Here is a 115,343-nt window from a genome sequence, read left to right on the forward strand (position 1 = left end):
GCGCGACCGTACCTTTGAGTTCGTCCAGCGACAGCTGCCGCACGACGGCGGACGCCGGCTGATTCGGGCCGTCGCCGAACAATTTGTCGAGCAGACTAGGTTCGAAACGGTTCATCTATTTTTTTGAAAAATTGGTAGTGATGCACCCTCTCAAGTGCGAGGCGTATGATACAGGACCGCTCCAGCGCCTGATGGAACGCTCGCACTGCTGCCGAGAAAATCAGAAATATCTGAAAATGCTCGCTAAGTCGCAACGAGTTCCAGATGAAGCCGGCCAGGACTGGCGCTCGAACCATCCTGCTATCACTCGGTTTCGTGGCGCGAAGGCACGCGTACCGCCCTGAGGCCCGACGGCAGCGGCGCCGAAGCCGCCGCCCCCGACAAGGGAGGTCGATCCCGCGTCAGCGTGTAAACTGTCAGGTTTTTCGACTCCGCTCGTAAAGCCGTATCGTGACAGTCCCACAGCGCTCAGCACTGAGCGGTCCGACACTTATTCGTCTGCTCGCCCGCCTGACAGACAGCAACGTCGCCGAACCCGCGCAGACGCTCTCGCAGCACCTGAGCGGGTGGCTCGATTGGACCGACGCCATCGCGCTCTCCTCGGCGCTCGGCGGGGGCGCGTCCGCCGTGGTCGTCGCCGACGCCCAACCGCTAGGCACGGCCGAAGCATGCGAAAGCGAGTGCGATCGCGTTCGTGCAACGCTGGCTCGCGCCATTGCGGGCGACAGCATATTGATGCCCGCAAGGCTCGCGACGCGCGGAACGCCCGGGCGCGCATCGATACCCGCGCACGCGCCGCGGCGCAACGACAAGGGCGACGACGCAGCCGATTACACGCTCTTTCGACAGTGCTACCTCTCGCTGCAGCAGAGCATGGAGACCCATATCGGCAATCTGCGCCGCCGCCTGAGGGCGACGCTGGCAATGCGCTCGAGCGCGATGGCCCGCCTTGCGTCGGTCGATGCTGCAATGGAGCGCGCGCTCGAAGCGCGCGAGCAACATCTGTTGAGCAGTGCGCCCGTTGCGCTGCGTGGGCATTTCGAGCGCCTGCGTACGGCCGAAGCCGAACGGTTGGCACACGGAGAAGCACAAGCACAAGCGCAGGCTCAGGGCCGCCTCACCACGATCGAGCCCGGTGCGTGGCTGGACACGTTCCGCTACGACATGCAGTGTGTTCTGCACGCCGAGCTCGATCTTCGTTTTCAACCGGTGCAAGGGCTGCTTGCCGCCCTTCGCGCCTGCTAATCCGGACCCAATGTTTAGGAATCCCATTCATCTCGCAGTGTTCCTGGCCGGTCTCGCCGTTCTTGCCTGGATTGGTACCGGCTATGTCGTCTCGAACCCGGTGGCGCTCATCGTCACGCTGTCGATCGGCGCGTGTTATGTCGCCGGTTCGGTCGAATTGCAACGCCATCATCGGGCGACGTCCGGACTGATCGAAGCAGTCTCGGACCTCGCGGAGCCGCCGCCCGCGCTGGGGCCGTGGCTCGAACGCGTGCCCGCGAGCCTGCGCCATGCGGTGCGCCAGCGCATCGAAGGTACGCGCGGCCCTTTGCCCTCGCCTGCACTCGCACCCTACCTGGTCGGCTTGCTCGTGTTGCTCGGCATGCTGGGGACGCTGCTCGGCATGATGGCGACGCTTCGCGGTACGGGTGCGGCACTCGAAAGCGCCGCCGACCTGCAAGCGATCCGGGCTTCGTTGGCCGCGCCGGTGAAAGGGCTCGGCTTCGCGTTCGGCACCTCGATTGCCGGCGTCGCGACTTCGGCGATGCTGGGCCTGCTCGCTGCGTTTTGCCGACGCGAGCGCACGCGAGCCGTCGAATTGCTCGATGCCAAGATCGCGACGACGCTGCGTGCGTTTTCGCCTGCGCATCAGCGCGACGAAGTGTTCCGATTGCTACAGCGGCAGGCCGATGCGATGCCCACGCTGGTCGACCGGTTGCACGCCATGACCATCGCGATCGAACAGCAAAACCTGAAGTCGAACGAGCGGCAGCTGGCCAGCCAGGAAGCGTTTCACAGCAAGACGGAAGCGGCGTATCTCCGCCTCGCGTCGTCGGTCGAGCAATCGCTGAAAGAGAGCATCGCCGAAAACGCCCGCAACGCGGGGGCCATGCTCCAGCCGGTCGTCGAAACCACGATGGCCGGCCTCGAACGCGAGAGCGTCGCGCTGCGCGACAGCATCGCTCGGTCGGTGGAGCGCCAGCTCGATGGGTTATCGAAAGGCTTCGAAACGTCGAGCGCCGCGGTGGCGCAGATCTGGAACGGCGCGCTGGATGCGCATCGGCAATCGAACGAGGCGCTCGTCGCGCGCCTGAGCGCGTCGGCGCAACAGTATGTGGATGCAGCGGCTGCCCAATTCGAGCAGCATTCGGCGTCTTTGCTCCAGTCCACGAGTGAAGCGCACGTCCGGTTGGCCGATCTGCTCGCATCGCGCGACGAAACACGACTCGCGGCCTGGGCCCAACGGCTTGAAGCGATGGCCGCGGCCTTGAGTCAGGAATGGGAGCGCGCGGGTGCCGGCAACGCAAGCCGCCAGCAGGAGATCTGCGATACGTTGTCCCGCACGATGCGCGAAACGGCAGCCCAGACGCAGGCCCATGCGAGCGAGACGATCGCCGAGATTGCGCGCCTGATGCAAGCCGCATCGGAGGCACCGAAGCTCGCGGCCGAAGTCGTCGCGCAATTGCGTCAGAAGCTGTCCGACAGTATGGCGCGCGATACGGCGATGCTCGAAGAGCGCAGCCGCATGCTGGCGACGTTCAATACGCTGCTCGATGCGGTCAACGACGCTTCGACTCGTCAACGCTCGGCCGTGGACGAGCTGATTGCGACCTCCTCGGGTCTGCTCGAACGCGCAGGCCAGCGCTTCACCGAAACGCTCGGATCCGAGTCGGACAAGCTCGGCACCGTTGTCGCGCAGATGACGAGCAGCGCAATCGAAGTGGCGAGTCTTTCGGAAGCATTCGGCGCTGCCACACAGTTGTTCGGCGACGCGAACGAAAAACTCGTCGCGCATCTGGAGCGCATCGAAGCGGCACTCGACAAATCGCTCGCCCGCAGCGATGACCAACTCGCCTACTACGTCGCCCAAGCGCGGGAAGTCATCGATCTGAGCATGATGTCGCAAAAGCAGATCGTCGAAGATTTGCAGCGGCTCGCCACGCAGCGCACGTCGGAATCCGCCGGAGCCGAGGCGGCATGAACGAGGAAATCGAAGCCGGCGCCGAAGCGGGTGCGCCGATCTGGGCCGCGTTCGGCGATCTGATGTCGGTTCTGCTTGGTGTGTTCGTGCTGATCCTGGTGGGCGTCATCGGCGTTCAAATGGAGCTCTCCACACAGCTCGACAAAGAGATCAAGGAACGTCAGCTCGAAGCGCAGCGGCGCAAAACACTGGAGCAGGCGCTGGCCGGGCCGCTCGCGGCGGGCCGCGTGACGCTCGTCGACGGACACATCGGCATTAGCGGCAGCCTGCTCTTCGCGCTCAACTCGGACCAACTGCAGCCGCAAGGGCGCGAGTTGCTCAAGAGCCTTGCAGGGCCGCTGGCGGACTATTTACGAGGTCACGAGGAAATCCTGATGGTCAGCGGTTTCGCGGACGATCTGCAGGTCCGCGAAGGCAACCGGCACTTTGCCGACAACTGGGAACTCTCGGCCAAGCGTGCGCTGACCGTGACGCGCGCGTTGATCGACGAAGGCATTCCACCGTCGTCGGTTTTTGCCGCCGCGTTCGGCTCCCAACAGCCCGTGAGCTCGAATGCGGACGAACAAGGCCGGGCCAGGAATCGACGCGTCGAACTCGCGCCGATGCCAAAGGCGGCGGCCGCCGCGCCGAGGTCCCATGGCTAAGGAGGCCCTCGATCCAGCCTCGATGCTGCAAGCATGGCGCGAAAGCGGTGCCGATCGCCTGAAGCCGGTGCGCTTCCGTGCGATCGAAGCGCTTGCACGCCGGGCCGCGTACCAGACGGGCGAGGTGCGTCGCCTTCTGGACGAGCGAATCGCAGGGCTGATCGACGCCTATGCCGAAGACCTTGAAAAAGCCGCGCCGGTTGCGGTTGAGCGCGACATGCCGATGACGCCAAACCCGCGCCCGCGTAGCGCGCTGGCCGAGCTCGTCGACCAGATGGCCGCGAATCGTGCGCCCAGCGATGGCGATCGTCCTGCAATCGGCGGCACGGCAGGTCCATCGCGGTTCGATCCCGAGCCGGAAGCACTCGATTATTTCAGGCACACGTGGTCCAAGCTCAGCACCGAGCGCCGGTTACGCGAATCGCACGAACAGGTGCCCGGGAATGCGGGGCCGCTCAATTCCGAGAGCCTCGTATATCGCTCGCTCTCGTTGATGCGCGAGCTGTCCCCGGAGTACCTGCGCCAATTCCTGGGCTATGTCGACGCACTGTCCTGGATCGAACAATTGAACGAAAGCGAGGGGATGGCGGCGAAAGATGGCGCGCGTCCCGCCCCCGTCAAAAAGAGCGCGCGCGGCAAATCGCGCTGACGCGAACGCCGTCGCTGCAAACGGCCGCCTCGTGCCCGCACGTTACTGCAACGTGCCCCAACGTTCGACCGCCGGCTCGGCCGACGCCCATTTCCATCGGCTGTCCTGCTGACACGCGCTCGCCGCATACCAGTGCTGCGGCGCGCCGGGCTTTTCCCCATCGACAACCGAGAACACGAACTCCTTGCAACTCACGAGCGGCGTCGCGAAAGCGCGCGTCACGCGTACCTCGCCGTGGCCGTTTTCGAGCGGGATGCGGTGCTTGACGCGCCACGGACGCGTTTGCCCAACATCCATCTCACCGGCCGCGCTGGAAATCGCGTCCTGTTGATCGGTATGCATCGAACGCGTGTAGCGCTTGACTGCCTCGTCCGTTGCGCCCTGCACCGCAATGCCGACGCCGATACCGACGGCAGGATTGGCCGACACCAGACCTGTCGCCGCACCGGCAACGGCGCCCGCCGCAGCCCCCACCGATGCGCAACCGTTCAAAGCAAGACCCGCGTAAATGGAAAGGGTCCCTACTGCGATCAAGCGCATCAACGGCGCGCGTGGGGTCATCGGCCCGCTCATTGCAGCGCGCCCCAACGTTCGGTGGCGGGTTCCGCCGATGCCCACTTCCACGCATTGCCGTCCTGGCAAACGGCGGCGACATAGAACGCGCTCGACGCCGGCGTGTCCTTTTTCGCGGGCCGATCGACCGAAAACACGATTTCCTTGCAATCGAGCGCGCCCTGGCTGATGACACGGCTCACCGTGACACGTCCGTGCTCGTCCTCTTCGATGGGCACCGAATGCGTCGCGCTCCAATTCGCCACTGCCCCGACGCCGAGCGGCCCGGCCACTTTGGCGATGCTGTCCTGGGTGTCGCGATGAACGATTCGCTGGGAGAACTGAACACCAGCTCGTGCTGCTGCGACGGCGCCCAGGCCGATGCCCGCCGCCGTCGCGGCGTTGTGCGTGACCGTGCTGGCGACTGCGGCACCCGCAACGCCGGCGCCTGCTGTCGCGCCTTCCGTATAGAGCGAGTTGCAGCCGGCAAGCGCGGCGCCAAGCGTGGCCGCGACGACCGCCAGCACGGCGCGGGATACGATGAACGAACCGCTGCGCCAAGCGGCATGATGTCCGAGATCTTTCATGCGTTCAGTGTTCGATGGTGGTGCGAGCCCGGCCTCGAGCAGGCGCGGGATCGCCAGGGTTTTCCGTGCCGCAGCATGGTACAGGATGGTGTGCGCCGTGCAACTCGAAAAACGCAAAGAATTGCAAACCGCGGCGAGCGGCAGCAAACGGTGCTTGCGCGTCCCGTATCGGCCAGTATCTGTTCGCGTCACCTCTCGCGCAACTATCTGTCAGGAACTCCGTCCCCTCTTTTCGGGTCACTGACACTGACGTGCGGAAAATCGAGACATCGCGCGCCGCTCACATCATCAGGAGAATGCATGCAACGCCGTCAATTCATTGCGATGACGAGTGCCCTCGTGGCTTCGGGCGGACTCTCGCTGGCCGGATGCACGACCACGCCCGCTTCGTCGAGCGCCACGCCCGAGGCCAATGCCGGACGGCGTCAGTCGATCGATGCCGACGTCAACTCGACGCTGTCCCGGCTCTACGCCACCGTCAACGGTTCTCGGGAACTCGTCGGCAAGGCGCGCGGGGTGCTCGTGTTTCCCTCGGTCATTTCGGCCGGCTTCTGGTTCGGTGGCCAATACGGCCAGGGCGCCTTGCGTATAGGCGAGCAGACGAGCGGCTACTACAGCATCGCGGCCGCATCGTTCGGACTGCAGATCGGTGCGCAATCCAAAGCCATCGTCATGCTGTTCATGACGCAAGAGGCGCTCGACAAATTCGTCAACAGCCAAGGGTGGGCGGCAGGCGTCGATGCCACGGTAGCCGTACTCCATGTCGGGGCGAACGGCAACGTGGATACATCGACGACGCTGAGCCCCGTGGAAGCCTTCGTTCTGACGAATGCGGGATTGATGGCGGGCGTCTCGCTCGAGGGCACCAAGATCTCGCGGCTCGTTATCTGAACTGTGCGGAGGCGCCTGCGGCGCGCATCATTGCGAGGCGAACCGCTCGCGATACGCCTGTGGTGTCGCGCGTAGCAGACGGATAAACGTGCGGCGCATCGTTTCTTCCGTGCCGAATCCGCACCGGGAGGCGATGCGTTTGATCGACCATGACGTTTCGCCCAGCAAGCGCTGCGCGGCTTCCACCCGAAACTGCTCGACCGTTCGCGCCGGCGTGCGGCCCGTCTCGGCGCGGTAGTGCCGCATGAAGCTGCGTTCGCTCATGCGGGCGCGGCGCGCCAATGCCGGTATCGAGAGGTCGGCGCCCAGATGCTCGGCCATCCATGTATGTAGCTCGGCGAATGGGTCGCCCGCTTGTTGCATCGACAGCAACGCGCTGAACTGCGCCTGCCCGCCGGGGCGTTTCATGAAGACCACGAGCTCGCGCGCAACATCGAGGGCGGCAGGCCTGCCGAGGTCTTCTTCGACGAGCGCCAGCGCCAGATCGATGCCTGCGGTCACACCGGCCGATGTCCATATCGAGCCGTCCCGAATGAAGATCGGGTCCGCTTCCACCTGGAGCGCGGGATAGCGTTTCGCCAATTGCTCGCAGCGGCTCCAGTGCGTCGCTACGCGACGCCCGTCGAGCAGGCCGGCTTCCGCCAGCACGAAGGCCCCGCTGCATACCGACACGACACGTCTCGCACCACTCGCCTGCTTGCGAACCCAGCGCGTCAGCCTCGCGTCCTGCGACGCCGCCTCAACCCCCCTGCCGCCTGGAACGATCAGTGTATCGATGCCTTTCGCGGCCGAACGGAGTCCATCGGCTACCACGGCGAGCCCTGACGAGGTGGTTACCGCGCCGGGCTCCGCTGCGACGACATGCGCTGCATACGGCCGCGGCCGCCCACTTTCCGCAGCCAGCTCGTTGGCCGAGGCAAAAACCTGCAGCGGCCCGGTGATATCGAGCAACTGAGCATCGGGGAACGCGAGAATCAGAATCGGAAACATCGCTTGGACAATCGGCTTCTAAATTGGCGTGGCAGGAAATGTGGGTTAAATGGCATTTCCGCCATACGGTACACGCATAGAATGGTCTTGTCGACGGGCGATCCGCGCCGGCCGCAGCGAACCGGCATCGTTCCGTTCCATTCCATCGCCGAGGTACCTCATGACACTGCAAGTAGGCTTTCTCGTATTCCCAGAAGTTCAGCAACTCGATCTGACCGGGCCGCATGACGTGCTTACATCGCTACCGGATACCACGGTGCACCTGGTCTGGAAAACGCGGACGCCCGTTGCCTCGAGCAGCGGACTCCTGCTGACGCCGAGCATCGCTTTCAGCGACTGCCCTCAGCTCGACGTCATCTGCATACCGGGCGGCAGCGGCGTGACGAACTTGATGCGCGACGAGGAAACGCTCGCATTCGTTCGCAAGCAAGCAGCCGGCGCGCGTTATGTCACCTCCGTTTGCACTGGCTCGCTACTGCTGGGTGCCGCGGGGCTATTGCGTGGCCGCCGCGCCACTACGCACTGGGCATTTCATTCGCTGCTCGAACCGCTGGGCGCCATTGCGACGCACGGCCGGGTGGTTCGCGATGGGAATCTATTGACGGGTGGGGGCGTCACGGCCGGCATCGACTTCGCATTGACCATCGCGGCGGAATTGGCGGGCGACGATGAAGCTCAGGCGATTCAGTTGGAACTCGAATACGCGCCCGCGCCGCCGTTCGATTCGGGCAGTCCCGATACGGCGCCCGCTCATATTCTGGCAATGGGCAAGGCGCGTTCGGCCGCTTCGCTTGCAAAGCGAGCCGCAGTCGTCAATGAGATCGTGGAAGCGTCACGGGCGTGAGCGTGGCGCGTTGCATCGATAATCGACGGAGCACGCATTGAAAGTTATTCGAAGCAAAGCGTTCGAAGGCAGGCGCGCCTGGGACGCTATCGATATCGCCAATTTGGCCGGCACGACGGTGCGCCTGCACTGGACCGATCAGCCGTATCGATGGCACATCAATGACGGTGAAGAGGTGTTTGCCGTACTCGATGGTGTGGTGGACATGCATTATCGAAGCGCCGGGATCGAGCATGTGGCGACGCTCGAAACGGGGGACGTCTTCTTCGCCGATACAGGCTGCGAGCATGTAGCCCACCCGCGCGGGGTGGCGCGTATTCTCGTGGTCGAGCGTGAGGGAAGTGTGTAGTCGAGGAACGGTCTCAGAAGAGAGAATTTAAAGTGACTCGACCAAAACAGTCTCCTAGCGCAGAGCGTTACGCTCGAACGTCAATCGATGCCGACTTTACATATGATGGTGCCCCGCACGGATGCGGCCTTGGAACCATGAACATAATCACCCACCGCCATACGATCCCCCTGCTTCTTCTCAATGGTGATACTTCGGTATTGTTTCGGCGGCATCCAATCTAATATTGGACGTCCGTCTCACATGCGAGGCTCGACATGTGCTAGCCCGGCATTGGCAGCTGAATACAGCGCAGACAAGCGACCCTGCGACTGCTTGACGATTAGCTGGAGACCGGCTCAAAAAAACAATTCGTAACAGATCATGCGCATCGCATATCGATGATACGCTAAATTTAGCTCTTCATCGAGTCGAAATCGCTCAGAGCGGTGTTTTAAAGCTCGGCCGTTTCCGGGTGTTCAACATTCCTAACCTTAGGGCGGCAAACCAGCGTCCGGTGGGATCCTTCATGCAGAAGCCCTGAAGCATCCGGGTTTTAGGCATTGCTCTTCGTGTTTCATATTACCCACTGATTACCTCGACCATCGAGCTACGGAGACAGTCAATGCTGGTCGTAAATGAAGGAAGATACGCACAACACCTGGAAGAATACGAGAAGCAAGGGTTCACCATTTTCAGGAACGTCATCGATTCTGCGCTGGTTGCCGAAGCGAAGGCGCATTTCCTTTGGCTGCGCGAGAAATTTCCCGAATTCCGGCCGGAACATCTTCATCATCCGTTAATGCGCGACGATGCATTCTGGGTTCGCCTCGTAACCGACAATCGCCTGCTCGATATAGCCGAGCTATTTCTTGGCCCCGACCTGGCCTGTTTCACCGCGCATTACATCTGCAAACCGCCGCTGGACGGCCAGGCCGTGCTCTGGCATCAGGACGGCGCGTACTGGAAGCTGTCGCCGATGCAAGCAACCTCGCTGTGGCTCGCCGTCGACGAGAGCACGACCGAGAACGGCTGTCTGCGGATGGTGCCGGGTTCGCACAAGCTTCCGCTGCGCAAGCTGATCCTGCGCAGCGACGTGCCCAATCTGCTGATGTCCTCGATGGAGGACGAGTACGTCGATATCAGCTCCTGCAACGTCGTCGACATCGAACTGCAGCCGGGCGACGTGTCCGTGCACCATCCGAATCTGATTCACAGCTCGGAGCCGAACACGTCGACGAAGCGCCGATGCGGTCTCGATATCGCCTTCATCAACACATCAACGACGATTTCGAGCGAAGGCCTTTACCTGAATCCGATCCTCGTCAGAGGCGAGCCGGTGCCAGGCATCAACACATACCGCGCGTGGCCGTCGTACGATCCGAGCACGTCGATGCCGTTCGCGGGCTGCGAATCTTGGGCGCAGCAAAGCCGCGACTTCAACGCGCGGCATCCGGGTTTCGTCCCGTCGCAGCAAGACGACGAACCGGTGCAGGAAATCGTGCGACGCATGATTTCGCGGCTAAAAAGCGGAACGACGAAAGAAGCGCGCTCCGAAGCCTAATTTGACCTCTTCAACTTCGAGACAGACTCCGAAAGAGGGACATAGATGTCCGCGGTTTCAGACCTCACGCCACAAATGCAGGGTTATGTCGGTGACTTCATGGACCCGAGTAACCTCGGCTGGTTGCCGTACATCATGTATTTCCATCCGGCCAACTTCAACACGGATATCGTGTCGACGGACGGCTCGGGTTTTCGCTATACCGTCGCACGGGGCAAGCGATATTCGCCGACAACGTTGAACCAGGCGGAGCCAGTGCGCCTGCTTGTCGGCAGCTCCACCGTTTTCGGGACCGGCGCGACCGCCGACCGCCATACTCTCGCCTCGCGGCTGACCGAAAACGATCCGCGCGACGAGTTGTGGGTGAACGTCGGCGGCCGTGCATTCAACTCGATTCAGGAGTTCGTCCACTTTTCGCTTTACCGGCACCAACTGCCGCCGATCAAGGAAGTCGTGATTTTCTCAGGGCTCAACGATCTCGTGCTGTCGCGCCTGCCGGCCCAGCTGCGCGGCGAGCACGGCGGGTTCTTCTTCAGCCGCGAATTCTTTGATCGTCTGACCGGCAAGAAGGAGAAAGCATCGGGTTTGTCCGGCTGGTTCAAGAAGGACGCAAAAGACGCGAAGCAAGCTGCGCAGGAAGACGGCGTGCTGCCGTTCGACGAACAGCTTCAATACACAGCCGACCTGATTCTTCGTCATCTCGACTCGTGGCGGATCGTCTGCGCGGCGATCGGCGCGAAGCTGACCTACGTGCTGCAACCACTCGCCGACTGGGTGCGTCCCATCGGCTCGCGCGAGGAGCGGGCGATCTTCGCTGAACTCGATCACCAGGGTTCGTTCCGGGAAACGTATCGCGACGTCTGCGCCGTCGAGACGCATCGGGCTTTCGTGGAGTGCCTGCAACCGGGCATCGCCGCGATGGGCGTCAATTTCATTGATTTCACGCCGGTTCTGGCCAAGGCAGCGTTACCGGATCAGTGGCTTTTCGTCGATCGCATTCACTTCACCGACGAGGGCTCAGAAGTCGTTGCAAAACTTCTTTTGCGTGAACTGGATCAAGGATGAACGGGCATGAAAACACTATGGAACTTCATTCTCCGGATGTTCGGCCTCAAAAAGAAGGAGGCGAAGCAGAAAGACGCGTCCATCTATCCGATGTTTTGATGCGCCGCGTATGGCCGCCGTTCGAATCGAGGAGTAAGGAACACACGATGATTCAGCCGAGCCTTTGTCCATCTGCGCCTTACCCGATATGACGGACTCGAAACCCTCGGTGACGTGGACCGTGATCGCCACAGGCCTCGGCTTCGCCGTCGTGCAACTGGACGTGACGATCGTCAACGTCGCGCTGACGAAGCTGGGGATCGCCCTCGATAGTCCGCTTGCCGGGCTGCAATGGGTGGTCGATGCATACACGCTGGCGTTCGCCGTGCTGCTGCTGTCGGCGGGCACGATGGCCGATCGCTTCGGCGCGCGACGCGCATACCTGATCGGCTTCGGGATCTTCGGGCTAGCCTCAGCGGCATGCGGGGCGGCGGGCTCGGTGACGCAGTTGATCGCCGCGCGCGCGGTGCAAGGCGCCGGCGCAGCGCTGCTGGTGCCGCCTTCGCTGGCGTTGCTCAATCACGCCTGCGCCGACGACCGGCAATTGCGCGCGCGGGCTATCGCATTGTGGACGGCGGCCGGCAGCGGGTCGATCGCGGTCGGGCCGGTGGTCGGCGGCATCTTGCTGGAAAGCTTCGGATGGCGAAGCATTTTTTTCGCGAACCTGCCTTTGTGCGCGCTCGGTTTCGGGCTCACTTGGCGGTTGCCCGAGACGCTGCGCACGAAGCGTCCGCTCGACCTCGCCGGACAGGTGCTGGCGATTCTCGCGCTGACGAGTCTGTGCGGCGCGACGATCGAGGGCGGCGCGCTCGGATGGAGCCACCCGCAGGTGCTCGGAGGTTTCGCCCTGGTGGCGGCGTGCATGGTGGCCTTCGTCGTGGTCGAAGGGCGCGTCGCGCATCCGATGCTGCCGCTGCGATTCTTCCGTCTGCCGAATTTCAGCCAGGCGGTGCTGCTCGGCGTCGCGGTGAACCTGACTTACTACGGGCTCGTGTTCGTGCTCAGCCTGTATCTGCAGCACGTGAAGCACTACAGCGCGGTGCAGGCCGGTCTCGCGTTCGTGCCGCTCACCGCGACGTCAGTCGTCGCGAATCTCGTGAGCGGCTGGTTGAACAGCCGTTTCGGCGCGCGTTTGCCGATGCTGCTCGGCAGCGCAATCGGCGCCGTCGGCTATTTCCTGCTGTCGCGGCTCGATGCGAACAGCAGCTTCCTGACGATGCTCGCGCCGTTTCTGCTAATCCCAGGCGGCGCGGCGTTGGTGGTGCCGGCGATGACAGCGACGATCCTCGCGAGCGTCGAGCCGACGTGGTCGGGCACGGCGTCAGCGGTGCTGAACGCCGCGCGCCAGGCCGCGGGAGCGGTCGGGGTCGCGGTGTTCGGCGCGTTGGTGGCGGGCGGCGATGATCACATCGTGCCCGGCCTGCGCATCGCCGCCGGCGCGTCGGTCGTGATGCTCGGCTGCGCGTGGCTGACGGTGTGGGTCGGCATTCGCCGCGAGGACCACGCGGGCTTGTCGAAGCGCGGCGCATGACGGCGGTTCGAGGCGGTGTCGGGCTCCGGGCAGACGGACCTTTCGGATTCAGGCGCGTAAGCGAACGGAACACTAGCGATGTGGCGTGACATTTACAGACTGACGCTGACCCCGGAACTGTTCCTCGACGCGGACAACCTGCGGGATCTAGTCCGCCAGGCGGGATCGCCGACGATCGACACGCTGCCCGCGGCGTCGAGCGCAACGATCGACTCGCTCGCCGCCTATCTGGTTCAACGCGCCCACCGCGACGAGACGGAACTGCGCTCGACAATCGAAGCGGGCTCGCACCTCGGGCAGGTCGGCTACGTGGTTCGCGGCCTTTTCGCGCATGGCGCGCCGATGGCGTCCGCGCTCGGCCGATGGCTGCAGGGCTTGAGTTGCCCCGGCAATTTCGAAGACGACATACAACTGAAGACGCTCGCGCTGCTCGCCGACGACATCGGCGTCGGCAAGGCGGAGCGGTCGAGGACGGACGGTTTTCGGCAGATCGCGCGAAGCGCGGGCCTCACGGAGTCGGCCGGGCAACCTCACGAACTCGTCGCGGACCGCAGCCTGCGCGACGGCGCGTTCCGCTTCCCCGCGCTGCTGCTGGCGCTGAGCCGGCGCAGCGACGCGTTCATGCCGGAAATCGCGGGGCTCGACTTCGCGTTACGCACAATCGGCCTGCTGCCGGCCTGGCGCATGTTGTCTGGGTACATGAACGACGCCGGATGGGCACGGCTCGATCTGGCCGAGCCGCAGACCGATGCGCTGCCGCCGGGCCACACGCCGGTCTCACTATCACGCCATATTCTCGATCGCTACGACATAGATGCCGGTCATCATGCGCGAATCAAGGAGGGCATGCTGTGGGCGATTCACGCGCTCGCGGCGGACCGCGCCGAATGCGATGCCGTCGTGGCGCTCGCCGGCGATCCCGTGCTCGCGATGGCGCGACTCATCCAGGAGCGCGCAGGGGAAGCCGCCGTCTATCACCACAGTTTCGAACTCGAAGGCAAGCCGCTAAACGCGTGGTTCATCGAGGCAAAGAGCGATCCGCTGCCGCTCGTCGGTGCGCTGTCCCGCAGCCGGCTGGTGCATCCGGGCCAGCCTGACCAGAGCATGCTGCTCGGTTCGTTGCTGCGGCCCGACGGGCGCATGTTCCGCATCTTCTTGCCGAAAGACATCGAGGTGATCCGTCGATGGATTCTAGCGCTGCCGGAAGCGCAGCCTTCAGCGATTGAGGCGGGATCGCCGGCACCCGAGCATCCTCGCCGGATCGAAGCCGGCGATGCTTCGCTCGGCACCGTGCCCGACGACATCCGCGACGCGTATCACCTGCTGCAAGGCCGCGCGCTGGCGCCGCGGACGCGCGATTTCGCGCTCGGCTACGCGCGCTTCTGGCTGTCGGTCGCGCGGCGTTCGATCGATGCGTCGAACCGCTCGCTGCCGCCGACATGGCAGCACGGCACGCTTCGACGCTGGCTGCTTGACGCGCACGCAACGCACGACGAGGCGTTCCAGCGAAGCGAAGAACAATCGATGCCAAGCCGCGAGAAGCTCGTTGACGAGACGCTGCAGCTCGCGCCGCTGACGCTGATCGACGGCGCGTGGCTGCAGGGCTTCAGCGAAGTCGCGTATGCATCGAGCAGCGTGGGCGCGCCGCTTTTCCGGATCTACTGGGATGAACTCGGCAACGGCAACTGGTCGATCAACCATCCGAAGATCTATCGCGATCTGCTGGTATCGATGGGGATCGAACTGGCGCCGACCGGATCGCGCGCGTTCGCGCAGGACCGGCGGATCCGCGACGAGTCGCTCAGGCTGCCGGTGTTCTGGCTGTGTCTTGGCAAACTGCCCGCGACGCTGCGGCCGGAAATTCTCGGGCTCAATCTGGCGATGGAACTGTCGGGCGTCGGCGGCAGCTATCGAACGGCGCGCAAGGTACTGAAGCATCACGGGTTCTCGACGCACTTCGTCGACCTGCACAACGCGATCGACAACGTTTCGACGGGCCACTCAGCATGGGCCGCCGATGCGATCGATGCGCACATGGCGGTCGCGACGCAGTTCGTCGATCCGCACGACGAATGGGAACGCATCCGGGCAGGGTACGAGGCGCTCGCGCCGCTCACGAAGCGCAGCACCGACCTCGACTTCTTTAAACATCAGAAGCGTCCACGGGGCGCGAGGATGACGCGGGAGTCGTCATATGCCTAAAGCCCATCTGGGACTGTCTGCGTTTTATCACGACAGCGCTGCGGCGCTGATCGTCGACGGCGTGCCTGTCGCCGCCGCGCAGGAAGAGCGCTTCTCACGCAAGCGTCACGACTCGGCTTTCCCGCGCCACGCCGTGCGCTATTGCCTTGCCGAAGCGGGGCTGCAACTGTCCGATCTCTCGTCTATCACGTATTACGAGCAGTCGAAGGTCAAGTTCCGGCGCATGCTGTCGTCGTTCGGCAGCGCGGGGCCGGGCGGATTCGCGGCATTTTCCCGCGTCTTGCCGCAATGGTTCGACTGGAAGCGCAACGTATTGCAGACGGTGGACCATGAACTCGACCAGCTTGGTCTGGGGCGCGGCCCGCGCGCGACGGCTATCCCGCACCATCGCTCGCATGCGGCTTCGGCGTTCTTCGCGTCGCCGTTCGATCGGGCAGCGGTCGTCTGCATCGATGGCGTCGGAGAGTGGCACACGACGACCATCTGGTGCGGCGACAACGACCGGCTCGATCTGGTCAATTCGATTTCCTATCCGCATTCGCTGGGGCTGCTGTACTCGGCTTTCACGGAGTTCTGCGGCTTCAAGGTCGATTCGGGCGAGTACAAGCTGATGGGGCTCGCTCCGTACGGCGAGCCGCGCTATACGCAGCTCATCCGCGATTACATTGTGAGCCTCAAGGATGACGGCTCATTTTCGCTGAACCTCGACTACTTCGAATTTCTGCGCGGACAGCGCATGACCGGCCCCGCGTTCGAACGTCTTTTCGGCAACCCCGCGCGCTCGCCGGAAGCGCCGCTCACGCAGCGCGAATGCGACATCGCCGCATCGATCCAGGCCGTGACCGACAGCGCCGTTCTCGGCCTCGTCAAGGCCGCGAAGGCGATGACGGGCATGCCGAATCTGTGCCTCGCCGGCGGCGTCGCGTTGAACTGCGTGTCGAACGGCGGCATCGCGCGATCGGGGCTGTTCAGCGGCCTATGGGTGCAACCGGCCGCGGGCGACGCGGGCTGCGCGCTGGGCGCGGCGCTGGACACCGCGATCAGACACGAAGGCCGCGCGACGCGGTCCTCCGACGACGCAATGGGCGGCGCCTACCTCGGGCCGCAATTCTCCGATGACGAGATCGTCGAGTTTCTGCGGTCGGAAGGGCACATGTACGAACAACTCGACGAAGCCCAATTGCTCGACACGGTCGCGGCCACGCTCGAAGAAGGGAAGGTCGTCGGCTGGTTCCAGGGGCGCATGGAATTCGGTCCGCGCTCGCTCGGGGCGCGCTCGATTCTAGGCGATCCGCGTAACGCCGCGATGCAACGGACGATGAACCTAAAGATCAAACACCGCGAGTCGTTCCGGCCGTTCGCGCCGTCCGTGCTGAAGGAATATTCGAGCAGCTATTTCGCGCTCGACGGCGAAAGCCCGTACATGCTGATCGTCGCGCCGGTATCGGAAAAGATTCGCGAAAGCGACACGCCGCGTCGCTCGCTCGGTTGCATCAACGACGTGCGCTCCGATCTGCCGGCGATCACGCATGTCGATTTTTCGGCGCGGATACAAACAGTGACCGAGGCGCGCAACAACCGCTATGCGCGTCTGTTGATGGCGTTCAAGGCGCGGACCGGCTGCCCGGTGCTGGTCAATACGTCGTTCAACGTGCGCGGAGAGCCGATCGTCTGCACGCCGCAGGAGGCGTTCCGCTGCTTCATGCGCACCGAAATCGACGTGCTGGTGCTCGGGTCGTGCGTGCTGCTGAAAACGCAGCAGACCGCGCCGCTCGAAACCGACGACTGGCGCGCCGAAATCCCGCTCGACTAAAACAATCAGGACGATACCGCCATGCATCGAGTCATCGCGTCGCTCCTCTATTTGTGTGTCCTGCTGCCGGTCTGGGCGTGGAGACGGCTCACTGGCGGCTCGCGTTTCGGTCGCCGTTTTCATATGCGCCTATCGACCTGGGACGTTCAGGGCCGCCGCCGCTTCGGCAAATACGGCATCTGAACGCGGCCCCAGGCGCGGGCCAGGCGGATCGTTTCCGCGATCGTGTTCGAAGCGGTGCGGATGACGCTCGATCTCTGCGATCGAGCGTGTCGTCATTCGTTTCAACGTACTCGAAAAAATAATGGAGGCAGGCGATATGCACAGTAGCGGCACACGCAACGGGGTTCAGTCATGGAAGCGAAGGCTGCTCCTGTGGACGGCCATCGCAACCGGTCTGACGGCGTACAGCGCCGCGGCGACGGCCGGTGAGGATAACGCGCAGCAGCTCGCCAGGTGCGCCGCGCTTCAGCAGGCGCAGATCGACGACACGCGGATCGAACTCGCGCAGGCGCTGCCCGCCAACAGCCGCCTGAAGAACGTCGACGGCACGACCGTGAGGACCGGCACGCCCGTTTGCCGGGTCGTCGCGACGGTGAGCACCGCGCCGGAAAAACACCTCGGCGTCGAAGTGTGGCTGCCGCTCGCGGACTGGAACGGTCGGTTGCTCGGCACCGGCAAGACCGGCTTCGGCGGCTACATCGACTACAACGAACTGACCGCGGCCGTCACGCGCGGATTCGCCGCGGTGAACAGCGACACCGGCTACAAAGGGAAAGGCTCGGGCGAACCCGGCAAACTGCTCGACTGGGCAACCAACCCGGACAAGCTGCGCGACTGGGGACATCTGTCGATCCACCTGATGACCGTCGCCGCAAAAGAAATCGTTCGCGCCTACTACGGTCAGAGCGCACGGTATGCGTACCTCGATACGTGCGGCGGTGTCGAGGCGATGACGGAGGTCGAATATTTCCCCGACGATTACGACGGCGTGTCGGCGCGCTCGCCGGGTGTCTACTACAGTCATTTGATGGAAAGTTTTCTGTGGGGCGCGATGCTGCCCGCGCATCAGCCGGACGCGCTGCTCACCCACGACGCGCTCGCACTGCTCAATCACGCAGTGCTGCAAAACTGCGGCGGCGCGCATGCGCTCGAAGACGGCTTCCTCGAACATCCGATGCAATGCCATTTCGATCCGGCGCAGCTGCAGTGCAAGGCCGGCGACAACCCGGCGAACTGCCTGAGCGCTGCGCAGGTTCGTCAGGCGCAGCGGCTGTATTCGCCGACCCGTAACTCGTCGACCGGCGAGGCGCTGTATCCGGGATTTGCGCGCGGCAGCGAACTCGCGTGGGGGGCGATCCAGAATCACCTGGCGGCTTACTACGCGCAGCCGCTGCTCGCGAGCGCGGTGTTCGGCAACGCCGACTGGGACTGGACGACCTACGATTTCGGCGCCGACTCGGCACTCGTCGACCGGAAGCTCGCGCCGCTGCTAAATGCAACCAACCCCGACATTTCCCGCTTTGAGACACGCGGCGGCAAGGTGATCATGACGCAGGGCTGGGCGGACGAAGTCAATGCGCCTACCAAGCCGATCGAATATTTTGATGCGGTCGCGAAGCGCGAAGGCGGCATCGCGAAGGCACAGCGCTCGCTGAGGCTACTAATGGTGCCAGGCATGGGGCACTGCGGGATCGGTCCCGGTCCGACCACGATCGGCGGATCGCTGCCGCCGACGCAATACACGCCGGAGCGTGATGTCGTTACTGCACTGCAGGCGTGGGTCGAGCACGGCAAGGCGCCAGTCCGCCTCATCTCGACAAAGTACGTCGGCGACAATCCGAGCGGCGCGGTGAAGTTCGAGCGACCGGTTTGTGTGTATCCGATGGAGTCGCGTTATAGCGGTACGGGGGGTCACAATTTGGCGAGTAGTTTTAAGTGCATGAAGGCGGTGGATGGGGAAAACGAAAAGTGAATGATTGGCGGTGCGGGCTTAGCTGACGTCCCTGATCCGCTGCTCTCCAGACCCCGACGAGCTGCGGGTGTTGTCGTTCCGTTGGGCGGCATTGCGGCGCTTTCTGCCGGTGACGCGTCGTAATACATTGAGGGGCCGGAGACAAACTAACCGGACCGCTTGGTCGTGGACGAAACTTCGATAGTTGTTCGATGAAGTACTGGAGACAGTGCCAGCAGGGCGTTTCAAGCCATCTTGGCCGGCCCGGCACCGACGAGAGTTATTGCGCGATGACGGTGATGCCGACACTTCTGTATAAGGACATGCCTATAACCACGGCGCCAACCGAGCACCTCGGCACCCACGCCCATAAAACACTATCCCTCGCGCTCAAACGATCGCACCTGCAACAACGGCGGAAAAAGCTTCATCCACAGCAACGTAATCCCGATCGTACCGACACCCCCAACGAGCACAGCCGCCCGCGCCCCCCACCATCCGGCCGTGATACCCGATTCGAACTCGCCCAATTGATTCGACGTGCCAATGAAAAGCGAGTTGACCGCACTCACCCGCCCGAGCATGTCGTCGGGGGTACGCAATTGCACGAGCGACGAGCGGACGACGACGCTGATCACGTCCGAGGCGCCCAGCGTGGCAAGCGCGACCAGCGAAACGAAAAAATTCGTCGACAAGCCGAAGACGATCGTCGCAGCGCCAAACACGATCACGCCGCCGAGCATCGCCGCACCGGGCCGCGTGCGCAGCGGAAACCGCGCAAACCAAAGCGTGCCGATGAGCGCCCCGGCAGCGGGCGCCGAGCGCAGCGCACCCAACCCCCAAGGCCCGGTCAATAGCACATCGCGCGCAAAAATCGGCAACAGCGCGGTAGCGCCGCCGAACAGTACGGCAAAAAGGTCGAGCGAAAGCGCCCCGAGAATGACCGGGTCGCGGCGAATGAACGCGATGCCCGAGAACACGGACTCGAACGTCACCGGCGCACGCGAGACAGGTTTCGCGCGCAACGGGATCGAAACGACGAGACCCGCCGCGGCGAGAAAACCGATGAAGCAAGCGAGATAGACCGCGCTCGGGTCGACCCCGTAGAGGACACCCCCACACGCCGGTCCAAGAATCTGTGCGACCTGGTTCGCGGAACTCGATAGCGCGGTCGCGCGCGGCAACTCACTGCGCGGCACCACAGCCGGCAGCAGCGACGCCACGCACGGCGCCTCGAACGCGCGCGCCGCCCCCACGCCGGCCGCCAGCGCATAAATCGCGGGGGCGGTGAGCCATCCGCCGAGCGTGCCCAGCAGAAAAATACCGGCGGCCAACGCTTCGATCGACTGGCAGACCGCGATGATGCGCCGGCGATCATAGCGGTCGGCAACGTGCCCGACGACGAGCGTCAGTGCGAACATCGGCAGAAACTGCGCGAGCCCGACCAGACCGAGCGCGAAAGCGCTATGCGTCAATGCATACATATGCCAGCCGATCGCGACGGCGAGCATCTGAAACGAAAGCGACGATAACCCCCGCGTCCCCCAAAAACGCCGAAAGGAACCGCGATGTATTGAGCTTTGTGGAGAGTCGAGGGATTCCACGGGTTGCGGCGTTTGCACTGTCATGAGTATCGCCACGTCCGCCCGAAGCGGCGCAGCCTTCGAGTTTTGTTGGGCGCGGTTTTGGTCTAAGCCGGAGAGTGTAGAGCATCTTCCCATTCCGCATCTTCGTAGTCCGTCGAGGAAATCATCCATGCCACGAGAAACCACCCGTTCCGACGATACGAGCGACTGCGCCACGAGTTGCGTCATAATGGCGGACTGCCTGGCGTTACAATCTCGCGGTACCTCTCCTACCCCGAATCAACGGTTTTCCTCATGAGCACAATTCTCGAGAGTCTTCCGACCGGCCAAAAGGTCGGCATCGCCTTCTCCGGCGGCCTTGACACGAGCGCCGCGCTGCATTGGATGCGCATCAAGGGTGCCGTCCCCTATGCGTATACAGCGAACCTGGGCCAACCCGACGAGGACGATTACGACTCGATCCCGCGCCGCGCGACGCAATACGGCGCCGAAGGCGCGCGCCTCGTGGATTGCCGCGCGCAACTCGTCGCCGAGGGTCTCGCGGCCCTGCAATGCGGTGCATTCCACATTTCGACGGCGGGCGTGACGTATTTCAACACCACGCCGATCGGCCGCGCCGTGACGGGCACGATGCTCGTCGCCGCGATGAAGGAAGACGGCGTCAACATCTGGGGCGACGGTAGCACCTACAAGGGCAACGATATCGAGCGCTTTTACCGCTACGGTCTGCTCGTGAATCCGGACCTCAAGATTTACAAGCCGTGGCTCGATCAACAGTTCATCGACGAACTGGGCGGCCGTGCCGAAATGTCGGAGTTCATGCGGCAGGCGGGCTTCGGATACAAAATGTCGGCGGAAAAGGCTTATTCGACCGATTCGAATCTGCTCGGCGCGACGCATGAAGCCAAGGATCTCGAGAGCCTCGAAAGCGGCATCAAGATCGTCAATCCGATCATGGGGGTCGCGTTCTGGCGCGATGACGTACAAATCGCCAGGGAAGAGGTCGCCGTCCGTTTCGAGCAAGGCCGTCCGGTGGCGCTGAACGGCGTCGAGTTCACCGATGCCGTGGAGCTGATGCTCGAAGCGAACCGGATCGGCGGCCGCCACGGTCTCGGCATGAGCGATCAGATCGAAAACCGGATCATCGAAGCCAAAAGCCGCGGTATCTATGAAGCCCCGGGGCTCGCGTTGCTCCATATCGCCTATGAGCGCCTCGTCACGGGTATTCACAACGAGGACACGATCGAGCAATACCGCGAAAACGGCCGTCGGCTGGGCCGCCTGCTCTATCAAGGCCGCTGGTTCGATCCCCAGGCCATCATGCTGCGCGAAACGGCCCAGCACTGGGTGGCCCGCGCCGTGACGGGCGAGGTCAAGATCGAACTGCGCCGCGGCAACGATTATTCGATTCTCAGCACGAAGTCGCCCAATCTGACGTATCAGCCGGAGCGGCTCTCGATGGAGAAGGTGCAATCGACGTTCTCGCCGCGTGACCGAATCGGCCAACTCACGATGCGGAACCTCGATATCACCGATACGCGCGAGAAGCTGCGGATCTACTCGCAAGTCGGCCTGCTGACCCCCGGCGAGGCGTCGGCCTTGCCGCAATTGAAAGACGGCGGCGAATAAAAAAACGGGCGCTATAGCGCCCATTCGCATCGTTTGTCTGGCCGGAAGCACAAAAGGGAGCGCCGTAGTGTTCGGCGCTCCCTTTTGTTTAATTCAGCCAATAAATGGTGCAGGGGTCGTCGGGCGACATCGAGCATGCGCCCAGCGGCCACGCGGTACCCGCCTTCACGATTTCATGGACGGCGTCTCGCGCTTCCGGGCTTCGCCCATACACTACGACGGCAAAACACATCAGGCCGAATAGGGTGACGACGGAAAAGGCAAATTTCTCAAAGGCTTTCATCTAACGAATCGAAACTGGAAACGGGTTCGGTTCGCCATTATATCGAAAATACCTACGGGTTTTCCCTAGTTTTAACGATCAGCAGCAAATGTGCGGCGTGTACGCCACACCTGCGCCCTAATGGACCTATTCCAGCCGGCTGCCGGCAAGCGCACCGAGCCGCCGCAACGCGTCATCCATCTCTCGATCGAAAGGCCGGGGACAACTGATTCGTATGAACGAATCGGATTGACCGGCATTCGAAAAGATCGCCCCGGGAGCGATCCGGATGCCCACGGCCAGCGCGGCTTCGAACAGGCGCTCCGAACGCACACCTTCCGGTAGCGCCACCCAAAGTAACAAGCCGCCCTCGGGCGGGCTGAGGCGCGTGCCTTCGGGAAAGTAGCGTGCGATCGCATCGGCCGTGGCCTCGCGCTGTGCCCGCAAACGCGCGCGAAATTGAAACAGATGGCGGTCGAAGCCGCCCGAAGCGAGGAACTCCGCCGCGACGAGCTGCGGCAGGATCTCGTTGTGACGGCTTTGCGTGAACTTGAGCATCTTGATGCGGCTCGCCCATTTGCCCGCCGCCATCCAGCCAAGCCGAAGCCCGGGCGCCAGCACCTTGTTGAGCGAAGGACAGTAAATCACGTTCCCCTCGCGGTCCCACGCCTTGATCGGTCGCGCCGCCGCGGCCTCGACGAGTTCTCGATACGGTTCGTCCTCGATGATGGCAACGCCGTATCGCGCACAGATGCTGACCAACGCCGCCTTGCGTTCGTCGCTCATGATCGAGCCGAGCGGATTCTGCAGATGCGGCACGACCACGACCGCCTTCACGTTGCCGTACGCCGAGAGCGCCATGTCGAGCGCCTCCAGCGATAGTCCCGTGGTCGGGCTCGTCGGAATCTCCAATGCCCTCAAACCCAGGCTTTCCAGGATCTGCAGGAGTCCGAAGAATGCCGGCGATTCAATGGCGATCGTATCGCCCGGCTGCGCCACCGCCCGTAAAGCGAGATTGACCGCCTCGACTCCTCCCATCGTCACGATGATTTCATCGGGCGATACGACGACGCCGGCCGATAATGCACGCCGTGCGACAGCCTGCCGAAATTCGGGCGCGCCGCTATCGGCACCGGCCTCCGTCAGTAACGTTGGGCGGCGACGCAAAAGACGCGTCGTCAATGACTGGAGCCGGGTCGTTGGATAGAGCCCGGCAACCGCCGTCGCACCGCCCAGGTTCAATGCACCGGGGCAGGCGCTGGCCCGCTCGATCACGCGCGACACGCGTTCGTGCAAGCCCACATACCTCGCTGCGTCGGGCAACGAGGCCATTCCGGGCTCTCGTACGGTCTCGAGACGCGTGATGGGTCGGCGCACGAAATATCCGGCGCGCGGACGCGCACTCAGCAAGCCTGCTTCCTCGAGACGCCGAAACGTTTGGACTGCGGTGGACAAGCTGACGCCATGGCGGCTCATGAATGCGCGCACCGAGGGCATGCGGTCGCCGGGAGCAAGCGTGCCCGCACCGATGATGCGGCGATAGTGTTCCGCGAGCCGTTCGTACAGCGGCTCGCCGGGCATGGGCAGATCGAATGGTGGGTCGTCGGGAAATGGCATGGGCCGATCGTGTCCCAAACATCGCATGCAGGCCAGATACAGATCGGCGAATTGAGGACCGATACAGTGGGATCGAACGAAGCGCTGTATCGCTGCAGATTCCCGCATGCTGGGTCTGTCGCGTCCCCTGACTGCGATCGTAAGCTCGAGGTGTCTGCAAACAGCTCGAAAGACCGCTCACATTCAGGACCGACAGCCATGCAAGCTTACGAAACGCGGTATGTTCCAGGTCAAATTCACGTCACCCGATTGCGCCGCGGAAGCTCGATCGTTGCAATCGAGGGCACACTGAGGTTGCGCTATCGGGACGAATCGCTGAATTGGCTGCTCGATGCCGCACCTGTCAGCCGCGTGCGTCTCGGCGAAGGAGACGGGTACCGGTTGCCTTGCGACGCGTTCGTCGAGATAAGCACTGCAGGCACAACGGCCGCAGTCGGCGCGGTCGAGCCTGCCTCGACAGCCTTCGCGCGCTGTGCCGCATGGATCGTGAACGCGGCGATTCCCCGTTGGCTCAGGCTGCCGCACCCCGCCCGTTAGCGCACCATCGAGCGGGTAGCTAAACTACCCGCATTTCGGTCGCAAAGACGGAACTTATGTCTCCTCGAGAAAACGCCCGCGCCACGTCGCCGGCCCCAGCTCAGGCGTCGGCCGACGCAGAGCCATTGGAAGACCCGGCCTTGCTTCGCCGCCTGCTGCGTGCCAAAGACCGGATGGATGCCGCCTCGCATGAAGCATGGCCGATCAAGCGTTTGGCCGAAGTCAGCGCCATCTCCGAAGCGCACTTCGCGCGCTCGTTCAAGCGCGCGTTCGGTCTTCCGCCGCACCGCTATCTGCTGACGCGGCGCATCGAACAGGCCGCTACCCTGCTGCGCGACACCGATCTCGACATCACGGAAATCGCCTTCGCCACCGGCTGGGAGAGCCTCGGCACTTTTGGCCGCACCTTCCGCGATATCACCGGCCAGAGCCCCGGCGCCCTGCGCCAGGAGGCTCGAGCCGGCGTACCTGCGCTCGAGCGCGTGCCCGCATGCGTACTGAAAGCCGCGCAGCGCCCCGACCTCACCATCGCAGTTTTGGAGAAGCGTCGCCGTATGGCCGGCGATACAGTTCGGCCGTCATCCAAAGAACCCAAGGAGGTCGAATGAACGAAGGTATCAACGTCGTAGGCTTGTACGTCGATGACCAGGACGAAGCGCTGGCGTTTTACGTCGGCAAGCTCGGATTTCGCGTCCACGCGGACGTGCGCAACGGGCCCTATCGCTGGCTCACCGTCCAGCATCCGGATCAGCCTTCGTTCCAATTGGGTCTTTTCACGCCGGGGCCGCCCATCCACGACGAAGCCACCGCACGGACGTTGCGCGCGATGGTCGCCAAGGGCGCCATGCCGCCCCTGGTGCTCTCGGTAACCGATTGCCGCGCCAGCTACGCCAAGCTCCATGCCCTCGGCGTGGAATTCACGCAAGAGCCGATGGACCGCTTCGGCAGCGTGGATGCCGGATTCCGCGACCCTGCCGGCAACGGTTGGAAAATGATTCAGGCCGCGCAAAACGCGTCGTGAGCATCGGCGCGCGGAATCGACTCGCTCTCAGGTACCGCGCGCCATCGCTTCGATTACACCCCGCATACGCCGCACCGCGGCGTCCGTGTGCCGTGCGTCCAGCGCACCGTAGCCCAGCACCAGCCCGCGGTAGTCCGCGCGTGCCGCCGCATCGAGACAAAACGGCGAAAGCGGCCGCAATGTAAGGCGATGTGCACGTGCCGCCTCGCTGACGGCAATATCGTCGACGGGCATATCGAGCCGCGCCGACAAATGCATGCCTCCCGCGCCCGCCGAAACGGTCAGCAAGCCGCTCATATGACGATGCAATGCATCCAGCAACGCCTCGCGCCGCTCGCCATAGAGCTTGCGCATCCGCCGCAGATGCTGCGTGAAATATCCCGACTCGATGAACTCCGCAAGCGCGACCTGTTCCGCAAGGCGGCCCATCGGCATCAAGCGGCTCGCCACTTTGACCAATTGATGCGCGAGCACAGACGGGGCGACGATGAACGCGATCCGGAGCGCCGGAAACATCACCTTGCTGAACGTGCCGAGATAGACGACCGGCGCGTCGGGGGCCAAACCCTGCAAGGACGCGAGCGGCGTACCCTGGTGCCGAAACTCGCTGTCGTAATCGTCCTCGAGGATCCATGCGCCGCACGCGCTGGCCGCCTGCAACAGCATCAGCCGACGCTCGAGGCTCATGACCGAACCGAGCGGATACTGATGTGACGGCGTAATGTAGATGAGCTTCGGCGGCGCCTCGCGCCACAACGCGGGCGGCGGCGCGAGGCCGTCCGCATCGACCGGCACCGGCACGACCCGCAGATCCGCGCACTGGAATGCCGCCTGTGCGCCGCCGTAGCCGGGGTCTTCCATCCACGCGGTATCGCCCGCGTCGGCAAGCGTGCGTGCGCAAAGATCGAGGCTGCTTTGCGTTCCATCGGTAATGACCACGTGCGCCGCGTCGCAACGCACGCCGCGCGAGACCCGTACATAGTTGGCAATGGCTTCGCGCAGCGCAACGTTACCGCCGGCCGACATGAAATCGAGGCGCGTCGAATCGACGCTGCGCCACGCACGCTCCAGACAACGCCGCCATTGCCGTATCGGAAATGCATCGAGCGCCGGCAGCCCGGGTACGAACGCACGAGGCTCCCCATCGACCTCCGAATGATCGTCCGCCGGACGGCCGATGTTCGACGCCCGGCGCGATAACCGCGGCTTGCCCTCCTCATGCTCGATTGCATCCGCTTGCGGTGTCAGCCCGACATCCGCCACCACGGTACCCTGCCTCGATCCCGCGACGAAGCCCTCTGCTGCCAGTTGCTCATAGGCATAAAGGACGGAATTTCTCGCGACGCCGAGCTCCTGGGCCAGCACGCGCGATGCGGGAAGCCGCGTTCCAGACGCGATCGTCCCGCGCAAAATCGCGGCTCGCAAGCACGCATAAAGCCGCTGCTGTCGGGACTGACGGGCGTCCGCACTCCCTTGCACTTCGCGTGCGTATTCGGCGAACATCAACACGTAGTCCATCGCGGCTCCATCGGTGGCATCGGTGGCATCGAATCGTGGCCCCAAAATATCGTCGTTTCGTGGGTCTACCCATGGTGCCACGTTTTTTCTACGCTTGGCGTTTTAGGAACCACAACGAGGCAACGATGTCCGCGGAAGAAACGAATTCGCCAAGCTCTACCCGTACGCGCGTGAGGCGCGTACCGCAACGGGGCCGATACGATCGCGCCACGCTCGAGGCGATCGTCGACGATGCCTACGTCTGCCATATCGCCTTCGCCGATTCGGAGGGCGTGCACAACATTCCCACCGCATGCTGGCGGGAGGGCAACCATCTATACGTGCATGGTTCGAACGGCAGCCGCATGCTCAAACTCGCGGCCGACGGAGCACAGGTGTGCATCACCGTCATGCATCTGGACGGGCTCGTCCTCGCGCGCTCGGCGTTCAATCATTCGATGAACTACCGCTGCGCGATCATCTACGGCGTATTCGAGGTCGTGCCCGAATCGCAGAAGGCCGCCACACTCGATGCGTTCATGGAAACGCTCGCTCCCGGGCGGTCGCGCCATGCGCGCCCCGGCAATGCGAAGGAACTCGCAGCCACCACGGTGCTGCGTATCGCGCTCGACGAAGCCTCGTGCAAGGTCCGCACGGGCGGCCCGAATGACGACGAGGAAGATTTGGCGTTGCCCGTATGGGCTGGTGTACTGCCCTTGGCGCTCGCACCGCGCGCGCCAATCGCCGCAGCCTCGCCGGGCGAGACGCCCCGTTACGTGCTCGACTGGCGCGAAGCGGCGAAAGCATGAATACTGCCCTCGGAAGCGCGCAAAGACCAGGAGAAGAAACCATGAGTTCGACATGCGATGCCTCGCCGATCCTCAATGAGTTCGATCAGCCGATCGGTCCTCCGCTGCCCGACTGGACACCGCGCGAGTGGCCGCCGCGCACGCCGATCGATGGGCGCCTGTGCCGGATCGAGCCGCTCGACGTCGATCGCCATGGCCCCGCGCTGTGGCGTTCGTTCAGCATGGCGCCCGATACGCGCGATTGGACCTACATGGCGAACGCCGAGCCGCTCACCGATGAAGCGCGTTTGCGCGCATACCTCGAGCGGAACGCGGCCAGCACGGACGCGCTGCATCATGCCATCGTCGATCGTGTGTCGAACGAGGCGCTCGGCACGTTCGCACTGATGCGCATCGACTGCGCGAACGGTGTCATCGAGGTCGGCCACGTGGCGTATTCGCCCCGGCTGAAACAAACGACGCTGGCGACCGAGGCGATGTACCTGCTGATGCGACGTGTCTTCGACGAGCTCGGCTACCGCCGCTTCGAATGGAAGTGCGACAGTCTGAATGCACCGTCGCGCGCTGCCGCGCTGCGCTATGGCTTCCAGTATGAAGGCTGCTTTCGCCAGGCGATCGTCTATAAGGGCCGTTCGCGCGATACAACCTGGTTTTCGATCATCGATCGCGAATGGCCTGCCATCAAGGCAGGTTTCGAGCACTGGCTGGCACCGGAGAACTTCGATGCCGAGGGACGCCAGCGCCTGTCGCTTCGCGCATTGATCGAATCGCAGCGCGGCGGCGCGTGAACTGCGGGCGTCGCCGCGCTGGGCATCGATCACTGATGCTGCTGTTTTTGCTGCAGATATTGCCGCACGTCGCTCAATGAAACGCGCCCGGTATGAGCGGTGTCGATTTCATCGAAGTGCCGGGCGATGTATCCCAGCCCGTTTTGCTGCGCCTGGGCCTTGGTGATGGCCGCACCGTTGCTGAGTGCCGAATGCGCGCCGAGGCGCGCCTCGAGCCGCTGTTGGGCCTGTTGCTGCAGCAGGGCACCCGTCGACGGCGCGACGGGTGCGACGCGCGCGCGCGGGAAATACGGGCCGTCCACGCCGCCGCCGGGATGCGCGGGGGTGACCGGAGCGACGGCCTGAGGTGTCGCCTGGGCACTGGCTGCCGCCAGGCAAACAGCGATCAGGACAGCGCCACGTCGGATATCGATTGGAGACATGTTGAGCTCTCGATAGATAAGTGTCCGAATTGACCGCGATCGCGGGCTAGAGTGCCGAAGTCTGCGCGGTCTCGGTCGGCGTGCCGGCCGGCGCCTCGTCGCGCCACGGCGGAGGCAACATCCAGAGGCCGAGCGCGCCTGGAATCCACTGCCCCTGATAGAAATCAGCCAGTTGGACCTTCATCTGCGGACGCGCCGTGTCGTCAAGGTAAATCATATGCCCCCCGGGGTAGAACGTGACTTGCAGATTGGGGAACAGGCCAGCTACCGTCTGCAAACGAGCCAACTGCTTCTCGGTGTTGAAGAAGGGCGTCGCGAGATCGTGGTAGCCGTTCAGCGAGAGCACTTTCAGTTGCGGATTGAGCGTCAGCGCAGCCAGCAGATCCGGCACCGTGTCGGGCAACGGCTGGCCGTCATGCGAGAAATCCCACACCTGGATGATCTCGTCGTTGAGCGGCATGAACGTGGCGTTCGGCGCGCTATAGCCAAGGTAATCCGGCATTTGCGTTGCCAGTGCGTTCGCGAACGGCTGCGCGATGAGAATGTCGGACGGGTCGGAATCGGCTTGCAGGCGCGGATCGGAGTTCGGCAGCGACACGCGTCCGTCGTAACGCCCGATCGTCGTCCCGGGCAACAATGCCGTGAAGAACGGGTTCACGTTGAAGTAACCGTTCAACGCCTGCATCGTCATGCCCGAGCTCCAGGTCCACGACGACAGTACGTTCTGATTCGGCAGTACGGGCTTGCCCAGCGCGTCGGGAATGCCCAGTTGGCTGAGCACCCAGGTCTGCGCGTATTTGCGGAACTGCCGATATTCGCCGGTCACGAACGTCGCGACTTGCCAGGCGTAGACGCCGGGATCGACCGGCGCGGGCTGGACTTGGTTATAGTAGGCCGCGACTTCCGCATAGGCCGGCAGATAGCCGCTCAACGTATCGGTGTCCAGCGCAAGCGCGCTCGTCGAATTCGTGATCGCCACCGCTTCGATGGCATCGGCGAAGTAATTCAGAATCGACGACTGCAGGACAATGCCAGACAAATGCACGCCGGCCGATTCCAACGCGAGCGCGAGCATGTCGGTACGCGGCGTGCCGTACGACTCGCCGAAGAGATAAAGGGGCGAATCGCCGCGATCGTTCACCGCCAGATAACGCCTGATGAAATCACGCATGACGCCGACATCGGAATCGCAACCCCAGAACGTTTGATTCGTGTTCGGCAAGATGGCCTCCGAGAGGCCCGTACCGGGGGGATCGATGAAGACCATATCGGTCGTATCGATCAGGCTTTGCTCGTTGTCGACGAGCGGATAGTTGGGCCAGTTCGTCAGCAGCGGGTCCGGGGTGGCGACACGCGTCGGCGCAAACGATCCAAGCCGCAGCCAGATCGACGAAGAACCCGGCCCGCCGTTATAGAAGAACGTCACAGGGCGCGGCGTGCCGTTCGTGCTCGGCACGGTATACGCCACGTATGACATGGTCGCTTCGGGCTTGCCATTCGCGTCGGATGCGGTCAAATGGCCCGTGGTCGTCGTGTAATTGAGCGTCTTCCCGCCGGACGTCCATTGGTAATGCATGACAGCGGATTTCTCAGCGACTTGCGACACGTCGAGGCCGTCTTTCGCATGTGGTGAATAGGCAATTGGATCGGTATAGGGCTGATTCGCCGTCTGCGCCTGATTGGCGAGCTGGCTTGCGCCCGCACTCGCGTGCATTGCACTCGATGCCGCGGATGACCCGCCATCTCCGCCGCCACAGGCTGAGAGAATCGTTGTTGCCACCACCAATGCGCCGAGCCCGATGAAGTGTCCCTGGCGGCCCGCGCTCCTGGCGCTACAGCTGAGGTCCGGTCTCATGTCTGTCCTTCATGGTTGAACGGGCCGACGGCGAATAACAGACAAGCCGATTTCCAGCCCGTCATTTTCAATAAAAAATACGAGCACTTACCGACTAAATCAGCATTTCTATGCGAATCAGAGGTTGTTATTACTTCACTACCATTTTTAGGAGTGTCCGACTTTCTATTCAACGATAGTGAAACTAGATTTAAGGTTTGATTTTGTCAAGACGGTCGATCGTAAACAATGCTCAATTCAAGGCGCCTCTCTATTCTTTCAATTTGTCAGATTCAAAAGGAACGCATATCGAGGCGGGGGCTTGCGATTCGATGACGCCTGGCAAGGAGGAATTCCGCGGAACGCTATTTTTGTGCTTTTGATGGCCGAACGAGCGGCACTTGTGAAGAGGCCAGGTTGCACGCGCTTGGAGGCGCGGCACCTGGCCATGGACGAGGTCGGATCAACGCATGTCCCGCGATTACTGCGGCGGCTGCATTGTCGACGGCTGAGCTGATTCCGGGGCGGGCTCCATCGAGCGTCCGGATTGCGACGTGCCGCTCGTCGCACCACCGATGCCGGTCTGCGCGTTGCCTTGCGCGCGCGCTTCAGCGGCTTGGATATCGTTTGGGTACTGAGCGTTTTCGCCGGCAGCCGGGCTATAGCCCGCCGCCTCGAGTTGACGCAGGTCGTTTTGAACTTGATCTCGAGTCACCGGACCGTTGGTTTGCTGCGCGAGCGCGAATGCAGGCAGCGCGAGCGCGGACGAGATAACGACAGTACGGAATAAACCGTTCATGATCGACATACCTCCGTAGTTTCGGCCACGGGCCAAGTGGCATTCGAAAAGTGGCGCTATCCAGGATAGTCGACGAAACTTAAGAAACGACGGGCAGTTCATTACCGCTTTATCACCGATTATTTCGGGGGCGAATCAATTTGGTCTGTCGGAGCCGCGCCCTTCCGCAATGTTGGCTCAGGCGCGCGATTTGCTGTCTTTTTCACGCTGGACGACCGAACGGAGCACACCATGAATCAGACGAGAAACGATACCCAGCAGGCCGATTTCAAGCACCCGAAACCCGCGCACCATAACGACGACGCGCGCAGCAAGATGCCCGAACGCGGCGATCAGGCACGCAAGCAATCACCCGCCGACAAGCCAGGCAAGAAGCCGGGCGAAGGGGAAACGCCGGTGGGCTGACGCGCATGACGTGGCAAGCGGCATGCGGCCCGCAGCAAGCACGGCGTCCCCATGTCGCTGCCCCATTGGTAAAGGAAGCCCAATGCCGCACGCGCGCCTCGAGCGATGCAGCCGTCAATCGACCTTGATCTCGCGGTCGTCCGCAAACGCTTGCAACGCGTCGCCGGTCAACCGATAGCGGACCCATTCGCTCTGCGGTTTCGCGCCAACGGATTCATAGAACCGAATGGCGGGTTCGTTCCAATCGAGCACGCTCCATTCGAAACGTCCGCATCCCGTCGCGACGGCAATTCTGGCGAGATCGTGCAGCAAGTGCTTGCCGGCGCCCGCGCCGCGAAAGCGCGGCGTGACGTAAAGGTCCTCCAGGTACAGGCCTTTACGCCCCTGCCATGTCGAAAAGGAAAAGAAGTAAAGGGCAAAACCAGCAGGCTGCCCATCCACTTCGCAGATGCGCGCACGACTGTGCGCGCCGTCGCCGAAAAGACCGCTCCTGATCGAATCGACCGTCGCAACAACCTGATCCGCAGCCTTCTCGTAAGTTGCCAATTCCTTGATGAAGTCGAGGATGACGGACGCATCGGCGGGTATCGCGTCCCGTATCGCAATTTCCATTCGCTTATTGACTCCTGTGTTGGGTTGCGAATTCTTCGCAAGAGCATGTTACCTTTGGTTTCGTTGTGCAGGAACTGCCGTTCCGGAGGAACCCCAAATGCGCCAAGCCCTCGAACATCTGCATGTCGGAACGCGCGGCCGAGGACTCGTCGAGATCACGACGGAGGTTAGCGAGTTCGTCGATCGCCAGCCGATCGACAACGGCTTGCTCACCGTTTTTTGCCGCCATACTTCAGCCTCGCTGCTCATACAGGAAAATGCCGATCCTTCGGTGCGCCGCGATCTCGAGCGCTACTTCGAGACCGTCGCACCTGAAGACCCGAACCGGTACGAGCATGACACGGAAGGCCCGGATGACATGCCTGCACATCTGCGCGCCGCGCTGACACAAGTCCAGTTGACCATCCCGCTCGAAAATGGCCGGCTCGCACTGGGCAGCTGGCAAGGCATCTACGTGTTCGAACACCGGCGGCAACCGCATACGCGCGATATCGTGCTCCACCTCATCGGGCAATAGCGGCAGCGTTGATTCCTGCGCCACGGCTCACTGTGTATCGGAACGCTGACACTTTGCTCCCTCGACAAACGCCCGCGGGGGCCCATGGCGGCGCTTCGAGAGCCGGCATCAACATTGCATTCACCGCCCCCTTCGATTGCCGGAATACGGATTCAATCGTTTGTCGTTGCACTTTCAAAAGGAGTCGATTCCATGCCCATTGATATGACCTTTCGCGCGGGCGAAGCTACCGTTTTCGCGGCGCCGGGCCAGGCCACCGATGCGATGCCCGAGATCTTGATCGGCCGCGTCGACGGCCCGGTCGGGCACGCCTTCGCCAATATGATGGCCCAGACGAAAGGCCATACGGCGATGTTCGCCATTCGAGCCTGCAATCAAATGGTGCGTCCGGCCACGATCATGGTCCCGAAGGTGACGTTGAAGGATATGGCCACCATCGAGCTTTTCGGCGGCGTCGTGCAATCGGCTACCGCGGATGCCGTCGTGGATTGCCTGATCGAAGGCATCTTGCCCAAAGATCAGGCCAACGAGCTATGCATCATCAGCCTCGTCTGGATCGATCCGCGGTGCGTGACGGATCCGGATTTCGACAAGAAGGATATGTATCGCACCAACTACGAAGCAACCAAGCTCGCCATCCAGCGCGCCATGTCGAACGAGCCGAGCGTCGAGACGCTGATCGCCAACCGTCATGCGATCAAGCACGATATGGATGACTGGAGCTGAAAACGGTAAGCGGCGGCAAGCGGCCCGATAAACGCTGAACGACGAACGGCGGGCATCGCTCGAATGGAGCGGTGCCCGCCGTTCGTTTTTTTCCCTTGTGGTTTTCGGACCCGCCTCAGGCAAGCGCGGCTTCGGCTTCCCGGTTCGCAGGCACGCTGACCGGCTGCCCGGTGCCGCTGCGAATCAGGTAATCGAATGCACCCAACGACGCTTTGGCCCCATCGCCGACGGCAATCACGATCTGCTTGAACGGGGTCGTCGTGACGTCACCGGCCGCGAACACGCCCGGCAGCGACGTCGCGCCTTTCGCATCGACGACGATTTCGCCGTGCGAAGAGAGCTCGATGGTTCCCGTCAACCATTCGGTGTTCGGAACGAGTCCGATCTGCACGAACACGCCTTCGAGTTCGATGCGCTTCGTCTCGGTCGAACGCAAGTCGGTATAGCTCAGCGCCGTCACTTTCTTGCCGTCGCCTTCGATCTGCGTCGTCTGCGCCCGCGTCACGACCGTCACGTTCGAAAGGCTGCGCAGCTTGCGTTGCAGCACTTCATCCGCGCGCAGCGTTTCGCCGTATTCCAGCAACGTGACTTCCCGAACGATGCCGGCGAGATCGATCGCCGCTTCGACACCCGAATTGCCGCCACCGATGACGGCCACGCGCTTGCCTTTGAAGAGCGGACCGTCGCAGTGCGGACAGTACGCCACACCGCGATTGCGATACTCGCGCTCGCCTGGCACACCGATTTCGCGCCAGCGCGCGCCCGTGGCCAGCACGACAGTCCTCGCCTTCAGCACCGCACCGTTGGCCAGATGAATTTCGTTGATTTCCCCGGGCACGAGCGCCTGCGCCCGCTGCGCGTCCATGATGTCGACTTCGTAGCGCTTCACGTGTTCTTCCAGCGCGGCGGCGAACTTGGGACCTTCCGTTTCCTGCACCGAAACGAAATTCTCGATGGCGAGCGTATCGAGTACCTGACCACCGAAACGCTCGGCCGCGACACCCGTCGCGATACCTTTGCGCGCGGCATAAATTGCGGCCGCGGCGCCCGCGGGGCCGCCACCGACGATGAGCATATCGAAAACAGGTTTGTTCTCGAGCGCCTTGGCGGCCTTCGCGCCGGCGTTGCCGTCGAGCTTGGCGAGAATCTCCTTGACGCCGCTGCGGCCTTGCCCGAACACCGCGCCGTTGAGGAACATCGTGGGCACGGCCATGATCTGGCGCGACTCGACTTCGTGCTGAAACAGCGCACCATCGATCGCGATATGACGGATACGCGGATTGATGAGCGCCATGACGTTCAGCGCTTGCACCACCTCCGGACAGTTCTGGCAGCTCAGCGAGAAATACGTTTCGAACGTGTAATCGCCGTCGAGCTCGCGGATCTGGTCGATCACCGCTTGCTCGAGCTTGATGGGGTGCCCGCCAACCTGAAGCAGCGCGAGCACGAGCGACGTGAATTCGTGCCCCATTGGAATGCCGGCAAACCGGATGCTCGCGGCCTTGCCGGGCTCGCCGATCGAAAACGACGGTTTGCGTTCGTCGTCGTCACGCCGTTCGATGACGGCGACGCGTTCGGTCAGCGTGGCGATCTCGCGCAACAGCGCGAGCAGCTCTTGCGATTTGGCCGAGTCGTCGACCGATGCGACGATCTCGATAGGCCGCGTGACTTTGTCCAAATATGATTTCAGTTGGGTCTTGAGATTCGCGTCAAGCATGACTGATCCGGTATGTCGAATGGGGCGGAGAGAGGCAGGCTGCACGCGGCGCCATCGAGCAGACGGCGCCGCATCCTGCCGGGCGAGAAAGGCTTAGATCTTGCCGACGAGGTCGAGCGACGGCGTCAGCGTTTCGGCGCCGGGCGTCCACTTCGCGGGGCAGACTTCGCCCGGGTGAGCCGCAATGTATTGCGCAGCTTGCACCTTGCGCAGCAGTTCGCCTGCATCGCGGCCGATGCCGTTGTCATGGATTTCGCACAGCTTGATTTGGCCTTCGGGGTTGATGACGAAGGTGCCGCGCAACGCCAGACCTTCTTCTTCGATCAGGACATCGAAGTTTTGCGCAATCGCACGCGTCGGGTCCGCGATCATCGGATATTTGATCTTGCCGATCGTGTCCGACGTGTCGTGCCACGCCTTGTGCGTGAAATGGGTGTCGGTCGACACGCTGTAGATTTCGACGCCGAGCTTCTGGAATTCGGCATAACGATCAGCCAGATCGCCGAGCTCCGTCGGGCAGACAAACGTGAAGTCGGCCGGGTAGAAGAAAACGACGGACCACTTGCCCTTGAACGTCTCGTCCGTGACCGTCACGAAGTCGCCATTGTGATAAGCGGTGGCCTTGAACGGCTTGACTTGGCTGTTGATGATCGACATTTCGCGTAAATCCTCTGGTTGGGTTGGAAAGTGAGTGCAGTATGACCAGAAGCTATCGATCAGTGAATTTGATTGTCAATATCAATCGGATTGAGGGAAGCTATCGGTCCCATTGCGCCAACCAGAGCGCGGCCCGCGGGACGGGCAGCAGCGTTTTTACTCGGCCTCCGCGGCCGCGTTCGCCTCCTCGAGTTCGCGCGCAAATGCGGTCGCCGCACGAGCGGCGATCTCGGTCCTGATAGCGGGATTCGCGAAGTCTGCGTCGCTGTAGCTTGACCCGTCCCCACGCACAAGTCCGAATCCTTCCGCGACGATCTGTGCGACGAGCGGGTCGTCGCGTGCCATGTCCCAGTCGCTCGGCGCATCGCTCGGCTTCATCAGCGCGACCTCGTCGAACCCTGCATGTAACTCACCCTTATACCAGGCCGCTTCGACGATCTTGGCTTCGTCAACGCCCGGTTGGCCGGTTGCCGCCCAGTCGCGGAAATAGTCGTCATAGCTCTGGCTGGCGGCCACGAGTGCGTCTTTGTCGAACGCAGGGCTGCCGGGGTTGGGGCGGTAGACGAAATGCAGATGCCAATTGCCGGTGTTGCCGTCAGGAGTCACATCAGGCTGTGCGTGCACGGGTACGAGGCGCTCATCATTTGTTTGCCCCATGACGACTAGCGCGCCGGCACGGTCATAAATCCGGTTCCGTTGAATCGTATAGAGGCGGTCCTCCGCAGTCTCGCCGCGCCCCTTCGGATCGATTTCCCACACTGCCCCGAGCATTGCCTTGTTGTCGCCCGTCGTTTGGTTATGCTTGGCAACCGCCGCCATAGCCGATGCATCGACGAAGCCCAGCATCACATGCAGCATCCCATGGCCGCGAAATTCGTCTTGAACGGCAAGATACTCGGCAAAACTGACCATGCCGTTTTTGCCGGCATCGAGCGTGCCACCTTGCGCGAATGCGAGTGGCCGGCGCTTGTCTTCGGATTCCCCCGGCAGCTTGCCCGTATAGCAGAGCGTGAAACGCTTGCCGTCCAGTTCCGTGCCGGCCGCCTTTCGATTTGCCATTGCCGCCTGGATCGTCTTGACCGGAACTGCCTCGGCGGCCGGGAAGTTTTCCATGTAAATCTGTTCGAAGACTTTGCTGTCTGCCGGGCTCAATTGGCCGTTCTCGTCGACAACTGCGATTTCCGCCCTCAAACCCAGATTTTTTATCGCGCTCAGCATTTGTTCGCGCTGGTGGGTGTCGATCGCCGCGTCGAGCGGATCGATGTCGCCGAGCAAAGTCTTTAGATTGGGACCCACTGCACGTGCGACAGCAGCTTTTTCAGCGGCCTGCGTCAGCGCGCTTCTCACACGCTGACCGCCCGGCAATCGTCCGATCCAGGCCGCATCTGACGCAGCCGTCAAAGGACGATGCGCCGCCATTGTCAGCCGGTCGGATGCAGTTCTCCATGCTGCCGATCGTCGTGCCGCCGTCGCGGCGTCCGCAGCTGCCCCAGTAACTGCGGAGGCTATCGGTCGAGCTTTCGACGCGATCTCGCCAAGCCTTCCTCGTACCGATCGAACCGAAGCCTTCGACGAATCGGATTTCTCGTCCGGTTGCGGGCCGGATGCGACAGGCTGCTCTTGACCACCCCTTACGCGGCTAACTTCGCTCATCTGCGACCTCCCATGGAGCGGACCGTTATCCGCGTTAGAGTGGCCGAATTGTGCAGCGAAAGCGCACACGTGTTTTTTCTGCCCTTCGGTCTTCCCTACGGCCGTTCGGTTTCCATTACAAAACGAAAGCTCGGCCTTCAGAGGTTCCGGACAACCGCCAATACGAACAACATGTTGACCACGCCATGCATGGCGATCGGCAACGCCAGTCCTTTAGTTTTCCTCACTAACCATCCGGCGATCAGCGCGAGGACGAAGCGTTGCCCGAAGTGCGACATATCGTTGTGAAGCGCCGCAAAAAGCGCAGCCTGCATGACGTTGGCCCACCCGAAGCTGATATGGCGGGACAATCCTCCCAGCAGGCAACCCCGAAAAATCAGTTCCTCGACAATGGGCACGGCCACCGCAAAGATCAGCAACGGCAGCGCCAGACCGCCTATCGAATGCGCGCCCGTAACGCATGCCAATTGCCAGGCGACACCGGGGCCGCCGGTCGGCATCGCGTGACGGCTGGCGACAAAATTCAATAGGCACCACCCGAGATAGAGCGCGGGCGGGACGAACCAGGCTTTTTTCCATTCTCCGCTGCCGAGCCACTCGCGCCGCGAAAAACGCACTGCCACCCATGCGAGACCCAGCGCCATGACGGCGAGCGACCAGATGTACGAGATCGCCACGCCCTGTTGCCAGCCCTCGCGCAGCACCGTGTCGTGAGCCGGCGATAGCGATGCGGTACCCACGCGAAATCCGCCGAACACATACAGGGCGAAATACATCGACGACAAAGCCCACCACGCATGTCGCAAACCGATGCGCCCGAAAAGCGGCTCGCTGACCTTTTTTGCCCGTGCGCGCAAGAGGCCGCGATAGTGAGCGGGAAACAACAGCAGACCTGGTGCGGCAACCAACAGGACCGTGTACAAGATCAACGCGCCGGCGAGCGGCAAGAGATCGGCACGCATCAGCATCTTCGGGGAAAGATCGAGCAAGCGCGCGTAGGCGGGAACGAGCGGCATCGCCTGGTGCGTCCGGTCGTATTCGTCGCGTAAAAGATCGGCCGCCGCGAGCGAGTTGCCCGCATTGAACGCAACATCGAGTCGAATCTGGCGATTCTGCGGTGTCATGAATTTCGATGGCTGCTTTTGCGCGGCGAGCGCTGCCTCGGCGCCCGCCACATCGCCGGCCCGAAACAACGCGCGCGCCGACGTATAGGCGTCGATCTTCAAGCCGGCGTGCCCGGCTCGCATGAGTTCGTCGCGTGCCTGCGCCCCGGGAACAGTTCAGCCGCCGTATTGATGCGTTGGGCTTCGAGCCAGATCGTCTTCGCGACAGGCGCACTGGCCAGCAACCGCTGCGCCTCGTCACTGCGCCTCGAGCGCACGAGATAGCGCAGCGCCTCGACGAGGCACGGGTTCGACGGATCGAGTTCGACCGCGCGCAGCGCTTGCTCGCCCGCGTGCTTCTCGTCCTTCACTGCCGAATAGGCGCGCGAAAGCGCCGCATGAAGCCGCGTACGCTGCGCCGGAGTCCATTCCGAGGAGTGCGCGAGCAACGGCTCGCCGTAAGCGAGCGCGTCTTTGCCATAGCGATGCTCGAGCACGAAAAGCGCGGCCTCGGGCTGACCTGGAAAGCGCTCGTCGAGCATATGCTGGCAGGCCGTGAAATCCTTCGCCGCAGCATCGCTCCACTCCAGGTCTTCCGACCACGCGAAGCGTTGAATGAACCCGCATTGCGCCACTGCAAGCGCGACATCATGCGGATGTTGCACGAGGCCGGCGCGATAAGCGTCGAGAACCGACCGATAACTGTCGCGCTGATGCTCCGACACGATACCGGCCGCCCGCTCCGGGGATTGCAATAGATCGGGCGCCGGGGCCATCGGGTCCGTCCCGTTCGCCGATGCGCCGAGCGCATAGCAACACGCCAGCGCGGCGATCGTTTTCAATATCCCCCGGAGCATCGTTTTTTCCCGTAAGCCGTTCGTCAAATCCGAATTGCAGCGTCGTCGCGCGACGGGCGGCGCATCGTCCCACGTCGTCTGTTAACGGCGACATTCATCCGATCTTTAACCGATCGTCAATGCGGCGCGATTTGGCGATTTATGCGGCTCGGGAACACCGCATACAACTGGCGTGGTGAAGGCGATTTAACGGCACCCCTTCTACGAGGATCAGCGTCGCCGGGACAGAGGTGCCTGTCTACCATAGGCTCCGGTCCGGCCATCGCTGTCGCGAACGCGGCGCCCCGCCGCGGCATTCACATTCGTTCCAAAACGGACCGATCCGATCTTCCAACGCGCTTCGAGCGTTGCGCGCTGCAGTTCGCCGCGCAGCGCATGTCGTCGCTCGTCTTCAACTTTCTTCGAAAGAGGTCAAACATGATGGAAACAACGCGGATTGGAAAAGCCGCAAAGCGCGCCGGAAAGCGCTTGTCCCGCACATCGAAACTGCTCGTTGCGATCGCGTCGCTCGGCCTGTCATCGTTCGTTTGCGATAACGCGTTCGCCCAGGCGAGCGCTGCGACGACTTGCCAGTCCGTCACGGTACCGGTAGCGCTGGCCGAGGGCGGGCCCAAGGCTTATTCCGTTTCCGGCAAGCTCTGCCTGCCGCCATCGGGCCAAGCCAATTCGGTCATCCTGACCGTGCACGGGGCCACGTACGATCACCACTACTGGGATTGGCCGTATGTTCCCCAAGTCTATTCGTATCGCAACTTCATGACGAACGCGGGCTACGCCGTATTCGTCTATGACCGGATCGGCGACGGGCTCAGTTCCCACCCGGTGAGCACCGATATCTCGGTCAACTCGAACGGTTATGTCGCGCACGAGCTGGTGCAAGCGTTACGGCAAGGTCAGATCAACGGCTATACGTTCAAGCATGTCGTTCTCGCCGGCCATTCGCTCGGATCTTATACGTCGTGGGTCGAAGCCGGCCAATATCGCGATGTCGATGCCGTCATCCTCACCGGCATTGGACACAAGATGAGTTCGACGATCGGCACCCTCCTTTCGCAGGACATCTACCCGGCACAGCAGGATCCTGCGTTCCAAAATATGGGGCTCGACGCCGGCTATCTGACCACGCGGCCCGGCGCACGCAACGCGATGTTTTATTACCCGGCGACGACCGATCCGAATGTCGTTCAACTCGACGAAAAGACGAAGCAGACGGCCACGCAAACCGAACTCAACGGGGTATTTGCAACGGGCCAAGGGTCGGCGACGTATTACTCGGCCTTCATCAACGTGCCGATTCTCATCGTCGACGGGCAAGACGACGTGATCTTTTGCGGCAATGGCGCCGCCGATTGTTCGACCTCCGCATCGCTGCAAAGCGCCGAGCAACCGTATTACAGTGCGAGCCCGAGCGTGACGTCGTTCGTCGTTCCCGCTTCGGGACACGACATCAATCTCGAAGTCACGGCGCCGCTCTGGTATAGCGCTTCGCTGGGATGGTTGCTTTCGACAGCAAAGATTACGCCCTGAGCTGGACGCGATACGCTACACGTACTGAACATTGCTGCCCCTTCGAGGCGGCAGTCGGCTGGCGCCCCCTGGGGCGCCAGCGCGCTTATGCGCCACTGCAACCGCGACCCCGATTACGAATCGGCGGGCCGAGGGATTTGTGAGGCAAGCTGAGGTCGCCTTTGCCGCCGCCGAGCGATTCTGTGTTCCAGTGTTTCAGCGTAGCTGCGGTCGGGCTCGGGAGCAGGCGGCAACGACAACGAGACCGGACTAAACGGATGCAGGCGCCGGGGCCGGTCATGAATACCGCGGGCTTGTTGCCCGCTTCCACTCGGTTGCGACGATGGTGCGATCGAGGCGGGCGTCGTCGCGATCGTCGATTGGCGCGAGCCGGTCGTCGACGCGCGAGTACCTCCACCTCGCCGGATGCTCGGCGTTTGCTCCCTGGCGGACAGCATGCTGCCAACTACCGATACGAGCTCTGAAAAAGCGGGATCGCGTTCCCTTTCGTCCTCCGGGAGCATCGAGAGCCGCTCGAGCACCGACGCAAGTTCCGCATTCTGCGTACGGCGCGTGCTGCCCGCCTCGGATAGCGCTTCCACGACGCTTGGCAGCGCAGGGCGGAATTGGCTGGGCGCCCCCGTGGCGCCCGAGCGCGTACTGCTCGATGAAGGCCTGCTATATCGCGATCGACTACCGCCCGCTTCCGAGACATTGCTGCCCGCTTCAGAGAGACGGCCGGTCAAGGCGCTCGACCGAACCGGGTTTCTCACCGATTCGGTATCACGCCCGGACGCGGACGTGCGGCCGCTCGCATTCGTCGATGCGCCGGGTCGCGTAGAGCGGCTGCCCGATTCAGCGTACTCGGATGCCACCGAGCCAAGTTCGCTGTTCGCGGTAGGGCGCGACCGAAATGCATCGAATCGGCTGTCCGACGAGCGCATGCGTCGTTGAGACGAAACGTCGGATCGATCGGTTTGGGAGTCATTTGCTTGGGAGTGATAAGGGTTTGAATTGGATGAGCCACCGACTCTTCTCATAGTGTTCCTCTCGTGACAAAAAACCGACGCTGATTCGATGGCAAACGACGGCGATTCGAATGAATCGACGCTCGAATGTCGGTTCGTTCAGCGGGGTGAATCAGCGATTATTCAGTCCCCCGGTTCGCAATTACGCCACGCACGGAGAGAATCCGGCGACAACAGCGAACAACTCGTTTCGTTTCGCCGGCTTCCCCGCAATTTCGTCGCGAGTCGGAGCTCCGCCAACCCCGCTTACCGAGAATAGCCGACTCGCCGAAGGCTCTGCTTCGATCGACGAGTTAAAACCTTTTTGCAAGAAAAATCATGTATCCGCATCCTCTCCCAACAAGCACTGAAAAAGCGACAAGGCAACAATATGGTCAATAACATCGGCAGTTCATCAGGTTCGCACTCCACTTATTACTCCCAAGCCAACAACGCCTCTTCGAACCGATCCAATTCCCGATCGCAGAGGCGCACACGCTCGTCCAACGGGCAATTCGGCTCGCTGGCGGCACGCCAGGATACGTTGAGCGAGTTCGGTTCGGTCGCCTCCGGCGGACCGCTGGACTATTCGGACTATGCCGGCAATCCCTATTACAACCAGAGCGAATACTCGCAATGGGCCGGCAGCGTGCGTACGCCCAGCACCTCGAGCGCGGGATCGTTCGCTTCGGCCGATAACCGATCGTTCGACAATCGATCGACTGCGAGCTCCATAAGCTCCATAGCGTCGTCGCACCTGCCGCCATCCACTGCGAGCTCCATAGCGTCGTCGCACCGACCGCTATCTTCGCACTCGGGATCGTCGAGCCAAAAATCGCGACGCTCGCGCTCCGATGTCAGCGTGGCACTGTCTGAAGCCGGCAGCCGACATTCGTCGCACGTGCCTCTGCCGACGCGCTTTAGCGATCGCGGCTCGATAGCCAGCAGCTTGAACGACTCCGAACGCGCTGCCATTGCCACCGCGATGGACGGAGGGCGCTTCGGCCAGCGCGGGTGGGCCCCGGGGCCCACCGGAAGCGACGTGAGCTCCGTGCATTCGATCTCCGAGAAGCTTTCGGAAGCTGGAAGCACCATCAGTTCCGTGCATACGATTTCCGACAACCCGTCGAAGGGCGGAAGCAGCGTCAGTTCCGTGCACACGATTTCGGACAATCTGTCGGAGGCTGGAAGCCGCAGCAGTAGCGCTGAGCGCGCGGAACTCGTGGAGCGCCTGAACCGATTGCGCGACATTGGCGGGTCTATCCCGGCGGACCGCCCCTCGGTGACGTGGCAACCCGATACGGAGTTGAGCGTATCCGATATCACGCCATCAACGGCCGTAACGGAGGCGCCCCCGCCCTCGCGCCGCCCGCCTCCGCGCCCATCACGCCTTGGGAATGTCAGTTTCGCCGACAGCAGCACGTTCTCCGCCGCGCCCTCGTATCAGTCTTCCGTGGCGCCCTCTCGGCGCGGCCCGTCCATCTATGGCAAACAACCTGCGCTGAAACGGCTCTTCAATTCGCTGAACTCACGCCCATGAGTTGATCGACAGGACGTGAGCGTCGCCGAGCCTCGCTCGGCGCGGGCGTATATCGCGCCCGCATCGAGCCCAGCTCCTCGGCTTGACGCTCGCGCCACCCGGCTTATCCGCAACACCCGCATGCCTAGGGCATGGCGGGTCGGATGCCTGCATCCGGCGTTCACGCAATGAATTGCCGGGACCTGATAACGAATCATCGACCAAGCTTTGAGGAGGTCACCCAATGTATTGCAAAAAGGTATCGGGCGTTTCGGTCCCGATCAGTTTGTCGAGGCGAAGCGAAACCAATCGGACGGCCGAGCAGACCCGCCGAGACGATCCGCAGTATCTGGAAGCGCTCAATTGGATCAACTCGAGAAGGCGCGGAAACGAGCGCCGCCAGACGGCAGCCGACAGATTGGCCGACGCGAAACCCGGCCAGGATGTCAAGCTCGATCATCTCGCGCTCACGTCCCTGCCCGAATCGCTCATGACGCGAGCAAGCACCGCAAAAAGCATCTCTTTGTCCGGCAACAGTCTGCCGGCCATTCCGCCGGTCGTATTGAGCTTCAGCGAAGTGCAAAAGCTGGACGTGTCGGGCAACGAACTGTCCTTTCTATCGCCTCAGATTGCGCAAATGCAGAATCTGCGCTCGTTGGATGCATCGCATAACGCCATCGCCGAGGTCCCCGCGACCATCGGCGCGCTGACGAAGCTCGAATCGTTGAACCTGGGAGACAACGCGCTCCGTGCCGTGACGTCCGCGATCGGCAAACTTAGCAAGCTCAAGCAACTGAAACTCAGCGGAAACATGTTGACCGACCTCCCGCTTCAGATCGCTCAGTGCGCATCGCTGCGCGAACTCGACATGTCCCGCAATCACTTCGAGGTGGTGCCGGACACAGTCGGATCGCTTCTGAAATTGCGCACGCTGAAGGCCGATCGGAACCGGCTGACAGATTTGGAGCCGAGCGCGGATCATCCGGACAGCGTAGAGGACCGCGCCATTCCTGAATCGATCGGAAACCTGCCGCATCTGCAGGAATTCAGCGTAGAGGGCAATCCGCTGAGCACATTGCCGAACACTTTCGGTCCCTTCGAATATGTGTCGAGACGCCGCTTCCAGATCACGCGACAAGGAACGAATACGCTCGCTTCGAAAGTTCTTTCGAAAAATCTGAAAATCCGTATAGCGAACACGCCGCTACCGGAGACGCTGGTAACGGATGGGCGCTTGACAGAAGCACCGGGCGCGCCGCCCCCGCCTGTGCCGGTCTACGAGCCGCTCTATCACAAAGAGTCGCCCGCGTTCATGCAAGCCGACCCGCCTCCCGTCGACGAGCTCGCGCAACGCCCGATTGCGCAGATGGCGCACGTAATGCCCGAACTGTTTGCGGCACAGACGACGTCGGGTCCGACGGGCGGCGCCTCGTTCGACCAATTTGTGCGGCAAACGGCAGGCCACGATATGGCCCACCACGCCCAGCAACAACCACAACCACAACCGCAGGCACAACCACAGACGCAGCAACCGCCAACGCAGCAAAATGAGGCAGTACATAGCGTCTTCAGCGAGTCCTCGTCAGAGAGCGACGCGCCATCATTCGCATTCGTGCGCAAGCGAACAACGCCGCCTGCGCAAGCGCCCAATGCCACACCCAGTTCGAGTGCGGCAGTCAACGTTCAAACGCCTCCGCCGGCGACTACTCAGCCGTTCATACCGACGCAAATCAGCGCAGCATGGCGGCCCAGCGGGTCGTCCCCGGCTACACCGCCGGCTACAACCGCGCCCCCGTCCACGCAAATCCCGCAACCGCAACCGGCGCCGGCACAGACGTTCCCAACTATGCCGATGGGTACGAGCCTTCCGGCGAGCGGATTTCAGCACACGACACAAGACCCGCAAGCCGCAGCCTATGCCCAGGCGCTGCAAATCGCGGCCTCGCTGATGCAGCGCCCGGCGACGACGCCGCACGTGCATTCGGCGCCGTTCAAAGTGGCTGGCTCCAACGATTCGTGGTTCGACTTTTCGGACCCGACAATCAACCAGGCGCATCAGCACGAACTGGACATGCTCGGGTTCGAGCAGGTTCAGCACAACACGCTCGACGGGCTCGCCAAGCACTATCGCGAGCGTCTTTACCTGCAAGGCGACCATCTGAAGCAGCGCTTGGAACAGGCGAAATTGCGCGGTGCCATGGGCATTCCCGGGGAAACCGTCGGCATCAACGTATGGCGCGTCGGCATCATGTTGTTCAGGCAACATGTCATTTGCAACTTGGCGGAAACAGTTGCCAACATCAATAAGCAAAAAAAGCTGAACGATCCGAGCCAATCCCATCTGGCCGATGATCCGCTACAGATCGCGCTCGTCTATCAGACCATCGTCTCGCGCGAGCTACAAATTCTCGGGCTCGAGCCTCTGCGCAAGAACATGGATGAAAACCCGCATTTCAGAAGCATGTTCGCACACATCGTTTCGCCGGAACGTACCGGGTCCGTCATGCTCGACATCATTCGGGAAGTGCATCGGGCGGAAGACGAAAACGGACGTCGCAAGCTCTCGGCGTTCATTAAGGAACAACCGTTCTGGAAGGAATATCTGGCGAGCCAGCAGTCCGCCTCAACGGCGGCCTGGCGCGGTTCCTACGGATTCTAAGTACGGCGAAAACGACTCGTAGGCCATCGAATGCGACGGCTTGCCACTTGCGGCGATTTCTCATGAAAAAATTAGGACTACTTAATTGTGGCGGCGCACATGCGGTCAATTGCACACCGCCAACTTCTCGAAAAAACGATCGCGGCGCAGCCGCGATCGGAAGGCAGCAGAACGAAGCCGGTTCGCCGCGACGCCTCAATCGAGGCGGGCCGCTCGAAGGACTCAGCGAGCGCCAACGTACCGCGTTCAAGGAAGGCCTCGATGGTTGGGCGGCCAACTACGGGTACCCCACAGAAAGGCGCACCGAGGCGGTGAATCGTCTCGTCGCAGCGGCGGAACAACGCGCCGCCAAGATCGACGTATCGGGTCTTGGCTTGAGGCGATTGCCGACGCAGATTGGCTTGCTCAACAAAACGAAGGCGCTCGACGCGCAGAACAACGACTTGCGGCGGTTGACGAAAGAAGTCGGCGAGATGCATTCGCTTCACAGCCTCGAGCTGCAAGACAACAAGTTGCCATCCCTTCCGCCGGAGATCGGCCAACTGACCAAGCTCACCTATTTGAACCTCGATCGAAACAAGTTGGAGCGGTTGCCGGACACGATCGAAGGGCTCATCAATCTGCGCACGCTTTCGGCGCAACGCAACCTCCTTTCCGAAGTCCCGGCGTCGATGAAAAATCTGCCGAACCTCAAAGAGCTCAACCTCAAGAACAATCAGATATGGCAACTGCCGAATGGCTGGAGCGAGCTCTTTCATGGGCTCCGGAGCCTCAATCTGTCCTATAACAAGCTCACGGGACTACCCGTCACGTTTGCCAATCCAGCCTACTCGATGACGCTGCATCTCGAGCACAACCGCGACCTCTCGACATTGCCGACGAAATTCGGGGGGTTCGAATACGCCAGCGTATTTGAAAATCACACGCTGAGAAATAAAACAGGGAAGATCATCGTCCACACGCAAAACACCAAGATCCGCCCAACGCTCGTCCAAAGCGCGCGCCTGAACCCCGGGCGCGGGATCCTGGCCAGCGATCGCCCCGTTCGTGCGAGCAAGCTTCCGCCAGCCGTCGGCCAGTATGCGCCGGACCTCGGATCGGTCTATTCCGCGGACGAGTACATACGCGAACACGGTCAACCGGGACAGGTGATCGGGCTCGAACGTGTCGGCCAACCCGAACTGCCAGGGGCCGACGCGCTGGGACCGCAACCGGCATGGACCAAGCCCGTCGATGGTTGGCTCGACGAGCGCGCGCAGGAGTATGCCGATCGCTACGGCGCCCCGCTGCCCCCGCCACCGGCACCCGCTCAAGCGCCCTATGCGGCCACCTGGGGTGCGTGGCCTCACCTCGGTCTATCGGGTTTCGCCCTTCCGGCCGCGCCGCCTCCGCAATTCAACTTCGATACCCCTGCGGCCGTGCCGCCGAACCTCGATGTTCACGCGCTCGCGAACCTGCTGATGCAGTTCTCTCGGCCGCTACAACCCAACGCGGCGCCGAATGCCGCAGCAGTCCTTTCGTCGCTTCATGCACCGGGGCCGTCGATGGCGGTACCGTCGATGCCATCGACATCGACAGCGGCGCAGCAGCAGATGCCCGCGAACGCCACGTCCACGTCGTGGGCCCACCTGGAACAGCCATTGCGCAGCCCACCGCCTTGGGCCGAGGCCATTCGCCCCCGGCTGGAGGCCGACGAGCAGACGCGCGAACCCTCGGGGCCGCCGGCCTGGGCGGCATCGACTTCCACTACCGAAACCGCCCCTCCAGCCGCGGGCATGCCGCCCTGGGTTGCATCGACACCGCCGGTGCAAGAAGAGACCGAGTCCGATCCGGATCCGACACCCTACGGCAACGCGCCGTGGGCATACGGTGGGATCGGCGCGGACCCGGAGACACGGGATTACAGCAGCTACGCCTGGCCCAGTCCGCAGCACACCGATTCCGAAGCCGCGCCGACGAGCGGCATCGATCTGTTCGAGCAGATGATGTCCATATTCAGAATCGATTGAGCGCAGCGTCACACAGTCCCTCTCTCTTCAACATGAAAGGCCGCTTATCATGCCAAGCAGCATCAGCAACACTTCCAGCTTTCACTCGGCTTATACCGCGCCCGAGCACGACGATAGGCAATCGTCGACGTCGCGCTCGCAGCGCAATCTCCCAAGCAACGCCTCGTTGGGTCGCCTCGCTTCGCGTCTGTCGACAGCGGGCGGATCCTTTGTGTCCGCGGTGGGCGGCGAACGAACCCCTGCCGCTGGTTCGGAGGTAGGCAGCAGCGTTGCCAGCCCGACGCATTCGGTGTCCGCAAGCGAATATGGCAGCGTCGCGGAGAGCGTCTATGAATCGGCTACCTCACGTTCGTTGACGCCGTCGCTGTCGGCGAGCGGCTCGGCCCATAGCAGCGGCAGCGATTGGATCGACATGAATTTCAGCGTGGGCGGGCGAGGTTCCAACGCAAGTCGTCTCTCGGCTGCCTCGAGCGAACATCTGAGCAGCAGCAGCGGATGGATCGATATCGATCCCCACGCCACAGGTCGCCGCTCCGTCGCCGGCAGCGAGCAGCGCTCGGAGATCGCCGAGGTCTTGTCGCAAGCGGGCACGCCCAGCGAGCGCAGCTTTCACTTGTCGGAGCGCGGCAGTGTCGTCGAAGCGCTCGGCAACGGGCGTCTGGGCTATTCGTCGGCGTCGTCGCGCCGGCTCACCTCGTACGAAGGATCGAGCGAGACAAGCAGTTCTCAAGGAAGTGTGGGCGGGAGTCGCGTGTTCAGTCATGTCGACAGCCTGACGCTGCTGCGCAACCGGCGTCGCGGCTCGAGCAGCGCCGCCGGAAGCATCGTACCCAGCTATGTCAGCAGCCTGACGCCTTCGGATCTCTCCGCCGTGCGCGCCGCACGGCGCGGCGGCAGACTCGCGCCGCCGAGTTCGTTGCCTTCCGCACCGTCCTCGCTGGACAGCGAATACAGCGCTTATCTGCGCGAGGGCGATGATATGGTCGCGCCGCTTCCGCCATCTCAATTTCGCCCCGCACCGAGTGCGGCGCCAAGCGATCCATACTCTGTCGCCTCGGGGACGTCGTCGCGACGAATCGACCGCACGCCGAGCCTGTCGCGCCGATTGAGCGACAGCGGCCGATCGAGCCGCTTCGGCGGGGCCGACGTCGAATCGCTGTCCGCTGCCGGCTCCCGGCGGCATGACGAAGGACCCCGCCCGCTCTGGCAGTTCCTTAAGGAGGATCACTGAGGGCACCGAACGGGGCCGCATCTGCGCGGCCCCCGGCGCAGTTTCGCTCGTAGCGCCGCTTTTTCGCCGGCCCCGTCTTCTCGCCGAGCGCCTGCCGGTAGTCTCGGAGCCCTGGGTCGGGGAAACCCGCCGAAATCGCGCTTGCGCAATTGCGAAAGCGCGACGCTCTCGCGTGTCCACCCTCCCGGCCCGATTGTGGCTTAGCATCCGCGGAACGAGTCAATGAGTCTTTCGAGAATTGCCGGCGCACCGGTCAGCCAGACCGGCAATTCGCCACCCGACTCCGCATCGCGGAACGAACCGCACCGAGAATCGTCCACGAGCCGTCTGACACGGACGGATGGGCTGCTCACCGTACTCAAAGATGGACAGGCGGCGCCGAATCGGGGCGCGGAAGGCGGGCAGAGGATGCGGGCCAACGTGCCCTCAGCCGGCACGCCAAGTGCCGCCGCGTCGACCGCGCAGGTCCGCCGCGGCGCGAACGGCACGCTCGTCCTCGCACGAACGCCGAGCCCCGCCGGCGATATCGAGCCCCGTGCGGCCGACGGCGCCGCATCGCGCGGCACGCTCCGGTTGCGAAACAATGCTCGATCCGCCGACACGGATGCGCCTGCCCGCTCCCAATCGAACCGGTCGCACCTCGATATTCGCGCGCGCGCGTCGCTCGCTTCGCCTCAATCGGCCTCAGCCTCGATCGATGCGCGCGGACGCGACACAGATGACGCGAGATTCGACGGCGCCGATACGCGCTCGAACAAAGCCATCATCGACGCCTACCGCAGCGGCAAGCGCTCGGCGCTCGAGGTGCAAAAGGTCACGGCATCGCTACTCAAGCGCGGCGGCAGCTTCGCCACGACGATGCGCCTTTTCACGGCCGTCAAGAATGCGGGCATCCGTCCGAGCCTCATCACCTATAACGCGGTCATATCGGCCTGCGGCAAGGCGGGGCGCTCCGACGAAGCCCTCGCGCTGATCGCCGAACTCGACGAGCTCGGCAAGCACGATCCGTCCATGCGGATGGATCTGTTCACCTATAACGCGGCGATTTCGGCTTGCGGCAACGCGGGGCAGCCCGACAAGGCGCTCGCCCTGCTCAATGAGTTGAAGCAACGCGCCGAAGCCGATCCGGCGCTACGCCCGAGCATCGTCAGCTACGGTGCCGCGATTTCCGCTTGTGCGAAAGCGGGCCGCGCGCGCGAAGCACTGGCGCTGTTGCACGAACTCGAACGCATCGGTGAAAGAGACCCGGCGATGCGCCCCAACGAAATCGTCTTCAACGCGGCGATCTCCGCATGCGCCAACGCAGGACGGGCAGACGAAGCGCTGGCTTTGCTGCACGAAGTGAAGACCCGTGCGGCGCGCGGCGAGCCTGTCCGGCTCAATGCGATCACTTACAACTCCGCGATCTGCGCATGCGGCAATGCGGGGCGCGCGGATGACGCGCTTCGGCTCCTCGACGAACTCGAGCGCTTTGCACGCGCGAATCCGTCGATACATGTCGATCCCATTACCTACAACTCGGCCATCTCCGCGTGCGGAAACGGCGGCCGGCCGCGGCAAGCGCTCGCGCTGCTCGACAAGCTCAAACGTCTGGGCGAGCGCGATTCGTCGATGCGGCCGACGGTGACGAGCTACAACGCCGCCATTTCCGCCTGTGAAAATGGCGGCCTGGCCGATGAAGCGTTGACGTTGCTCGGCGAATTGAAGCGCCTGCCGATCCAGCCGAATGTCGTCAGTTACAGTGCGGCGATTTCCGCATGCGAGAAGGCGGGCCGCGCCGACGATGCGCTCGCGCTGCTCGACGAACTCAAGGTGCGCGCCCAGCGCGATCCATCGATGCGCCCTTCGGTGGTCACCTATAGCGCCGCCATCGCAGCCTGTGCGAAGGCGGGGCGCGCCGACGATGCGCTCGCGCTGTTCGACGAGCTCAAGGCGCTTGCGCGGCATGATTCTTCCATGAATCCGAATGTCGTCACCTACAGCGCGGCTATTGCCGCTTGCGGCAAAGCGGGCCTCGTGGATCGTGCAACGGCCTTGCTGGCCGAACTGAACGATATCGCCGCGCGCGACCCGTCGATCCGGCCGGACATCGTGGCATACAACGCGGCGATCGTGGCCTGCGCGAAAGGCGGCCGTCCCGAGCAAGCGCACGCGCTGCTGGCGAACGCGCGGCACCTGGCCGCTAACGGTGCGCCAACGCAGCCCAACGCGACGACTTACAGCGCCGTCATCTCGGCGTATGCGGGCGCCGGCCGCGCCGAGCACGCGCATCGGCTCATCGACGACGCCATCGCGGACGGCGTCTTTACACCGCAGGCCGGGTACGACGCGGCCGCCAATGCGCTCGACTTCCACGAGGATCATGTCTGCGCCAATCCGCCGAGATCCGATCGGCCGCGCGGGATCGCGTCCGCGCTCGCCGTTGCCCTGCTGCACTATCACGCCGCCGCCGGCAATCTGGATCGACGCACCACTTACATCGTCGGGCAGCATGGAGACAATGCGGTGAAGCATGCTGTGCTGGCCGAACTGAACCGATACTGGCCCGCCGGCTACGCCGTATCCGCTCGCAACCCCGGCGTGCTGGTCCCCTCGCGGATCGACTTCGCCGGCGGCATCGCGAATTCGCACCTTACGCCGGAGATTGCGGCTCACGCCTCTTAGCATGGATTCACCAGCGTCACGCCCCGAAAGCGATACGGTGTGCGCAATCCATCAATAGGCGGGAGAGGAATCATCATGTCGGTTATCAATGGTCGCGTCGAGGGTACAGGGCCAGCGTCGTTCAGTCATGAAGGCCCGATCAATCCCAGTTCGCTGCAGAAAACGGAGGCTCTGCTTGCCACGGTGGAAGCGCAACTGCAGAGCATGCTCAGGCAGATGTCACCTACCCAAGCAGGCGGCGACGAAGGGCATCGCGGGGCGCATCATCCGCATTCGCATCCCAACCATGCGGATCGCGCGCATGAAGCACACAACAAGTCCGACACCCCCGGCCGCTTCGACACGCGTGACACTAATCAAGGCGCGCAAGCCAAGACCAAGCTCGAGATGAATACGGGGGGCCCGCACAACCCTACGTCGACGAACGATACGGCAACGGCAGGTCTTCATGCGAGCCAAGGTACGCGAAAGGCTGCGCAAAACTCGAGCTCGAGCGGATCGCTTCCGTCCGGCAAATCTGCATCGGGCACGCCGAGCACCCGCCTCATCCCCGATACCACCAGCGTCGCACAAGCTCAGGCGACGGTTCATCCCAAGTTCATGCCCGTGCTGCGCGGCGACGAAAAGCAAAAGGATGCTCAGATCAAGAATCAGGCTGATTTCGGCCGGGCAGTCGACGAGACGGCCAAGGAGTACGGTCTGGACCCCAACGTATTTCGCGCACAGCTGCAAGTGGAATCCGGCGCATTCAGCCAGGGCTATCAGAAAGCGCTGCACCAGGAGGGCGACCTCGACCGAGCGGCCGACAACAACACCTCGGTCGGTCTCGGGCAAATCTCGCGCAAATATCTCGATGGCCGCGAGTGGGCGAATGGCGGCCCTGGCAATGCACGCGTCGGCAGCCAGGTGGTGACCTTCGATCAGTACAAGGACAGCCCTACGATTCAGTTGCGCATGGCCGCTTCCAATCTCGCCCAGCGCATAGCGGACCACGGTGGCCTGGAGCAAGGCCTCTCGTATTATGTGTCGGGCAATGACAACCCGAACAACCCGAGCGGAGCAAGCTACATCGCCAAGATCGACGCCGCGCTGAAGGATCCTGCCGTTCTCGGTCCTGGCCGATAAAGTGCCGCGGTCAGCCGGCAACTTCCGGCAACCGCTTCGGGGCCCGCGTCCGTTTATTTTCGAGCGCGGGCTCCCGCCATGCGTCCTGCCCCAACTTGCCTCGGACGAAGTCGATATGCGTCTGCATGGCCGTGCGCGCTTGCTCGGGCTGGCGCGCGCAAATCGCTTCGCAAAGCGTCCGGTGCTGCATCAGCAGAAGCTGTGACGCCTCTTCGTCCTCTTGCCTGAGTCCCGTGCCGCTGACTGTGATGTGTTCGCGTAGCAGGCCGATCACGCTCGCGTGCAGATGCAAAAACATGGCATTGTGCGAGGCCGCCGCAATCGCGGCATGAAGGCGCGTATCGGCATCGGCCTCCGCGGTCATATCGTTGCTTGCGCGGGCCTTCTCCAGCTCCCGAAGAATTGCGCCAATGCGCTTGCGGTCGTCGGCTGTCCCACGCAAGGCCGCGAAGTACGCAGTCGCGCCTTCCAGTACGCGTCGGAACTCCAGAATGTCATCGCGCAATACAGGGTGATCGGCAACCAGTTGTCCCCACGGGGACGACGCAATCCCCGTGCGCAGCCTGTCGGTCACGAATACGCCGGCGCCACGACGGCTGACGAGCAAGCCGCGCGCGGCAAGCCGCTGGATCGCCTCGCGAATCGTGTTGCGCGCGACACCATACTCGGCCGCCAGCGTCCGCTCGGCCGGCAAACGCGAGCCCGCGGCCCACGTTCCGTCGAGCATCGACGTCTCCAGCCTGCGCATGACCGCCACCACGCGGCCTTGATCGTTCGTCGTCATATCGTTGTCCGCCTCGTCACCGACGGTCCGGCTCCCACGGGTGGTCCAACCAATTTGAGCCGGCGCGCAAATGCGGGAATTATGCACCCACCGCCGTCACGCCCGCTCACGACAGAAGCAGGCACCCCATGGAGAGCAGCAATGCGGGAAAGACACTATCCCAGCGATCGGCCGCGCCACGTTTATCTGTTCGCGACTTGCCTCGTCGACCTGTTCGTTCCGCACGCGGGCCTCGACGCCGTCCGGCTGCTCGAACGGGAGGGCGTGACAGTGCATTTTCCGCGCGGCCAAAGCTGCTGCGGACAACCCGCCTATAGCAGCGGCAACCCCGAACAAGCCCGTACCGTCGCACGCGCACAGCTGCGTCTCTTCGATCAGCCGTGGCCCGTCGTCGTACCGTCCGGCTCGTGCGCGGGCATGATGCGCCATCATTGGCCCGATCTTTTTTCCGACGATCCGGCAACGCATCGCCGCGCGAGCGATGTCGCCTCGCGAATCTACGAACTCGGCGAGTTCCTGCTGCATGTATTGAAGGTCGATTACGCTGCCACACCGGCGTGCGGTGCCACGAACCCCGAGCGCATCGTGCTTCATACATCGTGCGCGGCACGCCGTGAAATGGGTACGCGAGCGCACGGCGTCGCGCTCGTCGACACGTTGCCGGGCGTCGCGCGAATCGAGCATGAGCGCGAATCCGAGTGCTGCGGATTCGGCGGAACGTTCTCGCTGAAGCAACCCGATATTTCCGGTGCGATGGTGCGCGACAAGGTCGCGTCGGCCTGTGCGACGGGCTGCGACACCCTGGTTTCGGCCGATTGCGGATGTCTGCTCAACATCGGGCACGCCGCGGCACACGAGCATGCACCGCTTGCCGTCGAGCACCTCGCGAGTTTCCTGTGGCGCCGCACGGGCGGTCAGCCGTCCCCTTCTTGCGGCAAGAACGGCGATTCGCAACCAACGGGACACCCCACGCAAGCGACACCACCGAAAGAAAAGGCATCGGCATGAGCACGCTCAGCGCACGCGATCGAATCCTAGGCAAGCTGCGCACGGCGCGCGGCGAAGCGCGCACCAGCGCCAACGACATCGATCGCGCAATCGATATGCACTATGCGGCGCGCCATGCGTCGCAGTCGGTGTCGGTATCCGAACGCGTGACCGCGATGCGCGGCGCATTGATCGCGGCGCATGCGGAAGTCATCTGCGCAAGCCCTGCTTCATGGCCGGCGCGACTCGCCGATCGGCTTGCGGAGTCGAGCGTGCGCCGTTTGCTGCTCGACCCCGAAACCCCGGAAGGCGCGGCGCTGACCAAAACGCTGCCCGCGTCCACCGAGACCATAGCGTTCAATGCCGAAATAGAAGCATGGAAGCGCGAGCTCTTCGACACGATCGACGCGGGGTTCACGGTCGCCCGATCGGGCATCGCCGCGACAGGAACGCTGATACTCGAGCCCGATCGAGGCTCGCCACGCACGATGTCGCTCGTCCCGCCGTTGCATATCGCGCTCGTGCGTGCCGGTTCATTGCACGCGGATCTGCACTCGGCGGCAAAAACGGAACGCTGGAGCGCCGGCATGCCGACCAATCTCGTGCTGATCTCGGGGCCCTCCAAGACATCCGATATCCAGCAAACCCTCGCGTACGGCGCGCATGGTCCGCGCTGGCTGTGGGTCGTGATCGTGACCGACGCGGCCGAAGCCGAAGGAGCCGCCCGATGAGCAGCACGCCCTTGCATTTCGTTGCGCCGGCCGATTTCAAGGCGCGCGCCCGTGCGGCGCTGGACGACGACGCGTTGCGCAATAGCTTTCGCGGCGCGATGGATTTTCTTCAAGCCAGACGCAGCGTGCAGTTTCCCGACCCGGACGAGCTCGAAGCATTGCGCGACCTTGGCGAATCCGTGCGGCAGCATGCGCTGGCGCGCCTGCCCGAGTTGCTCGTCGAGCTCGAAACACGCCTGGGCGCAGCCGGGGTTCAAGTGCATTGGGCCGAGACCGCGGACGAAGCCAATCGCATCATCCACCGCATCGCGGCAGCCAGCGGCGCACGCAAGGTCATCAAGGGCAAATCGATGGCGAGCGAGGAGATGGAACTGAACCATTACCTCGGCGCGCGCGGCATCGAGTGCCTCGAATCGGACATGGGCGAATACATCGTCCAGATCGCGGGCGAAAAGCCGTCGCACATCGTCATGCCGGCGATACACAAGACGCGTGGCCAGATCGGCAAGCTTTTCGAAGCGCATATTCCCGACACGTCCTACACCGAGGATGTCGACGAACTCATTCAGACAGGCCGGCGCGCATTGCGTCGCGCCTTCGCCGAGGCCGATATCGGCATTTCGGGCGTCAACTTCGCGGCGGCCGATACGGGCACGCTCTGGCTCGTCGAAAACGAAGGCAATGGCCGCTTGTCGACCAGCGTGCCGGCGATACACATAGCCATCATGGGGATCGAGAAAGTCGTGGCGAAGCTCGAGCACATCGTGCCGCTTTCGAGTCTCTTGACGCGCTCGGCCACCGGCCAGCCGATCACAACCTACTTCAATCTGATTTCGAGCCCGCGCCGGGAAGGCGAGCTCGACGGTCCACGCGAAATGCACCTCGTGCTGCTCGACAACGGGCGCACTCAAGCCTATGCGGACGAGTCGCTGCGCGCCACGCTGCAATGTATTCGCTGCGGCGCCTGCATGAATCATTGCCCGGTCTATACGCGCATTGGCGGCCATGCATACGGAACGACCTATCCGGGCCCCATCGGCAAAATCATCTCGCCGCATCTGCTCGGACTCGATGCCACGGCCGATTTGCCGACCGCATCCACTCTGTGCGGCGCGTGCGGCGATGTCTGCCCCGTGCGCATTCCGATTCCCAAGCTGCTGATCAGGCTACGCACCGAAGCGAACCGCGCACCGGACGAGGCCGTCGCGCATCCGCTTCGCGGACAAGGGGCACGCTACAGCCGTCGCGAACATATCGTATGGCGGTTCTGGAGCGGCGCCTTCTCGGACCCGCGCGCCTATCGCCTGTTCCGCTGGGCCGCCACGAGATTGCGTGCGCTGACGCCGAAGCAGCAACTGGGATGGACGCACCATCGCGTGCCGCTCAAGCCCGCGGCGCGCAGCTTGGCAGACCTGCTGCGCGAGCGCGGCCAGCCCGAATGACGCCGGGCAACCGCGGGCTCGCGTGGGGCCGATCTACGAGGCGAATTCCTCCGCGGGCCGAAACGGCAGGCCCAGCGCCTTGGCGACCGCCTTGTGCGTGACATGGCCCTGGCAGACATTGAGTCCGGCGCGCAGATGCGGATTGTCCGCCAGCGCCCGCTTCCATCCCTTGTCCGCCAATGCGATGGCATGCGCGATCGTGGCGTTGTTCAGCGCGAACGTCGAGGTTCGAGCAACGGCACCCGGCATATTGGCAACGCAGTAGTGCACCACGCCATCGACCACGTAGGTCGGCTGCGCATGCGTCGTGGCGTGCGAGGTTTCGAAACACCCGCCCTGATCGATGGCCACATCCACTACCACGGCACCTTTGCGCATCTTCGAAATCATCTCGCGCGTGACGAGGCGCGGTGCGGCCGCGCCGGGAATCAGCACGGCGCCGATGACGGCATCCGCCGCCGCCACCGATGCTTCGATCGCATGGGCGCTCGAATGCAGCGTCGTGATGCGATTGCCGAAGGTGAGATCGAGATGGCGCAGCCGGTCCACGTCGCGATCGATGACCGTCACGCGCGCGCCCATGCCTACCGCCATTTGCAGCGCGTTGGTCCCCACCACGCCGGCGCCGAGGATGACGACATGCGCCGCGGCCACGCCCGGCACGCCGGCCAGCAGCAGCCCCATCCCGCCACGCGGTATCTCAAGATGCGCGGCGGCCACCTGGATCGACATCCGCCCTGCCACTTCGCTCATCGGCGCAAGCAGTGGCAAGCCGCCGCCGGGGCCCGTGATCGTCTCGTACGCGATACAGACAGCGCCCGATTCGATGAGGCCGGCCGCCTGCCGAGGATCGGGCGCGAGATGGAGGTAGGTGTACAGGATCTGCCCCGGCCGCAGCATCGCGATTTCCCCGGGCTGCGGCTCCTTGACTTTGACTATCAGGTCGGCTTGCGAAAAGATTTCTTTTGCAGTGCCGCATAGGGTGGCGCCTGCAGCGACATAGTCTTCGTCCGGTAGCCCGATAACGGAGCCCGCCCCGGCCTCGACCCATACCTGATGACCGCGGCTCGTCAGTTCCCGCGCGCTTGCGGGCGTCAATCCGACGCGCGATTCCTGGCTCTTGATTTCCTTGGGAACGCCGATCAACATAGTCCACCTCCGCCCTTTCACGATAGTGATTCTGGAGTCCGGTGCCGTCCCGCCGGATAAGCGCGACGGCGTGATCGCCATCCTCTCACGAGCCGAGCAGTCCCGCAGCAATATTCACCGATAGCCCGAGCACGGCCGCGTTGAAGAAGAACGAGAGAATCGACTGTGCCAGCACCGTGCGCCTCGCCGCGCGCGAACAGACCGTCACATCCGCGGTCTGCGAGGCGACCGCTATCGTGAACGAGAAATACAGAAAATCCCAGTAATCGTGCTCCGTGTCGTTGTCGGGAAACGTCAGCGACGTCTTGTCCTTCGAGCGATGGTAGTAACGCGCATATTGCAGCGTGAACATAGTGGGGATCAGCAGCCATGCACCCAGCATCGTGGCGGCTGTCAGCACGTAATTGAGGCCCGCCGCCCGCGCACCGATCCCCTTGGCGGCCGACAGCTCGACGACAATGGCGGCGAGACTTGCGATCGCCGCGATCGTGATGATGATGAGGACTTCCGTGGCGCCCTCGTCCTCGCGCTCCGCAACGCGCTGGACGTCCTTCGGGCTGGCCTGCGCCATTCTTGTCCAGATGAGGACCAGAAAAAGCCAGACGCCGCAGTCCCATCCGAACAACGCGCGCTGTATCGGGCGCAAGTGCCACGGCGCGATGAAACATGCGGCCAGGCCAAAAAAGACGGCAATGAAGGTGCGCGGGCGATTGGCGAAGAATCGGGACATCGTCGTTCCTCTGTCTTGGGAAACCGCATGGAAAGTTCGTCGAATGCGGCAGTTAACCATAGACAGCCCGCGGATGCGACCCGCATTCAGTGAGCGTGTGCCCCCGCCCCCCTCCACGCGCGTTCGATCAGTTCAGTCAACGACGCGGCATCGACTTCACGCGGGTTCGCATAGGGATTGGCCGTGGCTTGCGCGACAGCGCGGGCGATGCCATCGTTCGGCATCCCCACATCGCGCAGTGCCATGGGGAGGTGCAAACTCCGTTCGAGTTCGATGAGCGCACGGACCGGATCGTCCGTTTCCATTGCCCGGCCCAACCGCGCGACGGCATCGGGGACCGTCGGCGCGTTGAATTCGAGCACATAGGGCAATACGATCGTGTGCGTTTCGGCGTGCGGCAGATCGAACAGGCCGCCCAGCGTATGACAGAGCTTGTGGTGCAGTCCCATGGTCGTTGCGCCGAGGCAGCACGAACAGAGCCAGGCGCCATAGAGCAGATCCGCTCTGACGCCGAGATCGTGCGGCGTTGCGGCAATCCGGCCGAGCGCTTTGACGATCGAACGTACGCCTTCTTGCGCCATCAGAGAAACGATCGGATTCGTATCAGGCGCATAAAGCGCCTCGACCGCATGCGCGATCGCATTGAAGGCCGAGAGCGCCGACAACGGCACGGGCAACGAACGCGTCAATTCGACGTCGTAAATGACCACCTCCGGCAATACCTTGGCGGTGCGCTGCGTCGTCTTCACGCCGTCGCGCGTCTCGCCGAGAATCGGCGTCATTTCCGAGCCCGCGTACGTGGTCGGTATCGCGATTTGCGGAAGGTCGGTACGCAATGCGATGGCCTTTCCGAGTCCGGTCGTCGAACCTCCGCCAATGGAGACGACGCCGTCCGCGCCAAGCGATTTCACTGCAGCGAGCGCACGCTCGGTTACCGCGACGGGCGTATGCATGGTCGCTCCGTCGAACACGCCGACGGCCCGCGAGCCGAGCCATTGCGCGGCGCGCTCGGCAAGTTCCGTTCGACCCGGCGTACACAGCACGAGCACGCGCGTGAGCCCCAGGCGCTGCGCTTCCTCGCCGAGCTTGGCCCCGGTGCCGGCGCCGAAAATGACCCGCGCGGCTTGGGCTTGATAAACGAATGAATCCATTTGTCCTTCGATAAACTCCGTCTTACCCTTGAACGACCTTACCGTTGTTCGCCATCGGACCGATTCAGCACGAACGTGAAATCGAGTGTACTGAACGGCACATCCATGGCGGTGCCGTCCGGTGCAATGCCCGCCTCATGCTGCTGCCAGTCCGCGATCAGCGAAGGGCGCACGCCAAAGACGGCGTCCGAGTCGAGATATTGGTCGCCCGATCGAAACACATGCGTGATCAGACGATCGTAGCCCGGGGCTTCGATCATGAAATGCAGGTGTGCGGGGCGCCACGGATGGCGCCCGAGCGCTTCGAGCATGCGCCCGACCGGGCCATCGTAGGGGATGGGATAGGACTCCGCCCTGACAGATCGAAAATGAAACGAGCCGTCAGGCAAACTCCTGAGCCTGCCTCGCGCATGCGCCTCCTCCTGACCTCGGTACTGCACGTCGTAAAAACCGTCGGAATCGGCCTGCCAGACATCGATGAGCGCGCCTGCGACGGGCGTGCCGTCAAGCGCGGTCACGCGACCCGATACGAAGCAGGGCTCGCCTTTCGCGCCATTTGCCATGTCCTCGCCGCACTGGTACTCGGGAGCCTGCTCGACGAAGAACGGTCCGAAGACGGTGGACTCGGTACACCCCCGCGGCTTGCGATTGTTCATCGCGGTGACGAGCATCGACAGCCCGAGCGTGTCCGAGAGCAGGATGAACTCCTGACGTTTGTCGTCAGTCATCTTGCCGACCTCGGTCAGAAACCGGATGCCTTCGAACCATTCGTCTTCGGTCAAGCCGACCTCTCGCGCGAACCCGTGAAGATGCCGCACGAGGCTGGTCATGATCTGCTTCAGGCGGGGATTGTCCGCGTCGGCATGACGCGCCACCACGATTTCCGTCAGCGTGTTTTCATCGACATCGAGCATGGGTGCCTCCTCCGCGGTTGTCTCGAGCGTTTCGCCCGACAACCAATATAGTCCTTCAAAACTTATGACGAATGCCGACGCGCAACCCCATTTGGCGCTGGGTGGCCGAAGCGGTAAAGCCGCTGATCGAGGCCACAGCCGGCTGCGCCAGCGAATCGCGTCCCGTTGCGCGTTGCAACGCGAGCAACCCATAGACATCGGTGCGTTTCGACAGCAAATAGTCAGCGACTAAATTGAGCTGCATATACTTCGCACCGCCGTCGCCATCGACAGAATTGCGCCGCGTGTAATCGAAGGCCGTTCCCAACATCAACGCCGGCCCGAACGTATGGCGCACGCCGATTTCGACACTCGTGAAGGCGGCATTGCCCGAGTAATGGAACGGGTTCGGTCCGGACGCGGAGCCCAGACCGTCGAAACGCGTCTGTGTCGCGACCGCATTGACCGTCGTCGAACCGAACGTATAGGCCGCGCCGAGGCCCATGATTTCCAGCGTACTGGCCGATGCGTAGCCCGCGATGGCAGGAGACGCCTGCGGCGCTGTCGCCGAACCGGGCGAGCCGAGATTGTCGGCGCTCGCCAACCCTTTGTTCGGCGTATTGCCATAGAAGGAAACGTTCGGGTTGCGCGCGTTCAAATAACCCGCGCCCGCCGAGATCGGGCCGCCGTCGTAGCGCACGCCGAGCGACAATATCTGGTTGCGCCCCTGGCTACCGGCGACGCCGCCGAAGCTGTACAGCGCAGTGGCTTTGACGCCATGAAACGATGGCGACGTGTACTTGATCGCGTTATTGATGCGGTTCGTGTTGGCGAGATTGTCGATATCGCCGACATGCGACGACATATACCCGGCAAAGTAAGGCGCCGAGAACGTCTGGACCGAATCGACGACCGAATCGTATTGGCGCCCGGCGCTGAGCGTGCCCCATCGCGTCGATGAAAGCCCCACGTAGGCCTGGCGCCCGAACTCCGCGCCGCCTTGCGCCAGCGTGCCGTTGTTGACCATGAAGCCGTTTTCGAGGACGAACAACGCGTTCAATCCGCCGCCGAGATCTTCCGATCCCCGCAAACCCCAACGGCTTCCCGACATGCCGGTGGCGTGCGCGTCCGTCATCGCAAACTGGCTCGCGCCGTTCAAGTGACCGCCGGTTTTGCCCGTCTGGGCATTGTTCTGGTAGCTCACCCCCACATCGACGATGCCGTAAAGCACTACGCTGCTTTGGGCATGCGCCGCGACGGCGGCAACGGCAATGGCACCGCCGGACAAAATCTTCTTCATGACTGCGTCTCCGTTAGTAGTCCTAATTAATAGTTCTGGTCGAACCCCGTCGCTCTGCCGCGATACGTCTATCCGTGTGCGATATTGACCGCGGTGGGCTCGGCTGCACCGGCGTCGTCCGGACCGAGCCCGGTCGTTTTCGTCGCCGCCAGTACGCTCGCGGCCGCTCCGGCGGCAGCCATGCAGATCGCGGCCAGCATCGCGCCCGAGCCGCCGAATAGCTGTTGCAATGCGCCACCGATGAACGGTCCCAGAATCGCCCCCAGCCGCCCGACCGCCAGTTCCATCCCGACCGCCGTTGCGCGCATGCGCGTCTCGTAGGATGCGGCCGTGAAGTTATTGAGCACGAACTGCCCGCCGATGATGCAGAAGCCCGCCATGGCGCTGCAAACGAGGTTGACCCAGTGCGAGTGGAAAAGGATGAGCACCAGCACCGATGCTGCGCCGCCGAGCGACCACGCGCACAGCCAATAACGCGGATGCTGAAAGCGATCGACGAGGTGCCCGCAAACCAGTGCGCCGACAAACGACGTGACTTGCATCGACGCCCCGAATGCGAAGCTCGCACCGAAACTTTCGCCGCGCGCCTGCATCAGTGTCGGAATCCATCCGGACAGTCCGAAAATACAAAAGAGACTCAAAAAGCTCGTCGTCCAGATAGCAATCGACAACTTCCGATAAGGCTTGTCCAGCAGCGCCAGTACCGACGTCCTCGTATCGGTCGCCGGCCGGCCGACGGGATATCGGCTGTAGGCCTCGGCACGCTCCGGCCTGAGTTTGGCGAGGATGGATTTCACCTCGGCATCGTCGCCGCGCAGCAGCGCGAACTTCGGCGATTCGGGCAGGTATCGATGCACGAACGGAATCAGCAGCAGCGAAAGCGAGCCGACCCAATAGAGGCCTTGCCAACCGGTATGGGGCGTCACGAGCACGCCGACGATACCCGCGGCCGCCCCGCCGCTCGCCCAGCCGAGCGCGACGCCCCACAGGGCGAACGTATTGGCGACGCGGCGCGGCGCAAGCTCGTTGATATAGGTGGTGGAAAGCGGCAGCAATACGCCGAGGCCCAGCCCGGTCAGAATGCGCAACGTGCAGAAGTTCGCGAACGAATCGGCGAAGAGCGCGGTCAGCATGGAGAAGACCGTCGTCGTCCAGAGCCCAACGATCAGCGTAATGCGACGCCCGAAACGATCGGCGAGTACGCCGTGCACCGCGGCGCCCACGAGGAACCCGACAAGCCCGCTCGAAACCAGCATGCCCGCCTGTTGCAGCGAAAGCCCCCATGGTCCGCGGACATAATGAATCACATAGGCCGGATTGAAGGTGTCGTAGCCGTCGAACAACGTCAGCAGGGCCAGCACGATGCCGAGCGTCACATGCATTCGGCCGACGGGAGCACTGGCCAACTCCTCGTGTACGTCGATGGTTGTGTCCTGCATGATGTCTCACTCCATGTAGAGCTGTTTTTTCGATTTAGGGAACGCGCGGCGCACGAAAGCCGTTCCGTAAGCGCCTTTATGTCTCGATCTTGAACAACCTCGCCGCATTGGCCCTGCCGATCTTGATGCGATCGTTGTCGCTGATCGAAGCGGCATCGAACCATTGCGCGGCATGGTCGATGTTTTCGAACGGCCAGTCCGCCGAGAACAGGATGCGGTCGCAACCGATCTCCAACATCGCATCCACCAGTGTTTGCGTGCGGAAATTTCCGGATGTCGTCAACCAGAAGTTGGCATGGAAATACTCGGCAATGCGCTTTTTCGCCGGATAGGCAGGCGCTGTCTTGACCCACGCGTTGCGATTGTCGACACGCCACATGCTGTAGGGCAGCCCTTCGCCCAAGTGACCGAGGATGATCTTGAGATCGGGGTAGTCGTCGAAGAGGCCCGATCCCATGAGCCGCAAAGCATGGACGGCCGTCTCTTGACCGAATGCCCAGGTCGGGCCCAGCAGCCATGAATGGCCTTCGTAGATCGATGCATGAGTCGGCAACGGATTGCGCGGGTGAAGATAGAACGGCACATCGAGCGACTGCACCGTCGCCCAGAACGGGCGGAACTGCGGCAGGTCGTAATAGAGCACCGCATCGCTGTCCTGCACTTGGGAAAAGCCGTTCACGAGCGCGCCGACGAACCCGAAATCCTTGACGCAACGTTCGAGCTCGCGCGAGGCGAGCTCGGGCGATTGCATCGGCAGCGCTGCAAACCCCCTGAATCGGTCGGGGCGTTTTGCAATCTGTTCCGCCAGGAAATCGTTCGCCCGGCGCGAAAGGTCATAGGCGGCCTGTCGATCAGGGACGGCCTGCACGGCCGGCGCATTGAGCGACAGGATCATCGTTTCGATACCGTTGCGGTCCATCTCCTCGATGCGCCGCTCTTGAATATCGAGCAATCGATGCCTGAGCTCGACCCAATACGACGGCGGCACGAACCCTGCCGAATCCTGCAGCGTCTCCTCGATCGCGAAGTGTTCCTCCAACGCGATCTTTTTCGTGGCTTTGAATGACATCATGCTGTCCTTTGATTCGATCAGTACTGCCCTTTGGGTTCGAGGCCGAGCGCCATTTGTCCGTACATGGTGCCCACTGTGTCCCAATTCATGCTGATATGCCGCCCCACGGCATTCGCGTCGCGCCAGGCGCGCTGTACCGGATGCGAGAGATCGAGTCCCTGGCCGCCTGTCGATGCATTCAGCGCCTCGGTCGCGCGAATGGCGAGCGATACGGCAAACGCCTGGCCGAGGCGGCTGCGGATCCGCTCTTCGACCGAAACACGCTCGCCGCGCGCGACGGTGGCTTCGCGCTCGCACAGGTCGGCCAGCAATCCCCGTCGCGCGGCTTCGGCACTGGCTGTCGCCTCGGCCACCCGCAACTGGATCGTCGCAAATTCGGCCATGCGATTCTGCGCACCCGCCACGGCGCCGCGCGTGATGCGCCGGGCCGTGCGTTCCAGGTAGTCTTCGAGCGCCCCTTGCGCGGCCCCGACCGCGACGGATGCGAGGCACGAAGGAATCGTGCTCAGCATGGGAATCGAGAAACCGGGGTGATGGGGATAGAGCGCCGCGCCGGGCGTCTGTCCGCTCGTCGTCTCGGAGAAGAGCAGCACGCGATGGGCGGGCACGAATACGTCGTCGAGCACGAGGGTCTTGCTTCCGGTACCCGCCAACCCTACGACATGCCAGGTATCGTCGATCGTATAGTTCGCGGCGGGGACCAGCAAGAAGGCCGGAGCAGGTTTGTCGCGCTCCCCGTTTGCGGGCAACATGGCGGCGCACAGGGACCACTGGGCGCAATCGCATCCGCTCGCGAAGCTCCACCGCCCACTGATCCGATAGCCGCCCTCGGCCGGCTGTGCCTGGCACGCGGGCGCATAAGAGCCGCATATCAGCGCATCCGGGTCCGCCTCCCAGACGTCGCGTTGCGCCTGCAACGGAAACGACCCGACGAGCCATTGGTGCGCCGCGAGCAGACCCGCCACCCAAGCCGTGGATGCGCACCATTTGGCGAGGTCGACGTTCAAGTCGACCAGCATTGAAAAGTCCCGCTCGAGGCCGCCGAACGCCTTCGGCTTGACGATATCGAAGTAGCGCGCCTCGCGTAGCGCCTCGATGCTCGTCATCGGTACGCGACGATCGCGCTCCACACTGGGTGCGAGCGATTTGAGCGTGGCGCTCAACGCCGCAATGCGCTCGCGCAGCGTTGCGATCGAGGGCTCGCTTGCCTCGGCTTCGCGCGATGCAGCCGCTGCCGGCTCGTTCTCTACGGCAAACATGACGTTTCCTCCGATGGTCGGACTTCGAATTTCAAATGGGCAATCTGTGAGAAACACGCGCGGTACACGTTGCGCGCGATCAACGCGAGATTCAGCAGTAGGCCGCGTTGCGGTACAGCAGCGGACGGGCGTCGTCGTGGAGGACGACTTCGTCGGCCATGCCGATGAAGATCGTGTGCGTGCCGTAGGGCACCGCCGCGACCTTTTTGCAAAAGATGTTGGCCTGCGCGTTCTCGAGGTAATCGAGACCGGCCGCATGCCGAAGCCAGCTGCCTATGAAGAAACGTTCATCAGGCGAACTCGCGCCGCTGAAGGCCGCCGAGAGTTCCGCCTGATCGTGCTTGAGCACATTGATGCAAAACTCGCGGCCTGAGATGAGGATGTCATGCAGAAACGTGGACTGATTCACGCACACGATCATCGATGGCGGATCCATCGACAGCGAGCTGACCGCCGTCATCGTCATGCCGTGACGACGAGCGCCGTCAGATGCAGTCACGATCGTGACCGTCGACGCAATCCGGCGCATGGCCGCTCGAAACGAAGGGCCGATCTGCTCCAGCGGGGCGGTTAGGGTTTCCATCATGTCTCCTGTCCCAGGCAAGGCTGAGTTCCGGGCTGCACTGCACCGTGTGGAAACCACTATATTTGCATTTGCAACTGTTGGCAATGAAATTGATGTAGATGGAACTGTTGCTTTGATAGAATTCGTCAATCACTACCGAGGGTGCCGACCGTGTACAAATTGACGGATTCCTTTCCCTATCTGCTCAACAGAGTGGGCGTGCGCATGGGGGAGCTGTTTTCCCGCCGCATTGCGTCGTACGGGGTCACGCTGCCGATGTATCGGGTCATGGCCGCGCTGTGGGAGACGCCTGGCCAGCGGCTCAACGATTTGGCCGGCATGACGACTGTCGAACTCTCGACGCTTTCGCGCCTGGTCGGGACCATGGAGAAGATGAAGCTCGTCTCGCGCAGCCGGCTTGAAAACAATGCGCGCACGGTGGCCATCACGCTCACCGATTCGGGCCGCGCGCTCGTCGAGGAGCTGATGCCGATCGCTCAGCACTTCGAACAGGTCGCTGTCAGCAAATTGTCACCTTCGGCGCTCAAGGCACTGAAAAAAACGTTGACCGACATATACGTGCTGCTCGATACGCTCGAAGAGGAATTGCACGAATCGCTGGACTAAGCGCGCTCGTTGGCACCGCGCGATGTGGCACATGAATTGCGCGGTACAGGCGTTCATCGCTGCGAGGTGCGCTATGCAAACCGAAGTCCGTTCGACATCGTGCGACTGCAGGCTCGGCCGCTGGATCACGGCGATCGTGCTGCTCGTATTGGGCATTCCGCTCGTGGCCGGCGGCGTGAGGCTGCTCACGCTCGGCGGCTCCGCCTATTACCTGATAGGCGGCATTGCACTCGTCATCGTGGCCGTGTTGCTGCTTGCACGGCGCGGGCTCATCGCCGCATGGCTCTACGCGCTGTTTTTACTCGGCTCGACCATCTGGGCGCTCGCCGAGGTCGGTTTCGACTGGTGGCCTCTCGTGCCGAGGCTCTGGATCTGGTGGCTGCTCGGCTTATGGATGCTGACACCGCTGAGCGGCGCCACCGTCACGCGATGGCCGCGCACGCGCCGCCGCGTCACGACGACTACGACTACGACAGCGTCAACCGATGGTGCGGTGGTAAGAGAAACAGAAACGACGATCGACGATCCTCGCGTGGCGAGTCTACGTCGCTCGGCATGCCTCGCGCTTGTCGTCGTAGCCGCGCTCACGGCGATCGCCGGCATCGCATCGCTGTTCACGGATCGGCACGATCTGAATGGAACGCTGGCGCTCGATCGCAACGTGCCGCAACCGCCTCCCATACCGCCCATTGCATCCGGCGACTGGCCGAGCTACGGCCGCAGCCAGTATGGCGACCGCTATTCGCCGCTCACGCAGATCACCCCGAACAACGTCCGGCAGTTGAAGCAGGCTTGGATACTGCATACGGGAGATCAGCGCGGCCCGGGCGATCCCACCGAGACGACCGACGAAGATACGCCGATCAAAGTCGGCGATACGCTTTTCATTTGCACGCCGCACAGCAAGGTACTGGCGGTCGATGCGGCTACGGGCGCAGTGCGGTGGCGTTTCGATCCGCACATTCAGAGCCCTGTCGGCTTTGCGCATTTCGAGCACATGACGTGCAGGGGCGTTTCGTATTATGACGAGGCTTCGTATTCGTCAGTGCCGGCGACCGCTGCCGAATCCAGCGCGGCGGCGAGTGCGTTCGCCGAGGCGAATGCGCCGGCGCAAGCGAGCGCGCCCGAGCAGGCGAGCGCACCAGTACAAGGGAGTGCGTCGTCCGAAGCGAGTGCGGCAAGTGCCGCGAGTACGTCCAGCGAAGCGACTGCCGCGAATGCAGCTTCCGAAGCGAGCGCGCCGAGCGTAGCAAGCGCCTCGAGCGAAGCGAGCGCTGCATCCGAGGCGAGCGCAACGACAGCGACGGCTGCGCCCCAAACGTCCGCCGGCGCCACGCCGGCCCATAGCTGTTCCCGCAGAATCTTCCTGCCGACCGCCGATGCCCGCCTGATTGCACTCGATGCCGACACCGGCAAACCCTGCGAGGACTTCGGCGACCATGGCACCGTCGATTTGCGGGCCAACATAGGATCTTTTACCCCGGGCGGTTACTACTCCACTTCGCCGCCGATGGTGACGCGCAACCTCGTCATCATTGGCGGGCACGTGACCGACAACGAGTCGACCAACGAGCCGAGCGGCGTCATGCGCGCGTACGACGTCCACGACGGCCACCTCGTCTGGAACTGGGACGCGGGCCGCCCCGACGACACGGCGCCGCTCCCGCCGGGACAGACCTACACACGCAATTCGCCGAACATGTGGACCGTGGCGAGCGTGGATGAGCGCCTCGGCATGATCTACCTGCCGATGGGCAATCAGACGCCCGATCAATGGGGCGGCAACCGCACGCCGCAAGCCGAGCGCTTCGGCGCGGGCGTGACGGCGCTCGATCTCGCCACGGGGCACGTGAAATGGGTTTATCAATTCACGCATCACGATCTGTGGGATATGGACGTCGGCGGCCAACCCACGCTGATGGATCTGCAAACGCAAGAGGGCGTGAAACCCGCGCTCATCGCTTCGACGAAGCAGGGCAGCATCTATGTGCTCGATCGCCAAACGGGCAAGCCGCTGATCCCGATCACCGAAACACCGGTACCGCAGGGCGCGGCCCCTGGAGATCACACGTCGCCGACGCAGCCCGTCTCGGCGCTCAACTTCAATCCGCCCCGCGTTCGGGAGCGCGACATGTGGGGCGCCACGCCATACGACCAGCTCTGGTGCCGCATCGATTTTCGTTCGCTGCGCTACGACGGCGCATTCACGCCCCCCTCCGAGCAAGGCACGCTCGTGTTCCCCGGCAACTTCGGCGCGTTCGACTGGGGCGGGATTTCCGTCGACCCCAGCAAGCAGATATTGTTTGCGAATCCCAACTACATGGCGTTCATCTCGAAACTGATTCCGCGCGACAAGGTGCCTGCGCTCGAACACCAGCATGGCAGCGAAACGAGCGGGATCAAGATTGCCGCCGGCGACCCGTTTGCGATCGAGCTCAAGCCGTTTCTCTCGCCGCTCGGCATTCCGTGTCAGGCGCCGCCATGGGGCTACGTCTCCGGGGTCGATCTCACGACGGGCAAGATCGTCTGGCAGCACAAGAACGGCACGATTCGCGACAGTGCCCCCGTGCCGTTGCCGTTCAAGCTCGGCGTGCCGAGTCTCGGCGGGACGATCGTTACGGCCGGCGGCGTTGGATTCCTCTCCGGCACGCTCGACTACTATGTGCGCGCCTACGACCTCGGCACCGGCAAGAAGCTTTGGCAGGCGCGCCTGCCGGCCGGCGGGCAAGCGACACCCATGACTTACGCCGACTCGAAAGGCAAGCAATACGTGCTGGTGACCGCGGGCGGCCATGGCTCGCTCGGCACGCGTACCGGGGATGCGGTGATCGCTTACAGCTTGCCGTGACCGTGAACGAGGCGGCAGCGGGCGAACGAAAGGTCCGCTGCCGATTCGCTCCGTATCTGGCGTATGCTTGTTTTTTTCGGGATTCCGGACGAGGGCTTTCATGCGCATCGAGACATCGTTTCTGTTCGATCTCGACGGTACGCTCGTCGATAGCGTCTATCAGCACGTGCTTGCCTGGAAGGAAGCGCTCGATGCCGAGGGCATCGATCTGTCCGTGTGGCGCATTCATCGCAAGATTGGCATGAGCGGCGGACTGTTCGTCAATCAGTTGCTGCGCGAAACGCACGACGAGTTCACCGCGGATCGTGTCGAGCGGCTGCGCCAGGCCCATGCCGCGGCCTATCAACGGCTGCATGCGCAGGTGAGACCGCTGCCCGGTGCGGTCGAACTGCTGAAGGCATTGACGCGTGCCAACATCCGATGGGCCATTGCCACGAGCGGGCGCATGGAAACGGCGGCACTGAACCTCGAATCGCTCGGTGTCGATCCGGGCACGACGGTGGTCGTCACGCGCGATCAGGTCAAGCACGCCAAACCCGATCCCGATCTCTTCATCGCGGCGGCCGAACGTCTCGGTGTATCGATCGAGACCGCTGTCGTGGTGGGCGACAGTGTCTGGGATATGCTCGCGGCCCGCCGTTGCCGCGCGCTCGGTGTCGGCTTGCTATCGGGCGGGTATGGGACCGAGGAACTCGAAAAAGCCGGCGCGCTGCGCGTTTATGAGGACCCGGCCGACTTGCTCGCGCATCTGGATGAAGTGGCTGCGCGCCCGTAATCGAAGATCAGACGTCCCACCGAAAGCTTCACTCGCCCCTGATCGGCCACACCGCGCAGACGGCGAACTGCCCGTTGCGGTGGTCTGTATCGAACTGTCGAACGCGAGCGAATAACGATAGTAGCGGTCCCCTTGCCGCACGGCGTGCGCAAATTCGCTTTCGGCCGCCCGGCTTCGCACCGCGCGCCTTGTGCTGGCGAGCCGCGGCTACACTCGCCGCAGTGCATTCAGGAGGGCTCATCCATGACCGGCGTCGGACCCGTGAACAGCGACGGCGCCCGCCGGGCGGTGAATAGCGACAATCACGACGGAAGTCCCGTCGATTCTGGCCCGCACAGCGAAGCTCATGGTGCTTCCAAACGAGAATCGTTGACGCCGGGCGGACGCCCTCCGCCGGCGCGGCAAGCGGGGCACCACACGCGGGTTGCGTTCCGCCATCCTCGAACAGACGGAGCGGCGTCCGCCGACCCGCCGGGTCCGCCGTACGAGGAACTCGCACAGCCTACTTATTCGCATGCAACGCTCGAACATCTCGTTTCTCTCGCGGGCGAATCGAATCGTCCAACAGCCGCACGCGTCCTGCACGACAATCGCGAATGGTTGGAGCGACGGGGCTACCGGGCAATCGATATCCAATCGCTCATGCCACGTGCCGACCTCGAGGAAATCGTCGGCGCGATGCGCCAGTACGACGAAGCGCTTCGTCATGCAGGGTTCACCAGCATCGGGATCGCGGACGCGGCCCGGCATGCAGCCGGTGCCGGTTCGATCGCGGCCCTCGCGCGCCACCAGGCGCAGCTCGTCCACGAGCTGGGATATACGCCGGCTCAACTTTCCCGGTACGCGTCCATCTATGGCCCTGAGCTGATCGAACTGCTCGCCCGCCGTCCAGCGCTGACGAAATCCGAAGGCCCACTGGGAATCAGCCAATTGATCTCGCAACTCGACGACGGTACTTCGGGACGGATGTTGGAAGCGTTGTATGCGAGGGCTTCCGAGCTTTCGGGAGAACCCTCTGAATCGCCGCCGTTGCCGTAGGCAAGGAACGCTAGGGCTTTTTACCTTTTGCCACCGCGCCGCGTACTTCGAAGCGAACCGTATCGGCGCTCGATCCGTCCGCGTCGACGAGTTCGAGCACATGGCGGCCCGGCCACGGCAGCCACGTCAAGCGGTCGCCATGGCCCAGCATCTTGCCATCGAGCCGCCACACGCTCGCCTCGGAGGCCCCGCGCGCACGTTCGAAAACGATGCGCTGCCGTGCGGGGGGAATATCGGGATCGAGCGCGAACAGCGTTCCGTCGGTGGGCGAGTTGATGCGAGCCGCGCCGTTCGCGCCAGGCACATCGCGCGATACACCACGCCGCGCCTCCATTGCGTGTATGGCGGGCTCACCCGCCGATCCAGCATTCGCCGCCAGATCGACCACCGGCATCTGCGTTCCGCTGATGAACCATTCGTCGCGAGCGGGCTCGATATTGCGCTCGAAGCTCACGCGCGCTTGCACGACGCCTTTCGGCGGACGAGGCGCCGCGCTCGGAACCCGTCGATGCAAATACCCGACAATCGCCGCCCAGATCGGCGAAGCGCCCGTCACACCGGATACGTCCCACATCGGCTCGCCATCGGCATTTCCGACCCAGACACCCACCGTATAACGCGACGTGAACCCGACGGTCCAGTTGTCACGCATGTCCTTGCTCGTGCCGGTCTTCACCGCCGAAAAAAACCGCGTATGCAGCGGACTGTCGAAGCCGAACGTGCGCGTCCTGGCATTGTTGTCGGACAGCACCGTCGTCACGACGTAGCTCGCCTCGGCGCTGAGCACCCGCGTTGCCGCCTGTGTCGAGCGCAGGTCCGGCGGTTGGGCGCAACCGGGCAAATCGCAGGTAGGCGCGACGATTCCACCGTTGGCCAGCGCGCGATAAGCGTTCGTCAGCGAGAGGAGCGTCACGTCCGCGCTGCCGAGCGCGAGCGAATAGCCGTAATAGTCGCCGCTTTCGGTGAGCGGCAAACCCAGCGCGCTCAGCGTCATGGCGAAGCGATGCGGCGTCACCATCACGAGCGTGCGAACGGCCGGCACGTTCAGCGAGGAACCGAGCGCAGTACGCACGCTGACCCAGCCTTTGAAATCCTTGTCGTAGTTTTGCGGGATATAAAGACCACCGCCCGCGGCCAGATCGAGCGGTGCGTCGTCGAGCAACGATGCCGTCGTGAGTCGCCGCTCGGCGATCGCCTGCGCATAGAGAAACGGCTTCAGGGTCGAGCCGGCCTGGCGCCTCGCCAGCACCGCATCGACGTCGCGCGCCCCCGAGAACGCACCCGACGAACCGACCCAGGCCAACACCGCGCCCGTCGCGTTATCGAGTACGACCGCCGCGGCATCGTGCACGTTGCGCGGGTGAGCCGGTGCATTGAGCTCGACGATCGTGCGCGTCAGTATCTCGTTCGTGAAGCGTTGAAGTTTCGCGTCGAGCGTCGTGACGATTCGGGCACCCGCGCCCGGATGCGTCTCATTGGCGACGCGACGCGCAAAATGCGGCGCAAGCGTCTGCGTTTCGGGCGAAACCGACAGCACGGCCGGAGCCGGCCGCGCGAAGGCGAGTTGCACGAAGCCGCCGAGGGTAGCGCAGCCCGAGGGCGCCTTCATATCGCGCAGAATGCGGCAGGCGCGCGCGGCAACCTTGGCGGGCGAAGCGTTCGGCGAGCGAATCAACGCGGCGGCAACGGCTGCCTCGCGTTCGTCGAGACCCGAAGGCGCCTTGCCGAACAGCGTGATTGAAAGCGCGGACAGCCCGATCGTCTCGCCCCGAAACGGCACGAGGTTCAGGTACGCCTCGAGAATCTGATCCTTGCGCCAGCTCCGTTCGAGCCAGAGCGCGCCGACTGCCTGCTTCGCCTTTTCCGTAACGTTTCGGTGTCCTGAACGTTGCCGTTCGTCATCGAGCAGCCCCGTGAGCTGCATCGTGACAGTGGAAGCCCCGCGCGTGCGCGTATTCCACAGATTGCCCCATGCGGCGGCCGCGGCACCGCGCCAATCGACGCCGCTATGTTCGTAAAAGCGCTTGTCCTCGGACACGACGATCGCCTCGCGCAAGGCGGGCGAGACGTCGGCAAGCGCCACCCACTCGCCGCGCCGCTCGGTATCGTCGATTCGCGTGCGCTGCAGCGGCACCCCGTCGCGCGACACGAGCACCCAATCCGAACTGCGCCATTGGCTGCGCACCGTCTCGAACGACGGGAGCGCGTGCGCGGCAAGCGGCATCGCGAGCGTCAGCACGACGAGCGGGCGAATCATCGCAACGCGCCACGCTTTCAACCTGAACATATTGCCCTCGATCGCGTGCCGACGCATCGTCCCTCGCTCCCGGTCATTTCGCCGGCGCGGGCGGTTGGACGACGATCGCTGCATTCGGCAAAACGCCAAAACTCGACGGCGCGTAAAGCGCTTCGACACGCGTCGGCGGCAGGCCGAACGTACCGACGTTGTTGAGCCGGACCGTGTATTCGACGGAGAACTTGCCCTTGGGCACATAGCTGTAATAGGCACGATAGCCATCGTAGCCACGTTCGACGAAATCAGGCCATGCGCCGCGTTGCGCCTTTTCTCCCACGGTGGCGGCCTCCGAATCGCGCCCGAGGCCCGAGCCGAGAATCGTCGCGCCGGCCGGAACGGGGTCATCGACGACAACCCATGTCATGTCCGTCTGGGCATCGATATCGAGATGCACCCGCACGATGTCGCCGCGAGTAGTGACGCCTTTGACCGCGGGATCGACAGGCGTCACCGTCTTCGCGATCCGATAGCCCGCGGCAAACGGCGCCTTCAGCTCGACGGCGGCCAGGCTCTCGACGGTGGCCCACGGCTTGCCGGTCCCCTCATGCGTGATCGTCAACGGGACCGGTGCGCTGCGCGCCTCGGGCGGCCACGCCAACAGCTGAGCGCGCGTATCGGCCGTTTTGGTGGCAGCCGTAGCCGCCGAAGCCGTCGCGTGCGCCGCCGATCGCGCCGAAACCGACGATCCCGCCGTTGCCGCGGCAGCGGGCTGGCCCCATGCGACGGTACTCGCGTTCGGCCCGAACTCCAGCTTCGTCTTCCCCGTCACGGCGACGCTTTCGAACGCGCGCGAAAACCGCTCGACGGCAAACGAGCCGAGCAGGTTCGCCGTCGTCGTCTGCCATGCCCCATGCTGTTGCAACGCAAGCAGACCGGCGAGAAGTCGCGGCATGTCGTCTTTCCAATCGGGTTTGTCGACGAACGTCAGCACGGTGCGTGCGGCATTGCTCTCGGGGCCCTCCATCAGCCACCAGAGGTCGTCGGTGTCGGCCGTCGAAAAAGTCAGGCGCGTGCCCTGGTAGGTGAGACGCGAGCGAACGATCTGCTCCACCTGCGCGAGCTTTTCGTCGCGCCGCGCGATGTCTTTCACCCGCGACAGGATCGCGTAGTAGTCGAGCACCGCGGACGTCGGCCATTGGTTCGGCGCGATCTCGATCGAATCGAGCATACCCGCCCGCGCGAAGCCGTAACGCGACAGCGCTTCGATCGCCGCCAGCTTGCGCAGGTCGAGATCCTTGCGCGGCGCCCACGTATTGCGCTCGATCCGCCCTTCCACGAAGTTGACGAGCCCGCCCTCGAGCTTGGCGCGCAGATCGTCGGGCAGCGCGAAACGCGCATCGAGCCTCGCTGCTTCGTCGCTCGCGTCGAGCAAGTAGGCCGTCAACGTCGTGCTGCCGGTATTACCGCTGTCGTCGCTGGGCGGGAAGTAGTTGGCAAGGCCGTCGCGGTCCAGGTAGACAGGCATCCTCGCCACGACAGCCTGCCATTGCGCCGCATCGCGCAGTCCGAGCGCGAGCGAGGTTTGCTGCTCCAGACACCTGTACGGATAACGCTCGAACCATCGGCGCACGCCGGGCATGCCGTCGGAAAGCTTCGATTGCAGCGACACGGCTATGCCGCCGCGCAATGCGCCCGCCTGTGTGGCGGTGGCATTCGGCGGCGCGGCGACCGGCAGCGAATAGGTACCGTCGATCTGAACGAGCGTCGCCTGCTGCACCGTCACCGGTATCGCCGCATCCACCCGTTGCATCACTTTCAAGGCATCCGAAGCGTGCGGCCCGCCTTGTTCCGTGGCTCCGATACTCCATGTCAGCGCGGCAGGCGTCGCCTCGGCGGTGCCGTCCGGCGGCGTCACGAGCCACGCGACCTCGCGTGCCGAGTCGGGTCCGACCTGCACGGTCTGCGGGGGCAAATCGAGGCCCTTCACGCTCGGCGTGACAACGACGCTCATCGCGCGCGTAGTCGTGTTGCGCACGGTGAACTGCGCACGAAAGCGGTCGCCCTCGCGCACGAGCGGCGGCAACCCTGAGATCAGCTGCAGATCCTGAGTACTCCTGATCGATGCGGCGCCCGTGCCGAACGTGCCGTCGCCCACGGCCGCGATTGCGACGATGCGAAAGCTCGTGAGCGAATCGTTGAGCGGCACGTCGACGAATGCCTCTCCGTTCGCATCGAGCGTCACGCGCGGATTCCACAGCAGCAGCGTATCGAAGAGCTCGCGCGTCGCGCCATGCCCCCCGCCTCCACCCGCGGGCACCGCCTTGCGTCCGAAATGGCGACGCCCGACGATCTCCATCTGCGCCGTGGCCGTCTCCACCCCGTATGCACGCCGCTGCAGCATGGCATCGAGCACGTCCCAGCTTTCGTTGGGCATCAACTCGAGCAGCGCTTCGTCCACGGCCGCAACGGCGATCTGCGTGCCCGCCGGCGCCGCCTTGCCGCCCGGCATCCGCACGCGCAGCTTCACATGCGCCTTGCCGCGCACCGTATAGGACTTCGCATCCGGCGTGACGGTGACCGCGAGCTTGTGAGCCGCGGTGCCGACCTTGATCTCGGTCAGGCCGTATCGGAATGCCGGTTTCGACAAATCGACGAGCGGCGTCGGCGCTTCATACCGCCTGCCTTCGTACCAGAACGCCCTCGCCCATGCGAGCGGCGCTTTCCAGCCCCACGTGAAAAACGAATACCAGGGCACTTCATGAATCCGCCCACGCAGCGCCAAGACCGAGACATAGACGTTCGGTCCCCATGCCGGATTCACTTTCAGCGTGACGGTCGGATCCTTGCCGTCGAGCTTCACGACGTGCGTTTCGATAATGCCTTCCCGCTCCACGGCAACGAGTGCCGTGGCGAAGCGAAACGGCATGCGCACTTGAAAGCGGGCCGTCTCGCCGGGTTCGTAAGCGGTCTTTTCCGGCAATACGTCGATGCGATCGGTGTTCTCTCCCCCGAACCAGAGCTCGTCTTCGCGCGTGACCCAGATCGATGTCGAGGCCGTCGACGCGTTGCCGTCGCCGTCTTTCGCCGTCACGACGAGATCGACATTGCCGGCTTCCTTGATCTTGGCATCGCAGCTCATGAGGCCATGGTCGTCGCTCTTGCCGCTGCAGAGCGTGCCGAGGTCCTTGGTCTCGGTGCGATTGTCATAGGCATAGAAGCCGCCGACCATGCGCTTGCGCGATGAGATCGTGATCCGCGCAATACCGCGTACCTCGAGCGGCACGCCGGCACGGGGCTTGCCTTGCAGATCGACGGCGATCGCCTTGATCGGCACCGCATTGCCGACGGACACCCATTGCCCGGACTTCACGCCCGCCACGACGGCGGCCGGCCAGAGCGTTGCATTGCCGCTGATCGTTTGAACCTCGCCATTCGGGTCCGCGAACGTGGCCTCCAAGACGAGGCTCTTCGGCCCATCGACGGACGGGATGTCCTTCAGCGTGAGGCTGCCGGCGCCGTTGCGATCGAGCGTCACGGGTTGCTTGTCCGCAATCAGCTTCGAACCGTCGTCGCCCGAGTCGCGTGCGCTGGCCTCGTCGTCCGACGATTCCGATGTGCCGGCATCGTTGCGGGGCACATAGGGCTCGAAGCTGAACTCCGGATAGGTGTCGGCAAAGGTCGGCGACGTGCGCCGGGTCAACGCGGAGACCTGTACCGGCAAGCCCGATGCGCCGCCACCGGACGTGTACTCGATCTGCAAGGCAAGCGGTGCCGACTTGGCCGCCACGAGGGGATGAACCTTTTCGTCGCGCACGGCGATCGTGCCTTTGAATACCGGCAGCCGAAATTCCTCTACGCGGAAGCTGCCCGATGCGTAGCTGGGGCCAGCGTGCTCGCCCGAATCGTCGTCACTGTCTTCGCTATCGGTGGCTTCGTCGCTGTTCTCGCGGTTGCCGGCACTGTCGCCTTGGCCGCTATTCTTGCCGGCATCTTTCGAGGCGTTTGCGGCGGGATCGACATCGTCCAGCGAGACGCTGTATTCCCCGAGCTTTGCCGAGGCCGGAATGGCGAACGTGGAATCCGCCGTATGATCGGCTGTCCATTTGAGCGGCATGCGCCACGTCTGTCCGCTGCCAAGATGACGAATCGTCACGCGCGACGGATAGCGCTTGGGAAAAGCGAGACCCTGCATGGTCTCCACGCGGATCATATGCTTCATCGAAACCGTCTCGCCCGCGCGCAGCAGCGTCCGATCGAAGACCGTATGGGCGCGTACCGTCTCTTGCGCGCTCGTATCGGTGGGCACGTTGAAGCGCCAGGCCTCGATGCCGCGATTCCAATCCGATCGAACGAAGGCCATATCGCGGCCTGTTTTCGGATCGTCGACGCGGGCCGATATGAACAGGCCCTCGAAGCTGTCGTCCCGGCATTTCGCGCGAGCGTCGAGCGGCCCATCGGTCTTCATGACTCCGTTGACATCGGTCCTGCCCGAAGCGAGTTCGTCGCCGTTGCAATCGCTCACGCGAATATCGGCATTGGGCACCGGCTGCCCACGATCGAGCGTGGTCACCCATACGACGCTGTTCGCGCGCCCACGCTTGAAATGCACGCCCAGATTCGTCACGAGGACCGCGGTACGCACGTACATCGGCGCCTTCTTGCCGAGCAGCGACGCCCCCAGTGCGGGCGAGGCCAGTTCGATGACATAAAAGCCGGGCTTCGCCACGGGAATGCCGACTACTTCGAACGGACGCAACGTCTTCGGGTCCGCTTTAGGCAGCGTCAGCGTTTCGATGTTCTGTTGACCGGCAAGCAGCGAGAGCGAGCGCAGGTCGATTTGCGGATTCTTGCGATCCTGCTTGGCGTCGTCGGTGCCGCCGGTGCGCGGGATCGTGACCGGATGCGGGTTGTGCGTCAGCAGCCCGGGCATATGCTCATCGATCCACTTGCGGTCTTCGGTGAAGCCGTCGAACCGGTCGACGTTGCGCATCCAGCGTCGAATGTCGCGATCGGCCTCGACCCGCATCTTCGCGAACTGCGCATTGCCCGCGTTGAGCCCATCGACGTGCAGGTCCGCCTCCACATTGCGCAGCGTGATCGGCACGAGCGCCGGCGTGTCCGGCTCCGCATAGCGCTCGATGATGCCGAATGTCCCCGATGAAAACTTCGCGAGCGGCGGCATGGGCGCCGTCATGGTTTTGAGCGGGAAAAGATCGGCGTTGGCCAGCGCCCGGCCGCTCACGTCCTTCAAGTTGGAGGGCGCACGGATGATCAGCTCCGCTCGCTCGGGCAGCGGCGCCGCGAATTCGACCGTGTTCGTTTGCGGATCGTTGTCATCGGGCGAGAACGACGGCTTCATGTCGCCGTTCGGGCCTTTCATACGGAACGCCTCGGCATCGGCTCGCGAGATCGGCGCATTGAACTGCAGCCGAACCGGCCGCAAGGGGGTACAAGGTGCTTTGGCGTTTTCGCGCTCGCAGCTGAAGCCGGCCGAAAAAGGTTCGCGCACCGTATAGTCGAAGCGGCGTTCGACATCGTTGACGAGGCCGCTCGGGCTCGCGATCCCTTTGCCGTAGACGAGTTGCGCGTTCGTCCCGGACGGCAGCGCCTGCTGGCATTGCAAGGTCAATACCTGCGCCGCTTCCTTTTGCAGCACAAATCGCTTCAGAAGCGCGGCGCGTGTCGCCGCATCGACGTTCTTGACCGGAATGCGGTTGCCCAGCCCGCTCGATTCGCACCAGATGTTCCGTTGCACCGAGTCCGCCGTCGCCGGGCCGTTGAGCCGCAGCACGAACGCCTGATCCTCTTCGATCTCGCCGCCCGACGGCTCGATCGATTTGACGGACGGCCCGCCCGTTTCGAACGTGAAGTGCCTGGGGCCTTTCAGCGCATTGCCTGCTGCCGATTTCAGTCCGTCGCCCAGATCGACGGTGCACGACACGCCCGGCGGCAAATCGGCGTTGAAATCCCAGGCCCAGGTCTTGTCGTCTATCCAGCGCGCGTGGCCGGCGCTGGCCGAGGGATCGTTGCACTTGACACGTGCCGGCGCGGGTGCATCGGGCGAACCGAACGCCGCCATGGCTTCGTCGAACTTGACGACGACCTGCCGGGCCTGCGCCACCTTGCCTTGCGGCGTGACGCGCGTCACGCGGGCAGCCTCGGCCCGCCACCCCGCTGCCGCCATGAGCGCCAATGCCGCGACTGCCGCGGCGGCCCATCGGCACCCCATCCCGATCTTGTTGTTCTGCATCGACCGCGCTCCGTTTTACTTCTTCGATTTATCGATTGAGCCGCAAGACGAGCACTACCGCCCTCCACAATTTGGTCGGTAGCGCTACGATGCGTGAGATTCTAAAAGACTATCGGGGAGACAAGGCTGTCCAGTGACAGGACAAAGCGGGCAAGGAGGAAGATAGCCGCCGGTCGGCCTGGTTCGCTTTCGACCGGCAAATGCGACGACGGCCGCCCCTGTTGGGACAGCCGTCAGCGGCATGACGTCAGTCGCGGTAGTGGTGCTTGCGATGGTGCCGGCCGCGGTGAGCGCCGTAATCGTTGGAATACGAATTCGCGCGCGAGATGTGGCCGCCGAGCGCCGAGCCGGCTCCGCCGCCAGCGGCCGCACCGATGATGCCGCCGGTGCGCCCGCCCAGCGCATTGCCTGCCGCCGCGCCTGTGCCGCCGCCCAGCGCGCCGCCGACGATCGCACCCGTGCGTTCGCGGCGATTCGAAGTGATGGCCCCGCCTGCGCCGCCGCCCACGGCACCGCCGATGACCGAGCCGGTGCTGCCGCCGACTGCGCCGCCAACGGCTGCGCCGGCAGCGCCACCCAGTGCACCGCCGAGCGCATTGTTCAAATCGCCGGCGAATGCCGGCAGCGAGCTCAACGCAGCCAACGCCGCGAAGGCGGCAATCCGAACGTTTTTCTTCAACATATGAGGCCTTTCGTCTTTGTTTGAATAACGGCGCGCAGTATAGCGAGCCGCCGAAAGGCAAATGTTGCTCAACGGTCCGGAGTCCGTAAGAGATGTAACGAAATCCGGCAGGCCGCACGAGGTTATCCGAAATTATCCATTTCAGGTATAATTACCCATCCTCTGGATAATTGTGGATAACTCCATGGAATTGACGGAACTGTGGCACTTCCCGCGGCCCGAGCTGGCGAGCGCCTATCTCGCCACGCTGGACGCCGGGCTCGTCACGTCGACGACGATTTTCGCGCCGCGCCGTACCGGCAAGACAGCGTTTCTCTTGCGGGACCTCAAACCGCTGGCCGAAAGCGCGGGCTACACCGTAGTGTACGCCGACCTCTGGCAAACGCGGCAAACGCCGGGGGCCGCCCTCGCGCGTTCGCTCGAAGAGGCGTTGGAGCCGCATTCGCTGCTCGAAAAGGTCCTGGCGCGGCTGCAGGCGCCCGTCAAATCGCTCAAGGGTAAGGCCGAGTTCGCCGGCGCCACGCTCGAAGGCCATATCGAACTCGAAGACGATCACAAGCGGGAGATCGGGGATACGGCGCTTTTGATCGATGCGCTCGTTGCGGAGTTGACGAAGCGCCGGCCGGTGCTGTTTCTGATCGATGAGGCGCAATCGCTCGGCCGCAGCAAGGAGGGCGAGGAAATGGCGCGCGCGCTGCGCACGACGCTGACGAAGCATCAGCGCCGGCTTCGCATGTTGTTTACGGGTTCTTCGCGCACGAAGCTCGGTCATGTGTTCACGAATGCGAATGCGCCGCTCTACTCGGCCGCGAGTACGGTGCAGGACTTCCCATTGCTCGGCGACGAGTTCGTCGATTACATCGCCCGGCGGTTCAGGGAATCGACGAAGCGCAGGCTCGATACAACGGCGGCGCGCGATGCCTTCGAGTTGTTCGGGCGGCGCCCGGAGCCTTTGATGGAAACCGTGCTTGCACTGATGATGAGTCCGGCGCTGACGTTTCCCGAAGCCATTGCGATGCAGCAGGAGAAGTTGGCGCGCACCGAGAATCACGAGGGGACCTGGAATTCGCTCGATGCGACCGAGCGCGTACTCGTGCGGATGTTCGCGGACGATCCTTCGATGAAACCCTTCGCGAAAGCGACGCTGATCAAAATCCGCAAGCGCGTGGGTATCGACGACTTGCAGCCGACGCACATTCAAAAGGCGTTGGCCCGGCTTGCGGAAAAGACGGTCGTGGCGAAGACTCCGCGCGATGTCTACGAATTCGAGAACGAGAGTTTTGCGGACTGGGTGCGCAATATCGTCGACTGAACGGCAACGCGCACCAGTGCGCTATGCGTGGCCCAACGATTCGAGCAACTTCAAGCCCTCAGGCCCTCAGGCTTTCAGGCCAGTCGTTGCGTGTAGCAGGCGGCCAGGACAGTCGTTCGACATTGGAGCCTGGATCGTAGACAATCCTCGCATTCCCAACTGCTTAGGACAGGAGCCGCAATGTTCGACCTTTCCTCGTTGAGCACCTTCGTTGTCATCGTTCTCGGGCTGTTTCTCATTCCCGGTCCCGCGGTGCTGCTCGTATTGAGCCGCACGGCTCAGGGCGGCCGCAAGACGGGAGTCATGACAGGCCTCGGGATCGCAACCGGCGACTTCGTCCATACCGTCTTCGCCGCGGTTGGCCTGTCGGCGGTGCTGATGACTTCCGCGCTCGCGTTCAACGCGGTCAAATTCATCGGAGCGGCTTATCTGATCTATCTCGGTGTTCGCGCGATCCTCGAAAAGCAGGCCGACCCCTCATTGCCGAAGGTGCCTGCCGTCACGCCTGCAAAAGCCTTCTTGCAGGCAGTGCCCGCCGAAGTACTCAACCCTAAGACCGCACTCTTCTTCCTCGCTTTCATGCCTCAGTTCGTGCATCCCGAACGAGGTTCGGTCTTTTTGCAGTTCACCGTCCTAGGACTTATTTTCGTCGTCTTGAGTTCGCTGTATACGACGCTTCTCGCACTTTCGATTCGACCATTGGGCCGAGTCGTGAAGCGACTGTCCTGGATTAGCCGTTGGCAAGGAAAAATCGTGGGCTCCATCTTCATATCGCTGGGCTTGAAAGTCGCTACCCAACATCGATAGGCCATTGGCGAATGACCGCTCTCGGGACGTTATGGCAAGCGCATTCCTGCGAGAAGCGTGCAGCTCACGAAATCGAATATCGATTCTGAGGACCGGCGACATACTGCTTCTGTGCCATCTCGAGAACCTTGTCGCGAAACTCGTCAAAGACACCCAGCACCGAGCGCTCATCCGACCCGACGCCAGGCTGCAGGTTTCTGAGCATGGCGTCGTCGATCATGAAAGTAATTTCGCGCGAATTGTCGTAGCCCCAGAAACACACGCAATGCCGGGAGGCATCGTAGCTACGGCTCGGATTGGGAAACTGAAGCATGATGGTCAGGCTTTCGGGGGCACAGCCGAGTAGCGCCATTTACTTGCACTGGAGTCGATCGCAGCGTCACTGAGGCGTCGCTGCTCGGCTCTGGCAGCATCCGCAGTCTCGAGGGTACGCGCACGTGTGCTGCGTTCGATGGCGTCCTGGCTCGGTCTGGGAATTCCGGCCGGAGCACGTTTAAGTCGCGATTGCATGATGACGTCCTGAAGCAGAAGGCCACGCGTCGGCGGCCAGTCTCCCCACTGTATACCCTTTGGCTGACACCGACGTCTTTATTTGGCTGGTGGCGCTTCGGCCTGGCGATATCACTGACGCTTCGAAGCCTCCTTCTTCAGCTTCTTCGCGTCTTTCTTTTCTTTTGGCGTCTTGGTGGCCACTTTCTTCTCCGTCTTTTTGGCGTCGTGGGCTTTGCTCATGATGGCCTCCTTCTATATAGGTATCTCAGTGTACGGCGCGACGCGCTTTCCGTCCAACGAAACAGGGGCGGCAATGCCGGCGTCACCGGGCCCTGGAGCCGGGTATCGGGACGGTTTCATTTGAACCGCCAATTCAGCAGATGGTAAACTCGCCGCGCGTCGTCCAGCCTCCAGACCATGACTTCACGATCCCGAAACCACCTGACCGCATGGCTTGGCCTCGTTGCCATGTGGCTCATCGTGCTCGCCCCAATCGTGAGCCAGTTGGTCGTCGCCGCGCATCGGGACGATCCGAATGCCGTGCTCTGCTCTGCGACGCAGCCTGCAGCCGATTCCGCCCACGTCACACATGCCGATCCGCTGGCGGCCTGCGGCTATTGCGATTTGATGGCCAATCACACGGCGATACCGGCACCGCCGCAATCGCTACTTCTATTTATTACGGTCGTCGCAATAGCGGCTATCCCCACGCTGTCCATCCGCTTTACTCCTCTCGGCGCGTTCCCTTCCGGTAGACCCCGCGCCCCGCCCGTCCTCTCCTGACTTTCCGTTACTCGCAGCCCGTCCGACGCGCCTGTCGAAGGCGCGCGGCTGTTCGTTCAACGACTTCAGGAAGATTCCATGCGGTACTTCGCATCGCGAAGGCTGCGCGTTCGCGCGCGCCGCCATGCACGGTTCGTCACGTTCGGACTGTTGCCCATTTCGCTTGCCGCACCGTCGGCGTTTGCAGCAACAACCGACGTCAATCCGGGCCCGGCTTCGAACGCTGAGCAGGCCCACCCGACCCCATCCGCATCGCCCATAGAACGCGGCGCCACGGTCTTGCCCCCCATTACCGTCAGCGCAACGGCCGACAATGCTCGCCCAGACCCCACCGCCCTTCCGAATGCTCCCGGTACGGTCGAATCCGTCACCCCCGAGCAGTTCGGAAACTGGAACGTCGTCAACACCGAGGACGTGCTGAAGCAGATGCCGAACCTCGCAGTGCGCAAGCGTTTCATCGGCGATTTGAACTCGATCATCGCAGTGCGCGGCACGAGCAATACGCAAAGCGCTCGCGGCCTCGTCTATGCGGATGGGCTGCTGCTATCGAATTTGCTCGGCAACAGCTACTCGTTTCCGCCCCGTTGGTCGATGGTGTATCCGGCGGAAATCCGCCAAGTCGATGTCGTCTATGGACCGTTTTCCGCGCTTTATCCGGGCAACTCGCTCGGCGCGACGGTGCTGATCACGACGCGCATGCCCTCTCGATTCGAGGCCGACGCCAACGTCAAAGCGTTCACGCAGCATTTTAGCCTCTACGGTGTGAATCGGAACTTCAACGGCAGCGAGGCAAGTACGTCGATCGGAAACCGCATCGGCAAGTTCTCGTTTTTCATCGGCGCGAATCACCTCGAAAATACCAGTCAACCCTTGCAGTTCGCGACGCTCGGGGAATCGACCACCCCGGCAAAGCCGGGCGATGTTCCGGTAACCGGCGCCTACTTCTACAACAATCAGACGAACGCGCCCACTACGGTGATCGGCGTGAACGGCGAAGGCATCGAGCACACCGTCCAGGATCAGCTCAAGCTCAAACTGCAATACGACTTCACGCCGACCTTGCAGGGAGCGTTCACGCTCGGCTACTGGCATCAGACGTACAACAGCCAGACCTCCACGTTTCTCTTCGATGCGCATGGCAGCCCCATATATAGCGGGCGCGTCGACATCGGAGGATACGAATACAACGTCCCGGCATCCGCGCTCGCCCCCAGCCTCGGATGGAGCGAGAACTGGCTGTACGGCCTCTCGCTGAAAACGCGCAATGCAAGCGGCTGGAATGGCGAAGCGATCGCATCGTATTACGACGTATCGAACGCTGTCGCACGCCTGGCAAATGCAGGCGGCCCGGGTAATGGCCCGGGTACCGTGACGTTCGGCGACGGAACCGGCTGGAAAACGCTCGATTTGAAAGCGACGTGGACGCCGCCATCCCCGTTGCCCGGTCTCGCGAATCATGCGCTCGCATTCGGTTATCACTACGACGACTATTTCCTCGATAACGAAACGTTCAATACCTCCAACTGGCGCGATGGCAGCGCCCAGAGCTTTGCCAACTCGTTCAAGGGGCGCGCGCAAACGCAGGCCGTCTACGTGCAGGACGCATGGCGCTTTGCGCCGCGGTGGAAACTCGTGTCCGGCTTACGTTACGAAGACTCGCAGGCATACAACGGCGCACAAGCGCTAGCGGGCACCAACGTTCCATACCCCGGTGCCGATCAACACCGTTTTTCGCCGAAAGCGTCGCTATCGTTCGATGTGACGGACGAACTGACGCTGCGCGCTTCGATCGGGCGTGCCTATCGCTTTCCCACGGTCAGCGAGCTGTTTCAAGGAAAGATCAACGGCTCGTCGATCGTCAATAACAATCCGAATTTGCAACCCGAGGACGACCTATCGAAGGAGCTGGCCGCGGAATGGGCGCATTGGAACGGACTCTTCCGGCTGTCGCTCTTTCAGGACGATGTCAAAAACACGATCTTCAGTCAGACCGAAACAACCGTCATTCCGAACGTCACGAGCTTCCAGAATATCGGCAAGGTTCGCTCCCGCGGTGTGGAGCTCAGTTATCAGGGAGAGGATGTCGTCGTGCACGGCCTCGACTTGATTGCCAGTGTGGCTTACACGCAATCGAAGATCCTGGCCAATGCGCAAAACCCGGCGACGGTCGGCAAGTACTTCTACCGGATTCCGCTCTGGCGCGCGAATCTCGCGGCGACCTATCGAATCGGCGAACGCTATGCGGTGACGCTTGCGGCCCGCTACTCGGGCCGCGAGTACAACACGCTGACCAACACCGATTCAAACCCGAACGTATTCGGTGGCACCAGCACTTATACCGTCGCGGACGCGAAGTTCACGTTCCATCCGACCAAGCTCAGTGAAATCGGCGTCGGCATCGACAACCTCTTCGATGCCCGCTACTTCGTCTATCACCCCTACCCCGGCCGCACCTTCTATATCGAAGGCCGGCTGCGCATGTAAAGGAGGCACCTATGTCCATTGTCCCAACCATCGTTCGCGCAATGCCAGCCTCCACGCATTCCAGCCGTGGGTACCGCACGCTGTGGCGCTGGCACTTTTACGCGGGCTTGTTCGTCATGCCGTTTCTCGTGGTGCTGGCCATCACCGGCACGATCTACTGTTTTCAGCCGCAGATCGAACCGCTGCTCTACCCGCATCGGCTCGTAGTGACGCCCGGCGCTTCGGCTCGCCTGAGCGAGGACGCTTTGCTTGCCAAGGCTCGCGCTGCCATGCCGCCCGAAGCGGTAGCGACGACCGCGCGCATCGCCGCAAGCGCCGAGCGCAGCGCCGAATTCATTTTCAGGCTGCCGAATGGCCGCAGCGAAAGCGTCTACGTGAACCCTTACGACGGGGTCGTCCTCGGTACGCTCGACGTCGATCGTCGCTTCATGCAGGTCGATCGAATGATTCACCGCAAGCTGCTGCTCGGCAAACCGGGCGAACTGCTTATGGAGCTCGTCGCATGCTGGACGCTCGTGATGATCGGCACGGGTATCGCGCTATGGTGGCCGCGCGAACGTGTGCGGGAGGGCATTGCCGCTGCCCTGCGCGCGGCGCTGGTACCTGACTTGACGCGCCGCGGACGACCGCTCTGGAAGACCATCCATGCGACGCTCGGTATCTGGCTGGCCATCGGCGCATTCGCGTTCATCGCGACCGGCCTGCCGTGGACCGGTTCGTGGGGCAAGCAGTTCAAGGCGCTGGCCACCAGCGCCAACCTTGGCTCCCCACCGGGGGCATGGGGTGGTATGCGATTGCGCTCGGGTGTGCCGGGGCACTTGGCCGCTTCCGCGGCCGCCGCGCCTCGCGATGCATCTTCGTCCAGCATGGATTCGATGCCGGGCATGACGATGGACGACATGCCGTTACCGCAGGTGCCGTGGGCAGTCGGCGCTGTGCATGTGCCGAACGCGCCCAATGCCGGTGCGCCCGGCGCCAAGCCGCTATCTCTCGCCCGAATCGTTGCGCAGATGGCCGCCACGGGACTCACGGACGGCTACGACATTGCGCTGCCGCGCTCGCCCGAAGGTGTTTATACCGTGTCGTATTTTCCGGCCGACCCGAAACTCGAGCGCACGATTTATATCGATCAGTACAGTGGCGAAGTGCTGAAAGACATCCGCTACCGCGACTATGGCGCCATCGGCAAAGCAGTGTCGTACGGTACATCACTGCATATGGGCCGCTACTTCGGTCTGGCGAATCAGGTCGTTTGCTCGGCCCTTTCGCTCGGGCTCGCCGCGCTGGCGCTGACGGGCTGCGTGATGTGGTGGAAGCGTCGGCCGTCGGGCACACTCGGTGCGCCGGCCCGCGAACGCGCGCGTGCGTCGATGCGCGGATGGTGCGCCGCGCTCGTCGTGCTTGGCGTCGTGTTTCCGCTGATGGGTGCGACGCTCGTCGTCGTTGCGCTGGTCGATCGTTTCGTGTTTGCGCGCGCGGCCGGCGCCGACTCGGAAGCGTCGATTGAACTACGCAACTGAGAGCGACTTGTTGCGATGCCTCGCCCCTCAGCGGGCGAGCGCCCGCGACATCTCGTCGATCGGCATGACACGTATCGAGTTGAGCAGGCGCATCTCTCGCGCATCGGGCGTCGCAACGCGCAGGACTGCGTTGAACGTTTCGTCGACACGCGCGCGCAACGATGCGAGCATTGCGTCGAGCAGGCGCTCAGCGCCCCGAGGGGGCAGTCCCAGCTCATCCGCGAGCTTCAACATGTTCCGCCTGGAGATGTCCGCGAAGTGCCTGGCATCGCCGACGGGCATGGTCAGTTCGCAGTTCGGCCACTGATCTCCGCGCTCGGGCTGATACGTCCTGGTGTGATACACGACCGTGCTCACGATGTCATAAAACGGCGCCAGCATGTAGCCGAGCGGCGTCACGAAGAACGACAAGTTCTTCAAGTGCGCGTCGCCGTTACCGACAAGCACATTGAAGACAGCCCACCGAAAAATCTCGAGGCGGGCATTGGCGCGAGTGTTGGTGCTTTCTATGGCCTCCCGCAGTCTTTGTGCATTGGCGCCCTCGTACTTGAAATCCTTGGCGACGTTCAGCAACTGGGCAGCGTCGATGACGTGTAGTCTTCGTGTGGGCCGCGTCGTCGTATCCCGATCGAAACGGTCGACAACGTAGCACGGTGTCGGAACACGAACGAAGTATGTCGTGGGTACCGGCAATTCGACAGCGCGCGCAAGGCGCATGCAGAAAAATTCGTTGATCGCCGAGTGCGGATAGCCCGCCGCGCGGGAGTCGGGCTTGAGCAGCTGCATCGATGGTTCACTGCCCTCGGGTTCGAAGAGTTCGCATGCGGGCGGCTCGCCGTGCATCGCCACGAGCAGCTTCGGCTGTGCCCCTGCTGCCGACATACGCTTGGGCGCGGCTGCCGTCAGCGGCCTTTGCGGCATCTCGCGAATACGACTCTCGAGATCATCGAAAGACAGCGGCCTCAATCCGCCAGGCGGCTCATTTTCGTCGGGTGCGAGCAGCGTAAGCGCACCGGCCGACTCGCGCCCGTAGTAGGCAAGGAGGCCCCAAGCGTCGCTCCGGTCGAGCTTCGCCTCGCGCGCAAGTGCTAATCGCATGCCTTCCTCGGGAAGGAGATTGTCGAAGAACCACTGCACCGGACGATTGCTCGATCCATCTACGAAGGGCTCCTCGCGCAGCGGAAACGCGGGCGACAGCTGGAATGCGTTTTTGGAAGCGAGCCATGCCGGGTCGTACGCGAAAGACCAGATATCGTCCCGATCTTCCAGGACCCCCATGCGCTCACGATTGGCCCATGCCACGAGTCGTCTATTTGGCATGCGGGCTCCGGCGGGTGCGACGGGCTCGCTCCGCTACCTTCGGCGAAATGGCAACCGATGTCTGAGCACGCAGCATGATGCCCAGTTCGGAGAGCAGGACGAGGACCTTGCCTATCTGAGCTGTCGGCTTTCCTGACTCGACGTGGGTAATGAACTTCGGCGACAGTCCCGTCACATTGACAAGGTCGTCGCGCGTGAGCCCCTGCGCCATGCGCGCCGCCCGCACGACGTTGGCAAGCGCCCCAATGTCGGTAATGGGAAAATCCGATTGTTCCATGACGGGCTCTCGCTTCGTATCCGATCGGGTACATGATAGCAAAGGGCTCCGCCCAAGGTCACTAAAAAGAACCGAGCGGGTACGAACGTCGTTCCGTCTCGCTGGCGAGGCCCGTCCGTACCCGATCGGATACGAAGTCGGCTCGACAAGCGCTAACCTGCAGGTTTCGTATCCGACCGGGTGCGAACGCGCAACGCGCACTCGCTAATCAGCCCCCGCGCTCCCAACGCGAGTTCAACATGACGCTGCACACGTTTACGCGTTCGAAGCTCGGATCGCGATAGGCCAGAAAATCATCGTTGAAAGTGCCGAACGTACTACCGGGGCGATGCTTCATGCCGTGATAGAACGCGTCGATCATCTTCTCGACGAAATCGGCGCCTCGGGGATACGCCGCAATCACCGCGTGACGTTCTTCATCCGTCAACTCGTCGAATCCACGTCCGGCCACGTCCATCCCCGCTCCGGCCTGGACCAAGGCGATTTCTCCGTGCATGTGCTCCGGAATCCCTGGCGTCGTATGGAGGGCAACGGCGGTCCATACCTTATCGATGTCGGACTCCGAAATGTGATGGCTTCGCAGAAAATCGCGCGCAGCGTTCGCGCCGTCCACTTCGAATCGAAGCTGGCTCTCGCGATAGTTCGATGTGAGCCCGATGTCGTGGAACATCGCCGCGACGTAAAGCAACTCCGGATCGAACTCCGCGTTCTTTCGGCTTCCGAGCAGCGCGCCCCAGAGATACACCCGAGTGGAGTGCATGAACAACAATTCGCTTTCGGTGTCGCGAATGAGTTCGGTGACTTCTCGTGCCAATTTGCTTTCGGGGATCGCGATGCCGGACATCCCGTTCGCTGACATAGTTACCTCCGTCGCTCGATTACCCATGGGTCGCAATCTACGCTTCACTCGGGCCATCAAACAGTGCCAAGATTGGACATCCAGAATGCACCATTATCGACATGACACGCCTCCCCATTGGCCTCGATCGTTCGGCAAGCACTCCGCTGTCTGCGCAGATCTATCGCGCGATTCGTCATGCGATAGAGTCGGGACAACTCGCCGCCGGCGCGCGTCTGCCCTCCTGGGTCGATTTGGCCGCGAAGCTAGGCGTTTCCCGAGGCACGGTACGCGCGGCCTACGATCGGCTCATCGATGAGCAGTTCGCAGTCGCTTTGGGCGCAGCCGGTACGCGGGTAGCGGATCGCCCGTCCCTCGCCCCAACGCCCGGCTGGACCCCGGACGCACCGCCGCTTCCCGATCTGTTCCACGAATTCGGCGCGGCACCCGCGGCATTTCAAATGGGTGTCCCGTCGCAGGAAGCCTTCCCGTTCAAGCTATGGTCGCGCGTGCTCACGCGCGCGGCACGGCAAACGGCGGTGGCGCCCGTCGGATATCCCGATCCTCGCGGCGATCCCGACCTTCGAAGGGAAATCGCAGCTTATCTCGGTGTCGCACGAGGCCTCCGGTGCAATCCCTCTCAGGTTTTCGTCACGGCAGGGTTTTCCGGTGCGCTCGGCCTCGCGATACGCGGACTCGGTGTGGAGGGCAAGGATGCATGGATGGAGGATCCCGGCTTTCCGCTGACGCGCACCGCGTTGGGCCTGGCGGGGATGACCGTGACAGCCGTTCCCGTCGATGCCGATGGGCTCGATGTCGATGCGGGCATTCGACAGTCGGCACAATCCGCCCTGGCAGTCGTCACACCGGGCCAACAAGCGCCGCTCGGAATGGCAATGTCGCTTCCCCGTCGGCTCGCGTTGCTCGCATGGGCTCGGCGAAACGACGCCTGGATCATCGAGGACGATTATCTGAGCGAGTTGCAGTTGCAGGGCCGAGCCGCGCCCGCCCTTGCATCGCTGGACCAGGACGGACGGGTGCTGCATGTCGGCACCTTCAGTAAGACCATCAGCCCGGTGCTCCGTTTAGGCTTTCTCGTCGTCCCACTTGAAACGGTGTGTCGATTCGGCGATATCACCGCGTGCCTGACGCCGGCTCCCGCGGCGTTCATGCAGCACGCGGTAGCGGAATTCTTGCGCGAGGGCCACTATCTTCGCCACATTCGCCGTATGAAGCGCCTTTACGCAGCGCAAAGCGACGCCCTGCTTCGTTGCCTGAACGAGATGGCGCCCAGCTCGGTGAAAATCCGGGCGGCCGCGGGCACGGCCGTCGTGATGTCCGTTCCCGATTCCGCGTCCGACGTGGATATCGCCGTACACGCTCTGCAATTCGGTTTGGCGCCCGCCCCTCTTTCCCCCTGGTTCATGAACCCTCCGCGGCAGCAAGGGCTGCTACTGGGCGTAACCAATCTCAATGAACGGACGATGGTTGCCCACTGTCGCCGGCTCGTGGAGTTGGTTCATGAGCGACGCTGACGAACTCGCCAATGGGCTCGCGCATCGCATCATGGTTCATAAAAAATGTTCGTTTTTGGTTCTTCCCGATGGTCCAGCGCGCAATCACAATGCAAGCACTTCAAGGAGAACTCGTTATGAAAATACGATCAATCGTCGCTGCGATGTGCGCTGGCCTCGCGCTCACTTTTGCCATCGCCATGCCGGCTACCGCTCGTGACGCGGGCGTGACTGTGACGCCGAACTTCCAGCATGCCGTCCCCAATATCCCCGGCAAATCGCTGACCGCCGTCGTCGTCGACTATGCCCCCGGCGCGGCGTCGTCGGCGCACGTGCATGCCAAGTCCGCTTTCATTTATGCCTATGTCGTATCCGGCGCCATCGAGTCTCAGGTCAACAACGGCCCGAAGCGCGTCTACCACGCCGGCGAAAGTTTCTTCGAAGAGCCTGGCGCCGTTCATCGTGTGAGCCGCAATGCGAGCAGCACAGAGCCCGCCAAATTGCTTGCGGTGTTCGTGGTGGACAGCGGCGACAAGGCCCTTACCACCCCTCTCAAGTAAAAGGAGTCACAGATGAGCAAACGCCTCGACTACGCCCAAATCGCACCGGCAGGCGTCAAAGCCCTCGGCGGTGTCTACAGCTACATCATGCAGAGCAGCCTCTCGCCTGTTCTCGTCGACCTCGTCTATCTTCGCGTTTCGCAGATCAACAACTGCGCGTATTGCCTCGATATGCATACCCGTGACCTGCTGAAAAAAGGTGTAAAGGTCGAAAAGCTCGCGCTGGTACAGGCGTGGGCCGAAGCCGGCAATCTATTCGACGAACGTGAGCGCGCCGCCCTTGCGTGGGCCGAATCGGTCACACGCGTCGCCCAGACCGGCGTACCCGAGCAGGATTACCAGGCCGCCCGTGCGGTGTTCGACGAACGAGAGCTCGTCGATCTGACGATCGCCATCGGCTTGATGAACACTTATAACCGCATGGCGATCAGCTTCCGGAACACGCCTCAGGCGGTGCTGGAACACTGAAACGCGTTGCTGGGTTACGTGGCGCCCGTCTTTCAGGCCGCCATGAAACCCCCGCGGCGAAACCCCGTTACGCTCGAAAAAAAGGGCACCGGCAACACAATGGAACCGGTTGCAACCGGGCCCGCGCCGGGCTATCGTCACGTTTTCCCGTACGCACGTGACGCCGCCCCCGCCCGCCTTGAATCCCTCCGCCACTCCCTTGCCCTTCCGGGACGCACTGTTCGCGATGCTCGGCATCGGTCTCGTCAACATGCTCGTCGCCCTGGATCAGACCGTCGTCAGCACCGCCTTGCCATCGATCGTCGCGGAACTGCAGGGATTCCAGTTCTACGCGTGGATCGCCAGCGCCTATCTGCTCGCATCGGTCGTTACTGTTCCCGTATTCGGCCGCCTCGGCGATTATTTCGGCCGCAAGCGTTTCGTCATCGCCGCAGTGCTCGTCTTCACCGGCGCGTCCGTCCTTTGCGGGCTTGCCACCGACATGCGCATGCTCGCCATCGCCCGCGCGCTGCAAGGGATCGGCGGCGGAATGATGGTCGGTACCGCGTTCGCCTCCATCCCCGATCTGTTCCCCGACCCGCACGCACGCGTACGATGGCAAGTCGTCATGGCGGCCGCGTATGGAATCGGCACCGCCGCGGGGCCATCGCTGGGCGGCTGGCTCAGCCAGCATTTCGGCTGGCGCTCGACGTTCTACGTGAATCTTCCAGTGGGCGCACTCGCGCTTTACTTCATCTGGCGTCACTTGCCTTATTACCGCCGCGAGCGTCAAGGCGCAGTCAAGATCGATTGGAGCGGCGCGCTGCTCGTAGCGCTCGTGCTCGGCGGATTCCAGACGCTCATCGAAGCGCTTCCCAAGGACGGCCTGACAACGGGTAATCTCGCGCTAGCCGGTGCGGTCGCCGTGCTCGCGGCGGCCCTGCTGATTTGCGAGCGCCGCGCGACGCACCCCATCGTGCCGCTCGATCTGTTTCGCGATCCGCAGCTCGTCACGCTCTTCACGCTCTCGACGCTCTCCGGCTTCGTGATGTTCTCGCTGATCTTTTTTGCACCGCTGTTGCTGCAAGGCGGCTTCGGGCTTTCGCCGCAAGCAGCGGGGCTGCTCGCCACCCCGATTGCCGCATGCATCGCAATCGGCAGCGTCATCAACACGCGAATCGTGGTCCGTTTGCCGCGCCCGACACTCGTGCTGACGATCGGTTACAGCCTGCTGGTGGCGGCATCCGCCGCCCTCGCGTTCGCTACGCCCCGCACGCCGCATTTGTGGCTTGAAATCGCGATGTCGGCCGTGGGTATCGGGCTGGGGTTCATCTTGAACAACCTCAACATCTTCGCCCAGGAAATCGCTGGGCGCGATCGCCTAGGCATTACGACGGCGCTCCTGCAATCGACGCGCATGGTGGGCGGCATGCTCGGCACGAGCATTCTGGCGACGATCGTCACTCACAGCTATGCGTCAGGCGTGAGCGATGCGTTGCAGACGCTGGGCCCGAAGGTCGCGACGCAATGGCTGCCGCGTCTATCGGACCCCCGAGTTCTGGTCGATGCCAACCTGCGCGAGGCGATGCTCGGCGAACTTCATGCGGCCGGACTCGATGGCGGCGCGCTCGTCGATGCCACGCGCCGCGTGCTCGTGCACGCGCTCCATATCGGCATCGCCATCGCCGGCTGCGCCGCATTGTGTGCGGTGTATTTAGTCAAGCGAATCGCGCACATCCGATTCAGGCGTGCGGCGACGGCGCCGAATCGCCAGGCCGCATGAGCGATCGAGTTCCAACTGGCGCGCTGGCTCGCTGCGGCAGCCGGAATTCGGAACCCGTAGACGGCCCGGTATAGTCCAAGCACCTCCTACGCCTTCTCGCCAAGAGACAGAAGTGCCGATCTCATACAGTTCACATGCCTGCTTTGATGCTCGCGTGCTGTTCCCAGGAGATCGAAATGTCCAGCGTTCACGAGTACGGGCTGCCGCGCATCGCGCCCGCCACGTCGATGGCGAAACGCGTGTTGCGCGCGGTACTCGATACGGCGGTCATCGTCTATACGATGGGGGGCTTCGCCTTCGGTCTTTATTGCATTACGCGGCCGGCGTTCGTCACCGCGCTGGCCGGCTCGTTACTGATCGCCCATACGATGACGCTCAGCGCGTTGCTGACACACGAGCTGATGCATCAAACCATGTTTCGCCGCAGGGAGTGGAACGATGCGCTGGCCCGCGTGCTTTCGCTGATCAGCGGCGGCTGCTATTACAGCTACTCGGGCCTCAAACGCCAGCATTTCAAACACCATCGCGTCAAAGCCGGCTATGACGGGTTCTCGATCACGGCCTGGATCGTCTCGCTGCCCGCCATGCCGCGCCGCATCATCGTTCTGATGGAATTTTTCTATATCCCCGCGTTGAGCGTCATCTCTCGCGTCCGCTCGCTGGCCCTGCCGTTTTTCTCGCAGCGCCTGCGTCCTTTGCGCCTGCGGATCGCCTTGGTGCTTGTTGCCCGTCTCGTGTGCTACGTCCTGCTATGGCGCTATGCTCCGGCCGCCGTGCTTTGGCTTTTCGTCGGCTGGCTCGGCATGTTGAACATGCTGCGCGTCTATGATTGCTTTCATCATACGTTTTCGATTTACCCGCCCGGAACGCCCCTTCCGCCGCTCGATCGGGACTACGAACAACGCAACACGTACTCGTCGCTCTTCAGCCGCCGGCACGCGTGGCTCAACTGGCTATTCCTCAATTACGGGTATCACAACGCTCATCACGCGGAGCCTTCCGCACACTGGCTCGATTTGCCGCGCATCCACGAAACGCTCGCGCCGGACATTCGCGAACACTGCATCCTTTTTCGCAATCTCGTGAGCGCCTATCATCGCCATCGCATTCATCGAATCTATCGCGGCTTAGGACAGCCGGAGATCGTGGACGGCCGCGTCGACATGGACCGCTTCTGGGGGGTGATCATGAATATTTCGTTCATCACTTACGACTTCTGAACGGTACATTCCGAATCGATCGATGACCGATGCCGAGCGACTGGCCCTAAGACACTGCGCCGGGCGAGGCGAGTTCCTGATAACGGCGATGCATCCCGCACCGCGATGACTTTGCGGCGTACATGGCCGCATCCGCTTTGAGCAGCAACTCCTCGGCCGTCAATCCGTCGGCGGGGAACTCGCTGATACCGACACTCGCTCCAATCTTCAGCCGTTGGTCTCCAAGCTGCAGGTCTTCGTTCATCGCCTCGGCAATACGCATGGCGATCTCCTCGACCACCCCCGCCGACTGCATATCGACGATCAGCACGATGAATTCGTCGCCCCCTAAGCGCGCCGCCATGTCGCTGGCGCGAAGCACGCTGGCCAACCGCTCGGCGACGACGGTCAGCGCACGATCGCCGGCCCAGTGCCCGAGCTGATCGTTGATCTGCTTGAAGCGGTCGAGATCGATGAAGATCACGGCGAGCCGCTGGCTCGTTCGCGTCGCCGTGTCGATCGCAGCCGCAAGCTTTTCCATGAACAGCATGCGGTTCGGCAAGCCCGTCAACGCATCGTGTCCGGCCAGATGGACGAGCTCGCGCTGCTTGCTGTGCAGTTCGCTCATCTGCAAGCGAATCTCCCGGCACATGCTGTCGAAACATCTCGCGAGAATACCGATCTCATCCGAGCGTTCGGTCGGCAACCGCGCATCGGGGGGATGATCGAATACGCGTAGTGCGGCACTCGCGAGTGTATGCAACGGTTTGGTCAGCGCACGGGCAAACAGTATGGCGAGCACGAGTGCAAACACACTGAAGACGATGACCATTCGCGTGATGCGCCCGCCTAGCGCGTCGGCCGGAACGAGCACAGTCGTCAGCGGCCTGGCGAGACCGAGCACCACGAAGCGGTTACCCTCGACGGCGCCGAACGGCGTCCGCGCAAACGCGTAGATGCGCCCGTCGCGCCGGTGCTCGTAGCCGCTGATCGTCATCTGAGCGCCGGATTCGTCGAAGAGCGGCTTCGTCACGGGGAAAGTCTCCTGCATCAGCACGCGTTGTCCACGATCGAAACCGAATGCCAATGCGGGATCCGGATGAATGAGGAAGTCTCCCCACTGATTGGCCATATAGACTTGATCGCGCTGGGGCAGGTCCCGCGCGAGACGTGCGAAGACCCTCGTCAGATCGACGTCGATCACGAGCACGCCGACATTCGCACCATTCGTTCCGACAATCGGAGTGCCCACCCGGACGATCGGCCGACCCGAAGCGGCGTGCGTGCCGGCTTCATGATTGATGACGATCGGCGACAGATAGATGTGTCCCGCCGGCACAGCCAGCGTATCGAAAACATAGGCAAAGTGCCCCTTTTCTTGCAACCCGGCTTCCGGCACCGCGATCACCCCGTTCGGGCCGCGGTCGACACGCACGCGCTCGAGGCCGTAATGCGCGCGCGAGATCAAGCGCAGTTGAAGATAGTCGGAGTGATACTGCATGAAACTCATGAACACCTGCTCGAGGCGCTCGCGCCCGTCTGGCGGCGCATGCTCGACGGACTCCGAGATCTTGCGCGCGGAAGGCATGACGGCCAGGACCAGCGCGTCCTCGGCGACATCGTGCAACGCGGACGAAAAACGCTGATCGAGCAGCCGCGTCGATGTGAGCAGGCTCTGCTGCGCCTCGTTGACCAGCATTGTCCGATTGGCACGATATGCGTAATAGCCGGTCGCACCCGACGACACCACACCGATCGTGGCGAGCAAGATGATGAGCTGGGAAGTGAGACCGAGCTTCATCGTGGGAACCGTTCCGGTGGTTCGCCGGAGACAATGCGCCGCCATAACGACTCGCGCTGCGCGATGTCCTCCACCGGCTGAATCCAGAAAAGATGTTTGCCATCGTCGGCAGCATGGCCGGATGCGGGCCCCAATGTGCTCGCCAGCCCTTGACGCTGAGGCAGCAGCCCACTTACCTCGGGCTCGAGCATGTAGTTGATCCAGGACAATGCCAGAGCCCGATTACGCGCGCCGCGCGTGATGGCCCAGCAGTCGAGCCACGCGAGCGCGCCCTCGTCCGGGATGACATAGCCGACGTCCACTTCCGCTCGTCGCAACAGCTCAATCTGCTGCGTTCCATAGTTACCGAACATCATGGCAGCATGGTGTTGAACAAAGAGCGCCGTCGCCTCTTCAGGCAGTGTGTACAGCGTCAGCAGATTGCGCCGTAGCTCGATGAGCTTGTGTGTGACAGCGCGCATCTGCGCCGGTGTCAGATGGAACGGGTCGCGGTAGCCGAGCGCCAGCGCGGCAAACGAAAAGTTATGCTGCGCACTGTTGAAATCGAGCGTGCGACCGCGGTATTGCGGGTTCCAAAGTTCGAGCATCGAACGAGGCTCGACCGGCACCTGCTTGCGGTCGTATATCAATCCCATCGATGAATAGGTGAATGGAATGGCGTACACGGTGCCGTCGTGCTCGATGCCCCCGATCGTCGAGCGCTGCCTGAACATCGGCAACTGCAGGCGCGTGTTGGGAATCTTCGATACGTCCAGCGGAGCGAGGAGGTTGTCCTGGGCATAACGCTGAATTTCCGCGGTGTTAGCGGCGAGCACGTCGAAGGCGGGGGCGAGGCCCGATGCATTTGCTCCCATAACGTCTCGTCGGAATCGACAAACGTCACCTGGACCTTCGCGTGGAAACGCGTCTCGAATTGCTTGACGACATCGGCATCGGCATAGCCCGGCCATGCGAGTACGCGCAGCAGATTCTGAGGGACCGCATCGGAGGCACCCAACGAGACGCCGGGGAGTGGCACGAGTGCGACGAATGCGGCGATTCCCCGCAAGAGGACTCGCGTAGGATGCCGACCGCTAGTTATTCGTCCAATGAATCCCCGTAGATCGATACGCAGCCAGTTAGAACTTATTCGCATTCGACTGCCTTTTTTCACATCGACACTGTCGCGCGAACAATGCCATAAAACCAATGCACGCGCAATTAGGGGACGATAGCTGTCGTTACACCGTGTTGTCGGACAAAAACCCGCCAAATCGACCAGGATATATTGGCTCCGACGGCTCGCTCAGCCGCGGTACACGGCCTTTTGGTTTGCGGCCTACCTCCTGGAGTCTCGCCGCTTCGCCACGCCCCGCCCAACATTTCGTGCGACCGTGTACTGGTGATCGGCCCTTCGACGGACGATTCGGCAACACGCCCGCAAGCGAGTGCAGTAAGCGCCCCAATAGATAATGGTAATGGAGCGCCATATGCAATGTACGCGAAAAACTCGGCGATGCAATGGCTCCGAGTTGTCTTTCTCGTCGTGAACTTCTCAGTTTTATCCGATAGCGTGTCTCATTCTATTTGGGCAAGCTTTTACAAGCGACGGTTCATGTCACATCACAATCCGCCACACCTTTGTCCGCCGATCATCGTTACTGCTGACTATGATGCATCCTGCAATCCGACCAGAAGCCGTTGCCAGCGCTCTATTCGCTCGCGCGGGGCTGTTTTTGCACCTGTATGGTGGATCTCGCCGCAAAATCAATGTCATTCGCCAGACAGGCTTTCGCTCGCCTTGAGATAAATCGAAAGGCTAGTCTGTTTTCCTGGTTGGTCTCATTTGGCATTTTATTCAAATCGAATACCTCAATTCGAATCCGAATTGCCAGCAACGCTCTTCAGGAGGCCATCATGAACGCGCGCTATTCCCGCGGTGCATTTGCCGCTCTGCTGACCATTGCAGGGACATCCCCTCTACTTGCGGACGACGATACTGACATATCCGGGCGTTGTACCCTGCCGGCCGGCACGGTCGCGCTCGTGCAAAAACAGCTCGCTGCCGTCGTGAATCTGGGCGACGGAAACGGAGGCATTTTCAAACCCAATCGCATGTGGTCCGCCGTCGTCGATCGAGATGGACGCCTTTGCTCAGTCACCAAGCTCGGCGATGCGTGGCCCGGTTCTCGCGCTATCGCGATTGCGAAAGCCTATACAGCAAACGGATTCAGTAATGACAAGCTCGCGCTCTCAACGGCGAATCTCTACGGTGCGACGCAACCCGGCGGCTCGCTTTACGGACTCAACAACAGTAATCCGTTCGACGCGCGGTTTTTGGCGGACGGCACGGGCCAGGGGCGAGTCCTCGGCGGTGTCATCACGTTCGGTGGTGGCGTAGCACTGTATGCGGGCGGCAAAGTGATCGGCGGACTGGGCGTCAGCGGCGATAGCGCATGTGCGGACCATGCGATCGCTTATCGAATGCGCAAGCTAGCCGGCCTGGACGGTATTCCCGCAGGGGTTGGAGCAGGCAATACCGACAACATCCTCTATGCGACGAACACGGTTCCCGTCGGTTTCGAGCACCCCCACTGCTTTCCGAGTGACCTGAGCGCCCAGCAAATCGCTCATCCCTGAGCGCAAGCGGACACACGCACACCGGGTCCCACGCGCGATAGGTCCTCGCGTGGCCCCGGTTCTCTCGGCACGCTCGAGCGCGCCCGTCACTGCATCCCCCTTTGCCGTCACGCCGTCAGCCTTCCCCGCGTAATATCGGGGTCGCACGGATAATTATTGCGCTCCGGTAGTAAAACTATTTCGCGCAATATTTACGCGAGATATTTGCATGGCAAGAAATTCGCGGGATCGTTAATTAGTGTTTTCCGGTCACGCCCCATATGACGCTCGGCAGAGAAAGACTACGTATAGTCTGATAGTGGCACGGGTGATTTTCGCACTGTTGCCAGGGAATCCTTACATCGGACTGCGCGGGGACGTTCATCTCGACGCGAATCGAGCGAAAATAAGCATATCCTCCTGCGATAACCGCCATTTCAGGGCTATCCTCATTTCATATTAGCCCCATTTCCTCACTTGATAACACGAGAAATCTCGGTAGCATACGCCGGGCCCGATCACCCCCGCCCGTCGAAACTTCACGAGATCACGCAGTGCGACAATACTCCCTTTTCCGCCAGCTCTTTCCCGCCATCGCCTCCTGGCGTATTAACGCTAGGAGATTTTTTACCGGTGCTTTATTCATATCGATATCTCTTCAGGCATCGCTTTGGGCCGACAATGCGCTCGCTCAAAGCACGCTCACGATCAATGGAGTGACCTATACCTATTGCGCTAGCGAAGGTAACGTCTGCTCTTTCAGCGGTACCGCAAACGTTGTCTTCGGCACCGCGAGCCCGCTTCAGTACACGCTCAATGGGCCGTTCACGAACGGCGTGAGCTGCTCGAACGGCGTCGTGTCCCAAACCGATCCGGCCTACGGCTATCAAAAAAGCTGCTGGTACAGCGCCGGAACATCGAGCACGACGACGAGCACCTCTTCGACATCGACGACTTCGACGACCTCGTGGACGAAATGTGCGGTTGAAAACGGCACTTGCTCGTTCAGCGGCACGATGACCGTCCTTTATGGCGGCAGCACGACCGCCAACAACGTGAAGAAGACGTTCACGAATGGGACCGCGTGCACGAACACGGCGTTCGGCACGGATCCCGACTACGGCGCCAACAAGAGCTGCTGGATTCCTTCGTCGGGAACGACGAGCACGAGTTCCGGCACGACCTCGACCAGCTCTCCGAGCACCTCGACGACGTCGACGGGCACGAGCAGCACCGGCACCACGAGCACTTCCACCGGCAGCACCGGCACGACGAGTACGACGTCGACGTCCACGTCGAGCGGCAAGATCACCTGTGCCGCACCGGTCGCCAGCGCGGGTGGAACGCCACACGGCCTGATCTCCGCGGATACGCCCACTGCCGACGGTACACGCCTCTTCGCGCAGGGCAGCACGTTCAAACTGTCGTTCGTCACGTCCGCACCGGCGGCCGACTCCGTCGTCTGGTCGGTTCAGGACTACGTCGGCAACATCAAGGGCAGCGGCACATTTGCGGTTGCCAGCGGTACCCAGACGAACACGCTGTCGTGCCAGGCCTCGCTCGGCGGTTACTTCGCCGTCACGGCGACGCTGACCCACGCTGGCGGCACGCTGCCGCAAGCCGGCACGCGTCCGACCGGGATCGCGACGTTCGGCGTCCTGCCGAACGAGTCGGGTGTCATTCCGGCAGTCACGTTCGCGCATCAGGACCAGCATCGTTTCGGCATGCAAGGCTTCAACGGCAACGCGGCAGCGCTCGCGGCGCTGGGCATCTCGCAAACGATCGACGATCGCGAGCTTTCGGCCATGGAGCCCAACGGCCCGAACACGTGGTCGCCCTCGGTGAGCGGGTTGGACCCGGCCTATACGAACGGCAAGGTCATGCGTCTCGTGCGCCTCGATGGCATTCCGGGATGGGCCAGCCCGACGGGCGGATTCCAGGACGACACGAACGCGCCGAAGGATCTCACCTACTATCGCAACTTCATGTCGCGCGTCGGCTCGGACACGTCTGCGATCCGGCAAACGTACTTCCCGAACCAGCAGAACAACTATTACCAGGTGACGTGGGAGCCGCAGTGGACGGATTCGCAATCGAATTTCGTGCAGATGTATGCGGCCGTCTACGCCGGATTGCACGCGAGCGATCCTAACGCTGTCGTCATGGGCACGACCAATCCGCTGGTCGCCAACTGCCAGACCGAGTGCACGAGCGGGTATCTGCAAACGTACGCGGCGATGGGGCTGGGTCAATACATCGACGGCATCACCACGCACGGGTACTACAACGCCGGCACCTACCCGTCGCATCCGCCCGAGCTCTATGACACGGACCCGAACCCCGCCAACGTCGCCAATGCGCTCGACAAGCAGATGCAGGCCCTGCGCGCGCAAATGCAATCGGTCAAACCGAACATGCGTCTTTGGTCGACCGAGCTCGGCATCAGCTACGATCCGGGCGTGGCGTACGGACCGAATTCCCCGTCGTCGAATCAGCTCTACGCGCAAGCCGCCGTTGCAGCGCGCGCACACCTGATCATCCTCGGCGAGGGCGCGCAGGTCACGTACTTCTTCTATGGTCCCGACTATCCGGATGAGGTGGGATACGGCACGTTCTTCGACGTAACCAATCCCCAGGGACAGTACGGTGCGAACAATCTGAGTCCGAAGCCGCAAGCCATGGCATTCGCTGCGATGACGCGCATCATCGACGGCACGCAAACGCTCGGACGCCTGAAGAATCTGCCGTCGATGGTGTATGGCTACGCGTTCCAGCAACTGGGTGGCGGCAAAGTGATCACGGCATTGTGGACGCACAACAATGCACAATGGCCCACGTCATCCGGCGCGTACAGTCCGACGTACAGCACGTCTTACGCGCTGCCCGTCGACGCGAGCGGCACGAGCGGCAACGTGACGGTGCTCGACGTCATGGGCAATGCGAAGACCGTGCCCTATTCGAATGGTGTCGCAAATCTGACGCTGACCGAATCGCCGATCTACGTCGTATCGTCGAACGCGACGGTGACGAAGGCCAACGCGACGGTGCCGGTGGGCTACACGGGTCAATAAAAACGCGGCTCACCACGCTGTTCCGCCACCCGATGCAGGTCCCGGTTGACGGGTAGAATGCGGCGAGTTGTTCGAAGTGCCGGCGACATGCCGGCGCGATCGAACAACTCGCCGTCGACTTTCCCGCCTATCGAGGACTAGCGTGAACGATCTATCCGCCTTCCCCATTACCCGCAAATGGCCCGCAACGCATCCCGAACGCATCCAACTCTATTCGCTGCCCACGCCGAACGGCGTCAAGGTATCGCTCATGCTCGAAGAAACGGGACTGCCCTATGAGCCGCACCTCGTCCGTTTCGACACGAACGACCAGGGGTCGCCGGAATTTCTCTCGCTCAATCCGAATGGCAAAATTCCGGCCATCATCGATCCGCAAGGTCCGGGCGGCAAGCCGCTCGCGCTGTTCGAATCAGGCGCGATTCTGATTTATCTGGCCGACAAGAGCGGCAAATTCATACCGCACGACGAGGCACGCCGCTACGAAACGATTCAGTGGCTGATGTTCCAGATGGGCGGCATCGGCCCCATGTTCGGCCAACTCGGCTTCTTCAACAAATTCGCCGGCAAGGACTACGAGGACAAGCGACCGCGCGATCGCTACGTCGCGGAAGCGCGCCGCCTGCTGGGCGTGCTGGACGGGGTGCTGGCCCACCGCGAATGGATCATGGGCGACGACTACACGATCGCCGATATGGCTACGTTGCCATGGGTGCGCAATCTCGTCGGCTTTTACGAAGCGGGCGAGCTCGTCGGGTTCGACGACTTCGTTCACGTCAAGCGCGCGCTCGAGACATTCGTCGCGCGGCCGGCTGTCGTTCGAGCGCTCGACATCCCCAGCCGCGGGTAACACATCGCGGCAACACCGTCAGGGAAATATGGGCGTCTTGGGCTCCCCGCCTTCGACGTCCACCTGCGGAAAATGCTCGTGCACCATCTGTTGAATTTCCTGCTCACGTGCCTGCGGCACGTCGACCATCAGCAATAGCTGCCCCGCCTTGATCGCGGCTTGAAACCGCTCGAGACGCCGACTGGGTTCGTCGACACCGATCATCGTGGCCGTCCACGCACCGAATCCCGCGCCGGCGAGCGTCAATGCAACGACGGCACCGCCCGCAATCGCGAGCTGTGCCGGCGGAAAGACGAGTGCGACGAGCCCCGCAAGCGCGCCGGTCGCCCCACCAAACGCCGTACCGCGCGCCAGTGCGGCCACGACGTCGCTGGTTTGCAGCAAGGAGGCTTCGGGCAGCGCATCCAGGGTGACGCTGTGGTTGGCCAGGACGTGAATATGCCGCCAGATGATCCGCGCGCGCAGCAGATCTTCGACGATGGCTTTCGCCGAGCTCGCGTCCGATACGAGGAAATAGAGGCGCCGCATGTCGGGTCCTCCTTTGAGGTGGTGCCGATTTCAGTTATAGACGATAGCGCGGCCGCACGATGCGGCCACTCCCTCACATCTGCCTGAAAAGACCTGCGGAGGCGCCCATTGTGTCCGCCGCACTGTAATACCGCTTACGTTTTGTCACCAGAGCGGCGTCAACTCGTGTCGTCGACGTGGCGTTAAACGGGCAGCGCTGAACATTTTCAGCTGCCCAACAAGGAGTCACCTATGAAGACGATTTTCGCTGCTCTCGCTTCCGCTCTCATCGTTTCGACGGCGTTCGCACAGACGACCGCGCCCGCTCCGGCGACCGGCGCCTCCGCTGCCGCGCAGACAGGCCAGGCCAATCTGAAGGCCGGCGCCGGAGCGTCGACGAGCGGGTTGAAGGCCGATGCGTCGACCAACGACGCCGCCACCGCAACCAACAAGGCGAGCACGGACGTTCATACGACCAGGAAGTCGGCGACACACGCTAAGAAAACGCACGCGCACAAGATGAGCAAGAAGCACGACACGAGCGCAAGTGCAGACAAGACCAGCACGAAAGCCGGCAACGAAGCGGCCGTCACGACGCCCGTGAAGACGGATGCGAAGGCCCCGGTCAAGGCCGATGCCAAGGCCGGCGCCAACGCCGACACGAAGGCTGACGTCAAAACCGATTCGACGGTCAAGACACAATAAATCCGACCGTCCCGGACGTGCATCGGCTCAGCTGACGCGAAGCCGGGCACCCCGTTGAAGGCGAGCGCTCCCGCTCGCCTTTTTTTATCTGTGTCGCCCGGGGCTCCGGGAAGCAACTCTCAGCGCTTCTAATAGAAACGATAAAAACAAAAGATTTTTCAAAAAACTGCATCAATCCCAGACTAGCGGAGCCATTTGGACTAATCACGGCAAATCACCCCCGCCGTCGTCCCCAACGCTTGCACCGCGAACCGGTGCGCGCATCTGGTACTGCCGCATACCCGCCTATAAAAATACTTTCGCTTCGTAATATACATTCCATTTTGTAAAGATCACATCTTTACGGAGTGTAATAAATCTAAAAGAGTAATTAGCAGTCCTAATTAAAGGAGGAGATGTTGAAAGCCTTTCGATCCGCGCCGCTTCTTGCGGCTCCAAGCTTGTTGGCGATCGCCGCCGGTATGACAGTTTCCGGGAGCGTTGCGGCACAGGCGCTCCCGGCAAGCAGCCAATCTCAGGAAATACGGTTGCTCAAGGAGCAAATCGACAGTTTGAACAAGAAGCTCGACGCGCTCGCGGCAAGCCAGGCTCGAACCGAAGCCGCTCAAAAGGCACAGCAAGCCTCACCGGCCGTGCCGGCCGCTAATACAGCGGCCTATGCGGGCGTGGATACCGTTGCGCCGAAATCGAGCTGGACCGATAATCTGCCGCCGCGCCTGAAGTCCTTGCTGGAAGTGCTGGGCGAGATCGACTTCTACGGCAATCTGGATCTCTCGGTCGATTACGCAACGAAAGGCCTTGCCAGCTCGTACACGTTGCCCGACGGCACCGTCGTCAGTCCACGCGGCCATATGGGATGGCAGCCGGACATCTCGACGAATCTTTCGTATTTCGGCTTGAGAGGCAAGCGCTCGCTCGGCTCGTCGAAGGATCTGTCATTCGTCTATCAGTTCGAAACGCAGCTCGATGTCTCGGCAACGTCCGGAACCGGCAATTCGAACTCGGCACAGGATTCGACCGTCAAGGGTGCGCTGACTTCGCGCAACAGCTACATCGGTATCGCCTCGTCGAAGTGGGGGGCGTTCAAGGTGGGCAAAACCGATGCGCCCTACAAGAACTCCACGGCAAGACTGAATCCGTTTTCCGGAACGCTCGGCGACTACGGCGCCATCATGGGCAATACGGGCGGCGACAACCGTGTCGAATTCGGAACCCGCCTCGATCATGCGCTCTGGTATGAATCCCCGAACTTCCACGGGTGGTCGTTCAACGCGCTCGTTTCGCCCGGGCAGAACCGCGGTTACGAAAACTCCACTCAGGCTTCGGGCGAATCGAACTGTACGGGCGGCAACATACCAGGCAGCGGCGGCGGCCCCGTGGCCTGTAACGACGGCAGCTACGGCTCCGCATATAGCGCCAACATCGCCTATCAGGGTGGTCCGTTTTATTTCACGACCGCGTACGAACTTCACAAAGCGGTCAACAGATCAGGGGACGTGAGCTCCACGCCCGCTGCACTCGCATCGCTGGACGGAACGGACCCCAACGATATCGGCAACGAATGGGCTTGGAAGGTCGGCATGCAGTACAAGCTGCCCACCCACACCACGCTCAACGGCGTCTATGAGGTGATGCGCCGGAAGATTCCGGCGTATCTCGAGGTGCAAAACGAACGCAGCCGAAACGGGCTCTGGCTTGCAGTGACACAGGACTTCACGCCGAAGGACAGCCTGAGCCTGGGCTGGGCGCATGCGTTCCACACACCCGGCGATCCGGGGCAGCACAACACGCCGCCTGTCGATCCGACCGCGCTTGGCACGGCTAATCCGCACAATGCGGCTAACCTGTTCGCCGCGATCATCCGACACAAGATCGACAAGCATACGACGGTGTATGCCGACTACGCGCTCATGCTCAATCAGCCCGCTGCGCACTATGCGCTGGGCGCGGGCGGCCGCGCGGTGACGGTGGACTGCCATGACGGCAGCTCCGTTTCGCAGGGCGCGCCGTTCTGCTATGCCGGTGGGCGCGAAATGGGCGTATCGGTAGGCCTCAACTACAAGTTCTGAGCGAGCACCACCGGCGGCTCATGCAGCGATGCGTCGAGCCCTTTCGCCATCCCGAGCGCCTGGCGTTCGAAAAGCCGCCGGTAAATACCGCGTTCGATGCGAATCAGCGCATCATGATCTCCTTGCTCGACGATGCGGCCACGGTCGAGCACGAGAAGGCGATCCAGCGCTCGCACGGTCGACAAGCGGTGCGCGATGACGATCGTCGTGCGTCCCACCATCAGCCTCTCCATCGCCTGCTGGATCAGCGCCTCGCTTTCGCTATCGAGGCTCGATGTGGCTTCGTCGAAGATCAGAATCGGCGCATCGGCAAGAAATGCCCGGGCGATCGCGACGCGCTGACGCTCGCCGCCGGACAGCTTGACGCCACGTTCGCCGACGAGCGTTTCATAGCCTTTGGGCAACGCGGCGATGAACTCATGCGCGTTCGCCAGCCGGGCCGCGCGTTCGATCTCGGCACGCGTCGCGCCGGGGCGTGCATAGGCGATGTTCTCCGAGAGCGTCCGATGGAAGAGCAACGGCTCTTGTTGGACGATCGCGATTTGCGCACGCAGCGAGGCTTGCCTGACCTGCGCGATGTCTTGACCGTCGATGAGAATCGCGCCGCTTTGCACGTCATAAAGCCGTTGAATCAGCTTGATGAACGTGGTCTTGCCCGAACCCGAATGGCCGATCAGGCCAATGCGCTCGCCCGGCGCGATGCGCATCGAGAAATCGGCGTAAAGCGGCGCGGCGTGCGCATCGTAGCGGAACGTCACGTGCTCGAAGCGAATTTCGCCGCGCTCGATCGCGATCGCCGGCGCATCGGGCTCGTCGTCGATGCCAAGCGGATGGTTTTCGAGCGCGACGAGCTCTTCCATGTCATTGACCGAGCGCTGCAGATTGCGCACGAGCATCCCCACGTCGCGCAGATAGCCTTGCAAGACGAGGAACATGGTCAGCGCAAATGTAATGTCGCCCACGCTAGCTTCGTCCCGCATCCACAAAATGAGCGCCGCCCCGAGCATCGCCGCCTGCATGGCCGCAAGCATCGCATTTTGTGCTCCGCCGTTGGCCGTGCCGCGCATCCAGGCCCGCCGGGTGCGGCTGCGCCATTTGCCGACGACGCGCGATAGACGCTCCTCCTCGCGCAGCTCCGCGCCGAATGCCTTGACGACAGAGTTGCAGGTCACCGCGTCGGCCAACGCGCCGCCCATGCGCGTATCCCACGCGTTGCCGAGCCGCGCGGCCGGTGCGACGAAGCCGACTGAAAGCCCCGCCGTGACGACGACGTAGACGAGCGCGCCCGCGCCGACGACGGCTCCCATGGCCGGCCAATGCATGCCGAGCAGCACGGTCGCGCCGACGAGCATGGCGAGCGAGGGCAACAGGCCGATCAGCAGCGTATCGTTGAGCAGATCGAGCGCCCACATGCCGCGCGTGATCTTGCGTACGGTCGAGCCTGCAAAGCTGTTGGCGTGCCAGTCGGACGAAAAACGCTGCACGCGGTGGAACGCATTGCCCGCGATCTCGCTCATCATGCGCAGCGTCAGCGCGATGATGTCGAGGAACATCAGGTAGCGCAGCAGCGCGGCCGCGACGCCCAGCGCGATCAACGCGGCAAATGCGCTCAGTGCCGCATCGAAGGCAGCTGCCTTGGCGTGCGCAGCCGTCGCGAGGGCGTTGACGAGGCGGCCTGCGAAGTACGGCGTCAACACGTCGGCCAGCGCGCCCGCCAACGAGAGCAGCACGATGGTGCCGATTCGCCACGGCTGCTTGCGCCAGTGAGCAAAGGTATAGCCGAACACGCTCTTGAATGCACGGCCGCCGAAATCCAGTTTCTTGCGGGTCATAAGTGCTCCGCCCCGGGGACGCCGAGGCGTACCGGGGAATCGAAATCAAAAAAGAATGCGTCTACAGCGCCAGGCGTTCGCCTGCGCGCGCAAACCGCGAGTGATTGATTGGGACGTTCAGCCGGGAAATACGATGCCCGGGTGCGGCAAAGCTAGCTGTGCCGCGGAGGTACCGTGACCGCGAAGGTCGGGAGTGGGGCCACGTAAAGGACGGCTGAAAGCGTTGTCGACACCATTTGGACGCCTCCTTTGCGTGTGGACGAAGTGAACGGAATGAATGAACCGGACTGCGATTGCAAGATTGTAGCAGCGGATGCGGCAACGCGTGGCCCGTCCGAGAATATCCCGCGGAACGAGCGGGCTATTTTCGGGGAGAGGGCCAGCAACGCTTCGGCCCCCGCGGCAATGCCGATTCAACCCACTCCAAAGTCGACCCGAGTAGTCGGCCCGGTATCGTTCAGATCCTTCGCATCCAGCTTCGGCGTCGCGATGGATACCCGCTGGGCATCGACTTTCAAATACTGGCGAACCGCCTGAGCGCGACGCTGCGCCAGATCGCGAAGGCTCGCCTCGTCGATGGGCGCATGAGCGGCCAGTATCCGCTTCATGTCGTCGTCGGGCAGCGTCTTCGTGAGGCCGATGAAGTTGCGCTGCTTCTTGAAATCGGCGTCCTTGTAGGCCTTCGTCAAATACTCGCTGTATTCGCCCGGTGCGAACGTCACCGACGACACATCGGCATCCTGCGCGCTCCCGCCCTGCGATTTGAGCTTCTCCTTGCGCACCAGATCGTCCACATACGCCAGCCTCAACGCGGGCGTATCGATGGCGGGATCGGCGCGGCCCGTCAGGTCCAGTTTCACTTCCGGTTTATCGGCGAGCAGCTTCGCAATCGTATCGAGCTTGCTGCGCGTCGAGTCGGTCAGCTCGGCCGATCCCGGCGCAAACGCGACGTAGCGAAGCTCCCGTGCACCGCTCTCCCCGCTACCGCCCAACGCGTTCGCGAGCAGCGTGAACGGTGCCGTCACCGCACGCTCGACGAGATGCAGAATCGCGCCCCAAATGAGACTGCCCAGGCTGAACTGCGGATTCGAGAGGGAACCCGAGACCGGGACGTTCACATCGATCTGTCCGCGCGAGTTCTTCAACAGCGAAATGGCAAGGCGCACCGGCAGCTTCGTTGCGGTGTCGTTCTCGACATGGTCGCCGAATGTCAGCTGATCGATGAACAGGTGGTTGTTGGCCGTCAGCAGATCGTTCTCGAGCTTGTAGTGCAGATCGACATTGAGCGTGCCCTTCGTGATCGGATAGCCGGCATATTTGACCGAGTAGGGCGTAAGGTTCGTGAGCTCGATGTCGTGCGCGCTCGCGCTCAAATCGAGCGACGGGTTCTCGGCGAGCGGATTGACCGTACCGCGGATTGCGATCGGGCCGTTGCCGGCCAGGCTCGCGCCGACGTCCACGGGGGCCGGCGTAGTCGAATCCGTGCCGAATGCGCCGATCGTTCCCGTAATGTCGACGAGGTTCGCGTTGTAGTTCGGTTTCACGAAGTTGTCCGTGTATCGGACGTGCCCTTGCTGCAAGACGACCTCGCCGACATGAACACGGACCGGATTCGACGGCGTGGACGGCGCGTTGTGCGCCACCACCACTTCGCTCGTGTGCCCGCGATGCGTGGCAGCGTCTGTCGCCGCCGCGTCGCTCTTCTCGCGCGCGAGCACATCGTCGAGATTGAGCTTGCCCTGTGCGCTCAGCAACACGCTGCCGAAGAACTGCGCGAACGTGACGCGGCCGATGTCGATATCTGTGGCCCGGCCGTCGTAACGCACATTCGTACGCGCCAGCACCAGTGAACGCCATCCCGCGAGCGGGGCCGAAGTGACGCGGTCGAGCAGCCGTACATCGACGAGCGCCGCACCGCCCCGGTAACTCGCCTTGACGCTATCTTTGGTCGTCGACAACTTCAGTTCGCCCCCGGCATTGACGAACGCGCTCTTGACGGCGGCGTTCAAGCTATCGCCGAAGTACGGCTCGAACGCCGCCACGTCGAGACGGTTCGCATGGAGCTTCAGCGACGCGTCGAGCGGGCTCGGCACGACGCTTCCCGAGGCTTCGAGCATGCCCTTGCCGTTCAGCGTCGCATCGAGCTTGATGGGCAGCGGACGGCTCATGTCGTCGCTGACGTTTTGCGCCTCCAACTGAATGGACGAAAAGTGCACGGTCGCCGGGCGGGCCGGCACCTGATCGACGATATCGGCCGACGCGTCTTTCAAACGCAATTCGCCAATCGAGTAATGCCACGCGGGGGATCCGCCCGCGGGCTGACCACCGTTGGCCGCGCGGGCGTCGCGAGATTTGCGTTCGACGGCCGGCCGCTGAGCCTGGTCGGCCTCGTGCTCGCTCGCGCGCGCATCCGCAGGCGCTTGTGCCGGTTTCGGCGCTTCGGCCCACGCCGCCAGATCGATGCGGCCGTCCTTCAAGCGCGTCGCCTTGACCGCGAGGCCGGTGGCCTCGACGCTCGATAGTTCCGCCTTGCGTCCCGCAAGGTCGATCTGCTTGACGCCGATGCGCGCGTCGCCGAGCGCAACGTCTCCCGAGCCGCTGGAACTGGCCAGTTTCAATGACTTGAGGGTCAAGTCGCCATCGCTCACATGCACATTCACCGGCGCCTTCGACCAATCGACCTTCACCGGCAAGTTCGCCCCGAGCGTGCCAGCCGAAACCTTCGCAGCCGTGGCGTCGGCCAGATACGGCTGGGCCAGCGCGAGCGGCAACGCCTCGGCCGCGAGTTTTGCATCGGCGGTTTTGGCGTCGAGATCGAACGAGCCGGTCGCCGCAAGCGTGCCGCCCTGGGCGAGCGCCGTGCGCACCGCGTAGCGCACCGGGCGCTTGGCGAGCGTCGAAAAATCGTCGACCGCGACCGTCAGATGGTTGAGCCCGAGCGCCACGGGCCGAGCGGGCGTGCGGTCTTCGAGTGCTATATCGCCGTCGTTGAGCGCCAAACGCTTGATCGAGAGATCGAGCGGCGTCACGGTGCCGGCCACGCCGGATGCCGCGGCCGGCACCGATGCGGCTGATGCGGCCGAGCCTGCGGACGCACCCTCCGGCGCGGCGGCAAACGTACGCGCCACGCTGAGTTCGCCCGAACGCTCGCGCACCAGATGCAATGACGGCTGATCGAGCCGAATTTCGTCGAAGCGGAACACGCGCTTGAACGGTTCGAGCGAAGCGGCGGCAACATGCAGCGCATGTGCCGAAAAAAGCGGCGCGCTGCGTTCGTCGACGACGCGCGCATCGGCCAGATCGGCGGTGCCTGTCACAGTGAGCGCCGGCGCATCGCCGCTCATCGCGAAGTGCAGCTTCAGATCGCCGGCAAGCCTGCCGTTTTGCACGGTGACAGGCAGCTTGACCGGCGCGTACGACAGCAGGCGCGGCACGTCCAGATCGGCAAACTTCAACGCGATTTCCGATTCGCGCGACGCCGCGAACGGTTTCGTCTTGCCGCCAACGCTGATGGGGCTGCCGTCCACACGCGCGACAAAACGAGGATCGACGAAGATATCGGTCTTCGAAGGCAGCGTGGCGACGAACGGCACGCCCAGCGAGAGCTGATCGATCACATGCCGCGCGCCGAGCAATCGGTCGTCGAAATCGATGCGGCCGTTATCGACGTCGATGTTCGAGACGGAAAAACGCGCCGGCCCCGTTTGCGGCTTGGAAGGCGTCGAGAACTTTTCGACGATATCCGTGAAATTGAAGCGCTGCGCATCGAGCCGCACGATGTTCGCGTGCGGCGAATCGATCGTCAACTCGTCGACGATCGGCGCAAAGCGCAGGATCGTGAGCCATGACAGGCGCACGACGAGGCGCTCGGCGCTGAAGAAATCGCCTGGCGCCGCCTTTTCGCCGATGCGGATGCGATCGGCTTCGAGCCGCAGCGTGTAAGGATTGAGCGTGACACGCCCGATCGTCACCGGCCGCGCCAGTTGGGCGCTCAGTTGCTGTTCGGCTACGTGCCGCAGAAGCGGCGGCGCGGCGAAAAATCCCAGCAGCCCGAAAAGGGCGACGATGACGACGATCGAAATCGCCCACCGACGCGCACCGCGCGAGCGCACCACGCCGAGTAGCCGGGTCAGCGCGCCTTCATTGCCGGCATTAGAACTGCTCGTCATCCACCCTCCGGTTTACTTGCGCACGAGCGCGGGCGGTTGCCAATTGCCATCCGCGGCGCCGGTTTGCGGGGCGTAAAGCCGCAAAACGAGCTCAAAGGGGCCCTTCGGTGCCGGAACCCAATTCACCTGTCGCGCACGCCCGGGCGACGCGCTCTGGACATAGATGTCGACCGAACCGTCGCGGTTGCGCCGCAGACCGTCGCGCGACGCAACCGAGAGATGCGGCAGCCGGCCATCGGTCAGGGCGCCATCCGCGGTATAGGCGGTCAGTGTCCAGAACCCGCGCACCGGCGGCAAGGCCTTGGCCGAAAAATGCAGGATATAGCGGTTATCGCCGTCGAGCGGCTCGCCCTGCGCGTCGACGGACGTGGTCGCCACCATATCGTCCTCCTTCGTTCCGCTGCCGGGGCGCGTAAACGTAGCGTACGCCCGCAGCGCGTAATCGTCGGCGTAGTGTCCGACGCCATCGGCAAGCCACGTCCAGCCGTTGCCCGACAGCGCGTTGACGGGCGCGCTGGCAAGCCGTGCATGCGCATCGGCGATGCCGTCCTTGATCGCATCGGCCGCGTCGTGCGGCAAATGCACGGCTTCGCCCGGTTTCACACCGAGATCGGCGAGGATCTCGATCTCATGCGCCTCGGCCGCGGAAGGCGGATTGTCGCGCAAGGCATCGGCAAGACGCCCGAAGAAAGCATCTGGGTCGAGCGCGGCCACCGCCGTGGTTTGTGCGGCGGGTGTGTCGGCAAGCGCGATCGATTCGCCGTCGCTGTCCGATTCCGCGCGTTTGCCCGGCTTGAGCCGTTTGCCGCCTTTCGCGCGTCTGC

The 115,343-nt window shown here is 62.8% G+C and carries 93 protein-coding genes and 1 pseudogene (2 of these 94 cut by a window edge); 52 read left to right on the forward strand and 42 right to left on the reverse strand.

Annotated features, from left to right (window positions below; translation table 11 throughout):
• Positions 1-115, reverse strand: the beginning of a protein-coding gene (gene tssE, locus ACR9ZC_RS05560) for a type VI secretion system baseplate subunit TssE (protein ID WP_481579452.1). 368 nt of this gene lie to the left of the window's left edge; only the first 115 of its 483 coding nucleotides appear in the window; its start codon is at positions 113-115; its stop codon lies off the left edge, out of view.
• A gap of 332 nt (positions 116-447) precedes the next feature.
• Here tssE and ACR9ZC_RS05565 point away from each other — a divergent pair, with 332 nt between their 5' ends.
• Genes ACR9ZC_RS05565 through ACR9ZC_RS05580 form a run of 4 tightly spaced genes read left to right on the forward strand, consistent with a single transcriptional unit; the run spans position 448 to position 4,498 of the window.
• A complete protein-coding gene (locus tag ACR9ZC_RS05565) occupies positions 448-1,245 on the forward strand; it encodes a DUF3348 domain-containing protein (protein WP_481579732.1) in 798 nt (265 codons plus the stop codon).
• A 10-nt stretch (positions 1,246-1,255) separates the two neighbouring features.
• Positions 1,256-3,205, forward strand: a complete 1,950-nt coding sequence (locus tag ACR9ZC_RS05570) for a DUF802 domain-containing protein (protein ID WP_481579453.1) — start codon at positions 1,256-1,258, stop codon at positions 3,203-3,205.
• Positions 3,202-3,849: an OmpA family protein gene (locus tag ACR9ZC_RS05575; protein WP_481579454.1), complete on the forward strand. Its 648-nt coding sequence runs from the start codon at positions 3,202-3,204 to the stop codon at positions 3,847-3,849. The genes ACR9ZC_RS05570 and ACR9ZC_RS05575 overlap by 4 nt, the downstream gene beginning before the upstream one ends.
• Positions 3,842-4,498 (forward strand): DUF2894 domain-containing protein, encoded by a 657-nt coding sequence (locus tag ACR9ZC_RS05580; RefSeq protein ID WP_481579455.1) that lies wholly within the window; start codon positions 3,842-3,844, stop codon positions 4,496-4,498. The genes ACR9ZC_RS05575 and ACR9ZC_RS05580 overlap by 8 nt, the downstream gene beginning before the upstream one ends.
• Positions 4,499-4,540: 42 nt before the next feature.
• On the opposite strand, the gene ACR9ZC_RS05585 is transcribed toward ACR9ZC_RS05580, so the two are convergent.
• Both ACR9ZC_RS05585 and ACR9ZC_RS05590 read right to left on the reverse strand, forming a co-directional pair.
• Positions 4,541-5,059, reverse strand: a complete 519-nt coding sequence (locus ACR9ZC_RS05585) for a hypothetical protein (protein ID WP_481579456.1) — start codon at positions 5,057-5,059, stop codon at positions 4,541-4,543.
• Positions 5,060-5,067: 8 nt separating this feature from the next.
• Entirely contained in the window at positions 5,068-5,637 is a 570-nt protein-coding gene (locus ACR9ZC_RS05590) for a hypothetical protein (RefSeq protein ID WP_331570670.1), read from the reverse strand.
• A 300-nt stretch (positions 5,638-5,937) separates the two neighbouring features.
• On the opposite strand from ACR9ZC_RS05590, the gene ACR9ZC_RS05595 reads away from it, so the two are divergent.
• The gene (locus tag ACR9ZC_RS05595; RefSeq protein ID WP_331570672.1) at positions 5,938-6,528 is read left to right on the forward strand and encodes a BPSL1445 family SYLF domain-containing lipoprotein; all 591 of its coding nucleotides are present in this window, start codon (positions 5,938-5,940) and stop codon (positions 6,526-6,528) included.
• Positions 6,529-6,555: 27 nt separating this feature from the next.
• Here the strand turns inward: ACR9ZC_RS05595 and ACR9ZC_RS05600 are convergent, their stop codons facing one another.
• A complete protein-coding gene (locus ACR9ZC_RS05600; protein ID WP_481579457.1) occupies positions 6,556-7,518 on the reverse strand; it encodes a GlxA family transcriptional regulator in 963 nt (320 codons plus the stop codon).
• Positions 7,519-7,678: 160 nt separating this feature from the next.
• On the opposite strand from ACR9ZC_RS05600, the gene ACR9ZC_RS05605 reads away from it, so the two are divergent.
• The 9 genes from ACR9ZC_RS05605 to ACR9ZC_RS05645 all read left to right on the forward strand — a co-directional run bounded on the left by ACR9ZC_RS05605 (position 7,679) and on the right by ACR9ZC_RS05645 (position 18,879).
• Positions 7,679-8,362 carry a DJ-1/PfpI family protein gene (locus ACR9ZC_RS05605; protein WP_481579458.1) on the forward strand — a complete coding sequence of 228 codons (684 nt, stop codon included), beginning with the start codon at positions 7,679-7,681 and terminating at the stop codon, positions 8,360-8,362.
• Between the two features lie 37 nt (positions 8,363-8,399).
• Complete coding sequence (locus ACR9ZC_RS05610; protein ID WP_481579459.1) at positions 8,400-8,711, forward strand: cupin; 312 nt, start codon at positions 8,400-8,402, stop codon at positions 8,709-8,711.
• 604 nt (positions 8,712-9,315) lie between these two features.
• Positions 9,316-10,254 (forward strand): phytanoyl-CoA dioxygenase family protein, encoded by a 939-nt coding sequence (locus tag ACR9ZC_RS05615; RefSeq protein ID WP_481579460.1) that lies wholly within the window; start codon positions 9,316-9,318, stop codon positions 10,252-10,254.
• A gap of 45 nt (positions 10,255-10,299) precedes the next feature.
• Complete coding sequence (locus ACR9ZC_RS05620; protein WP_481579461.1) at positions 10,300-11,319, forward strand: hypothetical protein; 1,020 nt, start codon at positions 10,300-10,302, stop codon at positions 11,317-11,319.
• A 187-nt stretch (positions 11,320-11,506) separates the two neighbouring features.
• A complete protein-coding gene (locus ACR9ZC_RS05625; protein ID WP_481579462.1) occupies positions 11,507-12,889 on the forward strand; it encodes an MFS transporter in 1,383 nt (460 codons plus the stop codon).
• A gap of 78 nt (positions 12,890-12,967) precedes the next feature.
• A complete protein-coding gene (locus ACR9ZC_RS05630; protein ID WP_481579463.1) occupies positions 12,968-15,091 on the forward strand; it encodes an iron-containing redox enzyme family protein in 2,124 nt (707 codons plus the stop codon).
• Entirely contained in the window at positions 15,084-16,904 is a 1,821-nt protein-coding gene (locus ACR9ZC_RS05635; RefSeq protein WP_481579464.1) for a carbamoyltransferase family protein, read from the forward strand. Before ACR9ZC_RS05630 ends, ACR9ZC_RS05635 begins: the two co-directional genes overlap by 8 nt.
• Positions 16,905-16,925: 21 nt before the next feature.
• The gene (locus ACR9ZC_RS05640; RefSeq protein WP_481579465.1) at positions 16,926-17,087 is read left to right on the forward strand and encodes a hypothetical protein; all 162 of its coding nucleotides are present in this window, start codon (positions 16,926-16,928) and stop codon (positions 17,085-17,087) included.
• Positions 17,088-17,223: 136 nt separating this feature from the next.
• On the forward strand, positions 17,224-18,879 hold the full coding sequence (locus ACR9ZC_RS05645) for a tannase/feruloyl esterase family alpha/beta hydrolase (protein WP_481579466.1): 1,656 nt from the start codon (positions 17,224-17,226) through the stop codon (positions 18,877-18,879).
• Between the two features lie 356 nt (positions 18,880-19,235).
• Here ACR9ZC_RS05645 and ACR9ZC_RS05650 read toward each other — a convergent pair whose 3' ends face one another.
• On the reverse strand, positions 19,236-20,486 hold the full coding sequence (locus ACR9ZC_RS05650) for an MFS transporter (RefSeq protein ID WP_481579467.1): 1,251 nt from the start codon (positions 20,484-20,486) through the stop codon (positions 19,236-19,238).
• A gap of 252 nt (positions 20,487-20,738) precedes the next feature.
• On the opposite strand from ACR9ZC_RS05650, the gene argG reads away from it, so the two are divergent.
• Positions 20,739-22,073 (forward strand): argininosuccinate synthase, encoded by a 1,335-nt coding sequence (gene argG / locus ACR9ZC_RS05655; RefSeq protein WP_173256949.1) that lies wholly within the window; start codon positions 20,739-20,741, stop codon positions 22,071-22,073.
• Between the two features lie 88 nt (positions 22,074-22,161).
• Here argG and ACR9ZC_RS05660 read toward each other — a convergent pair whose 3' ends face one another.
• Together ACR9ZC_RS05660 and ACR9ZC_RS05665 are read right to left on the reverse strand one after the other, a co-directional pair.
• Positions 22,162-22,356: a hypothetical protein gene (locus tag ACR9ZC_RS05660; RefSeq protein WP_173256948.1), complete on the reverse strand. Its 195-nt coding sequence runs from the start codon at positions 22,354-22,356 to the stop codon at positions 22,162-22,164.
• Between the two features lie 126 nt (positions 22,357-22,482).
• Complete coding sequence (locus tag ACR9ZC_RS05665) at positions 22,483-23,952, reverse strand: aminotransferase-like domain-containing protein (RefSeq protein ID WP_481579468.1); 1,470 nt, start codon at positions 23,950-23,952, stop codon at positions 22,483-22,485.
• 198 nt (positions 23,953-24,150) lie between these two features.
• Between ACR9ZC_RS05665 and ACR9ZC_RS05670 the strand changes: the two genes are divergently transcribed.
• The 3 genes from ACR9ZC_RS05670 to ACR9ZC_RS05680 are packed head-to-tail and all read left to right on the forward strand — an operon-like array spanning position 24,151 to position 25,510.
• Positions 24,151-24,489: a hypothetical protein gene (locus ACR9ZC_RS05670; protein WP_481579469.1), complete on the forward strand. Its 339-nt coding sequence runs from the start codon at positions 24,151-24,153 to the stop codon at positions 24,487-24,489.
• Between the two features lie 56 nt (positions 24,490-24,545).
• The gene (locus ACR9ZC_RS05675) at positions 24,546-25,097 is read left to right on the forward strand and encodes a helix-turn-helix transcriptional regulator (protein ID WP_481579470.1); all 552 of its coding nucleotides are present in this window, start codon (positions 24,546-24,548) and stop codon (positions 25,095-25,097) included.
• The gene (locus ACR9ZC_RS05680) at positions 25,094-25,510 is read left to right on the forward strand and encodes a VOC family protein (protein ID WP_481579471.1); all 417 of its coding nucleotides are present in this window, start codon (positions 25,094-25,096) and stop codon (positions 25,508-25,510) included. Before ACR9ZC_RS05675 ends, ACR9ZC_RS05680 begins: the two co-directional genes overlap by 4 nt.
• 27 nt (positions 25,511-25,537) lie before the next feature.
• On the opposite strand, the gene pdxR (ACR9ZC_RS05685) is transcribed toward ACR9ZC_RS05680, so the two are convergent.
• Positions 25,538-27,028, reverse strand: coding sequence for a MocR-like pyridoxine biosynthesis transcription factor PdxR (gene pdxR / locus ACR9ZC_RS05685; protein WP_481579472.1), 1,491 nt, complete (start codon positions 27,026-27,028; stop codon positions 25,538-25,540).
• 71 nt (positions 27,029-27,099) lie between these two features.
• Between pdxR (ACR9ZC_RS05685) and ACR9ZC_RS05690 the strand changes: the two genes are divergently transcribed.
• Positions 27,100-27,816 (forward strand): pyridoxamine 5'-phosphate oxidase family protein, encoded by a 717-nt coding sequence (locus tag ACR9ZC_RS05690; protein WP_481579473.1) that lies wholly within the window; start codon positions 27,100-27,102, stop codon positions 27,814-27,816.
• 41 nt (positions 27,817-27,857) lie between these two features.
• Positions 27,858-28,604, forward strand: coding sequence for a GNAT family N-acetyltransferase (locus ACR9ZC_RS05695; protein WP_481579474.1), 747 nt, complete (start codon positions 27,858-27,860; stop codon positions 28,602-28,604).
• Positions 28,605-28,633: 29 nt separating this feature from the next.
• Here the strand turns inward: ACR9ZC_RS05695 and ACR9ZC_RS05700 are convergent, their stop codons facing one another.
• From ACR9ZC_RS05700 to ACR9ZC_RS05710, 3 genes are all read right to left on the reverse strand, one after another.
• Positions 28,634-29,026, reverse strand: coding sequence for a 2-oxoglutarate dehydrogenase (locus tag ACR9ZC_RS05700; RefSeq protein ID WP_481579475.1), 393 nt, complete (start codon positions 29,024-29,026; stop codon positions 28,634-28,636).
• A 46-nt stretch (positions 29,027-29,072) separates the two neighbouring features.
• Positions 29,073-30,881, reverse strand: a complete 1,809-nt coding sequence (locus ACR9ZC_RS05705; protein ID WP_481579476.1) for a S10 family serine carboxypeptidase-like protein — start codon at positions 30,879-30,881, stop codon at positions 29,073-29,075.
• A gap of 460 nt (positions 30,882-31,341) precedes the next feature.
• Positions 31,342-31,659 (reverse strand): DUF4148 domain-containing protein, encoded by a 318-nt coding sequence (locus tag ACR9ZC_RS05710; RefSeq protein WP_481579477.1) that lies wholly within the window; start codon positions 31,657-31,659, stop codon positions 31,342-31,344.
• Positions 31,660-31,890: 231 nt separating this feature from the next.
• On the opposite strand from ACR9ZC_RS05710, the gene ACR9ZC_RS05715 reads away from it, so the two are divergent.
• A complete protein-coding gene (locus ACR9ZC_RS05715) occupies positions 31,891-32,064 on the forward strand; it encodes a hypothetical protein (RefSeq protein ID WP_331570701.1) in 174 nt (57 codons plus the stop codon).
• 114 nt (positions 32,065-32,178) lie between these two features.
• Here ACR9ZC_RS05715 and ACR9ZC_RS05720 read toward each other — a convergent pair whose 3' ends face one another.
• Positions 32,179-32,676, reverse strand: a complete 498-nt coding sequence (locus ACR9ZC_RS05720; protein WP_481579478.1) for an N-acetyltransferase family protein — start codon at positions 32,674-32,676, stop codon at positions 32,179-32,181.
• A gap of 97 nt (positions 32,677-32,773) precedes the next feature.
• Here ACR9ZC_RS05720 and ACR9ZC_RS05725 point away from each other — a divergent pair, with 97 nt between their 5' ends.
• Both ACR9ZC_RS05725 and fae read left to right on the forward strand, forming a co-directional pair.
• The gene (locus tag ACR9ZC_RS05725) at positions 32,774-33,193 is read left to right on the forward strand and encodes a secondary thiamine-phosphate synthase enzyme YjbQ (RefSeq protein ID WP_331570705.1); all 420 of its coding nucleotides are present in this window, start codon (positions 32,774-32,776) and stop codon (positions 33,191-33,193) included.
• A gap of 192 nt (positions 33,194-33,385) precedes the next feature.
• Positions 33,386-33,919, forward strand: coding sequence for a formaldehyde-activating enzyme (fae, locus tag ACR9ZC_RS05730; RefSeq protein WP_331570707.1), 534 nt, complete (start codon positions 33,386-33,388; stop codon positions 33,917-33,919).
• Between the two features lie 115 nt (positions 33,920-34,034).
• Here fae and ahpF read toward each other — a convergent pair whose 3' ends face one another.
• The 5 genes from ahpF to ACR9ZC_RS05755 all read right to left on the reverse strand — a co-directional run bounded on the left by ahpF (position 34,035) and on the right by ACR9ZC_RS05755 (position 39,906).
• Positions 34,035-35,636 carry an alkyl hydroperoxide reductase subunit F gene (gene ahpF, locus ACR9ZC_RS05735; RefSeq protein WP_481579479.1) on the reverse strand — a complete coding sequence of 534 codons (1,602 nt, stop codon included), beginning with the start codon at positions 35,634-35,636 and terminating at the stop codon, positions 34,035-34,037.
• 93 nt (positions 35,637-35,729) lie between these two features.
• On the reverse strand, positions 35,730-36,293 hold the full coding sequence (ahpC, locus tag ACR9ZC_RS05740; RefSeq protein WP_331570717.1) for an alkyl hydroperoxide reductase subunit C: 564 nt from the start codon (positions 36,291-36,293) through the stop codon (positions 35,730-35,732).
• Positions 36,294-36,449: 156 nt separating this feature from the next.
• A complete protein-coding gene (locus ACR9ZC_RS05745) occupies positions 36,450-37,694 on the reverse strand; it encodes a hypothetical protein (RefSeq protein WP_481579480.1) in 1,245 nt (414 codons plus the stop codon).
• 389 nt (positions 37,695-38,083) lie between these two features.
• A complete protein-coding gene (locus ACR9ZC_RS05750; protein ID WP_481579481.1) occupies positions 38,084-39,193 on the reverse strand; it encodes a CPBP family intramembrane glutamic endopeptidase in 1,110 nt (369 codons plus the stop codon).
• Positions 39,169-39,906, reverse strand: a complete 738-nt coding sequence (locus tag ACR9ZC_RS05755) for a hypothetical protein (protein ID WP_481579482.1) — start codon at positions 39,904-39,906, stop codon at positions 39,169-39,171. The genes ACR9ZC_RS05750 and ACR9ZC_RS05755 overlap by 25 nt, the downstream gene beginning before the upstream one ends.
• A gap of 468 nt (positions 39,907-40,374) precedes the next feature.
• Here ACR9ZC_RS05755 and ACR9ZC_RS05760 point away from each other — a divergent pair, with 468 nt between their 5' ends.
• Positions 40,375-41,433, forward strand: a complete 1,059-nt coding sequence (locus ACR9ZC_RS05760) for an alpha/beta hydrolase (protein WP_481579483.1) — start codon at positions 40,375-40,377, stop codon at positions 41,431-41,433.
• 435 nt (positions 41,434-41,868) lie between these two features.
• Positions 41,869-42,366 (forward strand): hypothetical protein, encoded by a 498-nt coding sequence (locus tag ACR9ZC_RS05765; RefSeq protein ID WP_481579484.1) that lies wholly within the window; start codon positions 41,869-41,871, stop codon positions 42,364-42,366.
• 665 nt (positions 42,367-43,031) lie between these two features.
• Here ACR9ZC_RS05765 and ACR9ZC_RS05770 read toward each other — a convergent pair.
• A complete protein-coding gene (locus tag ACR9ZC_RS05770; RefSeq protein ID WP_481579485.1) occupies positions 43,032-43,394 on the reverse strand; it encodes a hypothetical protein in 363 nt (120 codons plus the stop codon).
• 788 nt (positions 43,395-44,182) lie between these two features.
• On the opposite strand from ACR9ZC_RS05770, the gene ACR9ZC_RS05775 reads away from it, so the two are divergent.
• The 5 genes from ACR9ZC_RS05775 (at position 44,183) to ACR9ZC_RS05795 (ending at position 53,626) form a co-directional block, all read left to right on the forward strand.
• Complete coding sequence (locus ACR9ZC_RS05775; protein ID WP_481579486.1) at positions 44,183-46,597, forward strand: leucine-rich repeat domain-containing protein; 2,415 nt, start codon at positions 44,183-44,185, stop codon at positions 46,595-46,597.
• Between the two features lie 62 nt (positions 46,598-46,659).
• Positions 46,660-48,606, forward strand: a complete 1,947-nt coding sequence (locus tag ACR9ZC_RS05780) for a leucine-rich repeat domain-containing protein (protein ID WP_481579487.1) — start codon at positions 46,660-46,662, stop codon at positions 48,604-48,606.
• A gap of 289 nt (positions 48,607-48,895) precedes the next feature.
• Entirely contained in the window at positions 48,896-49,837 is a 942-nt protein-coding gene (locus ACR9ZC_RS05785; protein WP_481579488.1) for a hypothetical protein, read from the forward strand.
• A 222-nt stretch (positions 49,838-50,059) separates the two neighbouring features.
• The gene (locus ACR9ZC_RS05790; RefSeq protein WP_481579489.1) at positions 50,060-52,501 is read left to right on the forward strand and encodes a pentatricopeptide repeat-containing protein; all 2,442 of its coding nucleotides are present in this window, start codon (positions 50,060-50,062) and stop codon (positions 52,499-52,501) included.
• Between the two features lie 75 nt (positions 52,502-52,576).
• Positions 52,577-53,626, forward strand: a complete 1,050-nt coding sequence (locus ACR9ZC_RS05795; RefSeq protein ID WP_481579490.1) for a lysozyme family protein — start codon at positions 52,577-52,579, stop codon at positions 53,624-53,626.
• Between the two features lie 10 nt (positions 53,627-53,636).
• Here ACR9ZC_RS05795 and ACR9ZC_RS05800 read toward each other — a convergent pair whose 3' ends face one another.
• A complete protein-coding gene (locus ACR9ZC_RS05800; protein ID WP_481579491.1) occupies positions 53,637-54,410 on the reverse strand; it encodes a FadR/GntR family transcriptional regulator in 774 nt (257 codons plus the stop codon).
• A 141-nt stretch (positions 54,411-54,551) separates the two neighbouring features.
• Here ACR9ZC_RS05800 and ACR9ZC_RS05805 point away from each other — a divergent pair, with 141 nt between their 5' ends.
• Genes ACR9ZC_RS05805 through ACR9ZC_RS05815 form a run of 3 tightly spaced genes read left to right on the forward strand, consistent with a single transcriptional unit; the run spans position 54,552 to position 57,570 of the window.
• Entirely contained in the window at positions 54,552-55,418 is an 867-nt protein-coding gene (locus tag ACR9ZC_RS05805) for a (Fe-S)-binding protein (RefSeq protein WP_481579492.1), read from the forward strand.
• The gene (locus tag ACR9ZC_RS05810) at positions 55,415-56,128 is read left to right on the forward strand and encodes a LutC/YkgG family protein (protein ID WP_481579493.1); all 714 of its coding nucleotides are present in this window, start codon (positions 55,415-55,417) and stop codon (positions 56,126-56,128) included. The genes ACR9ZC_RS05805 and ACR9ZC_RS05810 overlap by 4 nt, the downstream gene beginning before the upstream one ends.
• Positions 56,125-57,570 carry a LutB/LldF family L-lactate oxidation iron-sulfur protein gene (locus ACR9ZC_RS05815; protein ID WP_481579494.1) on the forward strand — a complete coding sequence of 482 codons (1,446 nt, stop codon included), beginning with the start codon at positions 56,125-56,127 and terminating at the stop codon, positions 57,568-57,570. Before ACR9ZC_RS05810 ends, ACR9ZC_RS05815 begins: the two co-directional genes overlap by 4 nt.
• A 33-nt stretch (positions 57,571-57,603) precedes the next feature.
• On the opposite strand, the gene ald is transcribed toward ACR9ZC_RS05815, so the two are convergent.
• From ald to ACR9ZC_RS05860, 9 genes are all read right to left on the reverse strand, one after another.
• Positions 57,604-58,719 carry an alanine dehydrogenase gene (ald, locus tag ACR9ZC_RS05820; protein ID WP_331573035.1) on the reverse strand — a complete coding sequence of 372 codons (1,116 nt, stop codon included), beginning with the start codon at positions 58,717-58,719 and terminating at the stop codon, positions 57,604-57,606.
• A gap of 85 nt (positions 58,720-58,804) precedes the next feature.
• Positions 58,805-59,449, reverse strand: a complete 645-nt coding sequence (locus ACR9ZC_RS05825) for a DUF1345 domain-containing protein (RefSeq protein ID WP_481579495.1) — start codon at positions 59,447-59,449, stop codon at positions 58,805-58,807.
• An 86-nt stretch (positions 59,450-59,535) separates the two neighbouring features.
• The gene (locus tag ACR9ZC_RS05830) at positions 59,536-60,600 is read right to left on the reverse strand and encodes a maleylacetate reductase (protein ID WP_481579496.1); all 1,065 of its coding nucleotides are present in this window, start codon (positions 60,598-60,600) and stop codon (positions 59,536-59,538) included.
• 38 nt (positions 60,601-60,638) lie between these two features.
• Positions 60,639-61,514, reverse strand: a complete 876-nt coding sequence (locus ACR9ZC_RS05835) for an intradiol ring-cleavage dioxygenase (protein ID WP_481579497.1) — start codon at positions 61,512-61,514, stop codon at positions 60,639-60,641.
• Between the two features lie 55 nt (positions 61,515-61,569).
• Complete coding sequence (locus tag ACR9ZC_RS05840) at positions 61,570-62,793, reverse strand: porin (RefSeq protein WP_481579498.1); 1,224 nt, start codon at positions 62,791-62,793, stop codon at positions 61,570-61,572.
• A gap of 68 nt (positions 62,794-62,861) precedes the next feature.
• Positions 62,862-64,232, reverse strand: coding sequence for an MFS transporter (locus tag ACR9ZC_RS05845; protein ID WP_481579499.1), 1,371 nt, complete (start codon positions 64,230-64,232; stop codon positions 62,862-62,864).
• 76 nt (positions 64,233-64,308) lie between these two features.
• Positions 64,309-65,301 carry an amidohydrolase family protein gene (locus tag ACR9ZC_RS05850; protein ID WP_481579733.1) on the reverse strand — a complete coding sequence of 331 codons (993 nt, stop codon included), beginning with the start codon at positions 65,299-65,301 and terminating at the stop codon, positions 64,309-64,311.
• Positions 65,302-65,321: 20 nt separating this feature from the next.
• Complete coding sequence (locus ACR9ZC_RS05855; protein WP_481579500.1) at positions 65,322-66,563, reverse strand: acyl-CoA dehydrogenase family protein; 1,242 nt, start codon at positions 66,561-66,563, stop codon at positions 65,322-65,324.
• A 91-nt stretch (positions 66,564-66,654) separates the two neighbouring features.
• On the reverse strand, positions 66,655-67,149 hold the full coding sequence (locus ACR9ZC_RS05860) for a flavin reductase family protein (RefSeq protein ID WP_481579501.1): 495 nt from the start codon (positions 67,147-67,149) through the stop codon (positions 66,655-66,657).
• A 150-nt stretch (positions 67,150-67,299) separates the two neighbouring features.
• On the opposite strand from ACR9ZC_RS05860, the gene ACR9ZC_RS05865 reads away from it, so the two are divergent.
• From ACR9ZC_RS05865 to ACR9ZC_RS05880, 4 genes are all read left to right on the forward strand, one after another.
• Positions 67,300-67,755, forward strand: coding sequence for a MarR family winged helix-turn-helix transcriptional regulator (locus ACR9ZC_RS05865; RefSeq protein ID WP_173260486.1), 456 nt, complete (start codon positions 67,300-67,302; stop codon positions 67,753-67,755).
• Between the two features lie 73 nt (positions 67,756-67,828).
• Positions 67,829-70,603, forward strand: a complete 2,775-nt coding sequence (locus ACR9ZC_RS05870) for an outer membrane protein assembly factor BamB family protein (protein ID WP_481579502.1) — start codon at positions 67,829-67,831, stop codon at positions 70,601-70,603.
• 100 nt (positions 70,604-70,703) lie between these two features.
• Positions 70,704-71,378 carry an HAD family hydrolase gene (locus tag ACR9ZC_RS05875; RefSeq protein WP_440561735.1) on the forward strand — a complete coding sequence of 225 codons (675 nt, stop codon included), beginning with the start codon at positions 70,704-70,706 and terminating at the stop codon, positions 71,376-71,378.
• Positions 71,379-72,020: 642 nt separating this feature from the next.
• Positions 72,021-72,416, forward strand: coding sequence for a hypothetical protein (locus ACR9ZC_RS05880; protein WP_481579503.1), 396 nt, complete (start codon positions 72,021-72,023; stop codon positions 72,414-72,416).
• A 10-nt stretch (positions 72,417-72,426) separates the two neighbouring features.
• Here the strand turns inward: ACR9ZC_RS05880 and pbpC are convergent, their stop codons facing one another.
• From pbpC to ACR9ZC_RS05895, 3 genes are all read right to left on the reverse strand, one after another.
• On the reverse strand, positions 72,427-74,703 hold the full coding sequence (gene pbpC, locus ACR9ZC_RS05885; RefSeq protein WP_481579504.1) for a penicillin-binding protein 1C: 2,277 nt from the start codon (positions 74,701-74,703) through the stop codon (positions 72,427-72,429).
• A 43-nt stretch (positions 74,704-74,746) separates the two neighbouring features.
• Positions 74,747-80,902: an alpha-2-macroglobulin family protein gene (locus ACR9ZC_RS05890; protein ID WP_481579505.1), complete on the reverse strand. Its 6,156-nt coding sequence runs from the start codon at positions 80,900-80,902 to the stop codon at positions 74,747-74,749.
• Between the two features lie 247 nt (positions 80,903-81,149).
• A complete protein-coding gene (locus tag ACR9ZC_RS05895; protein WP_331573896.1) occupies positions 81,150-81,584 on the reverse strand; it encodes a hypothetical protein in 435 nt (144 codons plus the stop codon).
• 184 nt (positions 81,585-81,768) lie between these two features.
• On the opposite strand from ACR9ZC_RS05895, the gene ACR9ZC_RS05900 reads away from it, so the two are divergent.
• Together ACR9ZC_RS05900 and ACR9ZC_RS05905 are read left to right on the forward strand one after the other, a co-directional pair.
• Complete coding sequence (locus ACR9ZC_RS05900) at positions 81,769-82,896, forward strand: P-loop NTPase family protein (protein ID WP_481579506.1); 1,128 nt, start codon at positions 81,769-81,771, stop codon at positions 82,894-82,896.
• Between the two features lie 180 nt (positions 82,897-83,076).
• Positions 83,077-83,703, forward strand: a complete 627-nt coding sequence (locus ACR9ZC_RS05905; RefSeq protein WP_481579507.1) for a LysE family translocator — start codon at positions 83,077-83,079, stop codon at positions 83,701-83,703.
• A 64-nt stretch (positions 83,704-83,767) separates the two neighbouring features.
• Here the strand turns inward: ACR9ZC_RS05905 and ACR9ZC_RS05910 are convergent, their stop codons facing one another.
• Positions 83,768-84,055, reverse strand: a complete 288-nt coding sequence (locus tag ACR9ZC_RS05910; protein WP_331573902.1) for a DUF1488 family protein — start codon at positions 84,053-84,055, stop codon at positions 83,768-83,770.
• Between the two features lie 557 nt (positions 84,056-84,612).
• On the opposite strand from ACR9ZC_RS05910, the gene ACR9ZC_RS05915 reads away from it, so the two are divergent.
• From ACR9ZC_RS05915 to ACR9ZC_RS05925, 3 genes are all read left to right on the forward strand, one after another.
• On the forward strand, positions 84,613-84,978 hold the full coding sequence (locus ACR9ZC_RS05915; protein WP_331573904.1) for a DUF2946 domain-containing protein: 366 nt from the start codon (positions 84,613-84,615) through the stop codon (positions 84,976-84,978).
• A 78-nt stretch (positions 84,979-85,056) separates the two neighbouring features.
• A complete protein-coding gene (locus ACR9ZC_RS05920; protein WP_481579508.1) occupies positions 85,057-87,462 on the forward strand; it encodes a TonB-dependent receptor in 2,406 nt (801 codons plus the stop codon).
• Between the two features lie 11 nt (positions 87,463-87,473).
• Complete coding sequence (locus ACR9ZC_RS05925) at positions 87,474-88,982, forward strand: PepSY-associated TM helix domain-containing protein (protein WP_481579509.1); 1,509 nt, start codon at positions 87,474-87,476, stop codon at positions 88,980-88,982.
• 27 nt (positions 88,983-89,009) lie between these two features.
• On the opposite strand, the gene ACR9ZC_RS05930 is transcribed toward ACR9ZC_RS05925, so the two are convergent.
• The 3 genes from ACR9ZC_RS05930 to ACR9ZC_RS05940 all read right to left on the reverse strand — a co-directional run bounded on the left by ACR9ZC_RS05930 (position 89,010) and on the right by ACR9ZC_RS05940 (position 91,438).
• Positions 89,010-90,302 (reverse strand): HipA domain-containing protein, encoded by a 1,293-nt coding sequence (locus ACR9ZC_RS05930; protein WP_481579510.1) that lies wholly within the window; start codon positions 90,300-90,302, stop codon positions 89,010-89,012.
• On the reverse strand, positions 90,292-90,579 hold the full coding sequence (locus ACR9ZC_RS05935; protein ID WP_331573912.1) for a helix-turn-helix domain-containing protein: 288 nt from the start codon (positions 90,577-90,579) through the stop codon (positions 90,292-90,294). Before ACR9ZC_RS05935 ends, ACR9ZC_RS05930 begins: the two co-directional genes overlap by 11 nt.
• A gap of 208 nt (positions 90,580-90,787) precedes the next feature.
• On the reverse strand, positions 90,788-91,438 hold the full coding sequence (locus ACR9ZC_RS05940) for an HD domain-containing protein (RefSeq protein WP_481579511.1): 651 nt from the start codon (positions 91,436-91,438) through the stop codon (positions 90,788-90,790).
• 101 nt (positions 91,439-91,539) lie between these two features.
• Between ACR9ZC_RS05940 and pdxR (ACR9ZC_RS05945) the strand changes: the two genes are divergently transcribed.
• The 5 genes from pdxR (ACR9ZC_RS05945) (at position 91,540) to ACR9ZC_RS05965 (ending at position 96,941) form a co-directional block, all read left to right on the forward strand.
• Positions 91,540-92,952: a MocR-like pyridoxine biosynthesis transcription factor PdxR gene (pdxR, locus tag ACR9ZC_RS05945; RefSeq protein ID WP_481579512.1), complete on the forward strand. Its 1,413-nt coding sequence runs from the start codon at positions 91,540-91,542 to the stop codon at positions 92,950-92,952.
• Positions 92,953-93,068: 116 nt separating this feature from the next.
• A complete protein-coding gene (locus tag ACR9ZC_RS05950; protein ID WP_481579734.1) occupies positions 93,069-93,491 on the forward strand; it encodes a cupin domain-containing protein in 423 nt (140 codons plus the stop codon).
• Positions 93,492-93,503: 12 nt separating this feature from the next.
• On the forward strand, positions 93,504-93,959 hold the full coding sequence (locus ACR9ZC_RS05955) for a carboxymuconolactone decarboxylase family protein (protein ID WP_481579513.1): 456 nt from the start codon (positions 93,504-93,506) through the stop codon (positions 93,957-93,959).
• Positions 93,960-94,185: 226 nt separating this feature from the next.
• The gene (locus ACR9ZC_RS05960; RefSeq protein ID WP_481579735.1) at positions 94,186-95,721 is read left to right on the forward strand and encodes an MFS transporter; all 1,536 of its coding nucleotides are present in this window, start codon (positions 94,186-94,188) and stop codon (positions 95,719-95,721) included.
• Between the two features lie 176 nt (positions 95,722-95,897).
• Entirely contained in the window at positions 95,898-96,941 is a 1,044-nt protein-coding gene (locus tag ACR9ZC_RS05965; RefSeq protein WP_481579514.1) for a fatty acid desaturase, read from the forward strand.
• A 46-nt stretch (positions 96,942-96,987) separates the two neighbouring features.
• Here the strand turns inward: ACR9ZC_RS05965 and ACR9ZC_RS05970 are convergent, their stop codons facing one another.
• Together ACR9ZC_RS05970 and ACR9ZC_RS05975 are read right to left on the reverse strand one after the other, a co-directional pair.
• Positions 96,988-98,721: a bifunctional diguanylate cyclase/phosphodiesterase gene (locus ACR9ZC_RS05970; protein ID WP_481579515.1), complete on the reverse strand. Its 1,734-nt coding sequence runs from the start codon at positions 98,719-98,721 to the stop codon at positions 96,988-96,990.
• Positions 98,718-99,856, reverse strand: a pseudogene (locus ACR9ZC_RS05975) (extracellular solute-binding protein). Before ACR9ZC_RS05975 ends, ACR9ZC_RS05970 begins: the two are co-directional and overlap by 4 nt.
• A 590-nt stretch (positions 99,857-100,446) precedes the next feature.
• On the opposite strand from ACR9ZC_RS05975, the gene ACR9ZC_RS05980 reads away from it, so the two are divergent.
• Positions 100,447-101,340: a GlcG/HbpS family heme-binding protein gene (locus ACR9ZC_RS05980; protein ID WP_481579516.1), complete on the forward strand. Its 894-nt coding sequence runs from the start codon at positions 100,447-100,449 to the stop codon at positions 101,338-101,340.
• 865 nt (positions 101,341-102,205) lie between these two features.
• On the opposite strand, the gene ACR9ZC_RS05985 is transcribed toward ACR9ZC_RS05980, so the two are convergent.
• Positions 102,206-102,334: a hypothetical protein gene (locus ACR9ZC_RS05985; protein WP_481579517.1), complete on the reverse strand. Its 129-nt coding sequence runs from the start codon at positions 102,332-102,334 to the stop codon at positions 102,206-102,208.
• A gap of 1 nt (position 102,335) precedes the next feature.
• Between ACR9ZC_RS05985 and ACR9ZC_RS05990 the strand changes: the two genes are divergently transcribed.
• Both ACR9ZC_RS05990 and ACR9ZC_RS05995 read left to right on the forward strand, forming a co-directional pair.
• Positions 102,336-104,390, forward strand: coding sequence for a hypothetical protein (locus tag ACR9ZC_RS05990; RefSeq protein WP_481579518.1), 2,055 nt, complete (start codon positions 102,336-102,338; stop codon positions 104,388-104,390).
• A gap of 142 nt (positions 104,391-104,532) precedes the next feature.
• Positions 104,533-105,237, forward strand: a complete 705-nt coding sequence (locus ACR9ZC_RS05995) for a glutathione S-transferase N-terminal domain-containing protein (RefSeq protein ID WP_440559952.1) — start codon at positions 104,533-104,535, stop codon at positions 105,235-105,237.
• Between the two features lie 18 nt (positions 105,238-105,255).
• On the opposite strand, the gene ACR9ZC_RS06000 is transcribed toward ACR9ZC_RS05995, so the two are convergent.
• Positions 105,256-105,765, reverse strand: coding sequence for a DUF1269 domain-containing protein (locus ACR9ZC_RS06000; protein WP_481579519.1), 510 nt, complete (start codon positions 105,763-105,765; stop codon positions 105,256-105,258).
• A 231-nt stretch (positions 105,766-105,996) separates the two neighbouring features.
• On the opposite strand from ACR9ZC_RS06000, the gene ACR9ZC_RS06005 reads away from it, so the two are divergent.
• Both ACR9ZC_RS06005 and ACR9ZC_RS06010 read left to right on the forward strand, forming a co-directional pair.
• Positions 105,997-106,449, forward strand: coding sequence for a hypothetical protein (locus tag ACR9ZC_RS06005; protein WP_440559951.1), 453 nt, complete (start codon positions 105,997-105,999; stop codon positions 106,447-106,449).
• 461 nt (positions 106,450-106,910) lie between these two features.
• On the forward strand, positions 106,911-108,518 hold the full coding sequence (locus ACR9ZC_RS06010; RefSeq protein WP_481579520.1) for a porin: 1,608 nt from the start codon (positions 106,911-106,913) through the stop codon (positions 108,516-108,518).
• Here ACR9ZC_RS06010 and ACR9ZC_RS06015 read toward each other — a convergent pair.
• The 3 genes from ACR9ZC_RS06015 to ACR9ZC_RS06025 form a co-directional block, all read right to left on the reverse strand.
• Entirely contained in the window at positions 108,506-110,350 is a 1,845-nt protein-coding gene (locus ACR9ZC_RS06015; protein ID WP_481579521.1) for an ABC transporter ATP-binding protein, read from the reverse strand. The genes ACR9ZC_RS06010 and ACR9ZC_RS06015 overlap by 13 nt on opposite strands.
• 413 nt (positions 110,351-110,763) lie before the next feature.
• Complete coding sequence (locus ACR9ZC_RS06020) at positions 110,764-114,519, reverse strand: DUF748 domain-containing protein (RefSeq protein ID WP_481579522.1); 3,756 nt, start codon at positions 114,517-114,519, stop codon at positions 110,764-110,766.
• A 12-nt stretch (positions 114,520-114,531) separates the two neighbouring features.
• A protein-coding gene (locus ACR9ZC_RS06025; RefSeq protein WP_481579736.1) for a DUF1254 domain-containing protein crosses the window boundary here: on the reverse strand, positions 114,532-115,343 show its 3' portion. 652 nt of this gene lie beyond the right edge of the window; the window shows 812 of its 1,464 coding nt (coding positions 653-1,464); its start codon lies off the right edge, out of view — the gene reads right to left on this strand; its stop codon occupies positions 114,532-114,534.

The organism is Trinickia sp. HAY1-2D (genome assembly GCF_056754935.1).

Excerpts from the sequence above, each read along its gene's own strand:
- ACR9ZC_RS05640 (WP_481579465.1), top strand. The coding sequence starts at position 16,926 with ATGCATCGAGTCATCGCGTCGCTCCTCTATTTGTGTGTCCTGCTGCCG.
- ACR9ZC_RS05935 (WP_331573912.1), bottom strand. The coding sequence starts at position 90,579 with ATGGAACAATCGGATTTTCCCATTACCGACATTGGGGCGCTTGCCAAC.
- ACR9ZC_RS05880 (WP_481579503.1), top strand. The coding sequence starts at position 72,021 with ATGCCACGTGCCGACCTCGAGGAAATCGTCGGCGCGATGCGCCAGTAC.
- ACR9ZC_RS05770 (WP_481579485.1), bottom strand. The coding sequence starts at position 43,394 with ATGGCAGCGCGTTCGGAGTCGTTCAAGCTGCTGGCTATCGAGCCGCGA.
- ACR9ZC_RS05850 (WP_481579733.1), bottom strand. The coding sequence starts at position 65,301 with ATGTCATTCAAAGCCACGAAAAAGATCGCGTTGGAGGAACACTTCGCG.
- ACR9ZC_RS05875 (WP_440561735.1), top strand. The coding sequence starts at position 70,704 with ATGCGCATCGAGACATCGTTTCTGTTCGATCTCGACGGTACGCTCGTC.
- ACR9ZC_RS06010 (WP_481579520.1), top strand. The coding sequence starts at position 106,911 with ATGACAGTTTCCGGGAGCGTTGCGGCACAGGCGCTCCCGGCAAGCAGC.
- ACR9ZC_RS05715 (WP_331570701.1), top strand. The coding sequence starts at position 31,891 with ATGAATCAGACGAGAAACGATACCCAGCAGGCCGATTTCAAGCACCCG.
- ACR9ZC_RS05930 (WP_481579510.1), bottom strand. The coding sequence starts at position 90,302 with ATGCCAAATAGACGACTCGTGGCATGGGCCAATCGTGAGCGCATGGGG.
- ACR9ZC_RS05705 (WP_481579476.1), bottom strand. The coding sequence starts at position 30,881 with ATGAGACCGGACCTCAGCTGTAGCGCCAGGAGCGCGGGCCGCCAGGGA.
- ACR9ZC_RS05910 (WP_331573902.1), bottom strand. The coding sequence starts at position 84,055 with ATGGCGCTACTCGGCTGTGCCCCCGAAAGCCTGACCATCATGCTTCAG.
- ACR9ZC_RS05675 (WP_481579470.1), top strand. The coding sequence starts at position 24,546 with ATGTCTCCTCGAGAAAACGCCCGCGCCACGTCGCCGGCCCCAGCTCAG.
- ACR9ZC_RS05615 (WP_481579460.1), top strand. The coding sequence starts at position 9,316 with ATGCTGGTCGTAAATGAAGGAAGATACGCACAACACCTGGAAGAATAC.
- ACR9ZC_RS05635 (WP_481579464.1), top strand. The coding sequence starts at position 15,084 with ATGCCTAAAGCCCATCTGGGACTGTCTGCGTTTTATCACGACAGCGCT.
- ACR9ZC_RS05695 (WP_481579474.1), top strand. The coding sequence starts at position 27,858 with ATGAGTTCGACATGCGATGCCTCGCCGATCCTCAATGAGTTCGATCAG.
- ACR9ZC_RS05965 (WP_481579514.1), top strand. The coding sequence starts at position 95,898 with ATGTCCAGCGTTCACGAGTACGGGCTGCCGCGCATCGCGCCCGCCACG.
- ACR9ZC_RS05755 (WP_481579482.1), bottom strand. The coding sequence starts at position 39,906 with ATGCTCCGGGGGATATTGAAAACGATCGCCGCGCTGGCGTGTTGCTAT.
- ACR9ZC_RS05970 (WP_481579515.1), bottom strand. The coding sequence starts at position 98,721 with ATGAAGCTCGGTCTCACTTCCCAGCTCATCATCTTGCTCGCCACGATC.
- ACR9ZC_RS05620 (WP_481579461.1), top strand. The coding sequence starts at position 10,300 with ATGTCCGCGGTTTCAGACCTCACGCCACAAATGCAGGGTTATGTCGGT.
- ACR9ZC_RS05590 (WP_331570670.1), bottom strand. The coding sequence starts at position 5,637 with ATGAAAGATCTCGGACATCATGCCGCTTGGCGCAGCGGTTCGTTCATC.
- ACR9ZC_RS05605 (WP_481579458.1), top strand. The coding sequence starts at position 7,679 with ATGACACTGCAAGTAGGCTTTCTCGTATTCCCAGAAGTTCAGCAACTC.
- pdxR (WP_481579512.1), top strand. The coding sequence starts at position 91,540 with ATGACACGCCTCCCCATTGGCCTCGATCGTTCGGCAAGCACTCCGCTG.
- ACR9ZC_RS05855 (WP_481579500.1), bottom strand. The coding sequence starts at position 66,563 with ATGTTTGCCGTAGAGAACGAGCCGGCAGCGGCTGCATCGCGCGAAGCC.
- ACR9ZC_RS05960 (WP_481579735.1), top strand. The coding sequence starts at position 94,186 with ATGCTCGGCATCGGTCTCGTCAACATGCTCGTCGCCCTGGATCAGACC.
- ACR9ZC_RS05870 (WP_481579502.1), top strand. The coding sequence starts at position 67,829 with ATGCAAACCGAAGTCCGTTCGACATCGTGCGACTGCAGGCTCGGCCGC.
- ACR9ZC_RS05795 (WP_481579490.1), top strand. The coding sequence starts at position 52,577 with ATGTCGGTTATCAATGGTCGCGTCGAGGGTACAGGGCCAGCGTCGTTC.
- ACR9ZC_RS05720 (WP_481579478.1), bottom strand. The coding sequence starts at position 32,676 with ATGGAAATTGCGATACGGGACGCGATACCCGCCGATGCGTCCGTCATC.
- ACR9ZC_RS05645 (WP_481579466.1), top strand. The coding sequence starts at position 17,224 with ATGCACAGTAGCGGCACACGCAACGGGGTTCAGTCATGGAAGCGAAGG.
- ACR9ZC_RS05925 (WP_481579509.1), top strand. The coding sequence starts at position 87,474 with ATGTCCATTGTCCCAACCATCGTTCGCGCAATGCCAGCCTCCACGCAT.
- ACR9ZC_RS05670 (WP_481579469.1), top strand. The coding sequence starts at position 24,151 with ATGCAAGCTTACGAAACGCGGTATGTTCCAGGTCAAATTCACGTCACC.
- ACR9ZC_RS05950 (WP_481579734.1), top strand. The coding sequence starts at position 93,069 with ATGAAAATACGATCAATCGTCGCTGCGATGTGCGCTGGCCTCGCGCTC.
- ACR9ZC_RS05660 (WP_173256948.1), bottom strand. The coding sequence starts at position 22,356 with ATGAAAGCCTTTGAGAAATTTGCCTTTTCCGTCGTCACCCTATTCGGC.
- ACR9ZC_RS05585 (WP_481579456.1), bottom strand. The coding sequence starts at position 5,059 with ATGACCCCACGCGCGCCGTTGATGCGCTTGATCGCAGTAGGGACCCTT.
- ahpC (WP_331570717.1), bottom strand. The coding sequence starts at position 36,293 with ATGTCGATCATCAACAGCCAAGTCAAGCCGTTCAAGGCCACCGCTTAT.
- fae (WP_331570707.1), top strand. The coding sequence starts at position 33,386 with ATGCCCATTGATATGACCTTTCGCGCGGGCGAAGCTACCGTTTTCGCG.
- ACR9ZC_RS05630 (WP_481579463.1), top strand. The coding sequence starts at position 12,968 with ATGTGGCGTGACATTTACAGACTGACGCTGACCCCGGAACTGTTCCTC.
- ACR9ZC_RS05800 (WP_481579491.1), bottom strand. The coding sequence starts at position 54,410 with ATGACGACGAACGATCAAGGCCGCGTGGTGGCGGTCATGCGCAGGCTG.
- pbpC (WP_481579504.1), bottom strand. The coding sequence starts at position 74,703 with ATGTTCAGGTTGAAAGCGTGGCGCGTTGCGATGATTCGCCCGCTCGTC.
- ACR9ZC_RS05625 (WP_481579462.1), top strand. The coding sequence starts at position 11,507 with ATGACGGACTCGAAACCCTCGGTGACGTGGACCGTGATCGCCACAGGC.
- argG (WP_173256949.1), top strand. The coding sequence starts at position 20,739 with ATGAGCACAATTCTCGAGAGTCTTCCGACCGGCCAAAAGGTCGGCATC.
- ACR9ZC_RS05750 (WP_481579481.1), bottom strand. The coding sequence starts at position 39,193 with ATGCGAGCCGGGCACGCCGGCTTGAAGATCGACGCCTATACGTCGGCG.
- ahpF (WP_481579479.1), bottom strand. The coding sequence starts at position 35,636 with ATGCTTGACGCGAATCTCAAGACCCAACTGAAATCATATTTGGACAAA.
- ACR9ZC_RS05900 (WP_481579506.1), top strand. The coding sequence starts at position 81,769 with ATGGAATTGACGGAACTGTGGCACTTCCCGCGGCCCGAGCTGGCGAGC.
- ACR9ZC_RS05710 (WP_481579477.1), bottom strand. The coding sequence starts at position 31,659 with ATGAACGGTTTATTCCGTACTGTCGTTATCTCGTCCGCGCTCGCGCTG.
- ACR9ZC_RS05775 (WP_481579486.1), top strand. The coding sequence starts at position 44,183 with ATGTATTGCAAAAAGGTATCGGGCGTTTCGGTCCCGATCAGTTTGTCG.
- ACR9ZC_RS05920 (WP_481579508.1), top strand. The coding sequence starts at position 85,057 with ATGCGGTACTTCGCATCGCGAAGGCTGCGCGTTCGCGCGCGCCGCCAT.
- ACR9ZC_RS05860 (WP_481579501.1), bottom strand. The coding sequence starts at position 67,149 with ATGATGGAAACCCTAACCGCCCCGCTGGAGCAGATCGGCCCTTCGTTT.
- ACR9ZC_RS05580 (WP_481579455.1), top strand. The coding sequence starts at position 3,842 with ATGGCTAAGGAGGCCCTCGATCCAGCCTCGATGCTGCAAGCATGGCGC.
- ACR9ZC_RS05830 (WP_481579496.1), bottom strand. The coding sequence starts at position 60,600 with ATGGATTCATTCGTTTATCAAGCCCAAGCCGCGCGGGTCATTTTCGGC.
- ACR9ZC_RS05700 (WP_481579475.1), bottom strand. The coding sequence starts at position 29,026 with ATGTCTCCAATCGATATCCGACGTGGCGCTGTCCTGATCGCTGTTTGC.
- ACR9ZC_RS05990 (WP_481579518.1), top strand. The coding sequence starts at position 102,336 with ATGACCGTCCTTTATGGCGGCAGCACGACCGCCAACAACGTGAAGAAG.
- pdxR (WP_481579472.1), bottom strand. The coding sequence starts at position 27,028 with ATGGACTACGTGTTGATGTTCGCCGAATACGCACGCGAAGTGCAAGGG.
- ACR9ZC_RS05595 (WP_331570672.1), top strand. The coding sequence starts at position 5,938 with ATGCAACGCCGTCAATTCATTGCGATGACGAGTGCCCTCGTGGCTTCG.
- ACR9ZC_RS05805 (WP_481579492.1), top strand. The coding sequence starts at position 54,552 with ATGCGGGAAAGACACTATCCCAGCGATCGGCCGCGCCACGTTTATCTG.
- ACR9ZC_RS05575 (WP_481579454.1), top strand. The coding sequence starts at position 3,202 with ATGAACGAGGAAATCGAAGCCGGCGCCGAAGCGGGTGCGCCGATCTGG.
- ACR9ZC_RS05825 (WP_481579495.1), bottom strand. The coding sequence starts at position 59,449 with ATGTCCCGATTCTTCGCCAATCGCCCGCGCACCTTCATTGCCGTCTTT.
- ACR9ZC_RS05650 (WP_481579467.1), bottom strand. The coding sequence starts at position 20,486 with ATGACAGTGCAAACGCCGCAACCCGTGGAATCCCTCGACTCTCCACAA.
- ACR9ZC_RS05600 (WP_481579457.1), bottom strand. The coding sequence starts at position 7,518 with ATGTTTCCGATTCTGATTCTCGCGTTCCCCGATGCTCAGTTGCTCGAT.
- ACR9ZC_RS05845 (WP_481579499.1), bottom strand. The coding sequence starts at position 64,232 with ATGCAGGACACAACCATCGACGTACACGAGGAGTTGGCCAGTGCTCCC.
- ACR9ZC_RS05810 (WP_481579493.1), top strand. The coding sequence starts at position 55,415 with ATGAGCACGCTCAGCGCACGCGATCGAATCCTAGGCAAGCTGCGCACG.
- ACR9ZC_RS05840 (WP_481579498.1), bottom strand. The coding sequence starts at position 62,793 with ATGAAGAAGATTTTGTCCGGCGGTGCCATTGCCGTTGCCGCCGTCGCG.
- ACR9ZC_RS05980 (WP_481579516.1), top strand. The coding sequence starts at position 100,447 with ATGGTGGATCTCGCCGCAAAATCAATGTCATTCGCCAGACAGGCTTTC.
- ACR9ZC_RS06015 (WP_481579521.1), bottom strand. The coding sequence starts at position 110,350 with ATGACCCGCAAGAAACTGGATTTCGGCGGCCGTGCATTCAAGAGCGTG.
- ACR9ZC_RS05955 (WP_481579513.1), top strand. The coding sequence starts at position 93,504 with ATGAGCAAACGCCTCGACTACGCCCAAATCGCACCGGCAGGCGTCAAA.
- ACR9ZC_RS06005 (WP_440559951.1), top strand. The coding sequence starts at position 105,997 with ATGAAGACGATTTTCGCTGCTCTCGCTTCCGCTCTCATCGTTTCGACG.
- ACR9ZC_RS05815 (WP_481579494.1), top strand. The coding sequence starts at position 56,125 with ATGAGCAGCACGCCCTTGCATTTCGTTGCGCCGGCCGATTTCAAGGCG.
- ACR9ZC_RS05915 (WP_331573904.1), top strand. The coding sequence starts at position 84,613 with ATGACTTCACGATCCCGAAACCACCTGACCGCATGGCTTGGCCTCGTT.
- ACR9ZC_RS05765 (WP_481579484.1), top strand. The coding sequence starts at position 41,869 with ATGCTGCCAACTACCGATACGAGCTCTGAAAAAGCGGGATCGCGTTCC.
- ACR9ZC_RS05940 (WP_481579511.1), bottom strand. The coding sequence starts at position 91,438 with ATGTCAGCGAACGGGATGTCCGGCATCGCGATCCCCGAAAGCAAATTG.
- ACR9ZC_RS06020 (WP_481579522.1), bottom strand. The coding sequence starts at position 114,519 with ATGACGAGCAGTTCTAATGCCGGCAATGAAGGCGCGCTGACCCGGCTA.
- ACR9ZC_RS05725 (WP_331570705.1), top strand. The coding sequence starts at position 32,774 with ATGCGCCAAGCCCTCGAACATCTGCATGTCGGAACGCGCGGCCGAGGA.
- ACR9ZC_RS05570 (WP_481579453.1), top strand. The coding sequence starts at position 1,256 with ATGTTTAGGAATCCCATTCATCTCGCAGTGTTCCTGGCCGGTCTCGCC.
- ACR9ZC_RS05790 (WP_481579489.1), top strand. The coding sequence starts at position 50,060 with ATGAGTCTTTCGAGAATTGCCGGCGCACCGGTCAGCCAGACCGGCAAT.
- ACR9ZC_RS05905 (WP_481579507.1), top strand. The coding sequence starts at position 83,077 with ATGTTCGACCTTTCCTCGTTGAGCACCTTCGTTGTCATCGTTCTCGGG.
- ACR9ZC_RS05665 (WP_481579468.1), bottom strand. The coding sequence starts at position 23,952 with ATGCCATTTCCCGACGACCCACCATTCGATCTGCCCATGCCCGGCGAG.
- ACR9ZC_RS05780 (WP_481579487.1), top strand. The coding sequence starts at position 46,660 with ATGAAAAAATTAGGACTACTTAATTGTGGCGGCGCACATGCGGTCAAT.
- ACR9ZC_RS05680 (WP_481579471.1), top strand. The coding sequence starts at position 25,094 with ATGAACGAAGGTATCAACGTCGTAGGCTTGTACGTCGATGACCAGGAC.
- ACR9ZC_RS06000 (WP_481579519.1), bottom strand. The coding sequence starts at position 105,765 with ATGCGGCGCCTCTATTTCCTCGTATCGGACGCGAGCTCGGCGAAAGCC.
- ald (WP_331573035.1), bottom strand. The coding sequence starts at position 58,719 with ATGTTGATCGGCGTTCCCAAGGAAATCAAGAGCCAGGAATCGCGCGTC.
- ACR9ZC_RS05690 (WP_481579473.1), top strand. The coding sequence starts at position 27,100 with ATGGTGCCACGTTTTTTCTACGCTTGGCGTTTTAGGAACCACAACGAG.
- ACR9ZC_RS05895 (WP_331573896.1), bottom strand. The coding sequence starts at position 81,584 with ATGTTGAAGAAAAACGTTCGGATTGCCGCCTTCGCGGCGTTGGCTGCG.
- ACR9ZC_RS05890 (WP_481579505.1), bottom strand. The coding sequence starts at position 80,902 with ATGCAGAACAACAAGATCGGGATGGGGTGCCGATGGGCCGCCGCGGCA.
- ACR9ZC_RS05835 (WP_481579497.1), bottom strand. The coding sequence starts at position 61,514 with ATGCTCGATGTCGATGAAAACACGCTGACGGAAATCGTGGTGGCGCGT.